Origin of the sequence: Streptomyces sp. SolWspMP-5a-2 (assembly GCF_900091845.1) — a bacterium.
GTDB classification, from domain to species: domain Bacteria; phylum Actinomycetota; class Actinomycetes; order Streptomycetales; family Streptomycetaceae; genus Streptomyces; species Streptomyces doudnae.
In genome coordinates this window covers 1-82,357 of record NZ_FMCI01000350.1, presented here as the reverse complement: position 1 = coordinate 82,357, position 82,357 = coordinate 1, and the positions used below count along the sequence as shown (strand labels likewise).

At 73.1% G+C, this 82,357-nt stretch carries 67 protein-coding genes, 1 tRNA gene and 3 pseudogenes; 50 read left to right on the top strand and 21 right to left on the bottom strand.

Annotated features, from left to right (window positions below; genetic code table 11):
* Positions 1-57: 57 nt before the first annotated feature.
* Both fdhD and GA0115242_RS34900 read right to left on the bottom strand, forming a co-directional pair.
* Positions 58-903 (bottom strand): formate dehydrogenase accessory sulfurtransferase FdhD, encoded by an 846-nt coding sequence (gene fdhD, locus GA0115242_RS34905; RefSeq protein ID WP_093835664.1) that lies wholly within the window; start codon positions 901-903, stop codon positions 58-60.
* An 85-nt stretch (positions 904-988) separates the two neighbouring features.
* Complete coding sequence (locus GA0115242_RS34900; RefSeq protein WP_093835663.1) at positions 989-1,981, bottom strand: 2-dehydropantoate 2-reductase; 993 nt, start codon at positions 1,979-1,981, stop codon at positions 989-991.
* A gap of 204 nt (positions 1,982-2,185) precedes the next feature.
* On the opposite strand from GA0115242_RS34900, the gene GA0115242_RS34895 reads away from it, so the two are divergent.
* The 20 genes and pseudogenes from GA0115242_RS34895 (at position 2,186) to GA0115242_RS34805 (ending at position 25,781) form a co-directional block, all read left to right on the top strand.
* On the top strand, positions 2,186-3,517 hold the full coding sequence (locus GA0115242_RS34895) for an OFA family MFS transporter (protein WP_093835662.1): 1,332 nt from the start codon (positions 2,186-2,188) through the stop codon (positions 3,515-3,517).
* The gene (locus GA0115242_RS42085; protein WP_256089827.1) at positions 3,486-3,620 is read left to right on the top strand and encodes an MFS transporter small subunit; all 135 of its coding nucleotides are present in this window, start codon (positions 3,486-3,488) and stop codon (positions 3,618-3,620) included. Before GA0115242_RS34895 ends, GA0115242_RS42085 begins: the two co-directional genes overlap by 32 nt.
* A 164-nt stretch (positions 3,621-3,784) precedes the next feature.
* Positions 3,785-4,723 carry a beta-ketoacyl-ACP synthase III gene (locus tag GA0115242_RS34890; RefSeq protein ID WP_093835661.1) on the top strand — a complete coding sequence of 313 codons (939 nt, stop codon included), beginning with the start codon at positions 3,785-3,787 and terminating at the stop codon, positions 4,721-4,723.
* A 138-nt stretch (positions 4,724-4,861) separates the two neighbouring features.
* Positions 4,862-5,539 carry a GntR family transcriptional regulator gene (locus GA0115242_RS34885; RefSeq protein ID WP_093835660.1) on the top strand — a complete coding sequence of 226 codons (678 nt, stop codon included), beginning with the start codon at positions 4,862-4,864 and terminating at the stop codon, positions 5,537-5,539.
* A gap of 200 nt (positions 5,540-5,739) precedes the next feature.
* Positions 5,740-6,921 carry an ROK family transcriptional regulator gene (locus GA0115242_RS34880; protein ID WP_093835659.1) on the top strand — a complete coding sequence of 394 codons (1,182 nt, stop codon included), beginning with the start codon at positions 5,740-5,742 and terminating at the stop codon, positions 6,919-6,921.
* Positions 6,922-7,031: 110 nt separating this feature from the next.
* Entirely contained in the window at positions 7,032-8,549 is a 1,518-nt protein-coding gene (locus tag GA0115242_RS34875) for a sugar ABC transporter ATP-binding protein (protein ID WP_093835658.1), read from the top strand.
* A complete protein-coding gene (locus GA0115242_RS34870; protein WP_093835657.1) occupies positions 8,546-9,565 on the top strand; it encodes an ABC transporter permease in 1,020 nt (339 codons plus the stop codon). Before GA0115242_RS34875 ends, GA0115242_RS34870 begins: the two co-directional genes overlap by 4 nt.
* 17 nt (positions 9,566-9,582) lie before the next feature.
* Positions 9,583-10,632, top strand: coding sequence for a substrate-binding domain-containing protein (locus tag GA0115242_RS34865; protein ID WP_093835656.1), 1,050 nt, complete (start codon positions 9,583-9,585; stop codon positions 10,630-10,632).
* 98 nt (positions 10,633-10,730) lie between these two features.
* On the top strand, positions 10,731-11,939 hold the full coding sequence (locus GA0115242_RS34860; RefSeq protein ID WP_093835655.1) for a Gfo/Idh/MocA family protein: 1,209 nt from the start codon (positions 10,731-10,733) through the stop codon (positions 11,937-11,939).
* 12 nt (positions 11,940-11,951) lie between these two features.
* Positions 11,952-12,950: a sugar phosphate isomerase/epimerase family protein gene (locus GA0115242_RS34855; RefSeq protein ID WP_093835654.1), complete on the top strand. Its 999-nt coding sequence runs from the start codon at positions 11,952-11,954 to the stop codon at positions 12,948-12,950.
* A 92-nt stretch (positions 12,951-13,042) separates the two neighbouring features.
* Positions 13,043-15,565, top strand: coding sequence for a PQQ-dependent sugar dehydrogenase (locus GA0115242_RS34850; RefSeq protein ID WP_093835653.1), 2,523 nt, complete (start codon positions 13,043-13,045; stop codon positions 15,563-15,565).
* A gap of 14 nt (positions 15,566-15,579) precedes the next feature.
* A complete protein-coding gene (locus GA0115242_RS34845) occupies positions 15,580-16,908 on the top strand; it encodes a ThuA domain-containing protein (RefSeq protein WP_093835652.1) in 1,329 nt (442 codons plus the stop codon).
* Between the two features lie 211 nt (positions 16,909-17,119).
* Positions 17,120-18,403 (top strand): inositol-3-phosphate synthase, encoded by a 1,284-nt coding sequence (locus tag GA0115242_RS34840; protein ID WP_107461560.1) that lies wholly within the window; start codon positions 17,120-17,122, stop codon positions 18,401-18,403.
* Positions 18,404-18,420: 17 nt separating this feature from the next.
* Entirely contained in the window at positions 18,421-19,575 is a 1,155-nt protein-coding gene (locus tag GA0115242_RS34835) for an SCO3242 family prenyltransferase (RefSeq protein WP_176729973.1), read from the top strand.
* Positions 19,576-19,752: 177 nt separating this feature from the next.
* Complete coding sequence (locus GA0115242_RS34830) at positions 19,753-20,553, top strand: sugar phosphate isomerase/epimerase family protein (protein WP_346014081.1); 801 nt, start codon at positions 19,753-19,755, stop codon at positions 20,551-20,553.
* A complete protein-coding gene (locus tag GA0115242_RS34825; protein ID WP_093835650.1) occupies positions 20,550-21,257 on the top strand; it encodes an EboA domain-containing protein in 708 nt (235 codons plus the stop codon). The genes GA0115242_RS34830 and GA0115242_RS34825 overlap by 4 nt, the downstream gene beginning before the upstream one ends.
* On the top strand, positions 21,257-22,105 hold the full coding sequence (locus GA0115242_RS34820; protein WP_093835649.1) for a TatD family hydrolase: 849 nt from the start codon (positions 21,257-21,259) through the stop codon (positions 22,103-22,105). The genes GA0115242_RS34825 and GA0115242_RS34820 overlap by 1 nt, the downstream gene beginning before the upstream one ends.
* A gap of 3 nt (positions 22,106-22,108) precedes the next feature.
* Positions 22,109-23,278, top strand: a complete 1,170-nt coding sequence (eboE, locus tag GA0115242_RS34815; RefSeq protein ID WP_093835648.1) for a metabolite traffic protein EboE — start codon at positions 22,109-22,111, stop codon at positions 23,276-23,278.
* Positions 23,275-24,672, top strand: coding sequence for a nucleotide pyrophosphatase/phosphodiesterase family protein (locus GA0115242_RS34810; RefSeq protein WP_093835647.1), 1,398 nt, complete (start codon positions 23,275-23,277; stop codon positions 24,670-24,672). Before eboE ends, GA0115242_RS34810 begins: the two co-directional genes overlap by 4 nt.
* Before the next feature lie 60 nt (positions 24,673-24,732).
* Positions 24,733-25,781 (top strand): annotated as a pseudogene (locus GA0115242_RS34805) (sugar phosphate isomerase/epimerase family protein).
* A 149-nt stretch (positions 25,782-25,930) separates the two neighbouring features.
* Here the strand turns inward: GA0115242_RS34805 and GA0115242_RS34800 are convergent.
* The 5 genes from GA0115242_RS34800 to GA0115242_RS34780 form a co-directional block, all read right to left on the bottom strand.
* Positions 25,931-27,334 carry an OFA family MFS transporter gene (locus GA0115242_RS34800; protein ID WP_176729972.1) on the bottom strand — a complete coding sequence of 468 codons (1,404 nt, stop codon included), beginning with the start codon at positions 27,332-27,334 and terminating at the stop codon, positions 25,931-25,933.
* A 1-nt stretch (position 27,335) separates the two neighbouring features.
* On the bottom strand, positions 27,336-28,481 hold the full coding sequence (locus GA0115242_RS34795; protein WP_256089826.1) for an MFS transporter: 1,146 nt from the start codon (positions 28,479-28,481) through the stop codon (positions 27,336-27,338).
* 692 nt (positions 28,482-29,173) lie between these two features.
* Positions 29,174-31,321, bottom strand: coding sequence for an acetate--CoA ligase family protein (locus GA0115242_RS34790; RefSeq protein ID WP_093835646.1), 2,148 nt, complete (start codon positions 31,319-31,321; stop codon positions 29,174-29,176).
* 1 nt (position 31,322) lies between these two features.
* Positions 31,323-32,567, bottom strand: a complete 1,245-nt coding sequence (gene frc / locus GA0115242_RS34785) for a formyl-CoA transferase (RefSeq protein ID WP_093835645.1) — start codon at positions 32,565-32,567, stop codon at positions 31,323-31,325.
* A gap of 10 nt (positions 32,568-32,577) precedes the next feature.
* Positions 32,578-34,260: a thiamine pyrophosphate-binding protein gene (locus tag GA0115242_RS34780; protein WP_093835644.1), complete on the bottom strand. Its 1,683-nt coding sequence runs from the start codon at positions 34,258-34,260 to the stop codon at positions 32,578-32,580.
* A 142-nt stretch (positions 34,261-34,402) separates the two neighbouring features.
* Between GA0115242_RS34780 and sucC the strand changes: the two are divergent.
* From sucC to GA0115242_RS34760, 4 genes and pseudogenes are all read left to right on the top strand, one after another.
* Positions 34,403-35,534: pseudogene (gene sucC / locus GA0115242_RS34775) on the top strand (ADP-forming succinate--CoA ligase subunit beta).
* Positions 35,535-35,548: 14 nt separating this feature from the next.
* Entirely contained in the window at positions 35,549-36,448 is a 900-nt protein-coding gene (gene sucD / locus GA0115242_RS34770; protein WP_093835643.1) for a succinate--CoA ligase subunit alpha, read from the top strand.
* A gap of 109 nt (positions 36,449-36,557) precedes the next feature.
* Entirely contained in the window at positions 36,558-37,007 is a 450-nt protein-coding gene (locus tag GA0115242_RS34765; protein WP_093835642.1) for a MarR family winged helix-turn-helix transcriptional regulator, read from the top strand.
* 201 nt (positions 37,008-37,208) lie between these two features.
* Positions 37,209-37,296, top strand: a tRNA-Leu gene (locus tag GA0115242_RS34760).
* A gap of 241 nt (positions 37,297-37,537) precedes the next feature.
* Here GA0115242_RS34760 and GA0115242_RS34755 read toward each other — a convergent pair.
* Entirely contained in the window at positions 37,538-37,858 is a 321-nt protein-coding gene (locus GA0115242_RS34755) for a hypothetical protein (protein ID WP_093835641.1), read from the bottom strand.
* Between the two features lie 200 nt (positions 37,859-38,058).
* On the opposite strand from GA0115242_RS34755, the gene GA0115242_RS34750 reads away from it, so the two are divergent.
* The gene (locus GA0115242_RS34750; protein ID WP_093835640.1) at positions 38,059-39,984 is read left to right on the top strand and encodes a GmrSD restriction endonuclease domain-containing protein; all 1,926 of its coding nucleotides are present in this window, start codon (positions 38,059-38,061) and stop codon (positions 39,982-39,984) included.
* Positions 39,985-40,345: 361 nt separating this feature from the next.
* Here GA0115242_RS34750 and GA0115242_RS40435 read toward each other — a convergent pair whose 3' ends face one another.
* Entirely contained in the window at positions 40,346-40,720 is a 375-nt protein-coding gene (locus GA0115242_RS40435) for a hypothetical protein (protein ID WP_141721863.1), read from the bottom strand.
* Positions 40,721-41,163: 443 nt separating this feature from the next.
* Here GA0115242_RS40435 and pip point away from each other — a divergent pair, with 443 nt between their 5' ends.
* The 3 genes from pip to GA0115242_RS34730 all read left to right on the top strand — a co-directional run bounded on the left by pip (position 41,164) and on the right by GA0115242_RS34730 (position 44,006).
* Positions 41,164-42,129, top strand: a complete 966-nt coding sequence (gene pip / locus GA0115242_RS34740) for a prolyl aminopeptidase (RefSeq protein WP_093835638.1) — start codon at positions 41,164-41,166, stop codon at positions 42,127-42,129.
* A gap of 147 nt (positions 42,130-42,276) precedes the next feature.
* Positions 42,277-42,969, top strand: a complete 693-nt coding sequence (locus tag GA0115242_RS34735; protein ID WP_093835637.1) for a M24 family metallopeptidase — start codon at positions 42,277-42,279, stop codon at positions 42,967-42,969.
* 239 nt (positions 42,970-43,208) lie between these two features.
* Complete coding sequence (locus tag GA0115242_RS34730) at positions 43,209-44,006, top strand: SAM-dependent methyltransferase (RefSeq protein WP_093835636.1); 798 nt, start codon at positions 43,209-43,211, stop codon at positions 44,004-44,006.
* 31 nt (positions 44,007-44,037) lie between these two features.
* On the opposite strand, the gene GA0115242_RS34725 is transcribed toward GA0115242_RS34730, so the two are convergent.
* Positions 44,038-45,375 carry an MFS transporter gene (locus tag GA0115242_RS34725; protein ID WP_093835635.1) on the bottom strand — a complete coding sequence of 446 codons (1,338 nt, stop codon included), beginning with the start codon at positions 45,373-45,375 and terminating at the stop codon, positions 44,038-44,040.
* A gap of 178 nt (positions 45,376-45,553) precedes the next feature.
* Here GA0115242_RS34725 and GA0115242_RS34720 point away from each other — a divergent pair, with 178 nt between their 5' ends.
* Both GA0115242_RS34720 and GA0115242_RS34715 read left to right on the top strand, forming a co-directional pair.
* Entirely contained in the window at positions 45,554-45,913 is a 360-nt protein-coding gene (locus tag GA0115242_RS34720) for an ArsR/SmtB family transcription factor (protein WP_093835634.1), read from the top strand.
* Between the two features lie 120 nt (positions 45,914-46,033).
* Positions 46,034-46,249, top strand: coding sequence for a twin-arginine translocase TatA/TatE family subunit (locus GA0115242_RS34715; protein WP_093835633.1), 216 nt, complete (start codon positions 46,034-46,036; stop codon positions 46,247-46,249).
* Here the strand turns inward: GA0115242_RS34715 and GA0115242_RS34710 are convergent.
* From GA0115242_RS34710 to GA0115242_RS34690, 5 genes are all read right to left on the bottom strand, one after another.
* The gene (locus GA0115242_RS34710; RefSeq protein WP_093835632.1) at positions 46,222-46,992 is read right to left on the bottom strand and encodes a hypothetical protein; all 771 of its coding nucleotides are present in this window, start codon (positions 46,990-46,992) and stop codon (positions 46,222-46,224) included. The genes GA0115242_RS34715 and GA0115242_RS34710 overlap by 28 nt on opposite strands.
* A gap of 81 nt (positions 46,993-47,073) precedes the next feature.
* Positions 47,074-48,093 (bottom strand): hemolysin family protein, encoded by a 1,020-nt coding sequence (locus GA0115242_RS34705; RefSeq protein WP_093835631.1) that lies wholly within the window; start codon positions 48,091-48,093, stop codon positions 47,074-47,076.
* Positions 48,090-49,439 (bottom strand): hemolysin family protein, encoded by a 1,350-nt coding sequence (locus tag GA0115242_RS34700; protein ID WP_093835630.1) that lies wholly within the window; start codon positions 49,437-49,439, stop codon positions 48,090-48,092. The genes GA0115242_RS34705 and GA0115242_RS34700 overlap by 4 nt, the downstream gene beginning before the upstream one ends.
* Before the next feature lie 127 nt (positions 49,440-49,566).
* Positions 49,567-50,691: an acyltransferase family protein gene (locus GA0115242_RS34695; protein WP_256089825.1), complete on the bottom strand. Its 1,125-nt coding sequence runs from the start codon at positions 50,689-50,691 to the stop codon at positions 49,567-49,569.
* Between the two features lie 135 nt (positions 50,692-50,826).
* Positions 50,827-51,402, bottom strand: a complete 576-nt coding sequence (locus GA0115242_RS34690) for a TerD family protein (protein WP_093835628.1) — start codon at positions 51,400-51,402, stop codon at positions 50,827-50,829.
* 148 nt (positions 51,403-51,550) lie between these two features.
* Between GA0115242_RS34690 and GA0115242_RS34685 the strand changes: the two genes are divergently transcribed.
* Complete coding sequence (locus GA0115242_RS34685; protein ID WP_161353432.1) at positions 51,551-51,949, top strand: BlaI/MecI/CopY family transcriptional regulator; 399 nt, start codon at positions 51,551-51,553, stop codon at positions 51,947-51,949.
* Positions 51,950-51,952: 3 nt separating this feature from the next.
* Positions 51,953-52,888 carry a M56 family metallopeptidase gene (locus tag GA0115242_RS34680; RefSeq protein WP_093835627.1) on the top strand — a complete coding sequence of 312 codons (936 nt, stop codon included), beginning with the start codon at positions 51,953-51,955 and terminating at the stop codon, positions 52,886-52,888.
* A 28-nt stretch (positions 52,889-52,916) separates the two neighbouring features.
* On the opposite strand, the gene GA0115242_RS34675 is transcribed toward GA0115242_RS34680, so the two are convergent.
* Complete coding sequence (locus GA0115242_RS34675) at positions 52,917-53,372, bottom strand: tellurite resistance TerB family protein (RefSeq protein ID WP_093835626.1); 456 nt, start codon at positions 53,370-53,372, stop codon at positions 52,917-52,919.
* A 483-nt stretch (positions 53,373-53,855) separates the two neighbouring features.
* On the opposite strand from GA0115242_RS34675, the gene fusA reads away from it, so the two are divergent.
* From fusA to GA0115242_RS34635, 8 genes are all read left to right on the top strand, one after another.
* Positions 53,856-55,931: an elongation factor G gene (fusA, locus tag GA0115242_RS34670; protein WP_093835625.1), complete on the top strand. Its 2,076-nt coding sequence runs from the start codon at positions 53,856-53,858 to the stop codon at positions 55,929-55,931.
* Positions 55,932-56,408: 477 nt separating this feature from the next.
* A complete protein-coding gene (locus GA0115242_RS34665; protein ID WP_093835624.1) occupies positions 56,409-57,725 on the top strand; it encodes an ABC transporter substrate-binding protein in 1,317 nt (438 codons plus the stop codon).
* A gap of 5 nt (positions 57,726-57,730) precedes the next feature.
* Positions 57,731-58,720, top strand: a complete 990-nt coding sequence (locus GA0115242_RS34660; protein WP_093835623.1) for a carbohydrate ABC transporter permease — start codon at positions 57,731-57,733, stop codon at positions 58,718-58,720.
* A gap of 16 nt (positions 58,721-58,736) precedes the next feature.
* On the top strand, positions 58,737-59,576 hold the full coding sequence (locus GA0115242_RS34655) for a carbohydrate ABC transporter permease (RefSeq protein WP_093835622.1): 840 nt from the start codon (positions 58,737-58,739) through the stop codon (positions 59,574-59,576).
* Positions 59,577-59,605: 29 nt separating this feature from the next.
* Entirely contained in the window at positions 59,606-60,964 is a 1,359-nt protein-coding gene (locus tag GA0115242_RS34650; RefSeq protein ID WP_093835665.1) for a GH1 family beta-glucosidase, read from the top strand.
* 185 nt (positions 60,965-61,149) lie between these two features.
* A complete protein-coding gene (locus tag GA0115242_RS34645; RefSeq protein WP_093835621.1) occupies positions 61,150-63,027 on the top strand; it encodes a discoidin domain-containing protein in 1,878 nt (625 codons plus the stop codon).
* A 221-nt stretch (positions 63,028-63,248) separates the two neighbouring features.
* The gene (locus GA0115242_RS34640) at positions 63,249-65,129 is read left to right on the top strand and encodes a DNA/RNA helicase domain-containing protein (protein WP_093835620.1); all 1,881 of its coding nucleotides are present in this window, start codon (positions 63,249-63,251) and stop codon (positions 65,127-65,129) included.
* Between the two features lie 191 nt (positions 65,130-65,320).
* On the top strand, positions 65,321-67,429 hold the full coding sequence (locus GA0115242_RS34635; RefSeq protein ID WP_237549485.1) for a DUF2075 domain-containing protein: 2,109 nt from the start codon (positions 65,321-65,323) through the stop codon (positions 67,427-67,429).
* A 70-nt stretch (positions 67,430-67,499) separates the two neighbouring features.
* On the opposite strand, the gene GA0115242_RS42080 is transcribed toward GA0115242_RS34635, so the two are convergent.
* On the bottom strand, positions 67,500-67,628 hold the full coding sequence (locus GA0115242_RS42080) for a DUF6408 family protein (protein WP_237549484.1): 129 nt from the start codon (positions 67,626-67,628) through the stop codon (positions 67,500-67,502).
* 402 nt (positions 67,629-68,030) lie between these two features.
* Here GA0115242_RS42080 and GA0115242_RS34630 point away from each other — a divergent pair, with 402 nt between their 5' ends.
* The 4 genes from GA0115242_RS34630 to GA0115242_RS34615 are packed head-to-tail and all read left to right on the top strand — an operon-like array spanning position 68,031 to position 73,143.
* The gene (locus GA0115242_RS34630; RefSeq protein ID WP_176729971.1) at positions 68,031-68,564 is read left to right on the top strand and encodes a GNAT family N-acetyltransferase; all 534 of its coding nucleotides are present in this window, start codon (positions 68,031-68,033) and stop codon (positions 68,562-68,564) included.
* 5 nt (positions 68,565-68,569) lie between these two features.
* A complete protein-coding gene (locus GA0115242_RS34625; protein WP_093835617.1) occupies positions 68,570-70,060 on the top strand; it encodes an ABC transporter substrate-binding protein in 1,491 nt (496 codons plus the stop codon).
* Positions 70,061-70,063: 3 nt separating this feature from the next.
* The gene (locus GA0115242_RS34620) at positions 70,064-71,872 is read left to right on the top strand and encodes an ABC transporter permease subunit (RefSeq protein ID WP_093835616.1); all 1,809 of its coding nucleotides are present in this window, start codon (positions 70,064-70,066) and stop codon (positions 71,870-71,872) included.
* On the top strand, positions 71,869-73,143 hold the full coding sequence (locus GA0115242_RS34615) for an MDR family MFS transporter (protein ID WP_093835615.1): 1,275 nt from the start codon (positions 71,869-71,871) through the stop codon (positions 73,141-73,143). The genes GA0115242_RS34620 and GA0115242_RS34615 overlap by 4 nt, the downstream gene beginning before the upstream one ends.
* Before the next feature lie 16 nt (positions 73,144-73,159).
* On the opposite strand, the gene GA0115242_RS34610 is transcribed toward GA0115242_RS34615, so the two are convergent.
* Positions 73,160-73,930 carry a CDP-alcohol phosphatidyltransferase family protein gene (locus GA0115242_RS34610; protein WP_093835614.1) on the bottom strand — a complete coding sequence of 257 codons (771 nt, stop codon included), beginning with the start codon at positions 73,928-73,930 and terminating at the stop codon, positions 73,160-73,162.
* Between the two features lie 108 nt (positions 73,931-74,038).
* Between GA0115242_RS34610 and GA0115242_RS34605 the strand changes: the two genes are divergently transcribed.
* From GA0115242_RS34605 to GA0115242_RS42075, 5 genes and pseudogenes are all read left to right on the top strand, one after another.
* A complete protein-coding gene (locus tag GA0115242_RS34605; protein ID WP_093835613.1) occupies positions 74,039-75,010 on the top strand; it encodes a zinc-dependent alcohol dehydrogenase in 972 nt (323 codons plus the stop codon).
* Positions 75,011-75,125: 115 nt separating this feature from the next.
* Positions 75,126-75,524 carry a 6-pyruvoyl trahydropterin synthase family protein gene (locus tag GA0115242_RS34600; protein ID WP_093835612.1) on the top strand — a complete coding sequence of 133 codons (399 nt, stop codon included), beginning with the start codon at positions 75,126-75,128 and terminating at the stop codon, positions 75,522-75,524.
* Complete coding sequence (locus GA0115242_RS34595) at positions 75,521-76,705, top strand: glycosyltransferase family 4 protein (protein WP_093835611.1); 1,185 nt, start codon at positions 75,521-75,523, stop codon at positions 76,703-76,705. Before GA0115242_RS34600 ends, GA0115242_RS34595 begins: the two co-directional genes overlap by 4 nt.
* Positions 76,702-77,748, top strand: a complete 1,047-nt coding sequence (locus GA0115242_RS34590; RefSeq protein WP_093835610.1) for a class I SAM-dependent methyltransferase — start codon at positions 76,702-76,704, stop codon at positions 77,746-77,748. The genes GA0115242_RS34595 and GA0115242_RS34590 overlap by 4 nt, the downstream gene beginning before the upstream one ends.
* Positions 77,745-79,019: pseudogene (locus GA0115242_RS42075) on the top strand (lysylphosphatidylglycerol synthase transmembrane domain-containing protein); the annotation flags it as partial. The gene GA0115242_RS34590 and the pseudogene GA0115242_RS42075, both read left to right, overlap by 4 nt.
* A 95-nt stretch (positions 79,020-79,114) precedes the next feature.
* On the opposite strand, the gene GA0115242_RS34580 reads toward GA0115242_RS42075, so the two are convergent.
* Positions 79,115-79,891 (bottom strand): creatininase family protein, encoded by a 777-nt coding sequence (locus GA0115242_RS34580; protein ID WP_093835608.1) that lies wholly within the window; start codon positions 79,889-79,891, stop codon positions 79,115-79,117.
* Positions 79,892-79,929: 38 nt separating this feature from the next.
* Here GA0115242_RS34580 and ribA point away from each other — a divergent pair, with 38 nt between their 5' ends.
* Complete coding sequence (ribA, locus tag GA0115242_RS34575) at positions 79,930-80,589, top strand: GTP cyclohydrolase II (protein ID WP_093835607.1); 660 nt, start codon at positions 79,930-79,932, stop codon at positions 80,587-80,589.
* A gap of 26 nt (positions 80,590-80,615) precedes the next feature.
* Here the strand turns inward: ribA and GA0115242_RS34570 are convergent, their stop codons facing one another.
* Both GA0115242_RS34570 and GA0115242_RS34565 read right to left on the bottom strand, forming a co-directional pair.
* Entirely contained in the window at positions 80,616-81,845 is a 1,230-nt protein-coding gene (locus GA0115242_RS34570) for a serine hydrolase domain-containing protein (protein ID WP_093835606.1), read from the bottom strand.
* A gap of 64 nt (positions 81,846-81,909) precedes the next feature.
* On the bottom strand, positions 81,910-82,357 hold a 448-nt coding region (locus GA0115242_RS34565; protein ID WP_141721861.1), incomplete at its 5' end, for an MFS transporter.

The window sequence follows — 82,357 nt, the reverse complement described above, 5'->3', positions numbered from 1 at the left end:
CGCAGGGGGCGCTCCCCGCCGCCCGGGACCCCGCCGCCGTGCCGCGCGCGGGGACCGTCAGGCCTGGGCCGCGGTCCGCAGGACGACCCGGTCCTCGCCCGCGTACACGTTCATCGAGCTGCCCCGCAGGAACCCCACCAGGGTCAGCCCGGTCTCCGCCGCCAGGTCGACCGCCAGCGACGACGGCGCCGAGACCGCCGCGAGGACCGGGATCCCGGCCATCACCGCCTTCTGCGCCAGCTCGAACGAGGCCCGGCCCGAGACCAGCAGCAGCGCCCGCGACAGCGGCAGCCCGCCGCTCTGCAGCGCCCGGCCGACCAGCTTGTCGACCGCGTTGTGCCGCCCCACGTCCTCCCGGACGTCCAGCAGCTCGCCGCTCTCCGAGAACAGCGCCGCCGCGTGCAGGCCGCCGGTCCGGTCGAAGACGCGCTGCGCGGCCCGCAGCCGGTCGGGCAGGAGCGCGAGCAGGTCGGGGTCGACCCGGACCGGGGGAGTGTCGGCGATCGGCCAGCGGGCCGTCGTGCGCACCGCGTCCAGGCTGGCCTTGCCGCACAGGCCGCAGGACGAGGTGGTGTAGACGTTCCGCTCCAGCGTGATGTCCGGGATCACCACGTCCGGCGCGGTCCGCACGTCCACCACGTTGTAGGAGTTCGATCCGTCGACCGTCGCGCCCGCGCAGTAGACGATGCTCTGCAGGTCGTCGTCGCTCGCGAGCACGCCCTCGCTGACCAGGAACCCCGCGGCGAGCGCGAAGTCGTCGCCGGGTGTGCGCATGGTGATGGCGAGCGGCTTCCCGTTCAGCCTGATCTCCAGCGGCTCCTCGGCGACGAGGGTGTCCGGGCGGGCCGAGACGGCGCCGTCCCTGATGCGGATCACCTTGCGTCGTTCCGTGACTCGTCCCATGTCGCGCCCCAGTCCCGGTCCTGTAGGTGTCGGTACGCCCCCGCGGGCCCCGGACCGCCGGGCGGCGGGGGTGGCCCTCACGACCTCATTGTCCCGCACCCCCGGGACCGGCCGCGCTCCGCCGTGCCAGCAGGTCGGAGAGGGCGTGCACGGTCCGCAGGGCCGGGACCGGGACGCCGGTGACCTCCGCCAGTTCGACGACGGCCACGAGGAGCACGTCCAGTTCGAGCGGCCGCCCGCGCTCCAGGTCCTGGAGCGTGGACGTGCGGTGGTCGCCGACCCGCTCGGCGCCCGTGAGCCGCCGCTCCACGGAGACCGGGACCGTGCAGCCGAGGGCCTCCGCGACGGCCAGCGTCTCCGTCATCATCGCGGCGATCACCGCGCGGGTGCCGTCGTGCAGGCACATCTGGCGCAGGGTCGCCCGGGTGAGCGCGCTGACCGGGTTGAGGGAGACGTTGCCCAGCAGCTTCAGCCAGACGTCGTCCCGCAGGTCGGCCTCGACCGGGCACTTCAGGCCCCCGGCCCGCATCGCCTCGGCGAACCGCAGGCAGCGCGCGGAGCGGCCGCGGTCCGGCTCGCCGACGGAGAACCGGGTCCCCTCCACATGCCGTACCACGCCCGGGGATTCGAGTTCGGTCGCCGCGTACACCACGCAGCCGACGGCCCGTTCGGGCGCGAGCACCGCGCTGACCGCGCCGCCCGGGTCGACGCTCTCCACGCGCCGGCCGTCGTGCGGGCCGCCGTGCCGGTGGAAGTACCACCAGGGGATGCCGTTCTGCGCGGCCACCACCGCCGTGGAGTCGTGCAGCAGCGGCGCGATCAGCGGCCCGCACGCCGCGTACGCGTGGGCCTTGAGGCCGAGGAAGACGTAGTCGACCGGGCCGATCGAGGCCGGGTCGTCGGTGGCACGGGGACGCGCGGTGAAGTCGCCGCGCGGGCTGCGCACCCGGACTCCGTGCTGCCGCATGGCCGCCAGATGCGGGCCGCGGGCGACGAGATGGACGTCGGCGCCGCCGCGGTGGAGCGCGGCACCGACATAGGCGCCGATCGCACCGGCTCCGAGGACTGCGACTCTCATGCGAGGAAGCTCCGTCCGGTCGAGCGTACCGAGGAACTGTCGAAGGTCGACGAAATACTGTCTACAGTATGGAAGTTGAGGTGACAAGGGCGCGGTCCGGAAACCGGTCGGACGGACCGTTCGTCGCGCCCCGCATACCGTTCGTCGCACGCGAGCGGCGGGGTGGGTTCTCAACTCCGCGCCCACTGCCTACCGTCCGGGATCATGAGTCCCCCCGTCGCCCCCGCCGGCTGGAGCCGGTGGCTCGTTCCGCCCGCCGCCCTCTCCGTCCACCTCTCCATCGGGCAGGCCTACGCCTGGAGCGTCTTCAAGCCGCCCCTGGAGTCCTCCCTCGGTCTCAGCGGCACGCAGAGCGCGCTGCCCTTCCAGCTCGCCATCGTCATGCTGGGCCTGTCCGCCGCGTTCGGCGGCACCCTCGTGGAGCGCAACGGGCCGCGCTGGGCCATGACGGTCTCCCTGGTCTGCTTCTCCTCCGGGTTCCTGATCTCCGCGCTCGGCGCCGCCACCGAGCAGTACTGGCTGATCGTCCTCGGCTACGGCTTCGTCGGCGGGATCGGCCTGGGCATCGGCTACATCTCGCCGGTCTCCACCCTGATCAAGTGGTTCCCCGACCGCCCCGGCATGGCCACCGGCATCGCGATCATGGGCTTCGGCGGCGGCGCCCTCATCGCCTCGCCCTGGTCCACCCAGATGCTGGAGTCCTTCGGCGCCGACAGCTCCGGGATCGCGCTCGCCTTCCTGGTGCACGGACTCGCCTACGCCGCGTTCATGTCCCTCGGCGTGCTCCTGATCCGGGTCCCGCGCGGCGAGCGGCCGGTGGCGGGCGCCCCGAGCGTCCTGGCCGGACCGCAGGTCTCCGCCCGCAGCGCCGTCCGCACCCCGCAGTTCTGGTGCCTGTGGGTGGTGCTCTGCATGAACGTGACGGCGGGCATCGGCATCCTGGAGAAGGCCGCCCCGATGATCACGGACTTCTTCGCGGACACCTCCACCCCGGTCTCGGTCTCGGCCGCCGCGGGCTTCGTCGCCCTGCTGTCCGCCGCGAACATGGCGGGCCGCATCGGCTGGTCGTCCACCTCCGACCTCATCGGACGCAAGAACATCTACCGCGTCTACCTGGGCTTCGGCGCCGTCATGTACGCCCTGATCGCCCTGTTCGGGGACGCCTCCAAGCCGCTGTTCGTGCTCTGCGCGCTGGTCATCCTCTCCTTCTACGGCGGCGGCTTCGCGACCATCCCCGCCTATCTGAAGGACCTCTTCGGCACCTACCAGGTCGGCGCCATCCACGGGCGGCTGCTCACCGCCTGGTCCACGGCCGGCGTCCTCGGACCGCTGATCGTGAACTGGATCGCCGACCGCCAGGAGGCCGCGGGACGGCACGGCGCCTCGCTCTACGGCCTCTCCCTGGTCATCATGATCGGCCTGCTGGTCGTCGGCTTCGTCGCCAACGAACTCGTCAGGCCCGTCGACCCCCGTCACCACGTGCCCGCCCCGAAGGAGGCCGCCGATGTCGAACGACAGCAGCCAGAGTCCGCCTGACCGGCGGTGGCTGATCGCGCTGGCCTGGGTGTGGGTCGGCGTGCCGCTCGCCTACGGTCTCTACGAACTGGTGCGGAAGGTCACCCAGCTGTTCACCGGGTGACCCGTGTTCCGGGTGCCTGTTCGGACGGTGCGCGGACGTCCGAGGGTCTGACAGAAGCCGACAACGTGGGCTGCTGTTTCCTGTCGGCTCACCCGCCGTCGTACCCGTGAGTCACTGATCAGACTGGTGGATCCCGCTACCCAGGCAGTGAAGGGGATCCCCCAATGAACGGCTCGCGCATCGCCGCCGTCGGCCACTACCAGCCCGCCAAGGTGCTCACCAACAAGGACCTGGCGGGCCTGGTCGACACCAGCGACGAGTGGATCACCACCCGGGTGGGCATCCGCACGCGGCATGTCGCGGGACCCGACGAGCCGGTCGACGAGCTGGCCGCGCACGCCGGTGCGAAGGCCCTCGCGGCGGCGGGCATCGAACCCGCCGACATCGACCTGGTGCTGGTCGCCACCTCCACGGCCGTGGACCGCTCGCCCAACATGGCCGCGCGGGTCGCCCACCGGCTCGGCATCCCCTCGCCCGCCGCCATGGACGTCAACGTGGTCTGCGCGGGCTTCACCCACGCGCTGGCCACCGCCGACCACACCCTGCGGGCGGGCGCCGCCACCCGCGCCCTGGTCATCGGCGCCGACAAGATGACCGACATCACCGACTGGACCGACCGCACCACCTGCGTGCTGGTCGGGGACGGCGCGGGCGCCGCCGTCGTCGAGGCGTCCGACGGGCCCGGCATCGGCCCGGTGCTGTGGGGCTCGGTGCCCGAGATGGGCCACGCCGTGCGGATCGAGGGCACGCCCTCCCGGTTCGCGCAGGAGGGGCAGAGCGTCTACCGCTGGGCCACCACCCAGCTCCCCGCCATCGCCCGCAAGGCCGTCGAGCGGGCCGGGCTCACCCCCGAGGAGCTGGCCGGGGTCGTCCTGCACCAGGCCAACCTGCGGATCATCGAGCCGCTCGCGGAGAAGATCGGCGCCGTCAACGCGGTCGTCGCGCGGGACGTCGTCGACTCCGGCAACACCTCGGCGGCGAGCATCCCGATGGCCTTCTCGAAGCTCGTCGAACAGGGCGCGCTCGCCACCGGCGACCCGGTCCTGCTGTTCGGCTTCGGCGGCAACCTGTCCTACGCGGGGCAGGTCGTCCGCTGCCCCTGACCTGGGGTTTCCTCGCGGGACGACGGGGTCGGCGGGCGGTCGGGCGGGTCAAGGCGGGCCGTAGACTGTAGACGAAAGACAATCCATACTGGCTTTCCGGCCGCTGGCGTCCCGCACTGCCCAGGAGGGGACCGACCGATGTTGTCGTCAGGACTGCCGCAGGGCGCGGTGCCCCGGCTCGAACGGCCCGGCCCGCTGCGCGACCGGGTCTACGAGGCGCTGCTCGAACTGATCACCACCCGCGCCCTGCGGCCCGGCCAGCACCTGGTGGAGAGCGAACTCGCGGGCCATCTCGGGGTCTCCCGGCAGCCGGTGCGCGAGGCGCTCCAGCGCCTCAACACCGAGGGGTGGGTCGATCTGCGGCCCGCCCAGGGCGCCTTCGTGCACGAGCCGACGGAGGCGGAGGCCGACCAACTCCTCACCGTCCGCACCCTGTTGGAGGCGGAGGCGGCCCGGCTCGCCGCCGCCAACGCGGGCAGCGCCGGAATCGCCGCGCTGACCGCGCTCTGCGCCGAGGGCGAGCGGGCCGTCGCCGACGACGACGTGGACACCGCCGTCGCCGTCAACGCCCGCTTCCACGGCGCGATCATGGAGCTGGCCGGGAACGCGGTCCTCGCCGAGCTGGCCGCGCAGGTCGACCGGCGGGTGCGCTGGTACTACACACCGGTGGCCCGGCAGCGCGGCGAGCAGTCCTGGATCGAGCACCGCGCCCTGATCGCGGCCATCGCGGACCGTGACGAGACCCGGGCGACGGAGCTGATGCGCGAGCACACCGAGCACACCCGCCGCACCTACCACGAACGCCCCGCCGTTTAGCGCCTGGTGAGCCGCCCGTTGCCCGCCGCTCCGCCGCCGGACGGCTTCCGGTTCACCGCGCCGCCCTTTGTCCTGTGAAAGGAGAAAGTCGACGGTGATTCGTGCACAGCTTCTTCCCAGGTTCGGCGGGCGCTGCTACGTTCCCCTCGAAAGCCCGAACGCGGTAGGCCGGTTGAGGCGGGGAGGGGTCAGTGAGACGCATGACGGCACGGCCCGCGAACGCCCATCAGGCCCGACTGCTCACCCTGTTGCGCGACGGCGGTCCCAACTCCCGCGCCCAACTGGGTGATCAGGTCGACCTCTCCCGGTCCAAGCTCGCCGTCGAGGTGGACCGGCTGCTGGAGACAGGCCTCGTCGTGGCCGACGGACTCGCCGCCTCGCGCGGCGGCCGCCGCTCCCACAACATCCGGCTCGCCCCCGGCCTGCGGTTCCTCGGTGTCGACATCGGCGCGACCTCGGTCGACGTCGCCGTCACCAACGCGGAACTGGAGATCCTCGGACACCTCAACCAGCCGATGGACGTCCGTGAGGGCCCCGTCGCCGTCTTCGAGCAAGTCCTGTCCATGGCGGCCAAGTTGCGCGCCTCCGGGCTCGCCGAGGGGTTCGACGGCGCCGGGATCGGCGTCCCGGGCCCGGTCCGCTTCCCCGAGGGGGTCCCGGTGGCCCCGCCGATCATGCCCGGCTGGGACGGGTTCCCGGTCCGTGAGGCGCTCAGCCAGGAACTGGGCTGCCCGGTCATGGTCGACAACGACGTGAACCTGATGGCGATGGGGGAGCAGCACGCGGGCGTCGCCCGTTCCGTGGACGACTTCCTCTGCGTCAAGATCGGCACCGGTATCGGCTGCGGCATCGTCGTCGGCGGTCAGGTGCACCGCGGGGCGACCGGCAGCGCGGGCGACATCGGACACATCCAGGCCGTGCCCGACGGGCGCCCGTGCGCCTGCGGCAACCGGGGCTGCCTGGAGGCCCACTTCAGCGGCGCCGCCCTCGCCCGGGACGCCCAGGAGGCGGCCCAGCAGGGGCAGTCCGAGGAACTCGCGGGCCGCCTCGCCGCCCACGGCACCCTGACCGCCTCCGACGTGGCCGCGGCCGCCGTCGCGGGCGACGCCACCGCCCTCGGCCTGATCCGCGAGGGCGGCAACCACACCGGCCAGGTCATCGCCGGACTCGTCTCCTTCTTCAACCCCGGCCTGGTGGTGATCGGCGGCGGGGTGACCGGCCTCGGCCACACCCTGCTCGCCGCGATCCGCACCCAGGTCTACCGCCAGTCACTGCCCCTCGCGACGGGCAACCTGCCCATCGTGCTGGGGGAGTTGGGGCCCTCCGCCGGAGTCATCGGCGCGGCCCGACTGATCAGCGACCACCTCTTCTCACCCGCGTAGCCGACCGGCCGTCCCCGGCCCGTCGCGCGAACCGATCCGTACAGCGCCTCGCTCTGCCCTGCCCTGCTCCGCCCTGACACCGGCCCGCACGCCAGCCGAGGGGAACCACCATGGCACCAGAACCACCGCTGCTCAGCATGTCCGGAATCACCAAGTCGTTCCCCGGAGTCCGGGCCCTCGACGGCGTCGACCTCGACGTCCAGGCCGGTGAGGTGCACTGCCTGCTCGGCCAGAACGGGGCGGGCAAGTCCACCCTCATCAAGGTCCTCGCCGGTGCCCACCAGCCCGACACCGGCACCATCAGATGGCGCGGCGAGGAGGTCACCCTCCGCTCGCCCATCGCCGCCATGCGCCTCGGCATCGCCACCATCTACCAGGAACTCGACCTCGTCGAGCACCTGTCGGTGGCCGAGAACGTCCACCTCGGCCACGAACCCACCACGGCGGGCTTCGTCGTCCGGGGCAAGGCGGCCAGGGCGTCGACCGCCCAGCTCCTGAAGCGCCTCGGACACCCGGAGATCGACCCGGGCAGGCTGGTGGCCCGGCTCTCCGCCGCCCAGCGGCAAATCGTGTCGATGGCCCGCGCGCTCTCCCACGACGTGCGGCTCATCGTCATGGACGAACCGTCCGCCGCCCTCGACCCCGACGAGGTCGACAACCTGTTCCGCATCGTCGGCGACCTCACCGCCGACGGCGTGGCCGTCGTGTACATCTCGCACCGCCTGGAGGAGATCCGCCGCATCGGCGACCGGGTCACCGTCCTCAAGGACGGCCGCGCGGTGGCCGGCGGACTCCCCGCCGAGTCCACGCCGACCCGGGACGTGGTGGCCCTGATGACCGGCCGCTCCGTCGCCTACGTCTTCCCCGAACGCCCCGCCTCCGCCCCCGAGGGCCCACCGGTCCTCGAAGTGCGCGGCCTGGCCAGGGACGGCGAGTTCGCCCCCCTCGACCTGCGGGTGCGGCCGGGCGAGATCGTCGGGCTCGCCGGGCTGGTCGGCTCGGGACGCTCCGAGATCCTGGAGACCGTCTACGGCGCCCGCAGGCCCACCGCGGGCCAGGTCCTCGTCGACGGGACGGCGCTGCGGCCCGGCAGCGTGCGGGCCGCCGTCCGCGCCGGACTCGGGCTCGCCCCCGAGGAGCGCAAGGCGCAGGCCCTGCTGATGCTGGAGTCCGTCACCCGCAACGTCTCCGTCTCCTCGCTGTCCCGCTTCGCCCGCGCCGGATGGATCGACCGCCGCGCCGAACTCGGCGCCGCGCGGGCCGCCACCCGCGAACTGTCCCTGCGGCCCGACGCCCCCTCCGCGCCGGTGCGCACCCTCTCCGGCGGCAACCAGCAGAAGGCGGTCCTGGCCCGCTGGCTGCTGCGCGGCTGCCGGGTCCTGCTCCTGGACGAACCCACCCGGGGCGTCGACGTCGGCGCCCGCGCCGAGCTGTACGCGGTGATCAGGCGCCTCGCCGACGAGGGTCTCGCCGTCCTGCTGGTCTCCAGCGAGGTGCCGGAGGTGCTCGGCCTCGCCGACCGCGTCCTGGTGCTCCGCGAGGGACGCGTCGTCCACACGGCGCCCGCCCGCGAACTCGACGAACACCGCGTACTCGACCTGGTCATGGAAGGAAGCCCGGCGACATGACGCAGCCCGTCTCCCCGCCCCGGGACAGCACAGGCAAACTGCCCCCGGTCGACCGACTCCCCGCGTTCCGCGGCCTGTTGGCCCACACCGACGTCCGCACCCTGTCCCTGCTCGGCGTCCTCGCCGTGCTCGTCCTGATCGGCGGCGTCACCAGGCCCGACGAGTTCCTGGACACCCGCAACCTCCAACTCGTCCTCACCCAGGCGTCGGTGATCGGCGTCGTCACCGTCGGCATGACCTTCGTCATCACCTCGGGCGGCATCGACCTCTCGGTCGGCGCGATCGTCGCCCTCTCCTCGGTCTGGGCGACGACGGTCGCCACCCAGGAGTACGGCTTCGCCGGGATCCTCTTCACGGCCGTCCTGGTCGGCGTCGGCTGCGGCCTGGTCAACGGGGTGCTCATCGCCTACGGCGGGATGGTGCCGTTCATCGCCACCCTCGCCATGCTCGCCTCGGCCCGCGGGCTCGCCCTGCAGATCACCGACGGCAGGACCCAGATCGTCGGCGTGCGCGGCCTCCTCGACCTCGGCGAACGCGACGCCTACGTGCTGGGCGTGCCGCCCCTGGTGATCGTCTTCGCCGTCGTCACGGTCTGCGGCTGGCTGATCCTCAACCGCACCACCTTCGGCCGCCGCACCGTCGCCGTCGGCGGCAACGCGGAGGCCGCCCGGCTGGCCGGGATCGACGTCCGCCGCCAGCGCCTCTACCTCTACCTGCTGTCCGGACTGTGCTGCGGGATCGCCGCGTTCCTGCTGATCGTGCTCTCCGGCTCGGGCCAGAACACCAACGGCAACCTCTACGAACTCGACGCCATCGCCGCCGCGATCATCGGCGGCACCCTGCTCAGCGGCGGGCGGGGCACCATCACCGGCTCGGTGCTCGGCGTCCTGATCTTCACCACGATCACCAACATCTTCGCCCTCAACAACCTGCAGAGCGACGTCCAGCAGATCGCCAAGGGCGCGATCATCGTCGCCGCCGTGCTGGTCCAGCGCCGTACCGCGAGCACGCCATGAGGAAAGGGTTCACCGCCATGCCAGAGCCGACGTCCTTCACCAGCCGCAGAGGGCTGCTCCTGGGAGCCGCCGCCGTCTCCTCCGCCTCCCTGCTGGTCGGATGCACCAGCAACGCGTCCGACGACGAGGAGACCGCGGCAGGCGGCCAGCCCGCCGCCTCCGACAGCCCCGGCAAGCCGGTCACCATCGGCTTCGCGGGACCGCAGGCCGACCACGGCTGGCTCAACGCGATCAACGACAACGCCAAGCGGCGCGCCAAGAAGTACTCCGACGTCACCCTGGAGATCACCGAGGGCTCCAACGACACCGCCGCCCAGATCGGCCAGATCGAGACGCTGATCAACAAGAAGGTCGACGTCCTGGTGGTGCTCCCCGCCGACGGCAAGGCCCTCACCCAGGTCGGCCTGAAGGCCATGCGGGCCGGCATCCCCGTCGTCAACCTCGACCGGATCTTCAACTCCCCCCAGGCGTACCGCTGCTGGATCGGCGGCGACAACTACGGCATGGGCCTCAACGCCGGGACGTACATCGGCGAGAAGCTCAAGGGCAAGAGCGACGCCCGGGTCGTCGAACTCGCCGGACTGGACAACCTGGAACTCACCAAGCAGCGCACCCAGGGCTTCGACGACGCCCTCAAGAACTACCCGAACATCAAGAAGGTCGCCCGCCAGGCCGCCGACTTCACCGTCGAGTCGGGACAGGCCAAGATGGCCCAGCTCCTCCAGGCCCAGTCTAAGTTCGACGCCCTGTGGAACCACGACGACGACCAGGGCGTGGGCGCCCTGCGCGCCGTCGAACAGGCGGGCCGCGACGACTTCCTGATGGTCGGCGGCGCGGGCGCGCTCTCCGCCTTCCAGGCCATCAAGCAGGACAACGGCGTCCTCAAGGCGACCGTCCTCTACCCGCCGACCATGGCCGCCTCCGCCATCGACCTGGCCCGCGCCCTCGGCCAGGGCAAGGGCGTCGGCGGACTCGCCGAGTACGAGATCCCGTCCTCGGTGACGCTCTACTCCGCCGTCGTCGACAAGGACAACGTCGACCGGTACATGCCCACCGGCTTCCGCTGACCGGCCCCGCCCCGCACCCGCCGCCCGCACCCCGCGCGGCGCCACGACGACGTGGACCGACATGACCACCGGGCCACGAGGACCAGGAGGACTTCCGTATGGGACAGCCGCAGCAGCCGGACGGGCCACCGGGAGAGCGGACGCCGCTGCGCGTCGGCATGGTCGGCTACGCCTTCATGGGCGCCGCCCACTCCCAGGGCTGGCGCACCGCGCGCCGGGTCTTCGACCTGCCGCTGAGGCCCGTCCTGGCCGCGATCTGCGGACGGGACGGGGCGGCGGTCCGCGCGGCGGCCGACCGGCACGGCTGGGACAGCGCCGAGACCGACTGGCGGCGACTGGTCGCACGGGACGACATCGACCTCGTCGACATCTGCACCCCCGGCGACAGCCACGCCGAGATCGCCCTCGCCGCGCTGGCCGCGGGCAAGCACGTCCTGTGCGAGAAGCCCCTCGCCAACACCGTCGCGGAGGCCGAGGCGATGACCGCGGCGGCCGAAGAGGCGCACCGGCGGGGGCAGTTGGCGATGGTCGGCTTCAACTACCGCCGGGTGCCCGCCACCGCGCTCGCCCGCGCCATGGTCCAGGAGGGCAGGATCGGCACCCTGCGCCATCTGCGGGTGACCTACCTCCAGGACTGGCTGGTCGACCCGGAGTTCCCGCTCACCTGGCGGCTGCGCAAGGAGCAGGCCGGATCCGGCTCCCTCGGCGACCTCGGCGCCCACATCGTCGACCTCGCCCAGTTCCTCGCGGGCGAACCGCTCGCCGGGGTGTCCGCGCTCACCGAGACCTTCGTACGGGAGCGCCCGCTGCCCGTCGGCGCCACCAGCGGTCTCACCGGCGGGGCATCCGCCGGGACCGGCGCCGTCACCGTCGACGACGCCGCCCTCTTCACCGGGCGCTTCGCCTCCGGCGCCCTCGCCTCCTTCGAGGCCACCCGCTACGCCACCGGCCGCAAGAACGCCCTGCGCATCGAACTCAACGGCGAGCGCGGCTCGTTGGCCTTCGACCTGGAACGCCTCAACGAACTCGCCTACCACGACGGCACCGAGCCCGGCACGCACGCCGGGTTCCGCCGCATCCTCGTCACCGAACCCGACCACCCCTACCTCGACGCCTGGTGGCCGCCCGGCCACGGCCTCGGCTACGAGCACACCTTCGTCCACCAGGCCCGCGACCTGGTCCACGCGATCGCCGGGGGCCGCGAACCGCGCCCCTCGTTCGCCGACGGACTCCAGGTGCAGCGGGTGCTCGCGGCCGTCGAGGAGAGCGCCGGGAAGAACTCCGTCTACACGCCCGTCGCCGACTGAGGAGGCCGCACCATGCCGCGCAGATTCACGCTCTTCACCGGTCAGTGGGCCGACCTCCCGCTGGAGGAGGTCTGCCGCCACGCCCGCGACTTCGGCTACGACGGCCTCGAACTCGCCTGCTGGGGCGACCACTTCGAGGTCGACAAGGCACTCGCCGACCCGTCCTACGTCGACTCCCGCCACCAGCTCCTCGCCAAGTACGGTCTCACCTGCTGGGCCGTCTCCAACCACCTCGTCGGCCAGGCCGTCTGCGACGCCATCATCGATGAACGCCACCAGGCCATCCTGCCCGCCCGGATCTGGGGCGACGGCGAACCCGAGGGCGTCAGGCGCCGGGCCGCCGCCGAGATGGCCGACACCGCGCGCGCCGCGGCCGCCCTCGGCGTCGACACCGTCGTCGGCTTCACCGGCTCCGCGATCTGGCACCTCGTGGCGATGTTCCCGCCCGCCCCCGAGTCGATGATCACCCGCGGCTACCAGGACTTCGCGGACCGCTGGAACCCGATCCTCGACGTCTTCGACCAGGAGGGCGTCCGCTTCGCCCACGAGGTCCACCCCAGCGAGATCGCCTACGACTACTGGACCACGCACCAGGCCCTGGACGCCGTCGGCCACCGGCCCGCCTTCGGCCTCAACTTCGACCCCTCGCACTTCGTCTGGCAGGACCTCGACCCGGTCGGCTTCCTCTGGGACTTCCGCGACCGGATCTACCACGTCGACTGCAAAGAGGCCCGCAAACGGCTCGACGGCCGCAACGGCCGCCTCGGCTCCCACCTCCCGTGGGGCGATCCCCGGCGCGGCTGGGACTTCGTCTCCGCCGGCCACGGCGACGTCCCCTGGGAGGACGTCTTCCGCATGCTGCGCTCCATCGACTACACCGGGCCCGTCTCCGTGGAGTGGGAGGACGCGGGCATGGACCGGCTCCAGGGCGCCCCGGAGGCGCTCACCCGCCTGAAGGCGTTCGACTTCGAGGCCCCGACGGCGTCCTTCGACGCCGCGTTCGGCAACTGACCGCCCCCCACCGGCACCACCCAGCTCCGGGATGACGGCGCATCCCGGCGTACGCACCCGCCCGTACAACCAGCCCCATCCTGGAGGCATCCGTGCACGGGAACGACCGCACCCCCGCCCGCCCCGGCAGAACCGCACCGCACCGACGACGTCCACCCCTGCGCAAGTCCGCCGCCCTGCTGGGCGCCGCGCTGCTGGCGGGCGCCACCCTCTCCCTGACCAGCCCGCAGGCCGGCGCAGCCGTCGCCGACCCGGGCACCGCCGCCGGATCCGCGGCGGCGCCGCTCGCCGAGGACTTCCAGCAGGTCACCCTCGCCAAGGGGGAGGCGGAGGTCGGCGAGCCCATGTCGCTCGCCGTCCTCCCGGACCGCTCGGTCCTGCACACCTCGCGCGACGGCGAACTCCGCGTCACCGACGCCGCGGGCGACACCACCCTCGCCGGGAAGCTGGACGTCTACTCCCACGACGAGGAAGGCCTCCAAGGCGTCGGCGTCGACCCGGACTTCACCGCCAACCGCTTCATCTACCTGTACTACGCGCCCCCGTTAAACACCCCCGCGGGCGACGCCCCCGAGACCGGCACCGCCGCCGACTTCGCCCCCTTCGACGGCGTCAACCGCCTCTCGCGGTTCGTCCTGAAGACCGACGGCACCCTCGACAACGCCAGCGAGAAGAAGATCCTCGACATCCCCGCCTCGCGCGGCCTGTGCTGCCACGTCGGCGGTGACATCGACTTCGACGCGGCGGGCAACCTGTACCTGTCGACCGGCGACGACACCAACCCGTTCCAGTCCGACGGCTTCACCCCCATCGACGAACGCGACGGGCGCAACCCCGCCTTCGACGCCCAGCGTTCGGCCGGCAACACCAACGACCTGCGCGGCAAGATCCTGCGCATCAAGGTCGAGGCCGACGGCACGTACACGGTCCCCGACGGCAACCTCTTCGCCCCCGGCACCGACCGGACCCGGCCCGAGATCTACGCCATGGGCTTCCGCAACCCGTTCCGCTTCAGCGTCGACAAGAAGACCGGCATCCTCTACGTCGGCGACTACGGCCCCGACGCGGGCGCCGCCGACCCGGCCCGCGGCCCCGCGGGACAGGTCGAGTTCGCCCGCGTGACCGCCCCGGGCAACTTCGGCTGGCCCTACTGCACCGGAGCCAACGACGCCTACCGCGACTACGACTTCGCGACGAAGACGTCCGGCGCCGCCTTCGACTGCGACGCGCCCAGGAACGACTCCCCGCACAACACCGGCCTCACCGAACTGCCCCCGGCCCAGCCCGCCTGGATCCCCTACGACGGCGCCTCCGTACCGGAGTTCGGGGACGGCTCCGAGTCCCCGATGGGCGGCCCGGTCTACCACTACGACGCCGCCCTCGACTCGCCCGTGAAGTTCCCCGAGGCCTACGACGGCGACTTCTTCGCCGGTGAGTTCGGCCGCCGCTGGATCAAGCGGATCTCCAGCGACGCCGACGGCACGGTCACCGCCATCAACCCCGTGCCCTGGACCGGCACCCAGGTGATGGACATGGCCTTCGGCCCCGACGGCGCCCTCTACGTCCTCGACTACGGCACCGCGTGGTTCGGCGGCGACGACAACTCCGGTCTCTACCGCATCGAGAACGCCACCGACGGCCACTCGCCGGTCGCCAAGGCCGCCGCCGACCGCACCTCGGGCAAGGCGCCCCTCAAGGTCCGCTTCTCCTCCGCGGGCACGACCGACCAGGACGGCGACGCCCTCACCTACCACTGGGACTTCGGCGACGGCGCGACCTCCACGGCCGCCGACCCCACCCACAAGTACCGGACGAACGGCACCTACACCGCGACCCTCACCGCCGAGGACTCCACCGGCCGCACCGGTAGCGCCAGCGTCCGCGTCGTCGTCGGCAACACCGCGCCCACCGTCACCCTGCAACTCCCCAAGGACGGACAGCTGTTCAGCTTCGGTGACGCCATCCCGTTCAAGGTGAAGGTCACCGACCCCGAGGACGGCCGCACCATCGACTGCGCCAAGGTGAAGGTCAGCTTCATCCTCGGCCACGACACCCACGGCCACCCGATCACCTCGGCGACCGGCTGCACCGGCACCATCCAGACCACCGCCGACGGCGGCCACGACGAGAACGCCAACATCTTCGGCGTCCTGGACGCCGAGTACACCGACAACGGCGGCGGCGGACAGGAGCCGCTGACCTCCCACGACCAGAACGTCCTCCAGCCCCGGCACCGGCAGGCCGAGCACTTCGGCGACTCCTCCGGCGTCTCGGTGATCACCAAGGAGGCCGCGCACGGCGGCAGGACCGTCGGCGACATCCACCACGGCGACTGGATCTCCTTCACCCCGTACGTCCTCGCGGACGCCAAGAAGATCACCGCCCGCGTCTCGTCCGGCGGGACCGGCGGCACTCTGGAGGTCCGCGCGGGCTCGCCCGGGGGCACCCTCCTCGGCAAGGCGACCGTGCCGGTGACCGGCGGCTGGGAGACCTTCCAGGACGTCACCGCCGACCTCCGCCACGCCCCGAAGGGCACCACCACGCTCTACCTCGTCTTCAAGGGCGGCACGGGCGCCCTCTTCGACGTCGACGACTTCACCTTCACCACCGGCTGAGAGGAGACACCCCGATGCGCACCACCGGCCTGCTGACGACCGCGGTCATCGGCGCCACGCTGCTCCTCACCGGCGTCACCGCCCCCGCGTCCTCCCACCCCGCGGAGACCGGGAAACGGGTCCTGGTCTTCTCCAAGACCGCCGGATTCCGCCACGACTCCATCCCCGACGGCATCGACACCATCCGCCGACTCGGCGCCACCGGCGGCTTCGCCGTCGACGCGACCGAGGACGCGGCCACCTTCACCCCCCGCACCCTGCGCCGCTACGACGCGGTCGTCTTCCTGTCCACCACGGGCGACGTCCTCACCGAGCCCCAACAGCGCGCGTTCGAGCGGTACATCCGCGACGGCGGCGGCTACGTCGGCATCCACGCCGCCGCCGACACCGAGTACGACTGGGAGTTCTACGGCGGCCTGGCCGGCGCCTACTTCGAGTCCCACCCGGCGATCCAGCCCGCGACCGTGCACGTCGAGGACCGCGCCCACCCCTCCACCGCCGACCTGGACCCGGTCTGGGAACGCACCGACGAGTGGTACAACTACCGCTCCAACCCGCGGGACAGGGCCCACGTCCTCGCCACCCTCGACGAGTCCTCCTACACCGGCGGCACCATGAACGGCGACCACCCGATCGCCTGGTGCCAGAACTACCAGGGCGGCCGCGCCTTCTACACCGGGGGCGGCCACACCAAGGAGTCCTACACCGAACCCGCCTTCGTCTCCCACCTGTCGGGCGGCCTGCGGTGGGCGATCGGCGACGCCCAGGCCGACTGCCGCCCGGAGAACGGCTACCGGCCCCTCTTCGACGGCACCTCCCTGGACGGCTGGCAGCAGGCGGGCCCCGGCTCCTTCACCCTCTCCGACGACGGCACCCTCACCTCGTCGGGCGGGATGGGCCTGCTCTGGTACTCGGCCGCGTCCTTCTCCTCGTACTCCCTGAAGCTCGACTGGAAGATGGCCTCCGAGTCGGGCGACGACAACTCCGGTGTCTTCGTGGGCTTCCCGCCCTCCGACGACCCGTGGTCCGCCGTCGACCACGGCTACGAGATCCAGATCGACGCCACCGACGTGCCCGAGAAGACGACGGGCTCCGTCTACGGGTTCCGCTCCGCCGACCTGAAGAAGCGCGATCGCGCGCTGAATCCGCCGGGGCAGTGGAACACCTACGAGATCCGGGTCACGGGCGAACGCCTGCGGATCTGGCTCAACGGCGTCCGCGTCAACGACTTCACCAACACCGACCCGGCCCGCAGCCTGCGCGACGGCCACATCGGCATCCAGAACCACGGAGCCGACGACCGGGTGTCGTTCCGCGACATCCGGATCAAGGAAATCCGGTGACGGGGGAGCGCCGCTCCCCGGCCGCGCCACCGGGCCCCTGAACGACGGTGGGCGGGAGACGCCGGACTCCCGCCCACCGTCCCCTCCGTCCTCCCCCTCCCCCCCCGCTCCACCCCTCTTGCCCCGCCGCCCCACCCCTCTTCCCCCGCCCCACGCAGCCGTCCGGCCAGCGCCCCGCCCAGCACCCGACGCGTCCGACAGGGAGCCCGCCATGTCCCTTCCCGTATCCGTCCCCGCCTCCGCCCCCGAACCCGTCGACCCCTCCCGCGTCGGTGTGTGGCTGGTCGGCGCCCGCGGTTCCGTCGCCGTGACGGTGGTCGCGGGGTGCGCAGCCGTCTCGGCGGGACTGCGCTCGCCCACCGGACTGGTCACCGAATCACCCGAGTTCGCCGACTCCGCGCTGCCTCCCCTGTCCGAGCTGGTCTTCGGCGGCCACGACACCCTCGACTGCCCGCTGCCCAAACGCGCCGAGGCACTGGCCGCCGGGGGCGTGCTCCCACCGGGCCTGCCGAGCGCCGTCGGCGCCGAACTCGACGCGGCGGAACGGGAGATCAGGCCCGGTGGCCCGGTCCCCGGCGAGACCCGCTCGCCCCGGCAGCTGATCGCCGCGTTCGCCGCCGACATCGACGACTTCACCCGGCGGCATGGCCTCGCGCGGACGGTGGTGGTCAACGTCGCCTCCACCGAGCCCGCGGCGACGGGAGACTCCCTGCCGCCCAGCTCCCTCTACGCGGCGGCGGCCCTGGAAGCGGGCTGCCCCTACGTCAACTTCACCCCGTCGACGGGACTGCACCACCCGGCGCTCGCCGACGCCCTCGCCGCCAGCGGACTGCCGTACGCGGGCCGGGACGGCAAGACCGGTCAGACCCTCCTGCGCGCGGTCCTCGGCCCGATGTTCCACCAGCGGGCGCTGACGGTCCGCGCCTGGTCCGGCACCAACCTGCTCGGCGGCGGTGACGGCGCCGCCCTCGCCGACCCGGCCGCCGCGGCGGCGAAGAACGCGGGCAAGGAACGCGTCCTCGCGGACACCCTCGGCAGCACCCCCGAGGGCGAGGTGCACATCGACGACGTCCCCGCCCTCGGCGACTGGAAGACCGCCTGGGACCACATCGCCTTCGACGGCTTCCTCGGCACCCGCATGATCCTCCAGACCATCTGGCAGGGCTGCGACTCCGCCCTCGCCGCACCCCTCGTCCTCGACCTCGCCCGCCTGACCGCCCGCGCCCACGAGGCGGGCCTCTCCGGTCCGCTGAGCGAACTCGGCTTCTACTTCAAGGACCCGGTCGGCGAGGGCCCCTCCGCACTCTCCGACCAGCACGCCTCCCTGCTGACCCTCGCGACACGGCTGCGGAGCGACGCGGGGGAGCGGGACGGGATGGAGCGGGGCGGGGTGGAGCGGGACGGGGTGGAGAAGCGCACGGAGGAGAGGGGTGCGGTGGAGCGGGGCGCGGAGGAGAGGGATCCGGGAGCCGGGGGAGCGGAGGAGGCGTCGTGAGGCCGGGGAACGGAGGGGTGCCCGAACCCGCCGGGGGCCGGGACGTCTCGCAGGCAGCCGCGACGAACCCGGGCGCCGCCCCCGACCTCAGGGCCTGGGCCGAACTCCTGCGTCTGCCCGCCCTGTTCACCGTCCCCGGTGACGCCCTGGCCGGGGCCGCGACGGTCTCCGCCGGACTCCACTCCCGCACCCTCCTCGCCATCGGTTCCTCCCTCTGCCTCTACGAGGCGGGCATGGCTCTCAACGACTGGGCCGACCGCGACGAGGACGCCCGCGACCGCCCCCACCGCCCCCTCCCCTCCGGCCGCGTCCGGCCGTCCTCGGCGCTCGCCGCGGCCTGCGGCCTCACGGCCGCCGGTCTGGCCCTCGCCTCCCGGGCGGGCCGCCCCGCGCTCACCGTCGCCGTGCCGCTGGCCGCCACCGTCTGGGCCTACGACCTCGCGCTGAAGCACACCCCGGCGGGCCCGGTCGCCATGGCCGCCGCCCGGGGGCTCGACCTGCTCCTGGGCGCCGCCGCGAGCACCGGCCGGGCCCGCGAGGCGGTCCCCTCCGCGGCCCTGCTCGCCACCCACACCCTCGCCGTGACGTCGGTCTCCCGCCGCGAGACGACCGGCGGAGCGCCCCTGGTGCCCCTGGCGGCCCTGGCCACCACCGGCCTCCTCACCCACCTGCTCGCCCGCCGCCCCCGGACCGACGTCCATGCCCCGGGAACAGCCCCCCACCGTCCGCCGGACACCCCATCTCCCGGCGGACCGACCCCGGTGCGGGCCCCCTCCCCGGGCGCGCGCATCGCACCACCGGCGGTCGCCGCACGACCACGCCGACCCGGGGCGCACGCCCGCCTCGCCGGAGCGCACCCCCGTGCCGTTGCGGCACACCCCCGGACCAGCGGGGCGCCCCGAACCGTCCCGCGTCTCCCCGCCCCCGCCTCGGACGCCCTGCGGCTCGCGTTCGCCCTCGCCTATCCGGCCACCGCCGCCCGTCCCTATCTGCACGCCGCGCTCAACCCCTCACCTCCCCTCACCCAACGGGCCGTCGGCGGCGGCATCCGCGCCACGATCCCCCTCCAGGCCGCGCTCACCGCCCGCGCCGGAGGAACCCCCACCGCCCTGCTGGTCGCGGCCCTCGCCCCGCTCGCCAGGAGGTTCGCGAGGAAGGTGAGCGTCACATGACCCCGCAGCGGCCCTTGGCCCTCGACTCCCTCTCCACCCCCGTTTCCCCTTCCCCCTCCCGCCCGCCCCCTCCGCTTCGGCTACGGCACCAACGGCCTCGCCGACCTCCGTCTGGACGACGCCCTCTCCCTCCTGGCCGACCTCGGCTACGACGGCGTCGGCCTGACCCTCGACCACATGCACCTCGACCCCTTCGCCCCCGATCTCCCCGCCCGCGTCGCGCACGTGGCCCGCCGCCTGGACTCCCTCTCCCTCGGGGTCACCGTCGAGACCGGCGCCCGCTACGTGCTCGACCCGCGCCGCAAGCACGGCCCCTCCCTGCTGGAGCACGACCCCGGCGACCGGGCCCGCCGCGCCGACCTGCTGGTCCGCGCCGTCGGGATCGCCGCCGACCTCGGCGCCCACGCCGTCCACTGCTTCAGCGGCGTCCCGCCCGCCGACACCCCGCCCGACGCGGCGTGGGACCGGCTGGCCGACGCCCTCGCGCCCGTCCTCGACGCCGCCACCCGCGCGGGCGTCCCGCTGGCCGTCGAGCCCGAACCCGGTCACCTCCTCGCCACCCTCGACGACTTCCACCGCCTGCGCCACGCCCTCGGCGACCCGGACCACCTCGGTCTCACCCTCGACCTCGGCCACTGCCAGTGCCTGGAACCCCTCCCTCCGGCCGACTGCGTCCGCGCCGCCGCCCCCTGGCTGCGCCACGTCCAGATCGAGGACATGCGGCGCGGTGTCCACGAACACCTCCCGTTCGGCACCGGCGAGATCGACTTCCCGCCCGTCCTCGCGGCCCTCGCCGCCGTCGGCTACCAGGGCCTCACCGTCGTCGAACTGCCCCGTCACTCCCACGAGGGCCCGCGTCAGGCGGAACTGTCCCTCCCCTTCCTCCGCGACGCGGCGGCCCGCGCGTCCGCCGCGCCCTTCGCCGCCGCACCCCACGCCGACCGCCCGGCCGTCCCCGAAGGGAGCCGCACCCCATGACGCACCCGCACCCCGCCCCGGCGACCTCGCGGACGACCGACCCCGCCACCCTGTACGCCGACCTCGTCCCCCACCTCGAACCGCCCGCCCGCGCCTGGCTCGACCGGGCCCTCGAAGAGGCCGCCGCGCAACCCGGCGTGCACGGCCCGCTCGCGGTGTGGGAGCTGCGCCTGGCCGAGGCCGGACGCCGGTGCGGTCACGCGCACGCCGACACCGCCCGCGTCCTGATCCTGCACGCCGCCCGCGCCGACACCGAGGCCCTCGGCCGCGTCTACTCCCAGGGCACCGCCGCCGAACGCCGCGCCGTGCTCCACTCCCTCCCGCTCCTCGTCGACGGCCCTGGTGCCCTCCCGCTCGTCGAGGACGCGCTGCGCACCAACGACACCCGCCTGGTCGCCGCAGCCGTCGGCCCCTACGCGGCCCGGCACCTCCCCGCCCACCTCTGGCGCCACGCCGTCCTGAAGTGCCTGTTCACCGGGGTGCCCGTCGCCGGGATCGCCGACCTGGAACGCCGCGCCCTCGGCGACGCCGAACTGGCCCGGATGCTCGGCGACCACGCCGCCGAACGCACCGCCGCCGGCCGCTCCGTCCCCGCCGACCTGAACCGCGTCCTGGCCCTCACCGACCCCACGGCCACCCCACCCGCGCGCCCCGCCGACCACGGCCCGCACGGCACCGAAGGCACCGAAGGCAAGGAGTCCTGATGCGCATCTTCGACCCCCACATCCACATGACGTCACGGACCACCGACGACTACCGGGCGATGCACGCGGCGGGCGTCCGGGCCGTCGTCGAACCCTCCTTCTGGCTCGGCCAGCCCCGCACCTCGCCCCACTCCTTCCTCGACTACTTCGATTCCCTCCTGGGCTGGGAGCCCTTCCGCGCCGCGCAGTACGGCATCGCCCACCACTGCACGATCGCCCTCAACCCCAAGGAGGCGAACGACCCGCGCTGCGCCCCCGTCCTCGACGAACTGCCCCGCTATCTCGTCAAGGACCAGGTCGTCGCCGTCGGGGAGATCGGCTACGACTCGATGACCCCGGCCGAGGACACCGCCCTCGCCGCCCAGCTCCAACTCGCCGCCGACCACGGCCTCCCCGCGCTCGTCCACACCCCGCACCGCGACAAGCTCGCCGGACTGCGCCGCACCCTCGACGCGGTCCGCGCCTCCGCGCTGCCCCCGGAGCGGGTCCTCGTCGACCACCTCAACGAGACCACCGTCAAGGAGGCCAAGGACAGCGGCTGCTGGCTCGGCTTCTCCGTCTATCCCGACACCAAGATGGACGAGGAACGGATGGTCACCGTCCTGCGGACCTACGGCCCCGAACAGGTCCTGGTGAACTCCGCCGCAGACTGGGGCCACAGCGACCCCCTCAAGACCCGGCGGGTCGGCGACCTGATGCTCGCCCGCGGCTTCACCGACGACGACGTCGACCGGGTGCTGTGGCGCAACCCCGTCGCCTTCTACGGGCTGAGCGGCCGGCTCGACCTGGACGTCGCCGCGCCCGACCCCACGCACGAGGGCAACTCCGTGCTGCGCGGCGGGGAGTGAGCGATGCGCTTCCGGCACCCCGACGGCTCCACCGTCCACCTCGCCTACTGCACCAACGTCCACCCCGCGGAGACCCTCGACGGCGTGCTCGCCCAACTCCGCGACCACTGCGAGCCCGTCCGCCGCCGCCTCGGACGCGACCGCCTCGGCATCGGACTCTGGCTCGCCAGGGACGCCGCCCACGCCCTCGTCACCGACCCGTCCGCGCTGCGCGGCCTGCGCGCCGAACTGGACCGGCGCGGCCTCGAAGTCGTCACCCTCAACGGCTTCCCCTACGAGGGGTTCGGCGCCGAAGAGGTCAAGTACCGCGTCTACCGGCCCGACTGGGCCGACCCCGAACGCCTCCACCACACCACCTCCCTGGCCCGTGTCCTCGCCCATCTGCTGCCCGACGACGTCACCGAGGGCAGCGTCTCCACCCTGCCGCTGGCCTGGCGCACCGCCTACGGCGAACCGCGCGCCGAGAAGGCCCGCGCCGCCCTCGCCACCCTCGCCGAACGCCTCGACGCCCTCCACGAACTCACCGGCCGCTCCATCCGCGTCGGCCTGGAGCCCGAACCCGGCTGCGTCGTCGAGACCACCGCCGACGCCCTCGCCCCGCTCACCGCCCTCGCCCACCCCCGCATCGGCGTGTGCGTCGACACCTGCCATCTCGCCACCTCCTTCGAAGACCCGCACACCGCCCTGGACGCGCTGACCGCCGCGTCCGTCCCCGTCGTCAAGTCCCAGCTGTCGGCGGCCCTGCACGCCGAACACCCCCACCTCCCCGAGGTGCGCGCCGCGCTCGCCGCCTTCGACGAACCCCGCTTCCTGCACCAGACCCGCACCGCCACCGCCGCCGACCTGCGCGGCACCGACGACCTCGGCGAGGCGCTCGCCGGCGACACCCTGCCCGACGCGGCGCCCTGGCGTGCCCACTTCCACGTCCCGCTGCACGCGGCCCCCGCCGCGCCCCTCACCTCCACGCTCCCCGTCCTCGAAGCGGCCCTGGCCCGGCTGGTCGGCGGCCCGCACCCGCTCACCCGGCACCTGGAGGTCGAGACCTACACCTGGCAGGCCCTCCCCGCCGCACTGCGCCCGCGCGGCCGGGCCCAGCTCGCCGACGGCATCGCCGCCGAACTCACCCTCGCCCGCGATCTGCTGACCGACCTCGGCCTGAAGGAACTCCCATGAGCACCCCCGGGTCCGCGCCGCGGCCCACCCCGCTCCTCGTCCTGGACGTCGTCGGCCTCACCCCCCGTCTCCTCGACCACATGCCCCACCTCAAGCGGCTCGCCGGGACCGGCTCCCGGGCCGCCCTCGGCACCGTGCTGCCCGCCGTCACCTGCGCCGCCCAGTCGACCTTCCTCACCGGCGCCCACCCGGCCGAGCACGGCATCGTCGGCAACGGCTGGTACTTCCGCGAACTCGGCGACGTCCTCCTGTGGCGCCAGCACAACGGACTCGTCTCCGGCGACAAGCTCTGGGACGCCGCCCGCCGCGCCCACCCCGGCTACACCGTGGCGAACATCTGCTGGTGGTACGCCATGGGCGCCGACACCGACTTCACCGTCACCCCCCGTCCCGTCTACTACGCCGACGGCCGCAAGGAACCCGACTGCTACACCCGCCCGCCCGAGCTGCACGACGAACTCACCGACCTGCTCGGCACCTTCCCGCTCTTCCACTTCTGGGGGCCCGGCGCCGACCTCGTCTCCAGCCAGTGGATCATCGACGCGACCCGGCACGTCCAGCGCACCCGCCACCCGGACCTGACCCTCTGCTACCTCCCTCACCTCGACTACGACCTCCAGCGCCACGGCCCCGACGACCCGCGCTCCCTGCGGGCCGCCACCGACCTGGACACGGCCCTGGCCCCCCTCCTGGACGACGCCCGCGCCGAGGGCCGTACCGTCGTCGTCCTCTCCGAGTACGGCATCACCCGCGTGGACCGGCCCGTCGACATCAACCGGGCCCTGCGCCGCGCCGGTCTGCTGGAGGTGCACACCCAGGACGGCATGGAGTACCTGGACCCGATGGCCTCCCGCGCCTTCGCGGTCGCCGACCACCAGATCGCCCATGTGTACGTGCGCCGCCCCGAGGACCTCGACGCCGCGCGCGCCGCCCTCGCCGACCTGCCCGGCGTCGAGCAACTCCTGGACGACGAGGGCAAGAAGGCCCACCACCTCGACCACCCGCGCGCCGGAGAGCTGGTCGCCGTCGCGGAACCGGACGCCTGGTTCACGTACTACTACTGGCTCGACGACCGCCGCGCGCCCGACTTCGCGCAGCTCGTCGAGATCCACCGCAAACCCGGCTACGACCCGGTCGAACTGTTCATGGACCCGCTCGACCCCTACGTCAAGGTCAAGGCGGCCGGGGCGCTCGCCCGCAAGAAGCTCGGCATGCGCTACCGGATGGCGGTCGTGCCCCTGGACCCGTCACCTATTCGGGGCAGCCACGGCCGCCTCCCGGCGAGCGACGACGACGGTCCGCTCCTCATCTGCTCCACCCCCCGTGCTGTCGGCGACCGCCTCGCGGCCACCGACGTCAAGTCGCTCCTGCTCCGACTGGCCGGTCTCTCCTGACTGGTCACCAGTGAAGCACCCACCACTGACAACGGCCCGCGACCCCTTGGAGTTCCAGACATGAGCCGCATTTCGCACTCCGACCCCGAACTCACCCACCGCCTGACCAGACGGGGCATGCTCGGCGTCGCCGCCGGCGGCACCGCGGCGGCCCTGCTCGGCGCAGCGGCCACCCCGCCGCCGCCTCGGCCCCCGGCACCTCGGCCGCCGGGCACGGCCACGGCCGGGGCGCCCCGCTGCTGCCGCCCGGCCGCCTCGGCGTGCAGCTGTACAGCCTGCGCGACAAGGTCTCCACCCTCGGCTTCGCCGCCGTCTTCGCCGAGCTGGAGCGGTACGGCTACGACGAGGTCGAGTTTGCCGGGTACACCCAGGGCTCCGCCGGTCCCCTCACCCTCGCCCAGCTCCGCCGACTGGCGAAGGACCACGGCCTCAACCCGATCGGCAGCCACGTCGGCTACTACGCCAACGACCCGAACGCCTACACCTTCGCCGACAACCTCACCAAGGTCCTCGACGACGCCCAGGCCCTCGGCCTCAAGCACATCGGCACGGCCTCGGGCCCGTTCCGCTACGGCGACACCGTGGACGCGTGGAAGCGCGCCGCCGAGGACTTCAACACCTACGGCGCGGCGGCACGGGCGCGCGGCATGAAGTTCTACCAGCACAACCACTCCGACGAGTTCGGCTTCGCCAGCGACAACCCCAAGGTCAGGCTCTACGACGTGCTGCTCGCCGAGACCGACCCCGACCTGGTCTTCCTGGAGATGGACATCTTCTGGGCCTACGCCGGACAGTTCCGCTTCTCCGTACGGCCCGACGGGAAGCCCGCGCCGTTCGACCCGATCAAGTACGTCCTGCGCCAGCCGCACCGCTACCCGCTCTTCCACGTCAAGGACGGCGTCAGCGACCCGCAGAACGAGTTCGGCTACCGCATGGTCGACGTCGGCGACGGCGACATCGACTACCAGAAGTTCTTGTCCGCGGTGACCCGGCTGCGCGGTGAACGCCTCGCCCACCACTGGCAGGTCGAGCACGACCAGCCCACCGACTCCCTCCGCTTCGCCCGCCGTTCCAGCGCCTACCTGCACTCGCTGCGCGACCGCTGCTGATCCGCGCCCGCCCGTGAAGACCCGTGAGGGCCCTCCCCACGACCGGGGGAGGGCCCTCACGCGCGCGTGCGTCTCCACCGGTGGAGCGCCCGGTGGAACGCCCTGTGGAGCGGCGGTTCCGAGGGCCCCTCGCGCGCGTGCGTCTCCCGTCAGCCGGTCGGGCGCGGGACCGCCGTCGTCTTCGCTGCCGCGCGTCCCGGCTGGCGCAGCAGCAGCGCGATGGCCGCCGCGGCCATCGAGACGCCCCCGGCCAGCGCGTAGGCGCCGTCGTAGCCCCAGGCGGCGACGACCAGAGAGCCGAGGCCGCCGCCGAACAGTCCGCTGATCAGCTTGCCGCTGTAGACCAGACCGTAGTTGGAGGCGTTGTAGTTCTCCCCGAAGTAGTCCGGGGTGAGGGCGGCGAAGAGCGGGTAGAACGCGCCGCCGCCGAACCCGGACAGGAACGCGAAGACCAGGAACAGCGACTCGCTCCTGACCTCGCCCGCCAGGATCACGCCGAACTGCGAGAGCCCCAGCACCACGATCACGAAGACCAGCGTCGACCTGCGGCCCCACCGGTCCGACAGCCAGCCCACGACACCGCGTCCGACGCCGTTGACGACCGCCATGACGCCCATCGAGGACGCGGCGACCAGCGGGCCGAAGCCGACCTCCTTCGCGTAGTCGACCTGGAAGGAGATCCCGAAGATCGACACACCGGCGGTCATCACGATGGAGATCCACATCAGCGGCAGCATGCCCGTCCTGATGGCCTCCTTCGGCGTGTACTGCCGCACCGCCGGAGGGTTCTTCGCGAGGCTCGCCGCGTTCTTCGCGTCCCCGGAGAACGTCAGCGGGTCGATGTCCGCGGGCCACCAGTTCTTCGGCGGGTCCTTGAAGAAGAACGCGCAGCCCAGGACCACGACCAGGATGTAGCAGCCGATCAGGTCGAGGACGCGGTGGTAGTTCGCGGTGTCGAAGGCGTAGTTGAAGACGAAGATGAACGGCAGCGACCCGTACGCGAAGCCGCCGTTGACGAAACCGGTGCGGGCGCCCCGGCGTTCGGGGAACCACTTGCCGACCATGTTGATGCAGGTCGCGTAGACCAGCCCGGCGCCGACGCCGCCGATCACGCCGAAGCCGAGGATCGCCGCCCACACGTCGTCGAGGTGCGACAGGGCGAGGAAGCCGAGCACGCACATCCCGGAGCCGGTGAACATGGCCCTGCGGGCCGTCAGGAGGCCCTTCTCGCGCAGCCACCCCGCCGGGAACGCGATGCCCGCCTGGAAGAACACCCAGACGCTGAGGATCCAGAAGGTGTTGCCCTGCGTCCAGCCGTGCGCGTGGGACAGGGTGTCCTCCGCCGAGCCGTACGCGTACTCGAAGACGCTGATCGTCATCATGGCGAGCCACGGCAGGTACACCATGATCGTGCGGGAGTGGCCGAGGATGTCCCGGTCGCTCTCGCCGACGCGGTACACGCGGCCTCGCGGGTCGGTCACTTCACGGTAGGGGCGGCGGACGACGTCGGGGTCTGCCGACGACGTGCCTGCTGCGGTGGGGTCCGCGGACATGTCAGGCCATCTCCTCGCCGAGCGGTTGCGGGTTGGGGACGATCCGCCGGACCCGGATGCGGCCCGGCGCCGTCAGGAAGAGCGCCAGTACGGAGGAGGCGAGTCCGAGGGAACCCGCCAGGACGTACGCGACGTGCGGGTCACGCGCGCCGACGACGCCCGCGCCCAGGACCGCGGCGGCCGGTCCGGCCACCGCCGTCGCGCTGTGGACCAGGCCGAGGTGCGCGGCGTTGTCGTTCTCGCCGAAGCAGTCGGCCGTCAGGGACGCGAGCAGCGCGGGGACCGCCGCGCCCGCGAGACCGGACAGCAGGACGCAGAGCAGGAGGAACGGCGGGCCGCCCAGGCGTCCCGACTCCAGCGCCCCGAACGGCGCGGTGCCGAGCACGACGCAGACGCCGGTCAGCGTGGCGCGCCGCCCCCATCGGTCAGAGAGGAGCCCGAGGGCACCGACTCCGACGACGTCGAGGCACAGCGCGGCGCAGAGGACCGCGGTGCCGTTCCCGCCCGTGGCCCACGGCTCCCGCGCGGAAGGTGCCCGCACGGCGGCGCAGAGGACGCCGACGCCGCCCGCGCACAGCAGGCAGCACCACATCAGCCACAGGGCGGGCGTCCCGGCGGCCTCGCGCGGCCCGTACTGCCGGACGGCGGGCGGGTCCGCCTCCGTCCCGCGGACCGCGGCGCCGACCCGCGGACGCGGCGGCGCGACCCGGTCGGGCCACCAGTTCCGCGGCGGGTCGGCGAGGAACCGCCCGGCCCCGGCCGCCACCAGGCACAGCGCGAGGCCCAGCACCACCGCCAGGGACGGGCGCCCGCCCGCCCCCGGATGCCCGGCGGCCACGAAGGCCGACGGGTGCCCCGCGGCCACGAACGCCACCGGGACCGTCCCGCACGCGAAGCCGCCGCTCACCAGGGTTGTCGCGCCGCCCCGCCGGTCAGGGAACCACTTGCCCGCCGTCGCCGCGCAGGTCACCCAGACGGCACCGGCGCCCGCGCCCCCGAACACCGCGAAGCCGAGCCGGGCGGCCGTCGCCTCCGGGGCGTGGAGCAGAAGCAGACCGGCCACCGCGGTGGCCGCGGCTCCGAACGGCACCGCCACGCGCGCGGGGAGCCGCCCGCCGTCCCGCAGCCGTCCGACCGGGAGGGCCACCACCCCCCTGGCAGAAGACCCAGACGCCCAGCGGCCACGGCACCGGCCCGCCGCTCCACGCACGCGCCCCGCCCGCCACCGCGAACGCGGCGCCCGCGAGAGCGACGCCCGCCGTGCCCGCGAAGGGCAGGACGATCATCCAGATCCGGGTCCGGCCCATGATGTCGGCATCGGTTTCGCCGAGCCGGTGGACCCGGCCGTACCGGCCCGTCACCTCCCGGTACGGGACCGGGCCGTCGATGGTTCGCATCGTGCAGCACCCCTTGCGTCGAAGGTTCCGGCAGGCGCCCCCTGTCCTGTGCCTTCCGCGCGCGGATCCCGGCCGGCCGCCGTCCGGCGCAGGCGGCTCCGGAAGCCTGTGCTTTGCGCGCGTGGGTTCCGGCTCGCGGGGGAGCGGTCACCGGTTGGGGCTGCCCCTGTGGTTTGCGCGCGCGGACCCTGGCCGGCCGTCGTTGGGCTCAAGCGGCTCCGGAAGCCCGTGGTTTCCGCGCGTGGGTTCCGGCTCGCGGGTGAGCCGCCACCGGTTGTGGCTCCCCCCGTGCCTTCCGCGCCCGGGTTCCCGCGCCGCCGACTCGCTGACCGCCGCCGACCCGCTGACCGTCGTCGGGTCACTGACCGTCGTCGGGTCACGCGTCCGCGTGCGGGTCCGGGACCGCCCGGCGCGCTCCCCGGACGGCTCCCGGCCGCTCACCTCACGAAGGGCCGCCCAGCAGGCCCGCCGCGCGTGCCCAGCGGTACTTCGCGCCGAGCACCTCCACCGGCCGCTCGGTCGTGTACGGGTACGCCACCACCCCGCGCGCGTAGAGGTACCGGCACGCCTCCTCGACCTCGACGTCACCCGCGAGCGACGCCACCACCGGCTTCTCGACGCCCCGTTCCCGGAACTCGGCCACCACGCGCGCGGTGAGTTCCGCGAAGGCCATCGGCGGGGTGACGACGGTGTGCCAGTAGCCGAGCACCAGAGCGTGGACGCGCGGATCCTCCAGGCCCAGCCGGATCGTCGCCTCGTACGTCGACGGCGGCTCGCCCCCGGTGATGTCGACCGGGTTGCCCGCGGCCCCGAAGGGCGGGATGAACCGCCGGAACGCCGTGTCCAGGTCGGGCGGTATCGCCATCAGGGAGAGCCCGTTGTCGGTGATCGCGTCCGACAGGAGCACCCCGCTGCCGCCCGCCCCGGTGATGACGACGACGTTGTCGCCCTTCGGGGTGGGCAGGACCGGCAACGCGCGCGCGTACTCCAGCATGTCGTTCAAGCCGGGCGCCCGGATCACCCCGGCCTGGCGCAGGACGTCGTCGTAGACGGCGTCGTCGCCCGCGAGCGCCCCGGTGTGCGAGCCCGCCGCCCGCGCGCCCGCCGCCGTACGGCCCGCCTTCAGGACCACGACCGGCTTCCTCGGCACGGTCTCCCGGGCCGCCGCCACGAAGGCCCGCCCGTCCTTGAGGTCCTCCAGGTGCATCGCGACGCAGTCGGTGTGCGGGTCCTGACCGAACCAGGTGAGCAGGTCGTCCTCGTCGAGGTCCGACTTGTTGCCCAGGCCCACGATGGCCGACACGCCCGTCCCCGTGGTCCGCGCGAACCCCAGGATCGCCATGCCGATGCCGCCGGACTGCGAGGTCAGCGCGACCCCGCCCTTGACGTCGTAGGGCGTGCAGAACGTGGCGCAGAGGTCCTGCCAGGTCGCGTAGTAGCCGTAGATGTTCGGCCCGAGCACCCGGACGCCGTGCCGTTCGGCGATCGTCACGATCTCGTCCTGGAGGGCGTCCTCGCCGGTCTCCGCGAACCCCGAGGGGATCAGCACGGCGTTGGGGATCCCTCTGCGGCCCACCTCGTCGAGGGCGGCGGGCACGGCCCTGGCGGGGATCGCGAAGACCGCGACGTCCACGTCCCCGGGGACGTCGGTGACGCTCCGGTACGCCTTGCGGCCGAGGATGTCGTGCGCCCTGGGGTTGACCGGGTGGATCTCCCCGGCGAACCCGCCGTCGAGGAGGTTGCGCATCACCGAGTTGCCGATCTTGCCCGCCTCGGCGGAGGCGCCGATCACGGCGACCGACGACGGCTCCATCAGACGCCGCATCGAGGTGAGGATCTCCTCGCGCGTGTACCGGCGCCGGGACGGCGGCTGCCGCTCCGCGAGGATCACGCGGACGTCCGCCGCGACGGCGCCCTCCGGGGTCGCGATCACCGGGTTGAGGTCGACCTCCCCGATCTCCGGGAAGTCCGTCACCAGATGGGACACCCGCTCGATCTGCGCGGCGAGCGCCCGCCGGTCCACGCCCGCCTGCCCGCGGACGCCGCGCAGCACCTCCGCCGCCCGGACGGAGTCCAGCATCGACGTCGCCTCGTCGCCGCTGACGGGCGCCAGCCGGAACGTGACGTCCCTGAGGACCTCGACGAGCACCCCGCCGAGCCCGAACGCGACGACCTTCCCGAACGTCGGATCGGTGACCGCCCCGACGATGACCTCGAGACCCGGCGGCAGCAACTCCTGGATCTGGACGCCCTCCACGCGCGCGGTGGCGTCGTGGGCGCGCGCGTTCCCGACGATCCGGTGGAACGCGGCCCGTACCTCGGCGGCGCCCCGCACGCCGACGACCACCCCGCCCGCCTCGGTCTTGTGCGGGATGTCGGGCGAGACGATCTTCATCACGACGGGCCCGCCGAAACGATCCGCGCAGGCCACCGCCTCGTCGACGTCGGTGGCCACCGCCTCGCCGGGGACGGCGATCCCGTAGGCGTCCGCGAGCACCTTGCCCTCGGGCGCGGTCAGCGTGCGCCGTCCCTCGGCCCGCACCGCGTCGAGGAGCGCGCGGACCGTCCGCTTCCGGTCCTGCGCGGGCACCTCAGATCACCCCGTCCGAGGCGAGCAGGCGCAGTTCGTCGTCGCCGAGGCCCAGCTCGCCGCCGTACACCTCCGCGTTGTGCTCGCCCAGCAGTGGTGAACTCGTCACGTCCACGGGGGAGTCGGAGAGCTTGAGGGGGCTGCCCACGGTCACGAACGAGCCGCGCTCGGGGTGCGGCACGGTGACGATCATCCCGTTGGCGGCCAGTGAGGCGTCCTCGATGATCTCCCTGGTCGACAGGATCGGTCCGCACGGGATGGCGCGGGAGTTGAGCCGTTCCAGCACCTCCCACTTGGGGAGCGTCGCCGACCACTCCTCGATGAGCTGGAACATCTTGCCGAGCTTGGGCAGCCGGTCCGCCGGGGTCACCCAGTCGGGGTCGTCGGCGAGTTCGGGGCGGCCGATCAGCGCGCAGAGCGGCCGCCAGCCGACCGGCTGCACGATGACGTACACGTAGTCGTTGGGGCCGCCCGGCGCGCACCTGACCGCCCAGCCGGGCTGCCCGCCGCCGGACGCGTTCCCGGACCGGGGAACTTCCGCGCCGAAGTCCTCGTTCGGGTATTCAGAGAGCGGGCCGTGTGCCAGGCGCTGCTGGTCGCGCAGCTTCACCCGGCAGAGGTTGAGCACAGCGTGCTGCATGGCCACGTTCACCCGCTGACCACGTCCGGTGCGCTCACGCTGGAATAGCGCGGCGAGTATCCCCGCCACGACGTGGACGCCTGTCCCCGAGTCCCCGATCTGGGCCCCCGTCGCCAGCGGCGGCCCGTCCTCGAAACCGGTGGTCGACATCGACCCGCCCATCGCCTGCGCGACGACCTCGTACGCCTTGAAGCCGGTGTACGGGCCCTCGCCGAACCCCTTGACGGAGGCATAGACGATCCGTGGATTGATCTCCTTGACCCGCTCCCAGGTGAACCCCATCCGGTCGACGGCGCCTGGGCCGAAGTTCTCGACCAGGACGTCCGAGCGGCGGATCAGCTCGGTGAGGATCTCCTTGCCGCGCGGGGTCTTGGTGTCGAGGGTGATGCTCCGCTTGTTGCAGTTGAGCATCGTGAAGTAGAGGGAGTCGACGTCGGGGAGGTCGCGCAACTGCCCGCGCGTGATGTCACCGGACGGCGCCTCCAGCTTGACGACGTCCGCGCCGAGCCAGGCGAGCAACTGGGTGGCCGAGGGCCCGGACTGGACGTGCGTCATGTCGAGGACGCGGATTCCTTCGAGTGCCTTGGCGGCTGCTGTGCCGGTCATCGGGGCCACCTCACTTGTACATCGTCTGGTTCACGGTTCCGGGTGCGTACGCGTCCGGGTCGACCCAGACGTTGATCAGGGACGGTTTCCCCGACTCCCGGGCCCGCCGCAGCGCGGGGGCGATGTCGGCGGGGTCGCGGACCTCCTCGCCGTAGCCGCCCAGCATCTGGGCGAACCGGTCGTAGGGGACGTCGCCGAGGGTGTTGCCGATCCGCTCGCGGGCCCGGCCGTACTTCTGGGCCTGGCCGTAACGGATCTGGTTCATCGAGGAGTTGTTGCCGACGATGCCGACGAAGGGGAGGTCGTAGCGCACGAGCGTCTCGAAGTCCCAGCCGGTGAGGGAGAAGGCGCCGTCCCCGAAGAGGGCGACAACCTCCTTGTCCGGGCGGGCCTGCTTGGCGGCCAGCACGAAGGGGACACCGACACCGAGGGTGCCCAGCGGGCCCGGATCCATCCAGTGTCCGGGCGACTTGGGCTGCACGACCTGCCCGGAGAAGGTGACGATGTCGCCGCCGTCGCCGATGTAGATCGAGTCCTCGGTGAGGAAGTCGTTGATCTCGCTCACCAGCCGGTACGGGTGGATCGGCGCGGCCTCGGAGCGCAGGCTCGGCAGCCGTTTCGCCAGCGCGGCCTGCTCGACGGCGCGCAGTTCGTCGCGCCACTCCTTGCGCCGGGACGCCCCGTCGGCGATCCGTCCGGAGGCGGCCTCGGCCACCGCCTTCAGCACCAGCCCGGCGTCGCCGACGATCCCGAGGTCGACGTCCCGGTTCTTGCCGACGGTCCGGTAGTCGAGGTCGATCTGGACGACGGTCGCCTCCGGCGAGAGGCGCCTGCCGTAGCCCATCCGGAAGTCGAAGGGGGTTCCGACGACGACGATGACGTCCGCGTGGGAGAAGGCGTACCGGCGCGAGAGCTGGAAGTGGTGCGGGTCGCCGGGCGGGAGGGTGCCGCGCCCCGCGCCGTTCATGTAGGCGGGGACGTCGAGGGCGCGGACCAGGTCGACGGCCGCCGCGGTGGCCCGGGTCGTCCACACCTGGCTGCCCAGCAGGACGGCGGGCTTGCGGGCGTGCACCAGCAGGTCGGCGAGCCGTTCGACGGCGTCCGGGTCGCCCGGGGAGCGGGTGGAGGCACGGTAGGCGCCCGGCCTGGGCACCCGCGCCCGGTCGACCGGGACCTTCGCGTCCAGCACGTCGCGCGGGATCTCCAGGAAGGAGGGGCCCGGGGCGCCGTGGTAGCACTCGCGGAACGCCATGGACACCAGGTCGGCGGCGCGCGCGGTGTCCGGCACGGTCGCCGCGAACTTGGTGATCGGCGTCATCATGTCGACGTGCGGGAGGTCCTGGAGGGAGCCCATCCGGTGCTGGGCGAGGGCTCCCTGGCCGCCGATGAGCAGCATGGGGGACTCCGCGCGGAAGGCGTTGGCGACCCCGGTGACGGCGTCGGTGGTGCCGGGACCCGCGGTGACGACGGCGCAGCCGGGTTTGCCGGTGATTCGGGCGTACCCGTCGGCCGCGTGCGCGGCGACCTGTTCGTGGCGGACGTCGACGACCTCGATGCCCTCGTCCGCGCAGCCGTCGTAGATGTCGATGATGTGGCCGCCGCACAGGGTGTAGATCCGCTCGACCCCCTCGGCCTTCAGCGCCCTGGCAACGAGATGGCCTCCGGAGATGACGTCCTGGGTGTCGTCGGGCATGGCGAAGTCCTGTCCCTTCGTGGGTGGTTGGAACGGCTCGCGATAGATTGCATACAGTCGACGAATACTGTATGAAGCTTGTTATCCCGCATCCGGTGGGTGGTGTCCAGGGGGCGTGCGGCACTTTCAGACAGGAGCCGGGATGGACCTGTACGAGCACCAGGCAAGGGACCTCTTCGCGGCGCACGGCATCGTGGTCCCGCGGGCCGAGATCACCGACTCGCCCCGGGAGGCCCGCGCGATCGCCCGCCGGCTCGGCGGCAGGGTCGTCGTCAAGGCCCAGGTCAGGACGGGCGGCCGCGGCAGAGCGGGAGGCGTGCGGACGGCCGAGGGACCGGCCGCCGCGGAACTGACGGCCCGCCGGATCCTCGGCACCGAGATCGGGGGCCACCCGGTCCGCACCGTGATGCTGGCCCAACCCGTCGCCGTCGCGGAGGAGTTCTACGTCGCCTACGTCCTCGACCGCGGGCGCGGGACCTTCCTCGCGATCGCCTCGGCCCGCGGCGGCACCGCCATCGAGGAGACGGCCGCCGCGCACCCCGAGGCCGTGGCCCGGATCCCCCGTCGACCCCGTGGAGGGCGTCACCCCGGCGAGGGCGCGCGCGATCGCCGAGGCCGCCGGCCTGCCGCCGCGGACCGTCGACGTCCTGGTCCGGCTCTGGCAGGTCACGGTCCGCGAGGACGCCCTCCTCGTGGAGGTCAACCCGCTGGTGCGCACCGACGACGACCGGATCGTCGCGCTCGACGGCAAGGTCACCCTGGACGACAACGCCCGCTTCCGCAGGGCACGTCCGGGTGACGCCGGGGCGGAGCACCGGGACCCGCTGGAGGCGGCGGCCGCGGCCAAGGGGCTCAGCTACGTCCGGCTCGACGGCGAGGTCGGCGTCATCGGCAACGGCGCGGGCCTCGTCATGTCCACCCTCGACGCGATCGCCGACTGCGGCGCCCGCCCCGCCGACTTCCTCGACATCGGCGGCGGCGCCTCCGCGCGGACCATGGCGGACGGGCTCTCCGTGGTCCTCTCCGATCCCGGCGTCCGCTGCGTCCTCGTCAACGTCTTCGGCGGCATCACCGCCTGCGACACCGTCGCCGAGGGCATCGTCACGGCCCTCGACGCCGTCGCGCCGACCAGACCGATCGTCGTCCGCCTCGACGGCAACAACGCCGCCCGCGGCCGGGCGATCCTCGCCGACCGGGCCCACCCCCTGGTCGAGCAGGCCACCACGATGGACGGCGCCGCCCGCCGCGCCGCCCGGCTCGCCACCACCGCCTAGGGAGACGGGATCCCATGGCCATCTACCTCACCGAGCAGAGCAGGATCCTCGTCCAGGGCATCACCGGTGCCGAGGGCGGGAGACACACCCGGCGGATGCTCGCGGCCGGGTCGGACGTCGTCGGCGGCGTCAACCCGCGCAAGGCGGGCGGCACGGTCGACGCCGAAGGACGCGTCCTGCCCGTCTTCGGCACCGTGCGCGAGGGCGTCGAGGCCACCGGCGCCGACGTCACGGTCGTCCTCGTGCCGCCCGCCTCCACGAGGGCGGCCGTCATGGAGGCCGCCGACGCCGGGATCCGCCTCGCCGTCGTCGTCACCGAGGGCGTCCCCGTCCACGACGCCGTCGCCTTCCACGCCCACGCCCGAGCCCGCGGCACCCGCGTGATCGGTCCCAACTGCCCCGGCCTGATCTCGCCCGGACGCTCCGGAGCGGGCATCATCCCCGCCGACATCGCCGGTCCCGGCCGCGTCGGCCTGGTCTCCAGGTCGGGCACCCTCACCTACCAACTCATGCACGAACTGCGGGACATCGGTTTCTCGACCTGCGTCGGCATCGGCGGCGACCCCGTCGTCGGCACCACCCACATCGACTGCCTCACGGCCTTTGAGGACGATCCCGACACCGAACTGATCGTCCTCGTCGGCGAGATCGGCGGCGACGCGGAGGAGCGCGCCGCCGCGCACATCCGCGCGCACGTCACCAAGCCGGTCGTCGGGTACGTCGCCGGGTTCACCGCTCCCGAGGGCCGGACGATGGGGCACGCGGGCGCGATCGTCTCCGGCTCGTCCGGCACCGCGCGGGCGAAGCGGGAGGCGCTGGAGGCGGCGGGCGTCCAGGTCGGCCGGACCCCGACGGAGACGGCACGGCTCGTCCGCGCCCGCCTCGGACGGGGGATGCGCACGGCGCCCGATTGACGCCGCGAGCGTGCCGCGCGCCCCGGCGCACCGGCCCCGGCCGGACCCCGGGCCCGGCACCTCGTCCGTCCCGTCCTCACCCACCGTCAGCTCTGACTACAGTCGGCGCATGACAGCGGACACGTCCCCCTTACCCGTCGAACCCCGGCTGGGTCACCTCCTCGCCCGGGTGCACGCCCGACTCGCGCGGGCGTCCGCCCTGGCCCTCGCGCGCCACGGGGTGGACGGGCAGGAACTGGCGGTCCTCGCCGTGCTCGCCTGCGGCGAGCCGCTGTCCCAGGTGGAGGCGGCGGGACGGCTCGGCGTCGACCGCACCACGATGGTCGCCCTCATCGACGGCCTGGAGGACCACGGCCTAGTGGTCCGCCGCCGCAACGTCCAGGACCGGCGCAAGAACATCGTCGGACTGACCCCGTACGGGGAGGAGTGCCTGCGGCACGCGGAGGGCGCGCGCCTGGCGGCCGAGCGCCGCTTCCTCGCGCCCCTCGGCGAGGAGACGGCGGCGACCCTGCTGCGGGCGCTCCAGGTGCTGGTCGCGGAGGACCGGGGCCGTGAGTGAGCGGGCGATCACGCGGACGCGGGCCCTCGCTCACTCCCCGGTGCCGGCGTGTCGCCCCGGGTGACCGCCCCCGGTCCGCCGCACGACCCGTGTCGCGTCGCCGCCCGCGGGGTGGAAACGCAGGTGAAAGGCGCTCCGAAAGCTTGGTATTGTTGTCCATGTCGCCGCGGGGAACACCCCCGGCCAGGCGGCAGACACCTGGTCCGGGTGGCGGAATGGCAGACGCGCTAGCTTGAGGTGCTAGTGCCCTTTATCGGGCGTGGGGGTTCAAGTCCCCCCTCGGACACCAAAAGGGACTTCGCGAGATCGTCCCGAAGCGTTCACGAGTTACCGGTGAGTCATGCGACTCACCGGTTTTTTGTCGTTCCTGGGGCCTTAGAGCCTCGTGATCGGCTCGGTGAGGGTGTGGGGCGGTGGCGGTCCAGGTGCTGCGCCTCTCACCTGTGGAAACAGGACATGCCTGCGCGACGGCTGGTAGCCGTGGCGCAGGCATATGGGGTTTTCAGGGCATGGAGCGCGGCGGGGGTGTGTCACTCGTGTGGCGGCGGCTCGACTTGCTCGGTCGGAAGGGGTCGCGCCAGGGGCGGGTCGGAGAGGTCACCGGGTTGGGTTGCGGCGCTCTGCGGGCTGGCATTGCGGGGCTGGATGCCCTGATCGCGGAGGAACCGTCGGATGGCTCTGAGGTTCGCCTCGAAGATGATGACGGCAGTGAGCAGGGTCTGTGCGACGTGTCCGTGCGGCAGGCGGAGCTGGGGATTGCCGATGCTGTCGAGGGCGGACTTCTTGAGGTTGCCGTTGCCGCCCTCGTTCTGACTGCGCAGTCCGGACCAGACTTCCTGCCCGACCGCCAACTCACGTACCTGCTCCGACCCGGTCGTCGAGTTCAGCCTCCTCCATCTCCGCTGCGCGAACGCGTGGCCCGACACCGCGCAGGGTCGCGTGGAGTATGCGGCGACCCCGGCAAGCGAAAGTGGTTGCTCTCGGCCGCAGTTGGCCCTCCTCGGCAGTTGATAGCGTGTGTGTGACGGAGCACACACGGGCTGGGGGCAGCATGGGGCTGGCAAACCAAAAGATCGCTTCTCAAATCGAGGAGCTGCTTCAGGGCAAGGTCGTCATCCCCTCCATTCAGCGCGACTTCGTCTGGATGAGGCCCGACGTGCGCGATCTCTTCGATTCTCTCTACCGGGGCTACCCCGTCGGTGCCCTGCTCTTGTGGAAGACCAATCTGACCGTCCCCTTCAAGACGGCTGCCGTCATTCAGGCCGACAAGTCGGCGCATCAGCCTCTCTACCTCCTGGATGGGCAACAGCGGTTGACCTCCCTGGCCTGGGTGTACCGGCCGGAGTCAAAGGCGGACGGCCGGCTTATCGACCTGCGCTTCGATGTGCGCACCGAGGAGTTCGTCAACCCGAGCGCGATCCAGAGCAAAGACCCGCTCCTGTTCCGTGTTTCCACCTTGCTGCAGGAGAACGTGCAGTACCACGAGGTGCTCAAAGCCGCCGGGATCGATTACTCCGCCCCGCAGTTCGGCGCATGGATGCAGCGCTTGCAGAAGGTGCACGACATCCGCAAGCAGGAGATCGCCGTCATCACCTACGAGTCCGACGACTATGAGGAAGTCGCCGAACTCTTCGCCCGGTTGAACAAGGGCGGTCGAAGGCTGTCCAAGGGGGACCTCGTCTACAGCGCCATTGCGGCGCGGTGGTCCGACGGCCTGGACACTATGGACGCCTTCCACCAAGAGCTGCAGGACAGCAACTTCGCCCTGAACAGGGAAGCCGTTCTGCGTCTCACGAGCCTCCTCGCGGGAACCGGCGCCCATCACATCAAGCTCATCGGGGCCGACATGGACGAAGCCGCGCTGAAGGAGGCCTGGCACGCCACCGAAAGGGCGCTGCGCTTCGCCATCGACTTTTTGAAGGGCGAGTGCGCCATTCCCCGGTCCGAGGTCCTCTCGTCACCGAACGTCACCATCGTGCCCGCCCTGCTGCTGCACCACCGGGACGGCAAGCTGCGCCCGGGAGAGGCTCAGCTGCTGCGTCGCTGGGTCTACACGGCGACGGCGTTTAGTCACTACTCGCTGCAGGTCGAGGGGAAACTCGACGCGGAGGCAAGGCTGATCAAATCGCGTGAGGGAGAGGGCCTGTTCGCCGAACTCATTCGCCGGGCCTCCGGCACCCGGTCCCGGGACAGCGCCCTCCACCCGAGGGACTTGGAGCAGAAGTACTCCACGCATCCCTTCTTCAAACTGCTCTACATCGCCGCGTTGCGGGGCACGGCGCGGGACTGGGCGACCAACATCGCCATCAGCGACCAGCCGATGAACAGCGGCTCCAAGATCGAATTCCACCACGTGTTCCCGCGCGCCAGAGTCCAGGGGACATACGCGAAGGAGGAGTGGAACAGCCTCGCCAACCTTGCCTTCGTCACCGGTCAGACGAACAAGATGATCTCCTCCGGGCTGCCCGTCGACTACATGGCGGGGATCGCGCCGGAGCGCCTGGCCGAACAGTGGATCCCCGGTGATCCGGAGCTGCGGTCCTTGGACCGCTTCCCCGACTTCCTGGCCGCACGCCGGAGTCTGCTGGCCAACGTCCTCAACGAGTTGCTCGGTCTTCCCCGCTACGACGCACAGGTCATCCCCCAGGACACCGACGAGCTGCCTGCCGACGAGCAGCTGATCGTGGAGGGCCCGACCGCACCCACACTCGTCGGGGCGGAGGTCCAAGAACTTCGCACGAAGCGCGGTGTCGAGATCCACGCGGTCTACGAAGGCCAGCGCGTCGACGCCTACTACGATCCCCTGTCGCGCGTCGTGAGGATCCCCTCCGGTCCGGGGCGAGGCGAGTACGAGACTCCCAGCGGGGCGGCGGTCGCCGTGGTCCACGTCCTGAACCCGCACGTCAATCCGAATCGGAACGGATGGAACTTCTGGACCGTCACTGCAACGGGACGGTTGTTGCAGAGCATTCGGTAGTGAACGGCCCCTCCATCCCCCAGGTGCGTCATGCGCTGGGCGAGCTCCTCGGCCCCGCATCGATCGACACGTCTGTGCGTGTGTCGGAGACCGATCCGGCCGTAACGGTCAACGGCGAGCCGCAGGGCGTGCCGGCGGGGGACTCTGACTGTTGCGCCTGGTCGAAGGATCTGGTGAACGTCCCACCACGGCAGTTCTCACGACTGCCCAGGTCGGCTTCACGAAAATCCCGGCACGGATTCGTCCGCGCTGGGATTTTCCGCGTTCAGGAGACCCGGTCGTCCGCCTCCCGGCGGTCACGGACGTGTGCCGCAGGTCCGGCGGGGGAGTGCCCGCCGGACCGGCTCCGTCGGACCGTGGATCAGGTCGGCTCGACCATCACCTGCACCACGGCGGCGCCCAGGTCGCACCAGACGGTCGACGTGCCGCCGGACACGGCACGGTTGCCGAAGTGCGTGTACCGGTAGCCCTGCTTGTCGCAGACCACGGACGCGGTGAAGGACCCGCCGGTGCAGCTGACCGACGCGCCCTTGTGTCCCGCGCTGCCGGTGAGCAGGCGCGGGCTGCCGCAGTTGAGACCCCGGGCCGAGACCGGGGCGGAGGCGGCGGAGACCGTGGCGGCGGACGCGACCCCGGTGGCGGGCGCGGCGGTGACGGGAGCGGCGGTGGCGAGCAGCCCCGCCCCCAGCACGGCCGCCGTCGCGATGGATCCGGCGATTCGACCTCGGAACGTCATGTTGCCCCCATGCGTTGTGGTTTCTGACTTCCTGCAACGCTAGATCCCTCCCCGCACGCTCCGGCAGAGCGCACGGGGCAGTCCTGGACGGCACACGCGGCACTCCCCTCGCGGCACGCACATCAGCGCGCCGACGAAAGAGGCACCCCCGAGTCATACGGGGAGCGCGGACGCCGCACCACGGACCCGGCGACAGCGATCGGCGCCGCTCGGTATCGAGGCGGCGTCGCACGCGGCGCGCGAGTCAACCGTGCCTGTGACGGGCCTAGTTCAGCCGTGCCGTCGGGCTTTCCGCGGTGTCCCGGGGCGAGTTCGGGATCGGCGGAGTGGTGTCGGTCCCGTGGACGGGGAGTCCGTGGTGGGATGTGGGGCGCTCCGCGCCCGGCAGCGGGGTGGAGCGAGGCGTGGCTCTCCGCGCGTCCGCTTCTCAGGAGGTGCTGGAAATGGGTGAGTTGTATCCGCCGAGCGAGCCGTACGAGACGGGGATGCTCGACGTCGGTGACGGCAACCACGTCTACTGGGAGGTCTGCGGCAACCCGGCGGGCAAGCCGGCGCTCGTCGTGCACGGCGGTCCCGGCTCCGGGTGCGGAACGCTGGCACGCCGGTACTTCGACCCGGACCGGTACCGGGTCGTGCTCTTCGACCAGCGCGGCTGCGGACGCAGCACCCCGCACGCCGGGGACCCCGCCACCGACATGCGGCACAACACCACCCACCACCTGATCGCCGACATGGAACGGCTGCGCGCGCACCTGGGCGTCGAGCGATGGCTGCTGTACGGCGGCTCATGGGGCTCGACGCTGATCCTCGCCTACGCCGAGACCCACCCGCGGCGGGTGTCGGAGATCGTGATCGCCGCCGTCACCACCACCCGGCGCTCCGAGATCGACTGGCTCTACCGCGGGGTCGGCCGCCACTTCCCCGAGCAGTGGGAACGCTTCCTCGCCGGGGCCCCCGGCACCCCGAGGGACGGCGACGTCGTCGCGGCCTACGCCCGCCTCATGGAACACCCGGACGCCGCCGTGCGGGAGAGGGCCGCCGCCGACTGGGTCGACTGGGAGGACACGGTCGTGTCGGGGGAGACGAAGGGCGCCTCTCGCCCGTACGGCGACCGGTCCCCGGCCGCGCGACTCGCCTTCGTCCGCATCTGCGCGCACTTCTTCTCCCACGGCGCCTGGCTCGAGGAGGGCGCGCTGTTGCGGGACGCGGACCGCCTCGCCGGGATCCCCGGGGTGCTGGTCCACGGCAGGCTCGATCTGGGCGGGCCGCTCGACACCGCCCGGGAGCTGGCCCGCGCCTGGCCCGGCGCGGAGCTGACCGTCGTCGATGACGCCGGGCACCTGGGCGGCGACACGACCCGCGCCCGGGTGCTCCGCGCCCTGGACGACTTCGCCCGCCGTCCCGGCTGAGGACGGCGGGGTCCCGGACCGTGCCCCCCTGCCGGTGGGCCGCCCTGACCAGGGGCGGGCCCCCGAGCCGGGGCGGGGGAGGGGCCACGATCCGCCACCCTGTGGGACCGCGTTGCCGACCGCGTCCTCGCGAACTACGTTCGCCCCATGGCGGACGACGAATCCACGCGCGCGACGCGCCTGCTGGACGCACAGGCGAAGGCCGAGCAGCTCTTCGCGGAGATCGACAAGCGCGGGCTGGTCGCGCCCGGGGAGGGGGAGCGCGCGGTCAGCGACCGGGTGCGCGATCTGGCGAACGAGATGTTCGGCACCACCCGCCACTGGCACAAGCGGATCGTGCGGTCGGGACCCAACACGCTCCTGCCCTACAAGGAGAACCCGCCGGACCGGCCGATCGGCGCCGACGACATCGTCTTCGCCGACTTCGGGCCCATCTTCGAGGAGTACGAGGCCGACTTCGGCCGCACCTTCGTCCTCGGCGACGACCCCGTCAAGCACCGACTGCGGGACGACCTCGCCGACGTGTTCGCCGCGGGAAAGCGGTACTTCGCCGCCCACCCGGACGTCACCGGAGCCCGCCTGCACGGCGAGGTCGCGCGCCTCGCGGCCGACGCGGGCTGGGAGTTGGGCGGCTGGCACGCCGGACACCTGGTCGGCGAGTTCCCGCACGAGCGGATCGACGGCGCCGACGTCGAGTCGTACATCACCCCGGCCAACGACACCCCGCTGCGCCGCACCGACAAGGCCGGACGCGTCTGCCACTGGATCCTGGAGATCCATCTCGTGGACCGGGAGCACGGGTTCGGCGGCTTCTACGAGGAACTCCTCACCCTCGGCTGACCCGCCGGGACACGGACCACCGCCGTCGAGCCCGGACGGGGCTCCCGGCGGGAGGGGGAGTGGCGGCGCCCGTCGCGACGGCGTCGATCACCCGCCCACTTTGCTCCAGCACTCGTCCGTGGCCCGTCCCGTCCCCGTCCGTCCCGGGCAACTGCGGTCAAGAGCAGTGAAGTTGATGTGGGAAGCTGTCGGCAGCCGAACACGGCGAGGGGCCGCGCGGCGGCCGAGAGGAGTTCAGGGTGGGACAGGACGGCGTCCGGGCCGACGGGATCGACACCAGCAAGCCGCATCCCGCGCGGATCTACGACTACCTGCTCGGCGGCAAGGACAACTACGACGTGGACCGGAAAGCCGCCGACGCGCTCGCCGCCGCGGCCCCCGAGGTGCGCATCGGCGTCCGCGCCAACCGGGACTTCATGCGCCGCGCCGTCCGGTACGTCGTCGAGAACGGCGTCCGCCAGATCCTCGACGTCGGCACCGGCCTGCCCACCTCGCCCAACGTCCACGAGACGGCGCAGGAGGTCGCGCCGGACGTCCGGGTCGCGTACGTCGACAACGACCCGATCGTCAACGCGCACGCGGACGCCCTGCTCAGCCGCTCCGGCGCCACCAGCATCGTCCTCGGCGACCTGCGCGACCCGCGGGCGATCCTGGAGGACCCGGACGTCCGCGCCGTCATCGACTTCGACCGGCCGGTCGCCCTGCTGCTCGTCGCCGTCGTCCACTTCCTCACGGACGCGGACGACCCGGCCGGCATCGTCGCCACCCTGCGCGACGCCCTCCCGGACGGCAGCTACCTCGTCCTCACCCATGCCACCAGCGATTTCGCCGACCGGACCGCCGCGCAGGCCGTCTACAGCAAGGCGAGCGCCAGCCTCAACCTGCGCCCGCGCGCCGAGGTCGAGCGGTTCTTCGACGGCTTCGACCTGATCGAACCCGGCCTGTCCCAGGTCCCGTTCTGGCGTCCGGACGGTCCGCCGCCGCCCCGCTCGCACGAGATCGGCTTCTACGGCGGCGTGGCCCGCAAGCGCGCCTGACGACCGGACGGGGGAGTCTGTCCCCGGCGGGCTACCCCCGCGTCACCGGGTGCAGCCCGTCCACCCCGTACCCGTGCCGGTGCCGCCACCCGGCGGCCACCCGGGTGGCGCCGTCGAGATGCGGGTGCCCGGAGCGCAGGTCGGTGTGCTCGTGCTCGACGGCGGTCCCGGGCACCCGCCACAGCCGGACCGCGAGCAGCGCCGCGCCCAGCGTGACGGCGCCGAGCACCACCACCGCCGACGGCAGCCCCGCGGTCGCGCCCAGCCACCCCGCCAGCGGATACGTCAGCAGCCAGCAGCCGTGGGAGAGCGAGAACTGCGCCGCGAAGGCCGCCGTGCGCTTTCCCGGCGGGGCCGAGCGGCGCACCAGCCGGCCGGCGGGTGTGAGCACCGCCGAGCAGGCGGCACCGAACGCGGCCCAGAGCGCCAGCAGCGCCGGGAACCGCCAACTGCCGTCCTGGGCAGCCGTGATGACGCCGAGGCCGCCGAACACGGCCGCCAGCGGCAGGGCGCCGCGCAGCATCACCGTACGGTCCGTCACCCGGTCCAGGAGCCGGGGCAGCGCCAGCGCGACGGCCATCGACCCGGCGCCGTACGCGCCCAGCGCCAGCGGCACCGCACCCGCCGACAGACCGAGCGTCTCCCGTACGTAGACCACCGAGTTGACGGTGACCATCGCGCTCGCGGCGGCCACCGCGAGGTTGAGGGCGAGCAGTGCCCGCAGCGGCGGCAGCCGCAGGAACAGGGCCATGCCCGTGGTGGGCCGTGTCCGTCGACCCGAACGCGCGGACGATGCCGCCCTGTTGGGGAGCGCCGTGGAGAGCACCAGCGCGGCCGAGCCGAGGAAGCCCGCGACCGTGCCGGTGAACAGCCCGTTGTAGGTGACGACGGAGAGCAGGGCGGCGGCCAGCGCGGGGGAGAAGAGGCTCTCCAGGTCGTACGCGAGCCGTGACATCGACAACGCCCGTGTGTAGTCGCGCTCTTGGGGGAGCACGTCCGGGATCACCGACTGGAACGCCGGGGTGAACACGGCCGACGCCGACTGGAGCAGGAAGACCAGCAGGTACACCTGCCAGACCTGATGGACGAACGGCAGCGCGCACGCCACCCCGGCCCGGGTGAGGTCGGCGCCCGCCAGCAGCGCCCGGCGCGGCAGCCGGTCGGCGACCGCGCCGACCAGCGGGGCGATCCCCACGTACGCCACCATCTTGATCGCGAGCGCGGTGCCGAGCACCGAACCGGCCCCGGCGCCCGCGATGTCGTACGCGAGCAGCCCGAGGGCGACCGTGGCGAGCCCGGTGCCGACCAGCGCGATCACCTGGGCGGTGAAGAGGCGGCGGTAGGTGGGGTTGCGCAGGACGGCGAGCATGCGGCGACTCCCTGACGGCTCGGGTCGGGCACGACAGACCGACAGTGTAGTCGTCGTGTGCGCATCTGCGCACATGAAGAACGAGACGAGAATCCCAGCCCGCCCCGCACCCCCGCCCCCTCCGGGGGTCCCCGCCCGCCCGCGCTCGTTCCGTGCCGCAGGCCCTAGGCTGAGCCCCATGTCCCGACGCGACCCCGTCCCATCTGCGCCCGGTACGCATCTGCGGGATCCCGACAGCGCGCGGCTCGCCGAGGCGACCGGGGTCTTCGCGCTGCTCTCGGACGCCACCCGGCTGCACCTGCTGTGGCTGCTGGCCCAGGGCGAGTCGGACGTCGGCACCCTCGCCGAGCACTGCGACGCCTCCCGCACCGCCGTCAGCCAGCACCTCGCCAAGCTGCGGCTCGCCGGTCTGGTGGAGGCCCGGCGGGAAGGGCGGCACGTCCACTACAGCCTGCGTGACGGGCATCTGCGGCGACTGGTCATGGAGGCGCTGAGCCACGCCGACCACCGGGTCAGCGGGCAGGCCCCGCACGACTGAGCGCGCGCGGCGGCTTGCCGGAGCCCGGCCGGAAAGGCGGGGTTGTCGCGCGGTCCGCTTTCGGGAGAGACTTCTACAGCACTGTAGTTGGCGGCGTCCGCCCGGGAGAGAGCAGACCTGATGTTCGGTTTGAGTGAGCTGGCCGTGATCCTGATCGTGGTCGTGGTCGTGCTCGGCATCAAGAAGCTGCCCGAGCTGACGCGTTCGGCCGGGAAGGCCGCCCGGATCTTCAAGAGCGAGGCCAAGGCCCTCAAGGAGCAGGACGCGCCCGGCGCCGGACAGGTCGTCGAGGGCAGGGTCGTCGGACGTCAGGACGAATCCGCGCCGCGCGTCTGACCTGCGCCCCCGGGGGATTCTCGCCCCCGGCCGCCGGCACCGTCAGGCCCCTGTGACGCCCCGGCCCCCGGCGCCGGCACCGTCAGGCCCCGTGACGCCCCGACCCCGGCCCGGCCGCCGTCGGCCCTGCGCCGTCGTCCCCCGTGGAGGACGGCCGCCGCGGTCGTCAGGGCCAGGCACGCGGCGACCGCCGCCGTGGCGTCCGTGGTGCCCGGCTGGTCCGTGGCGTCCGGCAGGCGCGGCTCCAGCAGGCCCAGCGGGTCCACCCGGATCTCGACCCGGTCACCGGCCCGCGCCCGGCCGAAGCAGTTGCCCTGCCGCGCGACCTCGTACGCCCGGTGCCCGCCGTCCAGCTCGCGCAGCGCGCACCGCCCCGCGCCGTGGCGCTCCGCCACCGACGTGACCACGGCGGGCACTGGCTCGCCCGCCGAGCGCATGTAGACCTCGTACAGCGCGGGCCCCGCGAACAGCACCAGCCCTGACCCGGCGACGGACGCGACCGCCGCCGCCCCGGCCCGGTGCCAGACGCCCCCGACGAGGCAGGCGGTGACCGCCACCGACGCGAGGGACAGGACGGCCCCGAGCCAGGTCACCCACTGGGCGATCCCCGCGCCGACGACCATGGCCGCCGTGAGCCCCACGGCCCACAGCAGGGAGCCGCGCGTCCGGCGGGGCCGGGGATCGGGGCGTTCGCGCCGGTCGGAGGCGCCGCCGGTCCGTGGGGTCGTGCCCAGCTCGCCCATGTCCCCGCTCCCGCCGCCGACGTGCCGCCGCCGGACACCGTATCCGGTGGTGGTCCACCGGGAGCCGGTCTCCGGCGGGGTTCACACGGACTGGGGCTGGAGGAACCGGGACAGCAGGTCGTCCAGGGTCACCATGCCGAGCAGGACGCCGTCGCCGTCCCTGACCACGGCCAGCGAGGCGCGCCGCCTGCGCAGCAGGTCGATCGTGTCGGCGACAGTGGTGTCCGCGGACGCTTCCGGTACCGGGCGGGCCAGTTCGCGCGCGGTCGTGGCGCGGCCCCTGGCCCGTGCGACCAGGGCGTCGCGGGCGTGCACCGAGCCGACGAAGCCGGTGGCGTCCCGGACCAGCAGCCGGGTGCGGTCGCTCCCGGCGGCCACCCGCAGCACCGCCTCGACGTCCGCGTCGGCGTCCACCGAGGTGATCAGCGCGGCCGGGACCGTCAGCGCGGAGACCGGGGTCTCCGGTTCGGTCAGCGAGCGGGTCAGCAGCTCCGAGTCGGCCTCGCTGATCAGTCCGAGCCGCTGCGACTCCGCGACCAGGTGGGCGAGTTGCTCCCGGTTGTGGACCGAGGCCAGCTCGTCGCGCGGGGTGACCCGGCACAGCCGCACCAGGGCGTTGCTGACCCGGTTCAGCAGCGAGATCAGCGGGCGCACCACCTTCACCACCGCGCGGAAGGCGGGGGAGAGCAGCATCGCCGAACGCTCCGGGTGCGCGATCGCCCACGACTTGGGGGCCATCTCGCCGACCACCATGTGCAGGAACACCACGACCGCCATCGCCACCGCGAACGCGACCGCGTAACTGAGCGCGCTGGGCAGCCCCAACGCGTGCAGCAGCGGGTCCAGTTCGTGGGAGATGGCGGGCTTGGAGACCGAGCCGAGCCCCAAGGTGCAGATAGTGATGCCGAGTTGCGCGCCCGCCAGCATCAGGGACAGCTCGCGCATCCCGGCCAGCGCCGCCTTCGCGCCGCGCCTTCCCTCGGCCGCGGCCTTCTCCACGCGGTGGCGCCTGGCGGCGACCAGGGCGAACTCGGCGGCCACGAAGAAGCCGCTGCCGATGAGCAGCAGCACGGTGACGAAGAGTGCCATCGGGAAACTCATGCCTGCTCCTCAGCCCGTTCCCGGGCCGGGCCCGCGATCCGCTCGATTCGTACCCGTTCGGGCACATGCCGGTCCAGGGTCCGCACGTCGACCAGCACCCGGTCCCCGTCGGCCAGTTCGACCGTGAGCCGGTCGCCGACGGCGGGGAAGCGGCCGAGCCGGTCCACGATCAGCCCGGCGACGGTGTCGAAGTCGTCCTCCTCGGGCAGCTCCACCCCCGTCGCCTCGGCCACCTCGTCCAGTCTGCGCCCGGCGTCGACCAGCCAGCCCGCGCCGTCCGCGACGGCGAGTTCGGTGACCGTGTCGGACTCGTCGGCGATGTCGCCGACGAGTTCCTCGGCGATGTCCTCGTAGGTGACGACGCCCGCGACCCCGCCGTGCTCGTCCAGGACGACCGCGAACTCGTCGTCCCGCTCCCGCATCTGCTCGACCGCCTCCGGCAGCGGCAGGGTGTCGGGGAGCAGCAGGGGCGGTCGTCCGAAGGCGCCCGCGGTGGTCCTGGGGAGGTCGGCGGCGGGCAGCCGCATCAGCTCGCGCACGCCGACCACTCCGGCGACGTCGTCCGGATGGTCGCCGAGCACCGGGTAGTTGGAGTGGCCGTGCCGGGCGATCAGACCGACCGCCTCGGCGGCGCTCGCGTCCCTGCGCACGAAGACCGCGTCGGCGCGCGGCACCATCACCTCGGCCAGGGTGCGCTCGGAGAACTCCAGGGCGTGGTCGAGGAGTTCGGCGGTGTCCTTGGGCAGTTCGCCCTGCTGGTGGGACTCGCCGATCAGATGGCCCAGCTCCTCCAGGGTGGCGCCGTGGTGCAGCTCCTCGACGGGTTCGATGCCGACCCTGCGCAGCAGCCGGTCGGCGGCGCCGTCGAAGATCCGCACCACCGGGCCGACGACCTTCAGGTACGCCAGGGTGGAGCCCGCGAGCGCCTTGGCGAGCCGCTCGGGCACCGCGATGGCGAGGTTCTTGGGGGCCAGCTCGCCGAGGACCATCTGCACGACGGTGGCGCCGACGAAGGCGAGCACCACGGAGACGGTGCTCACCGCGGCGTCCGGCAGCCCGGCCCCCGACAGGGCGGGCCGCAGCAGCGCCGACACGGACGGCTCGGCGATGAAGCCGACGACCAGCCCGGTGACGGTGATGCCGAGCTGGGCGCCGGAGAGCATGAACGACAGCCGCTCCAGCACCTTCAGGGCGCGGGCCGCCTTGCGGTCGCCCGCCTCGGCGGCGCGGGCCAGGGCCAGCCGGTCGACGGAGACGTAGGCGAACTCCTGGGCGACGAAGTAGCCGGTGCCCGCCGTCAGGACCAGGACGGCGAGGAGGCCCAGGAGCGCGGTCGCGGCACTCATCGGACACCACCCCGCCGTGTGCCGCGCTCATGCTCGCTGTGACGGGGTGGTCGGGGACTGTCTCCCGGGGGATCCGCGGGGTCCGTCGGTCTGGCGGACAAGGTGGTGCTCCTTCTGGTGGGGTATGTCAGGACAACGAGGGGGTCCGGTCACGGGTTCCCGGCTGGTCGGCCGGGCGCTCGGCGGACCGGCGGAAGGCCCACTCCATGGTCGGCTCCACGGCGAAGCGGACCAGCCGCCGCACCGCGGGGGTGCACAGCACCGTCACGACGGAGGCGGCCACCAGGGTGGTGACGACGGCGCCCGCGGGCCCGTGCATCCAGCCGGGGTGGTACCAGCCCAGGTGGTTGGCGAGCTGGGCGACGAACCCGTGCAGCAGATAGCCGGAGAGGGTGCCCGCGCCCAGCACGGTGAACCAGGTCGTCCGCCCCGGCACCCAGGCCAGGAAGCAGGCGGTCAGCAGGACGGAGACGCCGAAGAGGGCGAGCGTCATCAGCGGCCCGGCCCAGGTGGGCGCGCCCAGTTCGACCGCGCTGGCGCGGTGGAACAGCCAGGCGCCGGTGAAGCGCGGCACCAGGAAGTACGCCAGTGCGAAGGCGCCCGCGAAGACCGGCAGGGCCAGCAGCCGCACCCGGCGCCGCTGCACCATCTGGAAGTGCTCGGGCCGCAGGCAGAGGCCGAGCACGAAGTACGGCAGGAACTGGAGCAGGCGCTGCAGGTCGAGGTCCTCGCCGATGGACGGCGACATCGTCGCCAGCATCGCGACGACCAGGGCGACCGGCAGCGGCCGGCGCAGCGACCGCCACAGCGGGGTGGTGAGCCGCCAGACGAACAGCGAGGCCAGGAACCAGGTCAGGTACAGCGGGTCCAGCAGGCTGACCGGGCGGTCGGGCACACCGTCGGTCCAGCGGGTGAAGAAGGTGTACGCCGTCTCGAAGAGGACGTACGGGACGGCGATGCCGGTCACCAGGCGCCGGACGCGGCGCGGGGTGCCGTCGAAGTTCCGGGAGAAGTAGCCGGAGATCACGATGAAGGCCGGCATGTGGAAGGCGTAGACGACGGTGTACAGCGCGGTCACGGTCCGGCTGTCGTCGCGCAGCGGCTCCCAGGCGTGTCCGACGGCGACCAGCACGATCGCCAGGTACTTGGCGTTGTCGAAGAAGGCGTCCCGGACCGGCGGTGCGGCCGTCGGCCGCGCCTCGACCGCCGGGTCGCCCTGCGGCCGGACGGCGGTCCGCGTGGTCTGGCTCACCACGCCTCCTGAGCACCACGGGGACGGCCCTCACGGTCGGGGACGGGTCTGGCGGGACACACGGCGGTGAGGTGGCGGAGGGGCATCCCCGCCGCCTCACCGCTTTCCGGTGTCACAAACCGGAGCGCGCGGGATTCAGACGTTGACGCCGAAGTCGGCCGCGATCCCGGCCAGACCGGAGGCGTAGCCCTGGCCGACGGCGCGGAACTTCCACTCGGCGCCGTGCCGGTACAGCTCGCCGAAGACCATCGCGGTCTCGGTCGACGCGTCCTCCGACAGGTCGTAGCGCGCGATCTCCTGGTTGTTCGCCTGGTTGACGATCCGGATGAACGCGTTGCGGACCTGGCCGAAGCTCTGGCCGCGGTTGTCGGCGTCGTGGATCGAGACCGGGAAGGCGATCTTGTCGATCTCGGCCGGTACGGCGGCCAGGTTCACCTTGATCGACTCGTCGTCGCCCTCGCCCTCACCGGTGAGGTTGTCACCGGTGTGCTCGACCGAGCCGTCCGGGCTGGTGAGGTTGTTGTAGAAGACGAAGTGCCGGTCGGACGGGACCCGGCCCGACGCGTCGAGCAGCAGCGCGGAGGCGTCGAGGTCGTAGTCGGTGCCCGTCGTCGTCCGCACGTCCCAGCCGAGGCCGACCAGGACGGCCGTCAGGCCGGGCGCCTCCTTGCTGAGCGAGACATTGCCGCCTTTGGACAGGGAAACTCCCACGGTGCTCTCCTCCTGCTGCGGTCTGCGGGTAGCGCATCGGTCTGTCCCGAATCTACAACACTGTAGAAGTTCGACGGCGGGCGGGGACGGACCACCTCACTACGATGGTCCGACGCCGAACGCGACGGCGATCGATCAGGGAGGCGGCGTGGAACAGCGAGGCGGGAACCGGCGCGGGCAGGGCGAGCTGGAGGCCCAGGTGCTGACGGCACTGCGCGCGGCCCAGGAGCCGGTACCGGCCGCCTGGGTCCTGGAACGGCTGGGCGGCACGCTCGCCTACACCACCGTCGTCACCATCCTGACGCGGCTGCACACCAAGGGCGTGGTCACCCGGCGCCGGGCCGGACGCTCCTTCGCGTGGACGGCGGCCACCGGCGAGGCGGGCCTCGCCGCCCACCGGATGCGGCGCGTCCTGGACGGCGAGAGCGACCGCGAGGCGGTGCTCGCGAGCTTCGTCTCCTCGCTGCCGCGCCAGGACGAGGAACTGCTGCGCCGGCTGCTCCTGGAGGCCGGGGACGACGCGCCCGCCGGGAGCGGGGACGTCTGAACCATGGGCGTGTTCGTGTTCCTGCCGCTGGTGCTGCCCCTGACCGCCTGGCCCGTCGCCCGGCTCGCCGAGAGCAGACTGCACCCCCGGGTGGCGACCCTGCTGCTCTCCGGGGTCGCCGGGGTGCTCGGCCTGTGCAGCATCCTCTGCCTGGCGCTGCTGGCCATCGTCGGCACCGCGCAGCTCCCCGGTAACCCGCTCCCGGACGGCTGGTCCGACCCGGAGGTGCGCTCGGCGGTGCCGCACGACGAGGTCGTCGGCAAGACCGCCGTCGGCGCCCTGGCAGCGGCGGCCACCGCCTGCACGGCGCTGCTGCTGCGCCACTACCGGGTCCGCAGGGCCACCGTGCGCGCGCTGCGCGGACTGCCCGGCACCCAGGTCGCCGTCCTCGACGACGACCTCCCCTACGCGCACACCCTGCCCGGCGGCCGGGCGGCCCGCATCCTCGTCTCCACCGGAATGCTGGCCGGACTCGACTCCCGGGAGCGGCGGGTCCTGTTCGCCCACGAGCGGGCGCACCTGACCGGCCGTCACCACCGCTTCCTGCTGCTGGCCGGACTCGCGGCCCGCGCCAACCCGTTCCTGCGCCCGCTGCGCACCACCGTCGCCTACACGGTGGAGCGGTGGGCCGACGAGGAGGCAGCCCGCGCCGTCGGCGACCGGCGGCTGACCGCCCGTGCCGTCGCCAAGGCGGCGCTCGTCTCGCGCCCGGCGCCCACGCCCACGATGGCCGCGGTGGGCGGCGAGCCGGGCCCGGTGCCGCGCCGGGTGGCGGCGCTGCTGGGCCCCGCCCCGGTCGCCCGGACCTGGCCGCCGACCTTCACCACCGTCGGGATGGCCGTCTGGACCGCGGCGGCGGGCGCCGCCCTGTCCGCGATGTCGTCCGCCAACTCGGCGGTCACCATGTTCCTGATCCTGAAGACGGCCACCCCGCTGTGACCGGGGCGGCCGCCCCTTCGGACGCGCCCTAGAGGTCGAACTCGTGCGGGGGCAGGTCCAGGGTGAAGCACGCCTCCCGCACGACGGCCTGCTCGGTCTTGTCGAAGTCGCCGTCGGCGCCGCCGATGACGATGCCGATCTGGATGACGGCGCGGGCCTCGGCGGGCTTCTTCTTCGCCTTGGCGATCTCCTGGAGAACGCTGACCTTGCCGAAGTCGAAGTCGGCGGTGAGCTTGTTCAGGTTCTCCTCGAAGCGGCGGCGCAGGTCGTCGGCCGGGAAGTTCTGGAGGACCTCGTTGTTCGCGATGAGCTGCGCGACGCGCTGCCGCTCCGCCGGGTCGATGGTGCCGTCGGCGGCGGCGACGAGCGCGCACATGGCCATGCTGGCGTCCCGGAAGGCGCCGCTCTTGAGGTCGTTCTTCTTCGCGACGAGCTGGGTCTGCATCGTCGACGCGGAATCCTTGATGCGGTCCCACAGGGCCATGCGCGTCTCCAGGTGTGCGGATCGGGAGTGTCTACAACACCGTAGAAACTAGTGCGACGGGGGAGAAGTTCCCGCCTCCGCGCGGAAGTTCACGCCCGTCCCGGCCGCGGCGCCCCCGTCGGGACGCCGGTCGGGGAGCACCCGGAAAATCCGGTGCCGGGACCCGCGCCGTCCTCCTACACTCGCCGAGGACCGTGTGCCGCCCGGGAGCAGGGCGCACACCCGGAGACGGAGGGGGGCCGGCCGTGCGTCACCGCACCGATGTCGTCGTCCCCCGCGCGCTCCACGAGGTGATCCTGGCGTCTCCGGCCGCCCGGTGCGCGCCGCGCGGCCCGCACCGGACACCCGCGACGACCCGCTGACCCCGCCCGCCCCGGCACGCGTCCGACGCGCCGCCGGACCGGCGGCGGCACCGGTGCCCGTCCGGGAATCGCGCCGTCCCGCGAATCGATCGCCGCAGCTCAGCAGAGAGGCCGACCGGCCGTGCGCACCGACACCCACCACCTCGCCACCGTCCGCAACCTGGGCATCCTCGCCCACGTCGACGCGGGCAAGACCACCGTCACCGAGCGGATCCTGTACGCCACCGGCGCCACGCACCGGCGCGGCGAGGTCCACGACGGCACCACCGTCACGGACTTCGACCCGCAGGAGCGCGAGCGCGGGATCACCATCTTCGCGGCGGCGGTGAGCTGCGTCTGGGACGGCCACCGCGTCAACCTCATCGACACCCCGGGGCACGTCGACTTCGCCGACGAGGTGGAGCGCGCGCTGCGGGTCCTCGACGGCGCGGTCGCCGTCTTCGACGCCGTCGCGGGCGTCGAACCGCAGAGCGAGGCGGTGTGGCGGCAGGCCGACCGGCACGGCGTGCCGAGGATCGCGTTCGTCAACAAGCTGGACCGGCCGGGCGCCGACCTCGACACCGCCGTCGAGTCCATCAGGACCCGGCTGCACCCGGCGCCGCTGGTCGTCCAGTTGCCCATCGGCGCCGAGGACCGCTTCACCGGCGTCGTCGACCTGCCGCACCTGCGCGCGCTGGTCAGGGACGACGGTGACGGCGCCGTCCGGCGGGCACCGGTCCCGGAGGACCTGCGCGAGGAGGCGCTGCGGCGCAGACGGCTGCTGGAGGAGGCGGTCGCCGCCCTGCACCCGGCCGCCCTGGAGGAGTACTGCGCCCGCTCGACGCTCTCGGCGGGGACGCTGACCGCCGCGCTGCGGGACCTGACCCTCAGCGGCGAAGGGCTGGTCGTGCTCTGCGGCTCGGCCTACCGCGACCGGGGCGTCGAGGCGCTGCTGGACGCCGTCGTGTCCTACCTGCCGTCGCCCCTCGACGTGCCCGCCGTCCGCGGGGTGCACGAGGGGACCGGACAGGAGCGCGCGGCCGATCCTGGGGCGCCGTTCGCCGCGCTGGTGTTCAAGGTCCAGGCGGCCGCGACCGGGCGGCTGACCTGTCTGCGGATCTACTCGGGAACCGTACGGAAGGGGGACGTGGTGCGGGACGCGGGCACCGGGCGCACCGAGCGGGTCGGACGCGTCCTGCGGGTACGGGCCGACCGCCACGTCCCGGTGGACCGAGCGGTCGCCGGGGACATCGTCGCCGTCGCCGGGCTGAAGGGGGCCCGCGCGGGCACCACCCTCTGCGCGCCGGACGCCCCGCTGCTCCTCGAACCGCCGGGCGTCGCCGACCCGGTGGTCTCGGTGGCGGTCGAGGCCCGCGGGTCCGCCGGGACCGGGCGGCTGGCGGCGGCGCTGGCCCGGCTCACCGAGGAGGACCCGTCGCTGGTCGCCGGGACCGACCCGGAGACCGGGCAGACCGTGCTGTCCGGCATGGGGGAGCTGCACCTGGAGGTCGCGGTGGAGCAACTGCGTTCCGTGCACGGCGTGGAGGTCACCGTGGGCCGCCCCGCGGTGAGCCACCGGGAGACGGTCGGGCGGGGCGTCGCCGGGACGGTCTACCGGCACGTCAAACAGGACGGCGGGGCAGGGCAGTTCGCGCATGTCGTCCTCGATGTCGAGCCGTGGGAGGGGGACTTCGTGTTCCGCTCGACGGTGGTCGGCGGGCGGGTGCCGCAGGAGTACGTCCGCGCGGTCCGCGCCGGATGTCTGGCCGCCCTCGCCGAGGGGCCGCTCGGCGGTCACCCGGTGACCGGGCTGCGGGTCACCCTCACCGACGGGGCGACCCATGTGAAGGACTCCTCGGAGGCCGCCTTCCGGACGGCGGGCCGCCTCGGGCTCCGCGAGGCCCTGCGCGGCTGCGTCATGGTCCTGCTCGAACCCGTCGCGGAGGTCACCGTCACGGTGCCCGACGACGCCGTCGGCGTGGTCCTCGGCGACCTCGCGGCCCGGCGCGGCCGGGTCTCGGGATCGCTCGCGCGCGGCGGCGCGACGGTGGTCACCGCGACGGTGCCGCTGGCCGGACTCTTCGGCTACGCGACCCGGTTGCGCGGGCGCACCCAGGGCCGGGCGACGTTCACCGCCCGCCCGACGGGCTACGCCCCGGCACCGGGGTCGGGGCCGGGGGCGGCATCGGGTTCGGGTTCGGTGGGCGCCGACCGCTAGCGGGGGCCCGGGGCGGGGCCCGGGGCAGGGAGGTGAAACGGACCGCGGGGGTTCGGGGGCGTGGAGGGGCGGGATCGCGGGGGCGGGGAGGCGCGGGATCGCGGGGCGTGGAAGGGCGGCGGGACGAACGGGTGCCGCCGTCCCTTCCCGTGGCCTCCCGTGCCTCACCCCGCCCCCGGCCTCTGCGGCTCACCGCCTCCCGTGGCCCGCCCTCCTGCTGGCCCCGCCCCGCGACTCACCGCCTCCGTGGCTCACCCCCGCCGTGCCCCCGCTCCGCCCCCTTCGGGAAGTGAACGTCCACCCGTCCCGCGGGCCCCCGACCCCGCTGTTCGCCTCAACTGCTCGAACGCGGACCGCGCGACATGCGTCCGGAGTGCCACGGGTGTTGCCGAAACCCTTGACGCGCGCATCTCCTGAGGTTTAACTCACGTCCTAAATTAAGTCATGAGTGCTAACCCCGAAGGGACACCGGGAGTCATGCGCAGCATCCGAGCCGCGGCCGTCGGCGCCGTCACCATGTCACTCGCCCTTGCCGCCTCGGCCTGCGGAGGCGGTTCGTCGACGGGGGGCGGGTCGGACGACTCGCCCAAGACCCTCACGTACTGGGCCTCCAACCAGGGCGCGAGCATCGCCGTCGACAAGAAGGTCCTCCAGCCGGAACTCGACAAGTTCGAGAAGCAGACCGGCGTCAAGGTGAAGCTCGAGGTGGTCCCCTGGTCGGACCTGCTCAACCGCATCCTGACCGCCACGACCTCGGGTCAGGGCCCCGACGTCCTCAACATAGGCAACACCTGGAGCGCCTCGCTCCAGGCCACCGGGGCGCTGCTGCCCTGGAACGCCGAGAACTTCGCCAAGATCGGCGGCAAGGACCGCTTCGTCGACTCGGCGCTCGGCTCCACCGGCGCCTCCGACAAGGACCCCGCCGCGGTGCCGCTGTACTCGATGGCGTACGCGCTCTACTACAACAAGAAGATGTTCGCCGAGGCGGGCATCAGCAAGCCGCCGACCACCTGGGACGAGCTGGTCGCCGACGGCCGGAAGCTGTCCAAGGACGGTAAGTGGGGCCTGGGAGCGGAGGGTTCGAACCCGTCGGAGAACATCCACCACGCCTTCGTCTTCGCCCGCCAGCACGGCGCCGAGTTCTTCACCGCCGACGGCAAGGCCGACTTCACCAACGACGGGGTCGTGACCGCCGTCAAGCAGTACGTCGACCTGATGGCCAAGGACAAGATCATCGCGCCCGGCAACGCCGAGTACGCCCAGAACCAGTCCGTCAGCGACTTCGCCAAGGGCAAGAACGCGATGCTGCTCTGGCAGTCCGCCGCCGCCAACCTCAAGTCCCAGGGCCTGAGCGAGGACGACTACGGCATCGCGCCGGTGCCCGTGCAGTCCGGCACCCCCGGAACCGGCGACCAGATCAACTCCATGGTCGCGGGCATCAACCTCGCCGTCTTCAAGAACACCCACAACACCGACGGCGCGACGAAGTTCGTGAAGTTCATGACCAGCGACGCCGAGCAGAAGATCCTCAACACCGCCTACACCTCGATCCCGCCGGTGAAGACGGCCCAGGAGGACCCGGCGTTCAACTCCCCGGCCAACGCGGTCCTCAAGGACACCCTCGCCAAGAGCGCCGCCGCGCTGCCGCAGGTCGCCGACGAGTCGCAGTTCGAGACCGCGGTCGGTACCGCGATCAAGGAGCTGTTCGCCACCGCCGCGGCCGGTCGCCCCGTCTCCGCGGACACCGTCAAGTCGGCGCTGCAGAAGGCCCAGCAGCAGATGCCCGCGAAGTGAGCCCGATGACGACCACCGCTCCCGCCGCGGCGGACGTGCGGAAGGACTCCCCCGGGGCGGCGGCGCGTGACCCCCGCCGCCCCGGGCGGATCCGCCGCATCGGACTGCCGTACCTGCTGCTCCTGCCCGCCCTGTTCCTCGAACTCCTGGTCCACCTCGTGCCGATGGTGATCGGCATCGTGATGAGCTTCAAGGAGCTGACCCAGTTCTACATCCGCGACTGGGGCGCCGCGCCCTGGTCGGGGCTGCGCAACTACCGCATGTCGGTGGACTTCGACGCCCCGGTCGGCGAGGCGCTGCTCCACTCGTTCCTCGTCACCATCGCGTTCACCGTGCTGTCGGTCGGCCTCTGCTGGCTGATCGGCACCACGGCCGCCGTCTACATGCAGGAGACCTTCCGCGGCCGCGGCCTGCTGCGCGCGCTGTTCCTGGTGCCGTACGCGCTGCCGGTCTACGCGGCCGTCATCACCTGGGTGTTCATGTTCCAGCACGACAACGGCCTGGTGAACCACGTCCTGCACGACCAGCTCCACCTCACCGACAAGCCGTCGTTCTGGCTCATCGGCGACAACAGCTTCTACGCCCTGCTCACCGTGTCGGTGTGGAAGGGCTGGCCGTTCGCCTTCCTCATCGTGATGGCCGGACTCCAGAACATCCCCGGCGAGCTGTACGAGGCCGCCGCGCTGGACGGCGCCGGACGGTGGCAGCAGATCCGCCGGATCACCCTGCCGTCGCTGCGCCCGGTCAACCAGGTGCTCGTCCTGGTGCTGTTCCTGTGGACGTTCAACGACTTCAACACGCCGTACGTCCTGTTCGGCAAGACCGCCCCGGCCGCGGCCGACCTGATCTCCGTCCACATCTACCAGGCGTCCTTCGTCACCTGGAACTTCGGCACCGGGTCCGCCATGTCCGTACTCCTGCTGCTGTTCCTGCTGGTGGTGACCGGCGTCTACCTCGTCCTCACCTCGCGCGGACGGAGGACCTCAGATGTCTAGCCAGCACGCCTCACCGATGGCGCCGCCGCGCTCCTTCCTCTGGTCCCGGCGGATCTTCCTGACCCTGCTCACCGGATTCGTCCTGCTGCCGGTGTACGTCATGGTCTCCAGCTCCCTGAAGCCGCTCGCGGACGTCACCGGCAAGTTCCGCTGGCTGCCCAGCGGGCTGACCCTGCGCCCGTACGTCGACATCTGGTCGACGGTCCCGCTCGCCCGCTACTTCGTGAACTCCCTGATCGTGGCGGGCGTCGCGACCGTCGCGTCGGTGGTGATCGCGGTCTTCTCGGCGTACGCGGTCAGCCGGTACGACTTCCGCGGCAAGCGCGTCTTCACGGTGACCGTGCTCTCGACGCAGATGTTCCCCGGCATCCTCTTCCTGCTGCCGCTGTTCCTCATCTACGTCAACATCGGCAACGCCACCGGCATCGCCCTGTTCGGCTCGCGCGGCGGACTGATCCTGACGTACCTGACGTTCTCGCTGCCGTTCTCGATCTGGATGCTCATCGGGTACTTCGACTCGGTGCCCCGCGACCTGGACGAGGCGGCGCTGGTCGACGGCTGCGGCCCGCTGGGCGCGCTGTTCCGGGTGGTCGTACCGGCCGCCGTGCCCGGCATTGTCGCGGTCGCCGTCTACGCCTTCATGACCGCCTGGGGCGAGGTGCTGTTCGCGTCCGTCATGACCAACGACACCACGCGCACCCTCGCGGTCGGACTCCAGGGCTACTCCACGCTCAACGACGTGTACTGGAACCAGATCATGGCCGCCTCGCTGGTCGTCAGCGTGCCCGTGGTCGCCGGCTTCCTGCTGCTCCAGCGCTACCTGGTCGCCGGACTGACGGCCGGAGCCGTCAAGTGACCGACCACGCCGACCCCGAGAGGACCTCCGTGACCATCGACCTCGCCGCGCTCCCGCACGACTTCCTGTGGGGCACCGCCACTTCGGCCTACCAGATCGAGGGCGCCGCCGCCGAGGACGGCCGCTCCCCGTCGATCTGGGACACCTTCTCGCACACCCCGGGCAAGACCGACGGCGGCGACCACGGCGACGTCGCCTGCGACCACTACCACCGCTGGCGCGAGGACATCGGCCTGATGCGCCGACTGGGCACCGACGCCTACCGGTTGTCCATCGCCTGGCCGCGGGTGGTGCCCGGCGGCGACGGTCCGGTCAACCCCAAGGGCCTGAACTTCTACGACCAGTTGATCGACGGGCTGCTGGAGGCGGGCATCACCCCGTCCGTCACGCTCTACCACTGGGACCTGCCGCAGGTCCTCCAGGACCGGGGCGGCTGGCCGGAGCGGGCGACCGCCGAGCACTTCGCCGCGTACGCCGCCGTCGTCGCCGAACGCCTCGGTGACCGCGTCCACCACTGGGCCACCCTCAACGAGCCGCTCTGCTCGGCCTGGATCGGCCACCTCGAAGGCAAGATGGCGCCGGGCCTGACCGACCTGACGGCGGCCGTCCGCGCCTCCTACCACCTGCTGCTCGGGCACGGCCTCGCCGTCGAGGCGATCCGCGCCAACGCGCCCGGCGCCCAGGTCGGCCTCGTCACCAACCTCTCCACGGTGCACGCCGCCAGCGACCGCGAGGAGGACGTGCGGGCCGCCCGGCGGATGGACGGTCACACCAACCGCTGGTGGCTCGACCCGGTGCACGGCCGCGGCTTCCCGGCGGACATGCGCGAGGTGTACGGCATCGAACTCCCCGAGCGTGAGGGGGACTTGGCGACGATGTCGGCCCCGATGGACTGGCTCGGCCTCAACTACTACATGCCGGCCACGGTCGCCGACGACCCCACGGGCCCCGCGCCGTACGTCCGCGAGATCCGCCGCGAGGGCGTGCCGCGCACCGGCATGGACTGGGAGGTCGACGCGAGCGGCATCGAGACGCTGCTGCTGCGCCTGACGAACGAGTACGGCGCCCGCCGCCTGTACGTCACGGAGAACGGCTCGTCCTACCCCGACGTGGTCCGCCCCGACGGCACGATCGACGACCCGCAGCGCCAGGCGTACCTGGAGCAGCACCTCGCGGCGTGCGCCTCCGCGGCCCGCAAGGGGGCACCGCTGGCCGGGTACTTCGCGTGGTCCCTGCTCGACAACTTCGAGTGGGCGTACGGCTACGACAAGCGGTTCGGCCTGGTCCACGTCGACTACGCGACGCAGGCCCGCACCATCAAGGGCACCGGCCACCGGTACGCGGACATCGTCCGCCGCCACCGGGACCTGGCCCGCCGCGCGGCCTGAGCCGGGGCGGCGCGGAGCGGACGGGAGCGGGGACGGGGCCGGGAGACGCGGACGCGGGAGCGACGCGTCCCCGGCGCCCGGCCCCGCCGTCCCGGAAGAACGGAGGGGCGCGCACCACGCGTCTCATTTGTCATGCACGCGTCAGTACAGCGCATCCGTCCCACCCCGACCCCAAGGAGAGCCGCATGCCGCACCGCACCCTCCTGGCCGCGCTGGCCGTCCTGGCCACCGTCGCCGTCCTGTCCCCGCCCCCGGCCGCCGCCGCGCCCGCCGGGCGAGCCGCCGCCGTCCAGGCCGCCTGGGACACCGACCGGGCGGCCGCCGCCTACGCCCAGACACCGGCCGCCGTCACCGCCTCCGGCAGCGAGAACGGCGGCACCGGCCCCGGTCTCGCCTTCGACGGCGACGGGGCCACCCGCTGGTCCAGCAACTTCGCCGACGACGCGTGGCTGCGCGTCGACCTCGGCACCACCGTCCGCGTCGACCGGGTGGTCCTCGACTGGGAGGCCGCCTACGGCAAGCGGTACGTCCTGGAGGCGTCGAAGAACGGCACCGACTGGACGCCGTTCTACACGGAGACCGCAGGCACCGGCGGATCGGTCACCGTGAGCACCTACCCGCAGGAGGTCACCGGCCGCTACCTGCGCCTGCGCGGCCTCGAACGCGCCACGCCCTACGGGTACTCGCTGTGGAGCTTCAAGGTGTACGGCGGCGAGCCCGCGCCCGCGTCCACCACCCGGACCAACCTCGCCCTGAACCACCCCGCTTACTCGAACTACTACCAACACGCGGGCAACACACCGGCGTTCGTCACCGACGGCGGCTACCCGGCCGGGCTCAAGGGCGACTCCACCCGCTGGTCGAGCGACTGGAACGCGGACCGCTGGGTCGCCGTCGACCTGGGCGCGACGTCGACGATCGACACCGTCGACCTGTACTGGGAGGCGGCCTTCGCGGTCGACTACCGGCTCCAGGTCTCCGACGACAACCGCACCTGGCGCACGGTCTACCAGCCGACCGCGTCCGAGGTCGCCGCGCGCCGCGCCAACGTCGCCTCACCGGCCGAGGCGGCGGGCCTGCACGACAGCGTGCGGCTGCCGCAGCCGGTCACCGGACGGTACGTCAGGATGCTCGGCACGGAGCGCCGCTCTTTCTACAACCCGGCCCCCGCCACGGCCCAGTTCGGCTACTCGCTCTACGAGTTCCAGGTCTGGGGCACCGGAGGCAGCGCCGCGGCCGCCTACCCGGCGCTGCCGGGCGAGCAGTCCGGCACCTACCGCACCACCTTCTTCGACGACTTCACCGGCTCCACCCTCGACCGCTCCAAGTGGCGTGTGGTCAGGACGGGTTCGGAGATGGGCTCGGTCAACGGCGAGGCGCAGGCGTACGTCGACTCCACCGACACCGTCCGCACCGAGAACGGCAGCCTGGTGCTGCGTGCCAAGTACTGCAAGGGCTGCACCCGTGCGGGCGGCGGCACCTACGACTTCACGTCGGGCCGCGTCGACACCAACACCAAGTTCGACTTCACCTACGGCCGGGTCAGCGCCCGCATGAAGCTGCCCGTGGGCGACGGCTTCTGGCCCGCGTTCTGGCTGCTCGGCAGCAACGTCGACGACCCGTCGGTGTCCTGGCCCGCCTCCGGGGAGACCGACATCATGGAGAACATCGGCTACCGGGACTGGACCAGCTCGGCCCTGCACGGCCCCGGCTACTCGGCGGACGGCAACATCGGCGCCCGCCAGACCTACCCGGGCGGGGCCACGGCGGACCAGTGGCACACCTACGCGGTGGAGTGGACCCCGACCGGGATGCGCTTCCTCGTCGACGACCGCGTCGTCCAGGAGACGACCCGCAACAAGCTCGAATCGACCCGCGGCCAGTGGGTCTTCGACCACAACCAGTACGTCATCCTCAACCTCGCCCTGGGCGGCGCCTACCCGGCCGGCTGGAACCAGACGACCACCCCGTACTGGGGCCTGCCCCAGTCGAGCGTGGACCGCATCGCGGGCGGGGGAGTGCAGGCGGAGGTGGACTGGGTGCGGGTGGAGCAGAAGGGGTAGCGGGGGCACCGCCGGTCGGATCCCGGCCGGCCGGTCGCCGCCGTGCCGCACGGTCCCGGGGGCGGGCGTACCCGGCGTCCGCCCCCGGGTGCCGCCGCACCCCGGGTACCCTGGATCACCTCGAGAGAGCGGCCCGACGGGCTTCCGCTCCACCCCGGTGGAGTTCTGAAGGACACGCCCCCACCCGCACGAGTCACTTCGTGCTGTCTGGGGAGAAGTCCTTGCTGTTCCGCGCGTCCGCCAGAACGATCTCCGTCATGGCGTTCGACACGTCTCTCTTCCATCGGCTCACCGACCGCTTCGTCCACACGCACGGATACCGCCCGGGACCCGCGGAGATACGTTCCTGGGAACAGAGCCTCCCCGTTCTGGCCGCCACGCTCGACGACGCCGGACTCGGTGACGTGGAGGTCATGATCGAGTACGCCCTCCCGATGAACAGCAAGCGGATCGACGCCGTCCTGGCCGGGACGCACCCCGTCACGGGGGAGCCGTCGTACGTCCTGGTGGAACTGAAGCAGTGGAGCGAGGCCGTGCCGTCCGAGGACGACCCGGTGCTGTGCGTCCTCGAGCGGTACAGCGGCCCGGTGCTCAATCCCATCGAACAGGTGCGCCGGTACCGCGAGTACCTCGTGAACTTCAACGGCGCGGTCGCGACGCATCCGCACCGGGTGACCGGGGTCGCGTTCCTGCACAACGCGACCGAGTTCGGCGTGGGCGGGCTGCGCTCGCTGGAAGGGGCAGGCGGTGTCCGGCTCTTCACCGGCGACCGGCGGGGTGAGTTCATCGACTGCCTGCGCGCCCTGCTCAGCCCGCTGAGCCCGGGTGCTGAGGCCGCCGACGCGCTGCTGGCCGGAAAGACCGTACCGTCGAAGCAGCTCATGGCGGTCGCGGCACAAGAGGTGCGCGAGCGCGAACAGTTCGTGCTCCTCGACGAGCAGCAGGTGGCGTACCGCACGGTCCTGAACGCCGTGCACAGGGCCAAGCGGTCCGACACCAAGGAGGTCGTGGTCGTCACCGGCGGCCCCGGCACCGGAAAGAGCGTCATCGCGCTCTCCCTGCTGGGCGAGTTGTACCGGAGCGGGGTGCCGGCCCTGCACGCGACCGGTTCGCAGTCCTTCACGAAGACCATGCGCAAGGTCGCCGGCGCCCGGAAGCGCGAGGTGCAGGACCTCTTCAAGTACTTCAACAGCTTCATGGCGACCGAGAAGAACTCCCTCGACGTCCTGATCTGCGACGAGGCCCACCGGATCCGGGAGACGTCGGCCAACCGCTTCACGTCCGCCGCACACCGCACCGGAAGGCCGCAGATCGAGGAGTTGATGGACGTCGCACGGGTGCCCGTCTTCCTGCTCGACGAGCACCAGGTGGTGCGTCCCGGCGAGATGGGGACGGTCGCCGACATCCGGGCGGCGGCGGCCCTGCGCGGTCTGGCCTGTCATGTCGTCCCGCTGGACAGCCAGTTCCGGTGCGGTGGCAGCGAAGCCTATCTGCGCTGGGTGGTGCGGTTGCTGGGGCTGGAGGGCGATGGTCCGGTCGTCTGGGACCCGGACGACCGCATGCGGTTGCTCGTCGCGGAGAGCCCAGCGGACCTGGAGTCCTTCCTGGACTCTCGGCGGGCACAGGGCTACAGCGCCCGCATGTCGGCCGGTTACTGCTGGCCGTGGTCCCCCGAGCCGAAGCCCGGCAGCCCGCTGCCGCTCGACGTGGTGATCGGCGACTGGGCGCGTCCCTGGAACCTGCGCGGGGACCGCGCCGTCTCCGGGGCGCCACCGTCCGCGCTCTGGGCGACGGACCCGGCGGGTTTCGGACAGATCGGATGCGTCTACACCGCCCAGGGGTTCGAGTACGACTGGTCCGGCGTCATCATCGGTCCCGACCTCCTCTGGCGCGGCGACCAGTGGATCATCAACCGCGCGGCGTCCAGGGACCCCGTGTTCAAGCGGTCCGTGTCGGAGGCCGAAGTCCGCCGGTTGATCCGCAACACGTACAAGGTGCTGCTCACCCGGGGCATGGTCGGGACCGTCGTCCACTCGACCGATCCGGAGACCCAGGAGAAGCTGCGGGAACTGGTGGGAGCGCGGCACCTCGTGACCGCATGAACGTGCGAGGGCGGTGCCGTCCGCCCACGACGGCGGCGACGCGCCGAAAGCAGTCGCAGGCACGACGGGTACCGGATAGCGCTCCCTAAGATCACCGTTACCAGTCGCGGCCCGACGGGCTTCCCCGCACATGAGGGACATGCCCCCACCCGCACGAGTCTTTCGTGCCTTGGGGGAACCACCTCGTGTCCATGCTCCTGCTGAGACTGTCCGCGCGGGACCTGCTCAACCTCGACGAGAGGCGCCGGATGGTGCCTCATCTGGCCGCCCGATACCGGTACTTCCGCGGCAAGGACGTGTCCGAAGGCGAACGGAAGGCCTGGGCGGAGAGCCTGGTGCACCTGGCGGGGGACCTGGTGCGGGCGGGGCGCGGGAACGTCGAGATGGTCGTCGAGTGCGCGGCGACACTGGAGAAGCCGGAGAAGGGGCTCGCGCCCCTGATCGACGCCGTGCTGGTGGGCAGACACCCGGAGACGGGCCTGCCCTCCTACCAACTCGTCGAGCTGAAGCGGTGGTCGACGGTGACGCGGGTGGAGGCGGCCACCGCGGAACTCGTCAACGTACCGGGCTACGGCAAGCCCAAGCGTCATCCGGCCCTGCAACTGCGTTCGACCTTCCGACTGTTCACCGGGGAGCAGGGCCCGCTGCACGGCGCGACCGTAGAGTGCGGCGGCTTCGCGTATCTGCACAACGCCACCGAGGAGGGTGTGCGGCCGCTCCTCGACACCCTGGCGCCGACCGGTGCCTACGAGCGGGTCTACACCCGCGACAGCCGGGACCGGCTCCTCGCGGATCTGCGTGAGCACTTCGCGGAGGACGGCGCGGCGTCGGAGGCTGAACGCCTGCTCCAGCGGATGAACCTGCGGAACACGCCGCTGCTCGACGCGATGACCAGATCGCGGGGTGAGGACACCGTGTTCACCCTCCGGCGCGAGCAGCAGAAGGTGGCCACCAGCGTTCTGGAGCGTGCCGAACGGGTCCTCGGCCCCGCGGACGCACCGGCCGCGCCCGAGGGAGACGAACGTGCCGTGTTCGTCGTGACCGGGGGACCCGGTACCGGGAAGAGCGCGGTCGGTCTGCAGTTGCGGGCCGAGTTCGAGAAGGCCGGGCGCACCGTCCGCTACGCCAGTGGCAGCCGTGCCTTCAACGGCGCGATCAAGGAGCAGGTGGGCTTCACCGAGCGGGAGTTCAGGGAGCGCTTCGGCTACTTCAGCGACTTCGTGAAGGCCCCGGAACCGCCCCTGGACGTCCTGATCTGCGACGAGGCGCACCGGATGCGGGAGCGGACCGTGGACAGGTACCGGAACGAGGAGCGGTCAGGAACCCAGCCGCAGGTGGACGATCTGCTGGACGCCGCGCGGCTCACCGTGTTCTTCCTCGACGAGAGCCAGTCCGTGCGACCCAACGAGGTCGGATCGGTGGGCCTGATCGAGGACGCCGCGGGGAAGCGCGGCATCACCCCGCTGCCCTACCTGCTCCGGGAGGAGTGGCGGTGCGGGGGAAGCGACGCGTACATCCGCTGGGTGCGGGCGGTGCTCGGAGTGGAGGAGGGGGAGACCCTCTGGACCCCGGACGGGCTGATGCACGTGGAGGTCGCCGACAGCCCGGAGGAACTCGAGCACATCATCACGACCGAGGCGAGAGCCGGTGCCACCGCGCGGATGGTGGCGGGCTTCTGCTGGCCGTGGACCTCGCCGCGGGGCAAGGGCGCCGCGGCCCGGCTGGAGACCGACGTGCGGATCGGCGGCTGGCACCGGCGCTGGAACGCCAAGAGCGACACGTTCTGCGAGAACCGCACCGTGCCGCCGTCCAGCATCTGGTCGGTGCACCCCGACGGCCTCGACCAGATCGGCTGCGTCTACACGGCGCAGGGGCTCGAGTGGGACTGGTGCGGGGTGATCCTCGGCGAGGACATGGTGCGGCGCGGGGATCGCTGGGTCTACCAGAAGGGCACCTGGCGGGTCGACCCGGAGACGGGGGTCAGGCGGGTGAAGACCCCGGGGTCCTTCGACATGAAGCTCAGGGAGAGGACGGGCGACGGTGACGGGGAGGAGGACTTCGAGCGGTCCGTCCGGCACGCGTACCACGTGCTGATGACGCGGGCGAGCCGTGCCACGGTCCTCCACTCGACGGACGAGGAGACCCAGGCGTACCTCAAGTCCCGTGTCGGCGAGGTGCTGGTGCACGACCTGCGGCCGACCTGGGACCGTCTCGCGCCCGAGGCGAGGCAGCCGCACCTGCCCAGTCCGAAGAGGCAGAGGGGCAAGGCCGTCGACTCCGGGCAGGGACTCATCTTCTGAACCGTCGCCCGGTCGCGGGACATGGCCGGGGGAAGGGTGGCGGGCTCGCCGGGCCCGCCACATGCCGACCTCAGATGAGGTGGCGCGCTGCCGCGAGTACCGCGGCCACCACCAGAGCGGCGATCACGTTCGTCGCGGTGCCGACGAGGATCTCGCGGACCCAGGGACGGCGCGCAGGCTTGTACTCGATGGGTTCCATGAAAGACCACTCCCGATGTGAGCTGCGGAATGGTAGGACCGCCCTACCGGGCATCCGGTCCACTCCTCGCCCACGACCGCGACCGGTCCGTGGAATCCGCCTCGTACCCTCCGGGAAGGTGCGCAGCGAGCGGACATCGTAGCGCACCGTCAGCACGGCTCGATCGGCGTATCGCCGTGCCGGGCAGGCGGGTTCGGCGCCGGGACGCCCCCCTCGGCGCCGGGACGCCCCCTCCCCGTTTTGAAAACGAATGTCATCAACCGCTAAATTGATCACGCCCGATCAACCACCCGCGATCGACCACGCCCGATCGACCGCGTCCACCCCGCGCCGGAAATCCCCTCCGGTGCCCCGTCCGGTACCCCCGATCCCCCCAGGAGGCTTAATGCATATGATGCGCAAGTGCGCGATTACATCATCAGGCCCGCGGGCCAGGACGATCTCGGTGGGGCGCGAGCCGTGATGCTCGACACCGTGTACCGGGACTTCGGTACCGGGTACGTGCCGCGCTGGCACGGGGACATCGTCGACCCGGAGGCCGCCTACCTGGTCCCCGACCGGCACACCCTGCTGGTGGTGGTCGCACCCGGCGGGGAGATCGTCGGGACCGGCGCCCTGGACTCCCGGGGGCCCGCCCACCCGCCGAACCCCCGTGAACTCGCCGAGCGCTACCCGTCGGGAGAGACCGCGCAGCTCCGCCGTGTCTACACCCACCCCGACCACCGGCGCCGCGGCCTCGCGCGGCGGGTCGTCGCCGAGCTGCTCGACTTCGCCGCGGCGGACGGCGGCTACCGCTCCGTCTACCTGCACACCGACCCGGCCGTGCCGGGCGCCGAACCGTTCTGGCGGTCGCTCGGGAAGGCCGTGCTCGACGAGCGCGACGGACCCGGCGGCGGCCAGCGGATCGTCCACTTCGAGATACCCCTGGGGTACTGACACCCATGCGCCGCCCGCACCACCTCCTGGCCCTCCTGCTCGCCCCGGTCGTCACCGGCTGCTTCGCCTCCGGCGGCTCCGACGCCTCCTCCGGCGACGCGAAGTCCGGCTCCCGGCTCCGGGTCGCCCTCGCCTTCCCGCCCGCCGAGCACCTCTCCCCGTACGGCGCCGACGCCACCATCCTCAGCCGACTCGGCGTCACCGAGGGCCTGACCTCGCTGGACGCCAACGGCGCCGCGTCCCCCGCGCTCGCCGCGTCCTGGCGCCGCGACGGCGACAGCACCTGGCGTTTCACCCTGCGCGAGGCCACCTTCCAGGACGGCACCGAGGTCACCCCCGCCGCCGTCGCCTCCGCCCTCACCCGCGCCGCCGCCGCGAAGCCCGCCCCCGCCGCCCTCTCCGGCGTCCACCTGAAGGCGACCGCCGCGGGCCGCACCGACGTGCGGATCACCACCGACCGGCCGGACCCGATCCTGCCCCTGCGCATGTCGAGCCCCGGCCTCGCCGTGCTCGCGGCCGAGGCGTACGACGCGAAGGGCGGCGCCGACCCCGTCGGCACCGGCACCGGGCCCTTCCGGCTCACCGAGGTGACCGGCTCCACCGCCGCCTCCCTCGACCGGTTCGACGACTACTGGGGCGGCCGCGCCCAGTCCGCCGGGATCGACGTCACCTTCGTCGCCGACGGCATTGCCCGCGCCGCCGCGCTGCGCACCGGGCAGGCCGACCTCGCCGAGGCCGTCCCGGTCGCGCAGGCCGCCACCCTCGACGCGGCCACCCGCAAGGAGACGGCCACCACCCGCACCACCAGCCTCCTGCTCAACGCCGCCTCGGGCCCGTTCAAGGACGCCGGCCTGCGCGCCGCCGCCCGCGAGGCCGTCGACACCGCCGCCCTCGCCAAGGGCGTCTACGAGGGCCACGCCGACGCCGGGGCCGGGGTCTACGGACCCGCCGTCACCTGGGCCGAGGGCAAGCGCGAGCGGCTGTCGGGACGCGCGGCGGCCAGCACCCCCCACGGCACCCGGATCACCCTCGCCACCTACGACAACCGGCCCGAACTCCCCGAGGTCGCCCAGGTGTTGAAGCAGCAACTGGAGAAGGCCGGGTTCGACGTCACCCTCCAGGTGCGGGAGTACTCCCGGCTGGAGAGCGACGCCCTGGACGGGAAGTTCGACGCCTTCGTCATGGCCCGCAACTCCCTCGTCGACACCGGCGACCCGGTCGCCGTCCTCGCCAGCGACTACACTTGCGACGGCGGCTACAACGTCGCCCAGCTCTGCGACAAGGCCGTCGACCGTGCCGTCACCGCGGCGGAGGGCGTCGCCGACACCGACGAGCGCCGGGACGCCGCGATGGCCGCCGAGGCCGCCGTCCTGCGCACCGACGCCGTCGTCCCGCTGGTCCACCAGCGCATCATCACCGGCGTCGGCACGGGTGTCCGCGGCGCCCTGCTCGACCCGTACGAGCGCACCCTCGTCGGCACCGGCACCCGGCGCTGACCCGTGCGGCACCGAACCACCGCGCTGCTGTGGCGCGTCGGCCTCGCGGTGGGACTGGTCTGCGGGATCGGCCTGCTGCCCACGCTCTCCCGCACCGACCCGGCGCTGACCGTCCTCAAGGCGCGCTCCGCCGACCGCGACCCCACCCCCGAGGTCCTCGCCGCCGTCCGCGGCCAACTCGGCCTCGACGCGAGCCCGTTGACGCTTCTCGGGCGGTGGGTCGGCGGCCTGTGGCGCGGTGACGCCGGACAGTCCTGGATCTCCGGCGACGACGTCACCCCCGCCGTCCTCCAGGCCCTCGGCGCCTCCCTGCTGCTGATGGCCGCCGCCCTCGCCGTCGCCGCCCTCACCGCCACCGCCGTCTGCGCCCGCACCCTGTGGCTCGGCGCCCGGCTGCGCCTCGACGCCCGGCGCCCCGGCGGCAGCGGCGGGTCCGCGATGCTCGCCGCGCTCCCCGAGTTCCTCACCGCCTCCGTCCTCGCCACCGTCGTCGGGGTTCAGCTCGGCTGGCTGCCCGCCCTCGGCTGGTACGGACCCCGCTGGACCGTCCTGCCGGGACTCGCCCTCGGACTGCCCGCGGGCGCCGTCCTCGGACGGCTCCTCGACGACCTGCTGCCCAGCGCCTTCGCCGAACCCTGGGCGCGCGCCGCCGTCGCCCGCGGCGTGCGCGGGCGCGCCGTCGCCCGGCAGGCCGTCCGCCGCTGCCTGCCCGCGCTGCTGCCCAACGCCGGACTCTTCGTCGTCGGCCTCACCGGCGGCGCCGTCGCCGTCGAGCAGATCTTCGACATCCCCGGCCTCGGCCGCACCACCCTCCAGGCCGCCCTCGCCCAGGACCTCCCCGTCCTCCAGGCGGGCACCCTGCTCCTGCTGCTGCTCGCCGCCCTCTCCACCGGCGCCGCCCACCTCGCCGCCCGGCTGCTGATCGGCCCCGCGCTGCGCGACCGGGCCCTGCCCAGCCTGCACCGCCCGCGCCCGCCCGCCGCCGGGCGCCTGCCCCTCCTGTACGGCGGCCTGCTGCTCGCCGTCGTCGCCGCGGGGCTGCCGCGCGACCCGCTCGCCCTCGACACCGACCAGCGCCTGCGGCCCCCCTCCGCCGGTCACCCTTTCGGCACCGACGCGCTCGGCCGCGACCTGCTCGCCCGGGTCGCCCACGGCGCCCTCGACACCCTGCTCCTCGCCTCCGCGATCAGCGCCGCCGCCCTCGTCGCCGGGGTCCTGCTCGGACTGGTGCCCCGGTTCTCCGGGCCGCTCGCCGACACCGTCAACGCCGTGCCGCCCGTCCTCGGGGCCCTCCTGGTCACCGCCGTCGCGGGCGGGGGCACCGCCACACCCGCGCTCGCCGTGGGCGTCGTCGCCTGGGCGCCGCTCGCCGCGCACACCTCCGCGCTGCTGCGCCAGGAACGCGCCGCCCTGCACCTCACCGCGACCGTCGGACTCGGCGCGGGCCCCGGCTACCTGCTGCGGCACGAACTGCTGCCCGCCGTCGTGCCGCCCGTCGCCCGGCACGCGCTGCTGCGGCTGCCCGGCACCGCCCTCGCCCTCGCCTCCCTCGCCTTCCTCGGCCTCGGCGCCCAGCCGCCCGCCCCCGAGTGGGGCCTGCTGCTCGCCGAGAACCAGCCCTACGCGGAACGCGCGCCCTGGGCCGTCCTCGCCCCCGCCGTCGTCCTCGCCCTGCTCGGCGCGCTCGCGGTCTCCGCCGCCGGGGGAGTCCGTCTGCCGGGACGACGCCGTCACCGCCCCGGTCCCGAACGGCCGTCCCCCGCACGGGAGTCGGCGCCCGCCCCGGCACGCACCTCGGTGGGTGCCCCGTGACATCCACCCCGCCCGAGCCGCCGACGACGGCCGGGTCGCCGCGCACCACGCCCCTGCTGCGGCTGCTCATCCTCACCCAACTCGCCTTCAACGTCGGGTTCTTCGCCGTCCTGCCGTTCCTCTCCGCCCACCTCGGCACCGCCGTCGGCATGGCGGGCTGGCTGGTCGGATTCGTCCTCGGCCTGCGGACCTTCAGCCAGCAGGGCCTCTTCGTGGTCGGCGGCGCGCTCACCGACCGGTACGGCGTCCGGCCCGTCGTCCTCGCCGGATGCGCGCTGCGCGTCGCCGGGTTCGGCTGGCTCGGGTACGCCGACAGCGCCGGAGCGGTGATCGGGGCGGTGCTGCTCATCGGGTTCGCCGCCGCGCTGTTCTCGCCCGCCGTCGAGTCCGAGGTCGCCCGGCAGGCGGTCGCCCTGGAGGAGGCGGGCGGCGGCCCGCGCACCCGGGTCCTCGCCCGCTTCACCGTCGCCGGACAGGCCGGGGCGTTCGTCGGACCGCTGCTCGGCGCGCTGCTGCTGACCGTGGACTTCCGCGCCGTCTGCCTCGCGGGCGCCGGGATCTTCGTCCTCGTCCTCGCCGGACACGCCTGGCTGCTGCCCCAGCACATCCCGGGCCGCCGACGCACCACCGTCAGGGGCGGGACGGGCCCGCTGCTGCGCAACCGCCGCTTCCTCGCGCTGTGTTGCGCCTACGGCGCCTATCTCCTCGCCTACAACCAGCTCTATCTCGCGCTGCCCGCCGAGGTGGAGCGCGCGACGGGCTCCCAGGCGCCGCTGGCCTGGCTGTTCGCCCTGTCGTCGCTGCTCGTCGTGACCGCCCAGCTCCCCGTCACCCACTGGGCCGGTGCCCGGCTCTCCGCACGCCGCTCGATGGCGGCGGGGCTGCTGCTGATCTCCGCGGGCTTCGCGCTGGTCGGCGCCGCCCGCCCGGCCGAACTGACCGGCACGGTGGGCCTGTTGCCCGCCGCGGGCTTCGTGGTCCTGCTCACCGTCGGCCAGATGCTGGTCGCCCCGGTGGCCCGCGCCCTGGTCCCCGACCTCGCGGAGCCCGGCCGCCTCGGGCTCTACACCGGGGCGCTCTCCTCGGTCTCCGGCCTGATCGTCCTCGCGGGCAGCTCCGCGACCGGCACCCTCATGGACCTCGGTCTGCCGCCGGCCGTCCCCTGGCTGCTGCTCGCCGCGGTCCCGGCGGCCGCCGTCCGGCTGCTGCCACCCGCGGCGGAGCGCCGTACCGCCCGTACGGCGACCGGGCTCCGGCCGTCCGGCCGATGAGCCCGCGGCCCGCCGCTCAGGACGCCACCGGCTCGCGGGTCAGCTCCAGCATCAGCGCCACCTCGGCCGCGCCCGCCCTGGAGGTCCTGCGCAGCCACAGCACGTCCCGGCCGAACGACCAGACCAGCGCGGCCAGGGCGATCGCGGTCACCGCGAAGGTGGCCCGGAACGGCAGGTAGCCGGAGGCCGCGAGCAGCAGGAAGACGCCCTGGAGGGCCGCCACCGTCTTGCGGGCCGTGCTCGGCGGCAGCGGCGCGTTCAGCCACGGCCGGACGCGCGCCGCCGCCACGAACGCGTACCGCATCCCGCCGATCAGCAGCACCCACGGGCCGAGCTTCGTCGAGACGTACACGCTGAGCACCAGGATCAGGAACGCGTCGACCTCCATGTCGAACCGCGCACCCAGCGGCGTCGAGGTGCCGGTCCGCCGCGCCACCTTGCCGTCCACACCGTCCAGGATCAGCGCCACCGCCGTCAGACCGACGAAGACCGTGACCGGCGGCGCGCTCTCGAAGGAGTCCGCGACCAGCGCCGTCACCCCGCCCACCAGGGTCGCCCGGCCGAGTGTCACCCGGTTGGCCGGGCCGAACGACCGCGGCCTGGTGCGGTGCAGGGCCCGGGAGAGGACCGCCCAGGTGGCGAGGGCGAAGGCGATCCCGGTCAGCCAGCCCGCGGGCCCCAGTCCGATCGCCGAGCCGAGCAGGGCCAGCAGCAGGATCTGGACGCCAGCTCCCACCGCGGTCTCCTGCTGGACCAGCCTCGCGTCGTACGTGTTGTTCAGGGCCACCGCACATCCTCCGGCCGTATGACAGAGTCGATCAGCGCCGCGTACTGTCCGCGGCCTGTGCACACCTCGGTACGTGAACAACTTCCCGATCGTTCAGGAGGACGTCTGATGAAGCGGACCGCCCACGCGTTCTGGCTGGACCGCCCGGGCCACGGCGCCCTGCGCGAGGCGGACCTGCCGGAACCCGGCGTGGGCGACGTCGTCGTGCGCGCGCTGTACTCCGGGGTCAGCCGGGGCACCGAGACCCTGGTGTTCCGCGGCGGCGTCCCCGAGAGCCAGCACGCGGCCATGCGGGCGCCGTTCCAGGAGGGCGAGTTCCCCGGCCCGGTGAAGTACGGCTACCTCAGCGTCGGCGTCGTCGAGGAGGGCCCGGCGGAGCTGACCGGACGCACGGTCTTCTGCCTCCACCCGCACCAGACCCGGTACGTCGTCCCGGCCACCGCCGTCACCGTCGTCCCCGACGACGTGCCCGCCGCCCGCGCCGTCCTCGCCGGGACCGTGGAGACGGCCGTCAACGCGCTCTGGGACGCCGCCCCGCTGATCGGCGACCGGATCACCGTCGTCGGCGGCGGCATGGTCGGCTGCTCGGTCGCCGCGCTGCTCGCCCGGTTCCCCGGCGTCCGCGTCCAGTTGGTCGACGCCGACCCCGCCCGAGCCGACGTCGCGCGCGCCCTCGGCGTCGCCTTCGCGCTGCCCGCCGACGCCCGCGGCGACCGCGACCTCGTCGTGCACGCCAGCGCCACCGAACAGGGCCTCACCCGCGCCCTCGAACTCCTCGCGCCCGAGGGCACCGTCCTCGAACTGTCCTGGTACGGCGACCGCAAGGTCTCCCTGCCGCTCGGCGAGGCGTTCCACTCCCGGCGCCTGGTCATCCGCGGCAGCCAGGTCGGCACCGTCTCCCCGGCCCGCCCCAGCCGCAGTTACGCCGACCGGATGGCGCTGGCCCTGGAACTCCTCGCCGACCCGGCCCTCGACGCCCTCATCACCGGCGAGTCCGCCTTCGAGGAGCTGCCCGAGGTGCTCCCCAAGCTGGCGGACGGAGCGATTCCGGCCCTCTGTCACCGGATCCGGTACTCCTGACCTGAGAAAAGAGTGAGACCGGGCTGAACAAGGGGAACCCGACAGCCGTACTACACGGCACCCCCGGCACGGATCAGCAGGGGGACCAGAGGCTCCGCACCTGGAGGGTCGTCCGTTGTTCAGTGTCACCGTCCGCGATCACATCATGATCGCCCACAGCTTCCGCGGCGAGGTCTTCGGACCCGCGCAGCGCCTGCACGGAGCGACGTTCCTCGTGGACGCCACGTTCCGCCGCGAGCAGCTGGACGACGACGGCATCGTCGTCGACATCGGCCTGGCCACCCAGGAACTCGGTGCCGTCACCAGCGAGTTGAACTACCGGAACCTCGACAACGAACCCGAGTTCGCCGGCGTCAACACCTCGACCGAGTTCCTCGCCAAGGTCATCGCCGACCGGATCGCCGACCGCATCCACAAGGGCGCGCTCGGCGAGGGCGCCCGCGGCATCGCCGGGATCTCCGTCACCCTGCACGAATCGCACGTCGCCTGGGCGAGTTACGAGCGTGCGCTGTGACCGACCTGACCGTGGACCGGGCCCGGCTCGGATACGTACCCGCCCAGCACGCCACCCTCAAGAACGCGGAGAACGTGCTCCGGATGTCCCTGAACTCCGTGCACTTCGTCCTGCCCGGCGGGATCGACGACCCGGCCGTGCCCAGCGGCGGCAACGCCTACGACCGCCGCATCTGCCTCGACCTCCCCGGCTTCGGCTGGCAGGTCCACAAGCACGCGGTGGACGGCTCCTGGCCGCGCCCCTCGGCCGCCGCCCGCGGTGAACTCGCCCGCGTCCTGGCCGAGTTCCCCGACGACACCGTCGTCCTGATCGACGGCATCGTCGCCTGCGGCGTCCCCGAGGTCGTCGTCCCCGAGGCGTCCAGGCTGCGCCTCGCCGTCCTCGTCCACCTGCCGCTCGGCGACGAGACGGGCCTGGAGCCCGCCGTCGCCGCGGAACTGGACGCGCGCGAGCGGGAGGTGCTGCGGGCCGCCCCCGCCGTCATCGCCACCAGCGACTGGGCGGTCCGCCGCCTCGTCTCCCACCACGGACTCGCCCCCGAGCGCGTCCACGTCGCGGCGCCCGGCGCCGACATCGCGCCCCTCGCCTCCGGCACCGACGGCGTCTCGCGGCTGCTGTGCGTCGCCGCCGTCACCCCGCGCAAGGGTCAGCACCGGCTGGTCGAGGCCCTCGCGGCGGCGGCCGACCTGCCGTGGAGCTGCGTCTGCGTCGGCGCCCTCACCCTGGACCCCAACTACGTCGGCCACCTGCGCGGACTCATCCGCACGCACGGCCTCCAGGACCGCATCCACCTGGCCGGGGCGCAGGCGGGCGCCGCGCTCGACGCCAGCTACGCCGCCGCCGACCTCATGGTCCTCACCTCCTACGCGGAGACCTACGGCATGGCCGTCACCGAGGCCCTGGCCCGGGGCATCCCGGTCCTCGCCACCGACGTCGGCGGACTGCCCGAGGCGGTCGGCCGCGCCCCCGACGGCGGCGTGCCCGGCATCCTCGTCCCGCCGGAGAACCCCGCCGCGATCGCCAACGAGCTGCGCGGCTGGTTCGGCGAGGCCGACGTGCGCCGCCGCCTCAAGGCCGCGGCCCGCGGCAGGCGCGCCGCGCTGGACGGCTGGGCGACCACCGCCCGCAGCCTCGCCGGAGTGCTGGGACGGCTACCGAGCGAACCCCGGAGGGCGGCATGAGGGAAACGGCCGTGACGCAGCAGGCCGGGCAGATCCCCGGCCAGCCCGGTCCCCGCGACGTCACCGACGCCGCCGGGACCGCACTCCCCACCGAGCAGGAGCTGGCGCCGCCGACACCGGAGGCAGGATCCGGTGACGGCGTGATCCCGGGCGCGGGCCCCACACCGCGCCCGGGGGAGCGGGCCACCGTGCGGCTGCGCGAGGACGGGCCCGACGACCAGCCCCGGTACGCGCCGGAGTGGCTCCAACTGCGCGAGCCCGCCGACGCGGACGCCCGCGCCGGCGAACTGCTCGACCCGCTGCGCATCCGGCTCGCCAACCTGCCGGGCCGCTCCGGTCTCGTCGTCCACGACCTCGGCTGCGGCACCGGCTCCATGGGCCGCTGGCTGGCCCCGCGCCTGGACGGCCCCCAGCACTGGGTGCTGCACGACCGCGACCCCTACCTGCTGCACTTCGCGGCCGTCGCCTCCCCGAGGTCGGCCGCCGACGGCAGCCGGGTCACCGTCGAGACCCGGCGCGGCGACGTCGCCCGGCTCACCCCGGAGGCGCTGCTCGGCGCCTCCCTGGTGACGGCGTCCGCGCTGCTCGACGTCCTCACCCGGGCCGAGGTCGACATCCTCGCCGACGCCTGCACCGGCGCGGGCTGCCCGGCCCTGCTCACCCTGTCGGTGGCGGGCCGCGTCGACATCGGCCCCGGCGACCCGCTCGACGCCGAGCTGGCCGAGGCGTTCAACGCCCACCAGCGGCGCGGCGGCCTGCTCGGCCCGGACGCGGTCACCGCCACCTGCGAGGCGTTCTCCGAACGCGGCGCGACCGTGCACGTCGTCCCGAGCGCTTGGCGGCTCGGCCCCGACGAGGCCGCGCTGACCGCGCAGTGGCTGCGCGGCTGGGTCGGCGCGGCCGTCGAGCAGCGCCCCGACCTCAAGGACCGTGCGGAACCGTATCTGCGCGAGCGCCTCGCGGCCTGCGAGGCCGGTGAACTCCACGTCACGGTCCACCACAGCGACCTGCTCGCCCTCACCCGTCCGGGCGGCCCGGCATGAGCGTACGGACGGTGACGGCACGCGGAGTACGCCGCGACGCACGCTCGGGCCGCACGATCAGCCTCCCGACGGCGGCGGTCCGCACGACGACGGTCCCGGCGGGAGCGAGGGTGACCGCTGCGGCCCCGGCGTCGGCGAGGGCCGAACTCCCGGCGACGGTGTCGGTGTCGGTGACGGCCACGGCGGCGGACACGGCCACGGCGGCGGACACGGCCACGGCGGCGGACACGGTGACGGCGGTCCGGGCGACGGGTACGGCGATGGGGCCCACGGCGATGGGGCCCACGGCGTCGGCGCCCGCCCCTGCCCCCGCGCGCACCGGAGCGACCGGCGACGGCGTCCGGGCGGAGGGCGCCGCCGGTGGATCGCGGGCGCGGGCGGTGCTGCGGAGCGCGCTCGGGCGGTTCGACTCCCGTGCCGTGCGCACCCACCTCGGGTCCGTCGCCGGGATCGTCATCCTCGCCGTGCTGCTCTGGCGGCTCGGCACCGGCGTCTTCCTCGACGGACTGCGCCGCATCGACACCCCGACCCTGCTTCTCGCCCTCGCCATCGGACTCGCCACCACCGTGCTCAGCGCCTGGCGGTGGGCGCTCGTCGCCCGGGGACTGCGGCTGCGGCTGCCCCTCGGCGCCGCCGTCGCCGACTACTACCGGGCGCTGTTCCTGAACGCGGCGCTGCCCGGCGGGGTCCTCGGCGACGTCCACCGGGCCGTCCGGCACGGGCGCAGCGAGGGCGACCTCGGAAGGGGCGTGCGCACCGTCGTCCTCGAACGGGCCGCGGGACAGGTCGCGTTGGCGGGCGTCGGGCTGATCGTCCTGCTCACCCTGCCGTCCCCGGTCCGCACCGAGGCCCGCGATCTCGCGCCGCTGCTCGGCCTCGCGGCCGTCGGGGTGCTCGCGGTCGGTCTCGCGCTGCGCATGAACGGAACGCCCGCACGCCGTGGCCGGGTGCTGCGCGCGACGCTCGCCGAGGCCCGCGAGGGGCTGCTGTCCCGCCGCAACGCGCCCGGTGTCGTCGTCTCGTCGCTGCTGGTGCTCGCGGGCCACGTCGGGATGTTCGTGGTCGCGGCCCGGGTCGCCGGGTCGGACGCCCCGGTCGCGCTGCTGCTGCCGATCGCCGTGCTCGCGCTGGTCGCGATGGGCCTGCCGCTGAACGTCGGCGGCTGGGGGCCCCGGGAGGGCGTCACCGCCTGGGCGTTCGGGGCCGCGGGCCTGGGCGCCGGCAGCGGTCTCGCGGTCGCCGTCGTCTACGGGGTGCTCAGCTTCGTGGCCGCGCTGCCCGGCGCCGCCGTCCTCGTCGTCCGCTGGGCCGCCGCTCTGCGGGCGGGTTCGGGGACGCCCGCCGCGGCACCGGAACCCGACGGCGCTCAGCCGCGCCGCGCGCTTCCCGTCTCCGGCTCCGACAGCAGCGAGAAATACGCCCCGAAGGAATCCACCAGGCTCGCCAGGAGTTCCTTCCCCTTTTCCGCCGAGCCGAGCGAAGGGCGCCCGATGACGCCCGAATCGGTATAGCCGGACATACCGAGGGTCAGGAGATGGCGCCGGTCGTCCGCGACGAAATCCGAGGTCTCATATCCGGATCGGAGGAATTCGGGATGGGCGTGCAGCAGGACGGAGGTCTCGATCTCCCCGGCGTGCATGTCGGTGAGGAGCGAGGTGACCACCCCCGCCCGCCCCCTGGCCGCCTCCCAGTCCTCGGCGGCGGGGAAGAGCGCCATCCGTTCGCCGCGCGCCGTGGCCTCCTGGACGACGTTGCCCAGCACGTAGTTCCCGCCGTGCCCGTTCACCACCACCAGGGCGTCGACGCCGGAGCGGCGGAGCGAGGCGGCGATGTCCGTGACCACCGCGTGCAGCGTCACGGCGGAGATGCTCACCGTGCCCGGCCAGTCCGCGTGCTCGTGCGAACAGGAGACGGTCACCGGAGGAAGGAGGTGCACCGGGAACGCCGCGGCTATCTCGCGGGCCACGGCACAGGCGACCAGGGTGTCGGTCGCCAGCGGAAGGAACGGACCGTGCTGCTCGAAGCTCCCCACCGGAAGAACGGCGACCTGCGTTGAGACGCCCGCCGCCCTGGTCCGTACCTCTTCCGTGGTGTCCGCCGGCACCAGACCGTCCGCCGCCGCACGCGCGCCCGAACCACTCATTTCTCCACGGCCTTTCGTCTCTGTTTAGGAATCAGATCATGACAGAAAAAGTCGGCGTACTCGGCAAGAAGTCAGCGCAGCGCACGGGCGTGGAGCGCATCGTGAATGCGCCGCTGCCCACCGTGTACGGGGAATTCCGGGCGGTGGGATACCTCGACCACGACCGGGGCGACGAGCAGGTGGCCCTCGTGCACGGCGACATCGGCGCGGAGGGCGTGCTGACCCGGCTCCACTCGGAGTGCCTGACCGGTGACGCGTTCGGGTCCCAGCACTGCGAGTGCGGGGACCAACTGGCCTTCGCGCTCAAGGCCGTGGTCGCCGAGGGCGCGGGCGTCGTCGTCTACCTGCGCGGCCACGAGGGGCGCGGCATCGGGCTGCTCGGCAAGCTGCGGGCGATGGCCCTGCAGGCCGAGGGCCTGGACACCGTCGAGGCGAACCTGGCCCTCGGGCTGCCGGTCGACTCCCGGGACTACGGGGTGGCGGCCGGGATGCTGCACGACCTCGGCGTGAACTCGGTGCGGCTGATGTCCAACAACCCGCGCAAGCGCGAGGCGTTGGTGCGGCACGGCATCGAAGTGGCGGAGACCGTGCCGCTGTTGATACCGCCGTGCGAGAGCAACATCACCTACCTGCGCACCAAGCGGGAGCGGCTCGACCACCACCTGCCGCACCTGGACGCGGTCGCCCACCTGTCCTGACGGGCGACCGCGGCCGGTGGCGCCGGTCAGTCCAGGACGGCCTCGTGGACCAGCCGTTTGATGTCCGGGTAGAGCGTGTGCGACGACTTCGGCCGCACCTGCGTGTAGAACTGCACGCTCAGGTCGCGGCTCGGGTCGACCCAGAACGTCGTCGTCGCCACCCCGCTCCAGCCGTAGGTGCCGAGCCCGGTGGGCGCCTTGGTGCGGGACGGGTCGATCACCACGGAGACGCCGAGGCCGAAGCCCACGCCCTCGTTGCCGGGTTCGTCGTGGGCCGGTCTGCTGCCGAAGGCGCGCAGGTCGGCGCCGTCGGGCAGGTGGTTGCTCGTCATCAGGTCGACGGTCGCGGGCGCGAGCAGCCGGGCGCCGTCGAGTTCGCCGCGGCGGCGCAGCAGTTCGGAGAAGCGGTGCATGTCGTGCGCGGAGGCGACCATCCCGCCGCTGCCGGACAGGAACCGGGGCCGCCCGTGCAGCGGCAGCCCGGCGATCCGCTCGATGCCGCCGTCACCGGTCTCGCCGTACAACTCGGAGAGCCTGGGCGCCTGTTCGGCGGAGACCTCGAAGCCCGCGTCGGTCATGCCGAGCGGCCGGAAGACCCGCTCGGCGAGGAACACGTCGAGCGGCTGCCCGCTCACCACTTCCAGGACCCGGCCCAGCACGTTGGTGGCGACCGAGTAGTTCCACTGGGTGCCCGGCTCGAACTGCAGGGGCAGGCCCGCGTAGACGTCGACGGTCCCGGCGAGGTCGGTGCCGGGCCGCACCGACGAGTCGAGCCCCTCCTCCCGGTAGCGGGCGTCGACCGGGTGGGTGTGGTAGAAGGCGAAGGTCAGGCCCGCGGTGTGGGTCATCAGGTGCCGGATCAGCGGCGGCCGCGCCGCCGGGCGGGTGCGCAGCCCGCTGCCCGAACCGCCGTCGTACACCTGGGCGTCGGCGAAGGCCGGGAGGTGGTCGTGGACCGGGTCGTCGAGACCGAGGCGCCCCTCCTCGACGAGCGTGAGCGCGGCCACCGTGGTGACCGGCTTGGTCATCGAGTACATCCGCCAGAGGGTGTCCGTCTCCACGGGCGTCCCGGCCGCGAGGTCGCGGTGGCCGTACGCGGTGAGGTGGGCGACGCGGCCGCCGCGGGCCACGGCCACCAGGAAGCCGGGCAGGCGCCCTTCGTCGACCTCCGTGGCCAGGTGCCGGTCGAGGCGGGCGAGCGCCTTCGCGTCCAGCCCGACCTCTTCCGGGTCGACCTCTTGTCGCAGCTGTGCCATCGCTCTCCTCCGAATGCGTCCGTCGAGGTCAGGTCCGGCTGCCCAGCCCCACCCGCCTCAGACCTCATGGTCGCGCAGGAAGAGGGGCCCGGTCCTGTGGATGATCGGGTTTGATCGCCAGTTCGGAACGTTTCGGCAGAAGTAGTCCGATCGGTACCGCGACCCCGGCCGTCACCGCCAGGACCAGCAGCGCCGCCGGACGGCCGCCGACGGTCGTCAGGGCGGTCGCGCCCGCCACGCCGAGCACCGGACCGACGTTCATCGCCGTCTGCTGGAGACCGCCCGCCACCCCCGCGGACTCGGCCGGCGCCCACCGCACCACCACATGGGTGGCCGTCACCATCACGGTCCCGAACCCGGCACCCGCCAGCGCGAACCCGGCGCAGAGCGCGGGTGTGCCGGACGCCTCGCGCAGCACCAGGATCCCGGCCGCCAGGACGGCGGCGGCCGTCCCGGTCACCGGCCGCGACCCGGCCCGGCGCAGCAGCACCGCGGCGGCGGGCGCGGCCAGG

Excerpts from the sequence above, each read along its gene's own strand:
- GA0115242_RS34820 (WP_093835649.1), top strand. The coding sequence starts at position 21,257 with ATGCGCATCTTCGACCCCCACATCCACATGACGTCACGGACCACCGAC.
- pip (WP_093835638.1), top strand. The coding sequence starts at position 41,164 with ATGGGTGAGTTGTATCCGCCGAGCGAGCCGTACGAGACGGGGATGCTC.
- eboE (WP_093835648.1), top strand. The coding sequence starts at position 22,109 with ATGCGCTTCCGGCACCCCGACGGCTCCACCGTCCACCTCGCCTACTGC.
- sucD (WP_093835643.1), top strand. The coding sequence starts at position 35,549 with ATGGCCATCTACCTCACCGAGCAGAGCAGGATCCTCGTCCAGGGCATC.
- GA0115242_RS34870 (WP_093835657.1), top strand. The coding sequence starts at position 8,546 with ATGACGCAGCCCGTCTCCCCGCCCCGGGACAGCACAGGCAAACTGCCC.
- GA0115242_RS34875 (WP_093835658.1), top strand. The coding sequence starts at position 7,032 with ATGGCACCAGAACCACCGCTGCTCAGCATGTCCGGAATCACCAAGTCG.
- GA0115242_RS34655 (WP_093835622.1), top strand. The coding sequence starts at position 58,737 with ATGGCGCCGCCGCGCTCCTTCCTCTGGTCCCGGCGGATCTTCCTGACC.
- GA0115242_RS34750 (WP_093835640.1), top strand. The coding sequence starts at position 38,059 with ATGGGGCTGGCAAACCAAAAGATCGCTTCTCAAATCGAGGAGCTGCTT.
- GA0115242_RS34865 (WP_093835656.1), top strand. The coding sequence starts at position 9,583 with ATGCCAGAGCCGACGTCCTTCACCAGCCGCAGAGGGCTGCTCCTGGGA.
- GA0115242_RS34710 (WP_093835632.1), bottom strand. The coding sequence starts at position 46,992 with ATGGGCGAGCTGGGCACGACCCCACGGACCGGCGGCGCCTCCGACCGG.
- GA0115242_RS34780 (WP_093835644.1), bottom strand. The coding sequence starts at position 34,260 with ATGCCCGACGACACCCAGGACGTCATCTCCGGAGGCCATCTCGTTGCC.
- GA0115242_RS34660 (WP_093835623.1), top strand. The coding sequence starts at position 57,731 with ATGACGACCACCGCTCCCGCCGCGGCGGACGTGCGGAAGGACTCCCCC.
- GA0115242_RS34830 (WP_346014081.1), top strand. The coding sequence starts at position 19,753 with ATGCACCTCGACCCCTTCGCCCCCGATCTCCCCGCCCGCGTCGCGCAC.
- GA0115242_RS34625 (WP_093835617.1), top strand. The coding sequence starts at position 68,570 with ATGCGCCGCCCGCACCACCTCCTGGCCCTCCTGCTCGCCCCGGTCGTC.
- GA0115242_RS34880 (WP_093835659.1), top strand. The coding sequence starts at position 5,740 with ATGACGGCACGGCCCGCGAACGCCCATCAGGCCCGACTGCTCACCCTG.
- GA0115242_RS34635 (WP_237549485.1), top strand. The coding sequence starts at position 65,321 with ATGCTCCTGCTGAGACTGTCCGCGCGGGACCTGCTCAACCTCGACGAG.
- GA0115242_RS34720 (WP_093835634.1), top strand. The coding sequence starts at position 45,554 with ATGTCCCGACGCGACCCCGTCCCATCTGCGCCCGGTACGCATCTGCGG.
- ribA (WP_093835607.1), top strand. The coding sequence starts at position 79,930 with ATGACAGAAAAAGTCGGCGTACTCGGCAAGAAGTCAGCGCAGCGCACG.
- GA0115242_RS34810 (WP_093835647.1), top strand. The coding sequence starts at position 23,275 with ATGAGCACCCCCGGGTCCGCGCCGCGGCCCACCCCGCTCCTCGTCCTG.
- GA0115242_RS34845 (WP_093835652.1), top strand. The coding sequence starts at position 15,580 with ATGCGCACCACCGGCCTGCTGACGACCGCGGTCATCGGCGCCACGCTG.
- GA0115242_RS42080 (WP_237549484.1), bottom strand. The coding sequence starts at position 67,628 with ATGGAACCCATCGAGTACAAGCCTGCGCGCCGTCCCTGGGTCCGCGAG.
- GA0115242_RS34645 (WP_093835621.1), top strand. The coding sequence starts at position 61,150 with ATGCCGCACCGCACCCTCCTGGCCGCGCTGGCCGTCCTGGCCACCGTC.
- GA0115242_RS34570 (WP_093835606.1), bottom strand. The coding sequence starts at position 81,845 with ATGGCACAGCTGCGACAAGAGGTCGACCCGGAAGAGGTCGGGCTGGAC.
- GA0115242_RS34580 (WP_093835608.1), bottom strand. The coding sequence starts at position 79,891 with ATGAGTGGTTCGGGCGCGCGTGCGGCGGCGGACGGTCTGGTGCCGGCG.
- GA0115242_RS34885 (WP_093835660.1), top strand. The coding sequence starts at position 4,862 with ATGTTGTCGTCAGGACTGCCGCAGGGCGCGGTGCCCCGGCTCGAACGG.
- GA0115242_RS34765 (WP_093835642.1), top strand. The coding sequence starts at position 36,558 with ATGACAGCGGACACGTCCCCCTTACCCGTCGAACCCCGGCTGGGTCAC.
- GA0115242_RS34665 (WP_093835624.1), top strand. The coding sequence starts at position 56,409 with ATGCGCAGCATCCGAGCCGCGGCCGTCGGCGCCGTCACCATGTCACTC.
- GA0115242_RS34705 (WP_093835631.1), bottom strand. The coding sequence starts at position 48,093 with ATGAGTTTCCCGATGGCACTCTTCGTCACCGTGCTGCTGCTCATCGGC.
- GA0115242_RS40435 (WP_141721863.1), bottom strand. The coding sequence starts at position 40,720 with ATGACGTTCCGAGGTCGAATCGCCGGATCCATCGCGACGGCGGCCGTG.
- GA0115242_RS34855 (WP_093835654.1), top strand. The coding sequence starts at position 11,952 with ATGCCGCGCAGATTCACGCTCTTCACCGGTCAGTGGGCCGACCTCCCG.
- frc (WP_093835645.1), bottom strand. The coding sequence starts at position 32,567 with ATGACCGGCACAGCAGCCGCCAAGGCACTCGAAGGAATCCGCGTCCTC.
- GA0115242_RS34800 (WP_176729972.1), bottom strand. The coding sequence starts at position 27,334 with ATGTCCGCGGACCCCACCGCAGCAGGCACGTCGTCGGCAGACCCCGAC.
- GA0115242_RS34680 (WP_093835627.1), top strand. The coding sequence starts at position 51,953 with ATGGGCGTGTTCGTGTTCCTGCCGCTGGTGCTGCCCCTGACCGCCTGG.
- GA0115242_RS34860 (WP_093835655.1), top strand. The coding sequence starts at position 10,731 with ATGGGACAGCCGCAGCAGCCGGACGGGCCACCGGGAGAGCGGACGCCG.
- fdhD (WP_093835664.1), bottom strand. The coding sequence starts at position 903 with ATGGGACGAGTCACGGAACGACGCAAGGTGATCCGCATCAGGGACGGC.
- GA0115242_RS34735 (WP_093835637.1), top strand. The coding sequence starts at position 42,277 with ATGGCGGACGACGAATCCACGCGCGCGACGCGCCTGCTGGACGCACAG.
- GA0115242_RS34590 (WP_093835610.1), top strand. The coding sequence starts at position 76,702 with ATGAGGGAAACGGCCGTGACGCAGCAGGCCGGGCAGATCCCCGGCCAG.
- GA0115242_RS42085 (WP_256089827.1), top strand. The coding sequence starts at position 3,486 with ATGTCGAACGACAGCAGCCAGAGTCCGCCTGACCGGCGGTGGCTGATC.
- GA0115242_RS34825 (WP_093835650.1), top strand. The coding sequence starts at position 20,550 with ATGACGCACCCGCACCCCGCCCCGGCGACCTCGCGGACGACCGACCCC.
- GA0115242_RS34840 (WP_107461560.1), top strand. The coding sequence starts at position 17,120 with ATGTCCCTTCCCGTATCCGTCCCCGCCTCCGCCCCCGAACCCGTCGAC.
- GA0115242_RS34675 (WP_093835626.1), bottom strand. The coding sequence starts at position 53,372 with ATGGCCCTGTGGGACCGCATCAAGGATTCCGCGTCGACGATGCAGACC.
- GA0115242_RS34605 (WP_093835613.1), top strand. The coding sequence starts at position 74,039 with ATGAAGCGGACCGCCCACGCGTTCTGGCTGGACCGCCCGGGCCACGGC.
- GA0115242_RS34895 (WP_093835662.1), top strand. The coding sequence starts at position 2,186 with ATGAGTCCCCCCGTCGCCCCCGCCGGCTGGAGCCGGTGGCTCGTTCCG.
- GA0115242_RS34715 (WP_093835633.1), top strand. The coding sequence starts at position 46,034 with ATGTTCGGTTTGAGTGAGCTGGCCGTGATCCTGATCGTGGTCGTGGTC.
- GA0115242_RS34890 (WP_093835661.1), top strand. The coding sequence starts at position 3,785 with ATGAACGGCTCGCGCATCGCCGCCGTCGGCCACTACCAGCCCGCCAAG.
- GA0115242_RS34900 (WP_093835663.1), bottom strand. The coding sequence starts at position 1,981 with ATGAGAGTCGCAGTCCTCGGAGCCGGTGCGATCGGCGCCTATGTCGGT.
- GA0115242_RS34700 (WP_093835630.1), bottom strand. The coding sequence starts at position 49,439 with ATGAGTGCCGCGACCGCGCTCCTGGGCCTCCTCGCCGTCCTGGTCCTG.
- GA0115242_RS34725 (WP_093835635.1), bottom strand. The coding sequence starts at position 45,375 with ATGCTCGCCGTCCTGCGCAACCCCACCTACCGCCGCCTCTTCACCGCC.